Annotated in this window: 142 protein-coding genes, 2 tRNA genes and 1 pseudogene (2 of these 145 only partly in view); 66 read left to right on the forward strand and 79 right to left on the reverse strand. The window is 67.3% G+C overall.

Features of this window, described 5'->3' with window-relative positions:
- A protein-coding gene (locus tag NO930_RS02825) for a DUF2309 domain-containing protein (RefSeq protein WP_256402404.1) crosses the window boundary here: on the forward strand, positions 1-1,007 show its final stretch. The gene continues 1,438 nt to the left of window position 1, outside the view; only the last 1,007 of its 2,445 coding nucleotides appear in the window; its start codon lies off the left edge, out of view; it ends in the stop codon at positions 1,005-1,007.
- A 256-nt stretch (positions 1,008-1,263) separates the two neighbouring features.
- Here the strand turns inward: NO930_RS02825 and NO930_RS02830 are convergent, their stop codons facing one another.
- From NO930_RS02830 to NO930_RS02845, 4 genes are all read right to left on the reverse strand, one after another.
- Entirely contained in the window at positions 1,264-2,304 is a 1,041-nt protein-coding gene (locus NO930_RS02830; protein WP_256402405.1) for a tyrosine-type recombinase/integrase, read from the reverse strand.
- Positions 2,301-2,438, reverse strand: coding sequence for a hypothetical protein (locus NO930_RS02835; protein WP_256402406.1), 138 nt, complete (start codon positions 2,436-2,438; stop codon positions 2,301-2,303). The genes NO930_RS02830 and NO930_RS02835 overlap by 4 nt, the downstream gene beginning before the upstream one ends.
- Positions 2,435-2,599, reverse strand: a complete 165-nt coding sequence (locus NO930_RS02840; RefSeq protein ID WP_256402407.1) for a hypothetical protein — start codon at positions 2,597-2,599, stop codon at positions 2,435-2,437. The genes NO930_RS02835 and NO930_RS02840 overlap by 4 nt, the downstream gene beginning before the upstream one ends.
- 160 nt (positions 2,600-2,759) lie before the next feature.
- Complete coding sequence (locus tag NO930_RS02845; RefSeq protein WP_256402408.1) at positions 2,760-2,975, reverse strand: hypothetical protein; 216 nt, start codon at positions 2,973-2,975, stop codon at positions 2,760-2,762.
- 141 nt (positions 2,976-3,116) lie between these two features.
- On the opposite strand from NO930_RS02845, the gene NO930_RS02850 reads away from it, so the two are divergent.
- From NO930_RS02850 to NO930_RS02865, 4 genes are all read left to right on the forward strand, one after another.
- Positions 3,117-3,371, forward strand: a complete 255-nt coding sequence (locus NO930_RS02850) for a hypothetical protein (RefSeq protein WP_256402409.1) — start codon at positions 3,117-3,119, stop codon at positions 3,369-3,371.
- Entirely contained in the window at positions 3,368-3,604 is a 237-nt protein-coding gene (locus NO930_RS02855) for a hypothetical protein (RefSeq protein WP_256402410.1), read from the forward strand. The genes NO930_RS02850 and NO930_RS02855 overlap by 4 nt, the downstream gene beginning before the upstream one ends.
- 70 nt (positions 3,605-3,674) lie before the next feature.
- Positions 3,675-4,682 (forward strand): hypothetical protein, encoded by a 1,008-nt coding sequence (locus NO930_RS02860; protein WP_256402411.1) that lies wholly within the window; start codon positions 3,675-3,677, stop codon positions 4,680-4,682.
- A 1-nt stretch (position 4,683) separates the two neighbouring features.
- On the forward strand, positions 4,684-5,433 hold the full coding sequence (locus tag NO930_RS02865; RefSeq protein WP_256402412.1) for a hypothetical protein: 750 nt from the start codon (positions 4,684-4,686) through the stop codon (positions 5,431-5,433).
- Between the two features lie 10 nt (positions 5,434-5,443).
- On the opposite strand, the gene NO930_RS02870 is transcribed toward NO930_RS02865, so the two are convergent.
- The 13 genes from NO930_RS02870 to NO930_RS02930 all read right to left on the reverse strand — a co-directional run bounded on the left by NO930_RS02870 (position 5,444) and on the right by NO930_RS02930 (position 11,161).
- Positions 5,444-5,719, reverse strand: coding sequence for a hypothetical protein (locus tag NO930_RS02870; RefSeq protein WP_256402413.1), 276 nt, complete (start codon positions 5,717-5,719; stop codon positions 5,444-5,446).
- The gene (locus NO930_RS02875; RefSeq protein ID WP_256402414.1) at positions 5,712-5,945 is read right to left on the reverse strand and encodes a hypothetical protein; all 234 of its coding nucleotides are present in this window, start codon (positions 5,943-5,945) and stop codon (positions 5,712-5,714) included. The genes NO930_RS02870 and NO930_RS02875 overlap by 8 nt, the downstream gene beginning before the upstream one ends.
- Positions 5,942-6,154: a hypothetical protein gene (locus NO930_RS02880; RefSeq protein WP_256402416.1), complete on the reverse strand. Its 213-nt coding sequence runs from the start codon at positions 6,152-6,154 to the stop codon at positions 5,942-5,944. Before NO930_RS02880 ends, NO930_RS02875 begins: the two co-directional genes overlap by 4 nt.
- Positions 6,151-6,597, reverse strand: coding sequence for a hypothetical protein (locus NO930_RS02885; protein ID WP_256402417.1), 447 nt, complete (start codon positions 6,595-6,597; stop codon positions 6,151-6,153). Before NO930_RS02885 ends, NO930_RS02880 begins: the two co-directional genes overlap by 4 nt.
- Positions 6,594-7,676, reverse strand: a complete 1,083-nt coding sequence (locus NO930_RS02890; protein WP_256402418.1) for a hypothetical protein — start codon at positions 7,674-7,676, stop codon at positions 6,594-6,596. Before NO930_RS02890 ends, NO930_RS02885 begins: the two co-directional genes overlap by 4 nt.
- Positions 7,676-7,969, reverse strand: coding sequence for a hypothetical protein (locus tag NO930_RS02895; RefSeq protein WP_256402419.1), 294 nt, complete (start codon positions 7,967-7,969; stop codon positions 7,676-7,678). The genes NO930_RS02890 and NO930_RS02895 overlap by 1 nt, the downstream gene beginning before the upstream one ends.
- Position 7,970: 1 nt before the next feature.
- Positions 7,971-8,492, reverse strand: coding sequence for a hypothetical protein (locus NO930_RS02900; protein WP_256402420.1), 522 nt, complete (start codon positions 8,490-8,492; stop codon positions 7,971-7,973).
- On the reverse strand, positions 8,489-8,881 hold the full coding sequence (locus tag NO930_RS02905; protein WP_256402421.1) for a hypothetical protein: 393 nt from the start codon (positions 8,879-8,881) through the stop codon (positions 8,489-8,491). Before NO930_RS02905 ends, NO930_RS02900 begins: the two co-directional genes overlap by 4 nt.
- Positions 8,881-9,252, reverse strand: a complete 372-nt coding sequence (locus NO930_RS02910; protein ID WP_256402422.1) for a hypothetical protein — start codon at positions 9,250-9,252, stop codon at positions 8,881-8,883. Before NO930_RS02910 ends, NO930_RS02905 begins: the two co-directional genes overlap by 1 nt.
- 85 nt (positions 9,253-9,337) lie before the next feature.
- The gene (locus tag NO930_RS02915; protein ID WP_256402423.1) at positions 9,338-9,538 is read right to left on the reverse strand and encodes a hypothetical protein; all 201 of its coding nucleotides are present in this window, start codon (positions 9,536-9,538) and stop codon (positions 9,338-9,340) included.
- Positions 9,539-9,602: 64 nt separating this feature from the next.
- A complete protein-coding gene (locus NO930_RS02920) occupies positions 9,603-10,331 on the reverse strand; it encodes a hypothetical protein (RefSeq protein WP_256402424.1) in 729 nt (242 codons plus the stop codon).
- Positions 10,332-10,853, reverse strand: a complete 522-nt coding sequence (locus NO930_RS02925) for a hypothetical protein (protein ID WP_256402425.1) — start codon at positions 10,851-10,853, stop codon at positions 10,332-10,334. It lies immediately after the preceding gene.
- Positions 10,853-11,161 (reverse strand): hypothetical protein, encoded by a 309-nt coding sequence (locus NO930_RS02930; RefSeq protein ID WP_256402426.1) that lies wholly within the window; start codon positions 11,159-11,161, stop codon positions 10,853-10,855. Before NO930_RS02930 ends, NO930_RS02925 begins: the two co-directional genes overlap by 1 nt.
- A 280-nt stretch (positions 11,162-11,441) precedes the next feature.
- Between NO930_RS02930 and NO930_RS02935 the strand changes: the two genes are divergently transcribed.
- Positions 11,442-12,527, forward strand: coding sequence for a GNAT family N-acetyltransferase (locus NO930_RS02935; protein WP_256402427.1), 1,086 nt, complete (start codon positions 11,442-11,444; stop codon positions 12,525-12,527).
- 84 nt (positions 12,528-12,611) lie between these two features.
- On the opposite strand, the gene NO930_RS02940 is transcribed toward NO930_RS02935, so the two are convergent.
- From NO930_RS02940 to NO930_RS02975, 8 genes are read right to left on the reverse strand one after another with little or no spacing between them, the layout of a single operon-like run.
- On the reverse strand, positions 12,612-12,791 hold the full coding sequence (locus NO930_RS02940) for a hypothetical protein (protein WP_256402428.1): 180 nt from the start codon (positions 12,789-12,791) through the stop codon (positions 12,612-12,614).
- Positions 12,788-13,612: a hypothetical protein gene (locus NO930_RS02945; protein WP_256402429.1), complete on the reverse strand. Its 825-nt coding sequence runs from the start codon at positions 13,610-13,612 to the stop codon at positions 12,788-12,790. Before NO930_RS02945 ends, NO930_RS02940 begins: the two co-directional genes overlap by 4 nt.
- A gap of 3 nt (positions 13,613-13,615) precedes the next feature.
- The gene (locus tag NO930_RS02950; protein WP_256402430.1) at positions 13,616-14,176 is read right to left on the reverse strand and encodes a hypothetical protein; all 561 of its coding nucleotides are present in this window, start codon (positions 14,174-14,176) and stop codon (positions 13,616-13,618) included.
- A complete protein-coding gene (locus NO930_RS02955) occupies positions 14,176-14,784 on the reverse strand; it encodes a hypothetical protein (RefSeq protein WP_256402431.1) in 609 nt (202 codons plus the stop codon). The genes NO930_RS02950 and NO930_RS02955 overlap by 1 nt, the downstream gene beginning before the upstream one ends.
- Positions 14,781-15,482, reverse strand: a complete 702-nt coding sequence (locus NO930_RS02960; protein WP_256402432.1) for a hypothetical protein — start codon at positions 15,480-15,482, stop codon at positions 14,781-14,783. The genes NO930_RS02955 and NO930_RS02960 overlap by 4 nt, the downstream gene beginning before the upstream one ends.
- A complete protein-coding gene (locus NO930_RS02965) occupies positions 15,479-16,267 on the reverse strand; it encodes a hypothetical protein (protein ID WP_256402433.1) in 789 nt (262 codons plus the stop codon). The genes NO930_RS02960 and NO930_RS02965 overlap by 4 nt, the downstream gene beginning before the upstream one ends.
- Positions 16,264-16,581, reverse strand: a complete 318-nt coding sequence (locus NO930_RS02970) for a hypothetical protein (protein ID WP_256402434.1) — start codon at positions 16,579-16,581, stop codon at positions 16,264-16,266. Before NO930_RS02970 ends, NO930_RS02965 begins: the two co-directional genes overlap by 4 nt.
- Entirely contained in the window at positions 16,568-16,861 is a 294-nt protein-coding gene (locus tag NO930_RS02975) for a hypothetical protein (protein ID WP_256402435.1), read from the reverse strand. Before NO930_RS02975 ends, NO930_RS02970 begins: the two co-directional genes overlap by 14 nt.
- Positions 16,862-17,054: 193 nt before the next feature.
- Between NO930_RS02975 and NO930_RS02980 the strand changes: the two genes are divergently transcribed.
- Positions 17,055-17,477, forward strand: a complete 423-nt coding sequence (locus NO930_RS02980) for a hypothetical protein (RefSeq protein WP_256402436.1) — start codon at positions 17,055-17,057, stop codon at positions 17,475-17,477.
- Between the two features lie 11 nt (positions 17,478-17,488).
- On the opposite strand, the gene NO930_RS02985 is transcribed toward NO930_RS02980, so the two are convergent.
- The 9 genes from NO930_RS02985 to NO930_RS03025 form a co-directional block, all read right to left on the reverse strand.
- A complete protein-coding gene (locus tag NO930_RS02985; protein ID WP_256402437.1) occupies positions 17,489-18,100 on the reverse strand; it encodes a tyrosine-type recombinase/integrase in 612 nt (203 codons plus the stop codon).
- Positions 18,101-18,138: 38 nt separating this feature from the next.
- On the reverse strand, positions 18,139-18,615 hold the full coding sequence (locus NO930_RS02990) for a hypothetical protein (protein ID WP_256402438.1): 477 nt from the start codon (positions 18,613-18,615) through the stop codon (positions 18,139-18,141).
- Positions 18,612-18,839 carry a hypothetical protein gene (locus tag NO930_RS02995; protein WP_256402439.1) on the reverse strand — a complete coding sequence of 76 codons (228 nt, stop codon included), beginning with the start codon at positions 18,837-18,839 and terminating at the stop codon, positions 18,612-18,614. Before NO930_RS02995 ends, NO930_RS02990 begins: the two co-directional genes overlap by 4 nt.
- Positions 18,832-19,038 carry a hypothetical protein gene (locus NO930_RS03000; protein ID WP_256402440.1) on the reverse strand — a complete coding sequence of 69 codons (207 nt, stop codon included), beginning with the start codon at positions 19,036-19,038 and terminating at the stop codon, positions 18,832-18,834. The genes NO930_RS02995 and NO930_RS03000 overlap by 8 nt, the downstream gene beginning before the upstream one ends.
- Positions 19,031-19,198 (reverse strand): hypothetical protein, encoded by a 168-nt coding sequence (locus NO930_RS03005; RefSeq protein WP_256402441.1) that lies wholly within the window; start codon positions 19,196-19,198, stop codon positions 19,031-19,033. The genes NO930_RS03000 and NO930_RS03005 overlap by 8 nt, the downstream gene beginning before the upstream one ends.
- Entirely contained in the window at positions 19,191-19,652 is a 462-nt protein-coding gene (locus NO930_RS03010; RefSeq protein ID WP_256402442.1) for a hypothetical protein, read from the reverse strand. Before NO930_RS03010 ends, NO930_RS03005 begins: the two co-directional genes overlap by 8 nt.
- A gap of 235 nt (positions 19,653-19,887) precedes the next feature.
- Positions 19,888-20,538 (reverse strand): SWIM zinc finger family protein, encoded by a 651-nt coding sequence (locus tag NO930_RS03015; RefSeq protein WP_256402443.1) that lies wholly within the window; start codon positions 20,536-20,538, stop codon positions 19,888-19,890.
- The gene (locus tag NO930_RS03020) at positions 20,535-20,921 is read right to left on the reverse strand and encodes a hypothetical protein (protein ID WP_256402444.1); all 387 of its coding nucleotides are present in this window, start codon (positions 20,919-20,921) and stop codon (positions 20,535-20,537) included. The genes NO930_RS03015 and NO930_RS03020 overlap by 4 nt, the downstream gene beginning before the upstream one ends.
- Before the next feature lie 173 nt (positions 20,922-21,094).
- Positions 21,095-21,168: transfer RNA gene (locus tag NO930_RS03025), tRNA-Tyr, on the reverse strand.
- A gap of 164 nt (positions 21,169-21,332) precedes the next feature.
- Here NO930_RS03025 and NO930_RS03030 point away from each other — a divergent pair.
- Both NO930_RS03030 and NO930_RS03035 read left to right on the forward strand, forming a co-directional pair.
- Positions 21,333-22,220, forward strand: a complete 888-nt coding sequence (locus tag NO930_RS03030) for a hypothetical protein (protein ID WP_256402445.1) — start codon at positions 21,333-21,335, stop codon at positions 22,218-22,220.
- A gap of 124 nt (positions 22,221-22,344) precedes the next feature.
- On the forward strand, positions 22,345-22,929 hold the full coding sequence (locus NO930_RS03035) for an NAD(P)/FAD-dependent oxidoreductase (RefSeq protein WP_256402446.1): 585 nt from the start codon (positions 22,345-22,347) through the stop codon (positions 22,927-22,929).
- A gap of 23 nt (positions 22,930-22,952) precedes the next feature.
- Here NO930_RS03035 and NO930_RS03040 read toward each other — a convergent pair whose 3' ends face one another.
- Positions 22,953-23,990 (reverse strand): succinylglutamate desuccinylase/aspartoacylase family protein, encoded by a 1,038-nt coding sequence (locus NO930_RS03040; RefSeq protein WP_137783721.1) that lies wholly within the window; start codon positions 23,988-23,990, stop codon positions 22,953-22,955.
- A gap of 110 nt (positions 23,991-24,100) precedes the next feature.
- On the opposite strand from NO930_RS03040, the gene NO930_RS03045 reads away from it, so the two are divergent.
- On the forward strand, positions 24,101-25,453 hold the full coding sequence (locus NO930_RS03045) for a putative ATP-dependent zinc protease (RefSeq protein ID WP_256402447.1): 1,353 nt from the start codon (positions 24,101-24,103) through the stop codon (positions 25,451-25,453).
- Positions 25,454-25,542: 89 nt separating this feature from the next.
- Here the strand turns inward: NO930_RS03045 and NO930_RS03050 are convergent, their stop codons facing one another.
- Positions 25,543-25,956, reverse strand: a complete 414-nt coding sequence (locus NO930_RS03050; RefSeq protein ID WP_137783506.1) for a Rieske (2Fe-2S) protein — start codon at positions 25,954-25,956, stop codon at positions 25,543-25,545.
- Between the two features lie 97 nt (positions 25,957-26,053).
- Here NO930_RS03050 and NO930_RS03055 point away from each other — a divergent pair, with 97 nt between their 5' ends.
- A complete protein-coding gene (locus tag NO930_RS03055) occupies positions 26,054-27,091 on the forward strand; it encodes an ArsR/SmtB family transcription factor (protein ID WP_256402448.1) in 1,038 nt (345 codons plus the stop codon).
- 13 nt (positions 27,092-27,104) lie between these two features.
- On the opposite strand, the gene NO930_RS03060 is transcribed toward NO930_RS03055, so the two are convergent.
- Positions 27,105-27,719, reverse strand: a complete 615-nt coding sequence (locus NO930_RS03060) for a TetR/AcrR family transcriptional regulator (RefSeq protein ID WP_137783508.1) — start codon at positions 27,717-27,719, stop codon at positions 27,105-27,107.
- A 142-nt stretch (positions 27,720-27,861) separates the two neighbouring features.
- Here NO930_RS03060 and NO930_RS03065 point away from each other — a divergent pair, with 142 nt between their 5' ends.
- Positions 27,862-29,217, forward strand: coding sequence for an amidohydrolase family protein (locus NO930_RS03065; RefSeq protein ID WP_137783509.1), 1,356 nt, complete (start codon positions 27,862-27,864; stop codon positions 29,215-29,217).
- A 48-nt stretch (positions 29,218-29,265) separates the two neighbouring features.
- Positions 29,266-30,153, forward strand: coding sequence for a fumarylacetoacetate hydrolase family protein (locus NO930_RS03070; protein ID WP_137783510.1), 888 nt, complete (start codon positions 29,266-29,268; stop codon positions 30,151-30,153).
- Positions 30,154-30,198: 45 nt separating this feature from the next.
- Here NO930_RS03070 and NO930_RS03075 read toward each other — a convergent pair whose 3' ends face one another.
- Positions 30,199-31,221 (reverse strand): TatD family hydrolase, encoded by a 1,023-nt coding sequence (locus NO930_RS03075; RefSeq protein ID WP_256402449.1) that lies wholly within the window; start codon positions 31,219-31,221, stop codon positions 30,199-30,201.
- 83 nt (positions 31,222-31,304) lie between these two features.
- Here NO930_RS03075 and NO930_RS03080 point away from each other — a divergent pair, with 83 nt between their 5' ends.
- Together NO930_RS03080 and NO930_RS03085 are read left to right on the forward strand one after the other, a co-directional pair.
- Entirely contained in the window at positions 31,305-32,387 is a 1,083-nt protein-coding gene (locus tag NO930_RS03080; RefSeq protein ID WP_256402450.1) for a WD40/YVTN/BNR-like repeat-containing protein, read from the forward strand.
- On the forward strand, positions 32,388-32,843 hold the full coding sequence (locus tag NO930_RS03085) for a DoxX family protein (RefSeq protein WP_256402451.1): 456 nt from the start codon (positions 32,388-32,390) through the stop codon (positions 32,841-32,843).
- Positions 32,844-32,853: 10 nt separating this feature from the next.
- Here the strand turns inward: NO930_RS03085 and NO930_RS03090 are convergent, their stop codons facing one another.
- A complete protein-coding gene (locus tag NO930_RS03090) occupies positions 32,854-33,621 on the reverse strand; it encodes a pirin family protein (protein ID WP_137784412.1) in 768 nt (255 codons plus the stop codon).
- Positions 33,622-33,824: 203 nt separating this feature from the next.
- On the opposite strand from NO930_RS03090, the gene sod reads away from it, so the two are divergent.
- Positions 33,825-34,424, forward strand: a complete 600-nt coding sequence (gene sod, locus NO930_RS03095) for a superoxide dismutase (RefSeq protein WP_256402453.1) — start codon at positions 33,825-33,827, stop codon at positions 34,422-34,424.
- A 112-nt stretch (positions 34,425-34,536) separates the two neighbouring features.
- Here sod and NO930_RS03100 read toward each other — a convergent pair whose 3' ends face one another.
- The 4 genes from NO930_RS03100 to NO930_RS03115 all read right to left on the reverse strand — a co-directional run bounded on the left by NO930_RS03100 (position 34,537) and on the right by NO930_RS03115 (position 38,177).
- Positions 34,537-35,493, reverse strand: coding sequence for a CPBP family glutamic-type intramembrane protease (locus NO930_RS03100; RefSeq protein WP_256402454.1), 957 nt, complete (start codon positions 35,491-35,493; stop codon positions 34,537-34,539).
- 135 nt (positions 35,494-35,628) lie between these two features.
- Positions 35,629-36,225, reverse strand: a complete 597-nt coding sequence (locus tag NO930_RS03105) for an NUDIX hydrolase (RefSeq protein WP_256402455.1) — start codon at positions 36,223-36,225, stop codon at positions 35,629-35,631.
- Positions 36,226-36,247: 22 nt separating this feature from the next.
- Complete coding sequence (locus NO930_RS03110) at positions 36,248-36,691, reverse strand: hypothetical protein (RefSeq protein WP_256402456.1); 444 nt, start codon at positions 36,689-36,691, stop codon at positions 36,248-36,250.
- Between the two features lie 64 nt (positions 36,692-36,755).
- A complete protein-coding gene (locus NO930_RS03115) occupies positions 36,756-38,177 on the reverse strand; it encodes a DNA polymerase Y family protein (RefSeq protein ID WP_256402457.1) in 1,422 nt (473 codons plus the stop codon).
- A 157-nt stretch (positions 38,178-38,334) separates the two neighbouring features.
- On the opposite strand from NO930_RS03115, the gene NO930_RS03120 reads away from it, so the two are divergent.
- From NO930_RS03120 to NO930_RS03135, 4 genes are all read left to right on the forward strand, one after another.
- The gene (locus NO930_RS03120; RefSeq protein WP_256402458.1) at positions 38,335-40,119 is read left to right on the forward strand and encodes a PAS domain-containing protein; all 1,785 of its coding nucleotides are present in this window, start codon (positions 38,335-38,337) and stop codon (positions 40,117-40,119) included.
- A gap of 126 nt (positions 40,120-40,245) precedes the next feature.
- Positions 40,246-41,559 (forward strand): MFS transporter, encoded by a 1,314-nt coding sequence (locus tag NO930_RS03125; RefSeq protein WP_256402459.1) that lies wholly within the window; start codon positions 40,246-40,248, stop codon positions 41,557-41,559.
- Positions 41,560-41,593: 34 nt separating this feature from the next.
- A complete protein-coding gene (locus tag NO930_RS03130) occupies positions 41,594-41,872 on the forward strand; it encodes a zinc ribbon domain-containing protein (protein WP_137784799.1) in 279 nt (92 codons plus the stop codon).
- A gap of 133 nt (positions 41,873-42,005) precedes the next feature.
- Complete coding sequence (locus NO930_RS03135; protein WP_256402460.1) at positions 42,006-42,677, forward strand: phosphate ABC transporter permease; 672 nt, start codon at positions 42,006-42,008, stop codon at positions 42,675-42,677.
- A gap of 72 nt (positions 42,678-42,749) precedes the next feature.
- Here NO930_RS03135 and NO930_RS03140 read toward each other — a convergent pair whose 3' ends face one another.
- The 4 genes from NO930_RS03140 to NO930_RS03155 all read right to left on the reverse strand — a co-directional run bounded on the left by NO930_RS03140 (position 42,750) and on the right by NO930_RS03155 (position 46,775).
- Entirely contained in the window at positions 42,750-43,010 is a 261-nt protein-coding gene (locus NO930_RS03140; RefSeq protein WP_137784076.1) for a PRC-barrel domain containing protein, read from the reverse strand.
- Between the two features lie 118 nt (positions 43,011-43,128).
- On the reverse strand, positions 43,129-43,986 hold the full coding sequence (locus NO930_RS03145; protein ID WP_256402461.1) for a 3-hydroxyacyl-CoA dehydrogenase family protein: 858 nt from the start codon (positions 43,984-43,986) through the stop codon (positions 43,129-43,131).
- A gap of 63 nt (positions 43,987-44,049) precedes the next feature.
- Complete coding sequence (locus NO930_RS03150) at positions 44,050-45,738, reverse strand: histidine kinase N-terminal 7TM domain-containing protein (protein WP_256402462.1); 1,689 nt, start codon at positions 45,736-45,738, stop codon at positions 44,050-44,052.
- Between the two features lie 95 nt (positions 45,739-45,833).
- Positions 45,834-46,775, reverse strand: a complete 942-nt coding sequence (locus NO930_RS03155; protein WP_137783923.1) for a UbiA family prenyltransferase — start codon at positions 46,773-46,775, stop codon at positions 45,834-45,836.
- 403 nt (positions 46,776-47,178) lie between these two features.
- Between NO930_RS03155 and NO930_RS03160 the strand changes: the two genes are divergently transcribed.
- A complete protein-coding gene (locus NO930_RS03160; protein ID WP_137783922.1) occupies positions 47,179-47,982 on the forward strand; it encodes a class I fructose-bisphosphate aldolase in 804 nt (267 codons plus the stop codon).
- Positions 47,983-47,985: 3 nt separating this feature from the next.
- On the forward strand, positions 47,986-48,909 hold the full coding sequence (locus NO930_RS03165; protein ID WP_256402463.1) for a class 1 fructose-bisphosphatase: 924 nt from the start codon (positions 47,986-47,988) through the stop codon (positions 48,907-48,909).
- 26 nt (positions 48,910-48,935) lie between these two features.
- Here the strand turns inward: NO930_RS03165 and NO930_RS03170 are convergent, their stop codons facing one another.
- The gene (locus NO930_RS03170; RefSeq protein WP_256402465.1) at positions 48,936-49,484 is read right to left on the reverse strand and encodes a DedA family protein; all 549 of its coding nucleotides are present in this window, start codon (positions 49,482-49,484) and stop codon (positions 48,936-48,938) included.
- Positions 49,485-49,662: 178 nt separating this feature from the next.
- Here NO930_RS03170 and NO930_RS03175 point away from each other — a divergent pair, with 178 nt between their 5' ends.
- Positions 49,663-50,205, forward strand: coding sequence for a redoxin domain-containing protein (locus NO930_RS03175; RefSeq protein ID WP_256402466.1), 543 nt, complete (start codon positions 49,663-49,665; stop codon positions 50,203-50,205).
- Positions 50,206-50,549: 344 nt separating this feature from the next.
- Positions 50,550-50,849, forward strand: a complete 300-nt coding sequence (locus NO930_RS03180; RefSeq protein ID WP_137784307.1) for a DUF8011 family protein — start codon at positions 50,550-50,552, stop codon at positions 50,847-50,849.
- Positions 50,850-50,955: 106 nt separating this feature from the next.
- On the opposite strand, the gene NO930_RS03185 is transcribed toward NO930_RS03180, so the two are convergent.
- A tRNA-Gly gene (locus tag NO930_RS03185) sits at positions 50,956-51,026 on the reverse strand.
- 122 nt (positions 51,027-51,148) lie between these two features.
- Here NO930_RS03185 and NO930_RS03190 point away from each other — a divergent pair.
- From NO930_RS03190 to NO930_RS03335, 30 genes and pseudogenes are all read left to right on the forward strand, one after another.
- Positions 51,149-52,429: a PQQ-dependent sugar dehydrogenase gene (locus NO930_RS03190; RefSeq protein WP_256402467.1), complete on the forward strand. Its 1,281-nt coding sequence runs from the start codon at positions 51,149-51,151 to the stop codon at positions 52,427-52,429.
- A 170-nt stretch (positions 52,430-52,599) separates the two neighbouring features.
- Complete coding sequence (locus NO930_RS03195) at positions 52,600-53,466, forward strand: RNA methyltransferase (RefSeq protein ID WP_256402807.1); 867 nt, start codon at positions 52,600-52,602, stop codon at positions 53,464-53,466.
- 4 nt (positions 53,467-53,470) lie between these two features.
- A complete protein-coding gene (locus tag NO930_RS03200) occupies positions 53,471-54,487 on the forward strand; it encodes a 50S ribosomal protein L3 (protein WP_256402468.1) in 1,017 nt (338 codons plus the stop codon).
- A 3-nt stretch (positions 54,488-54,490) separates the two neighbouring features.
- Positions 54,491-55,237: a 50S ribosomal protein L4 gene (gene rpl4p / locus NO930_RS03205; protein ID WP_256402469.1), complete on the forward strand. Its 747-nt coding sequence runs from the start codon at positions 54,491-54,493 to the stop codon at positions 55,235-55,237.
- A complete protein-coding gene (locus tag NO930_RS03210) occupies positions 55,234-55,488 on the forward strand; it encodes a 50S ribosomal protein L23 (protein WP_256402470.1) in 255 nt (84 codons plus the stop codon). The genes rpl4p and NO930_RS03210 overlap by 4 nt, the downstream gene beginning before the upstream one ends.
- 1 nt (position 55,489) lies before the next feature.
- Positions 55,490-56,212: a 50S ribosomal protein L2 gene (locus NO930_RS03215; protein ID WP_256402471.1), complete on the forward strand. Its 723-nt coding sequence runs from the start codon at positions 55,490-55,492 to the stop codon at positions 56,210-56,212.
- Positions 56,209-56,634, forward strand: a complete 426-nt coding sequence (locus NO930_RS03220; RefSeq protein WP_137784499.1) for a 30S ribosomal protein S19 — start codon at positions 56,209-56,211, stop codon at positions 56,632-56,634. Before NO930_RS03215 ends, NO930_RS03220 begins: the two co-directional genes overlap by 4 nt.
- 3 nt (positions 56,635-56,637) lie before the next feature.
- Positions 56,638-57,102 carry a 50S ribosomal protein L22 gene (locus NO930_RS03225; protein ID WP_137784498.1) on the forward strand — a complete coding sequence of 155 codons (465 nt, stop codon included), beginning with the start codon at positions 56,638-56,640 and terminating at the stop codon, positions 57,100-57,102.
- On the forward strand, positions 57,102-58,034 hold the full coding sequence (locus NO930_RS03230; RefSeq protein ID WP_256402472.1) for a 30S ribosomal protein S3: 933 nt from the start codon (positions 57,102-57,104) through the stop codon (positions 58,032-58,034). Before NO930_RS03225 ends, NO930_RS03230 begins: the two co-directional genes overlap by 1 nt.
- Positions 58,034-58,246, forward strand: a complete 213-nt coding sequence (gene rpmC, locus NO930_RS03235) for a 50S ribosomal protein L29 (RefSeq protein ID WP_256402473.1) — start codon at positions 58,034-58,036, stop codon at positions 58,244-58,246. The genes NO930_RS03230 and rpmC overlap by 1 nt, the downstream gene beginning before the upstream one ends.
- A 2-nt stretch (positions 58,247-58,248) precedes the next feature.
- Complete coding sequence (locus NO930_RS03240) at positions 58,249-58,707, forward strand: ribonuclease P protein component 1 (protein WP_137783629.1); 459 nt, start codon at positions 58,249-58,251, stop codon at positions 58,705-58,707.
- Entirely contained in the window at positions 58,698-59,042 is a 345-nt protein-coding gene (locus tag NO930_RS03245) for a 30S ribosomal protein S17 (protein ID WP_137783628.1), read from the forward strand. The genes NO930_RS03240 and NO930_RS03245 overlap by 10 nt, the downstream gene beginning before the upstream one ends.
- On the forward strand, positions 59,042-59,440 hold the full coding sequence (locus NO930_RS03250) for a 50S ribosomal protein L14 (RefSeq protein WP_049983218.1): 399 nt from the start codon (positions 59,042-59,044) through the stop codon (positions 59,438-59,440). Before NO930_RS03245 ends, NO930_RS03250 begins: the two co-directional genes overlap by 1 nt.
- A 2-nt stretch (positions 59,441-59,442) precedes the next feature.
- Entirely contained in the window at positions 59,443-59,799 is a 357-nt protein-coding gene (gene rplX, locus NO930_RS03255) for a 50S ribosomal protein L24 (RefSeq protein ID WP_137783627.1), read from the forward strand.
- Positions 59,796-60,521: a 30S ribosomal protein S4e gene (locus NO930_RS03260; RefSeq protein ID WP_137783626.1), complete on the forward strand. Its 726-nt coding sequence runs from the start codon at positions 59,796-59,798 to the stop codon at positions 60,519-60,521. Before rplX ends, NO930_RS03260 begins: the two co-directional genes overlap by 4 nt.
- Positions 60,514-61,038 carry a 50S ribosomal protein L5 gene (locus tag NO930_RS03265; protein ID WP_256402474.1) on the forward strand — a complete coding sequence of 175 codons (525 nt, stop codon included), beginning with the start codon at positions 60,514-60,516 and terminating at the stop codon, positions 61,036-61,038. Before NO930_RS03260 ends, NO930_RS03265 begins: the two co-directional genes overlap by 8 nt.
- Positions 61,035-61,208: a 30S ribosomal protein S14 gene (locus NO930_RS03270; RefSeq protein ID WP_049983214.1), complete on the forward strand. Its 174-nt coding sequence runs from the start codon at positions 61,035-61,037 to the stop codon at positions 61,206-61,208. Before NO930_RS03265 ends, NO930_RS03270 begins: the two co-directional genes overlap by 4 nt.
- A 2-nt stretch (positions 61,209-61,210) precedes the next feature.
- A complete protein-coding gene (locus tag NO930_RS03275; RefSeq protein WP_004047215.1) occupies positions 61,211-61,603 on the forward strand; it encodes a 30S ribosomal protein S8 in 393 nt (130 codons plus the stop codon).
- 2 nt (positions 61,604-61,605) lie between these two features.
- Entirely contained in the window at positions 61,606-62,139 is a 534-nt protein-coding gene (locus tag NO930_RS03280) for a 50S ribosomal protein L6 (protein WP_256402475.1), read from the forward strand.
- Positions 62,140-62,142: 3 nt separating this feature from the next.
- Positions 62,143-62,850, forward strand: coding sequence for a 50S ribosomal protein L32e (locus tag NO930_RS03285; RefSeq protein ID WP_256402476.1), 708 nt, complete (start codon positions 62,143-62,145; stop codon positions 62,848-62,850).
- Positions 62,843-63,304 carry a 50S ribosomal protein L19e gene (locus NO930_RS03290; RefSeq protein WP_256402477.1) on the forward strand — a complete coding sequence of 154 codons (462 nt, stop codon included), beginning with the start codon at positions 62,843-62,845 and terminating at the stop codon, positions 63,302-63,304. Before NO930_RS03285 ends, NO930_RS03290 begins: the two co-directional genes overlap by 8 nt.
- Positions 63,304-63,861 (forward strand): 50S ribosomal protein L18, encoded by a 558-nt coding sequence (locus NO930_RS03295; RefSeq protein ID WP_049983211.1) that lies wholly within the window; start codon positions 63,304-63,306, stop codon positions 63,859-63,861. The genes NO930_RS03290 and NO930_RS03295 overlap by 1 nt, the downstream gene beginning before the upstream one ends.
- Positions 63,854-64,501 carry a 30S ribosomal protein S5 gene (locus NO930_RS03300; RefSeq protein ID WP_137784204.1) on the forward strand — a complete coding sequence of 216 codons (648 nt, stop codon included), beginning with the start codon at positions 63,854-63,856 and terminating at the stop codon, positions 64,499-64,501. The genes NO930_RS03295 and NO930_RS03300 overlap by 8 nt, the downstream gene beginning before the upstream one ends.
- A complete protein-coding gene (locus NO930_RS03305) occupies positions 64,501-64,965 on the forward strand; it encodes a 50S ribosomal protein L30 (protein ID WP_137784205.1) in 465 nt (154 codons plus the stop codon). The genes NO930_RS03300 and NO930_RS03305 overlap by 1 nt, the downstream gene beginning before the upstream one ends.
- Complete coding sequence (locus NO930_RS03310; protein ID WP_137784206.1) at positions 64,962-65,456, forward strand: uL15m family ribosomal protein; 495 nt, start codon at positions 64,962-64,964, stop codon at positions 65,454-65,456. The genes NO930_RS03305 and NO930_RS03310 overlap by 4 nt, the downstream gene beginning before the upstream one ends.
- A gap of 2 nt (positions 65,457-65,458) precedes the next feature.
- Entirely contained in the window at positions 65,459-66,937 is a 1,479-nt protein-coding gene (gene secY, locus NO930_RS03315; RefSeq protein WP_256402478.1) for a preprotein translocase subunit SecY, read from the forward strand.
- Between the two features lie 217 nt (positions 66,938-67,154).
- Positions 67,155-67,448 carry a hypothetical protein gene (locus NO930_RS03320; RefSeq protein WP_256402479.1) on the forward strand — a complete coding sequence of 98 codons (294 nt, stop codon included), beginning with the start codon at positions 67,155-67,157 and terminating at the stop codon, positions 67,446-67,448.
- A gap of 30 nt (positions 67,449-67,478) precedes the next feature.
- Positions 67,479-67,715: pseudogene (locus NO930_RS03325) on the forward strand (DUF7552 domain-containing protein); the annotation flags it as partial.
- Positions 67,716-67,753: 38 nt separating this feature from the next.
- Positions 67,754-68,566 carry a DUF7260 family protein gene (locus NO930_RS03330; protein ID WP_137784044.1) on the forward strand — a complete coding sequence of 271 codons (813 nt, stop codon included), beginning with the start codon at positions 67,754-67,756 and terminating at the stop codon, positions 68,564-68,566.
- Positions 68,567-68,715: 149 nt separating this feature from the next.
- Complete coding sequence (locus NO930_RS03335) at positions 68,716-68,940, forward strand: hypothetical protein (RefSeq protein WP_137784043.1); 225 nt, start codon at positions 68,716-68,718, stop codon at positions 68,938-68,940.
- A 65-nt stretch (positions 68,941-69,005) separates the two neighbouring features.
- Here NO930_RS03335 and surE read toward each other — a convergent pair whose 3' ends face one another.
- A complete protein-coding gene (surE, locus tag NO930_RS03340; protein ID WP_256402480.1) occupies positions 69,006-69,881 on the reverse strand; it encodes a 5'/3'-nucleotidase SurE in 876 nt (291 codons plus the stop codon).
- A gap of 53 nt (positions 69,882-69,934) precedes the next feature.
- Positions 69,935-70,996 carry a glutamine-hydrolyzing carbamoyl-phosphate synthase small subunit gene (gene carA, locus NO930_RS03345; RefSeq protein WP_137784358.1) on the reverse strand — a complete coding sequence of 354 codons (1,062 nt, stop codon included), beginning with the start codon at positions 70,994-70,996 and terminating at the stop codon, positions 69,935-69,937.
- Positions 70,997-71,092: 96 nt separating this feature from the next.
- Here carA and NO930_RS03350 point away from each other — a divergent pair, with 96 nt between their 5' ends.
- Positions 71,093-71,506, forward strand: a complete 414-nt coding sequence (locus tag NO930_RS03350; protein WP_137784359.1) for an Lrp/AsnC family transcriptional regulator — start codon at positions 71,093-71,095, stop codon at positions 71,504-71,506.
- 106 nt (positions 71,507-71,612) lie between these two features.
- On the opposite strand, the gene NO930_RS03355 is transcribed toward NO930_RS03350, so the two are convergent.
- From NO930_RS03355 to NO930_RS03375, 5 genes are all read right to left on the reverse strand, one after another.
- A complete protein-coding gene (locus NO930_RS03355) occupies positions 71,613-72,062 on the reverse strand; it encodes a hypothetical protein (RefSeq protein ID WP_256402481.1) in 450 nt (149 codons plus the stop codon).
- A 94-nt stretch (positions 72,063-72,156) separates the two neighbouring features.
- Positions 72,157-72,312, reverse strand: a complete 156-nt coding sequence (locus tag NO930_RS03360) for a hypothetical protein (protein WP_256402482.1) — start codon at positions 72,310-72,312, stop codon at positions 72,157-72,159.
- A 158-nt stretch (positions 72,313-72,470) separates the two neighbouring features.
- Positions 72,471-73,448 (reverse strand): aldo/keto reductase, encoded by a 978-nt coding sequence (locus NO930_RS03365; protein ID WP_256402483.1) that lies wholly within the window; start codon positions 73,446-73,448, stop codon positions 72,471-72,473.
- Positions 73,449-73,533: 85 nt separating this feature from the next.
- On the reverse strand, positions 73,534-73,731 hold the full coding sequence (locus NO930_RS03370; protein WP_137784415.1) for a hypothetical protein: 198 nt from the start codon (positions 73,729-73,731) through the stop codon (positions 73,534-73,536).
- Positions 73,732-73,891: 160 nt separating this feature from the next.
- Positions 73,892-74,578: an SDR family NAD(P)-dependent oxidoreductase gene (locus NO930_RS03375; RefSeq protein ID WP_256402484.1), complete on the reverse strand. Its 687-nt coding sequence runs from the start codon at positions 74,576-74,578 to the stop codon at positions 73,892-73,894.
- A 129-nt stretch (positions 74,579-74,707) separates the two neighbouring features.
- Here NO930_RS03375 and NO930_RS03380 point away from each other — a divergent pair, with 129 nt between their 5' ends.
- Complete coding sequence (locus NO930_RS03380; RefSeq protein ID WP_256402485.1) at positions 74,708-76,501, forward strand: cryptochrome/photolyase family protein; 1,794 nt, start codon at positions 74,708-74,710, stop codon at positions 76,499-76,501.
- 13 nt (positions 76,502-76,514) lie between these two features.
- On the opposite strand, the gene NO930_RS03385 is transcribed toward NO930_RS03380, so the two are convergent.
- Positions 76,515-77,018 carry a winged helix-turn-helix transcriptional regulator gene (locus tag NO930_RS03385; protein WP_137784580.1) on the reverse strand — a complete coding sequence of 168 codons (504 nt, stop codon included), beginning with the start codon at positions 77,016-77,018 and terminating at the stop codon, positions 76,515-76,517.
- 141 nt (positions 77,019-77,159) lie between these two features.
- Here NO930_RS03385 and NO930_RS03390 point away from each other — a divergent pair, with 141 nt between their 5' ends.
- The gene (locus NO930_RS03390; protein WP_256402486.1) at positions 77,160-77,534 is read left to right on the forward strand and encodes a DUF7471 family protein; all 375 of its coding nucleotides are present in this window, start codon (positions 77,160-77,162) and stop codon (positions 77,532-77,534) included.
- A 12-nt stretch (positions 77,535-77,546) separates the two neighbouring features.
- Here the strand turns inward: NO930_RS03390 and NO930_RS03395 are convergent, their stop codons facing one another.
- The 3 genes from NO930_RS03395 to NO930_RS03405 are packed head-to-tail and all read right to left on the reverse strand — an operon-like array spanning position 77,547 to position 81,255.
- Entirely contained in the window at positions 77,547-78,434 is an 888-nt protein-coding gene (locus NO930_RS03395) for an ABC transporter permease (protein ID WP_256402487.1), read from the reverse strand.
- Complete coding sequence (locus NO930_RS03400) at positions 78,431-79,222, reverse strand: ABC transporter ATP-binding protein (RefSeq protein ID WP_256402488.1); 792 nt, start codon at positions 79,220-79,222, stop codon at positions 78,431-78,433. The genes NO930_RS03395 and NO930_RS03400 overlap by 4 nt, the downstream gene beginning before the upstream one ends.
- Positions 79,219-81,255, reverse strand: coding sequence for a NosD domain-containing protein (locus NO930_RS03405; protein WP_256402489.1), 2,037 nt, complete (start codon positions 81,253-81,255; stop codon positions 79,219-79,221). The genes NO930_RS03400 and NO930_RS03405 overlap by 4 nt, the downstream gene beginning before the upstream one ends.
- A 111-nt stretch (positions 81,256-81,366) precedes the next feature.
- On the opposite strand from NO930_RS03405, the gene NO930_RS03410 reads away from it, so the two are divergent.
- Positions 81,367-81,981 carry a nitrous oxide reductase accessory protein NosL gene (locus tag NO930_RS03410; protein ID WP_256402490.1) on the forward strand — a complete coding sequence of 205 codons (615 nt, stop codon included), beginning with the start codon at positions 81,367-81,369 and terminating at the stop codon, positions 81,979-81,981.
- Between the two features lie 19 nt (positions 81,982-82,000).
- On the opposite strand, the gene carB is transcribed toward NO930_RS03410, so the two are convergent.
- From carB to tenA, 8 genes are all read right to left on the reverse strand, one after another.
- Positions 82,001-85,231 carry a carbamoyl-phosphate synthase large subunit gene (gene carB / locus NO930_RS03415; protein WP_256402491.1) on the reverse strand — a complete coding sequence of 1,077 codons (3,231 nt, stop codon included), beginning with the start codon at positions 85,229-85,231 and terminating at the stop codon, positions 82,001-82,003.
- Positions 85,232-85,384: 153 nt separating this feature from the next.
- Positions 85,385-85,600: a hypothetical protein gene (locus tag NO930_RS03420; protein WP_137783937.1), complete on the reverse strand. Its 216-nt coding sequence runs from the start codon at positions 85,598-85,600 to the stop codon at positions 85,385-85,387.
- Positions 85,601-85,731: 131 nt separating this feature from the next.
- Complete coding sequence (locus NO930_RS03425; RefSeq protein WP_137783936.1) at positions 85,732-86,265, reverse strand: DUF5815 family protein; 534 nt, start codon at positions 86,263-86,265, stop codon at positions 85,732-85,734.
- A gap of 95 nt (positions 86,266-86,360) precedes the next feature.
- Positions 86,361-87,365, reverse strand: a complete 1,005-nt coding sequence (gene moaA, locus NO930_RS03430) for a GTP 3',8-cyclase MoaA (protein ID WP_256402492.1) — start codon at positions 87,363-87,365, stop codon at positions 86,361-86,363.
- Positions 87,366-87,433: 68 nt separating this feature from the next.
- On the reverse strand, positions 87,434-87,592 hold the full coding sequence (locus NO930_RS03435) for a hypothetical protein (protein ID WP_256402493.1): 159 nt from the start codon (positions 87,590-87,592) through the stop codon (positions 87,434-87,436).
- Positions 87,589-89,193 (reverse strand): sodium:solute symporter family transporter, encoded by a 1,605-nt coding sequence (locus tag NO930_RS03440; protein ID WP_256402494.1) that lies wholly within the window; start codon positions 89,191-89,193, stop codon positions 87,589-87,591. Before NO930_RS03440 ends, NO930_RS03435 begins: the two co-directional genes overlap by 4 nt.
- Positions 89,193-89,855, reverse strand: coding sequence for a TenA family protein (locus tag NO930_RS03445; RefSeq protein WP_256402495.1), 663 nt, complete (start codon positions 89,853-89,855; stop codon positions 89,193-89,195). The genes NO930_RS03440 and NO930_RS03445 overlap by 1 nt, the downstream gene beginning before the upstream one ends.
- On the reverse strand, positions 89,852-90,511 hold the full coding sequence (tenA, locus tag NO930_RS03450) for a thiaminase II (RefSeq protein ID WP_137783707.1): 660 nt from the start codon (positions 90,509-90,511) through the stop codon (positions 89,852-89,854). The genes NO930_RS03445 and tenA overlap by 4 nt, the downstream gene beginning before the upstream one ends.
- A 127-nt stretch (positions 90,512-90,638) precedes the next feature.
- On the opposite strand from tenA, the gene NO930_RS03455 reads away from it, so the two are divergent.
- Positions 90,639-91,556 carry a thiamine-phosphate synthase family protein gene (locus tag NO930_RS03455; protein WP_256402496.1) on the forward strand — a complete coding sequence of 306 codons (918 nt, stop codon included), beginning with the start codon at positions 90,639-90,641 and terminating at the stop codon, positions 91,554-91,556.
- A 70-nt stretch (positions 91,557-91,626) separates the two neighbouring features.
- Here the strand turns inward: NO930_RS03455 and NO930_RS03460 are convergent, their stop codons facing one another.
- A complete protein-coding gene (locus NO930_RS03460) occupies positions 91,627-92,394 on the reverse strand; it encodes an MBL fold metallo-hydrolase (RefSeq protein ID WP_256402497.1) in 768 nt (255 codons plus the stop codon).
- 139 nt (positions 92,395-92,533) lie between these two features.
- Between NO930_RS03460 and NO930_RS03465 the strand changes: the two genes are divergently transcribed.
- Positions 92,534-94,117, forward strand: a complete 1,584-nt coding sequence (locus NO930_RS03465; protein WP_256402498.1) for a globin-coupled sensor protein — start codon at positions 92,534-92,536, stop codon at positions 94,115-94,117.
- 129 nt (positions 94,118-94,246) lie between these two features.
- Here the strand turns inward: NO930_RS03465 and NO930_RS03470 are convergent, their stop codons facing one another.
- On the reverse strand, positions 94,247-94,672 hold the full coding sequence (locus tag NO930_RS03470; protein WP_137784717.1) for a universal stress protein: 426 nt from the start codon (positions 94,670-94,672) through the stop codon (positions 94,247-94,249).
- Positions 94,673-94,778: 106 nt separating this feature from the next.
- On the opposite strand from NO930_RS03470, the gene NO930_RS03475 reads away from it, so the two are divergent.
- The gene (locus NO930_RS03475; RefSeq protein ID WP_256402499.1) at positions 94,779-95,348 is read left to right on the forward strand and encodes a sugar O-acetyltransferase; all 570 of its coding nucleotides are present in this window, start codon (positions 94,779-94,781) and stop codon (positions 95,346-95,348) included.
- Here the strand turns inward: NO930_RS03475 and prs are convergent.
- A complete protein-coding gene (prs, locus tag NO930_RS03480) occupies positions 95,345-96,214 on the reverse strand; it encodes a ribose-phosphate diphosphokinase (protein WP_256402500.1) in 870 nt (289 codons plus the stop codon). The genes NO930_RS03475 and prs overlap by 4 nt on opposite strands.
- A 165-nt stretch (positions 96,215-96,379) precedes the next feature.
- On the opposite strand from prs, the gene NO930_RS03485 reads away from it, so the two are divergent.
- Both NO930_RS03485 and NO930_RS03490 read left to right on the forward strand, forming a co-directional pair.
- A complete protein-coding gene (locus tag NO930_RS03485; protein WP_256402501.1) occupies positions 96,380-97,030 on the forward strand; it encodes an HVO_0476 family zinc finger protein in 651 nt (216 codons plus the stop codon).
- A gap of 198 nt (positions 97,031-97,228) precedes the next feature.
- Positions 97,229-97,480, forward strand: coding sequence for a SelT/SelW/SelH family protein (locus NO930_RS03490; protein WP_049983181.1), 252 nt, complete (start codon positions 97,229-97,231; stop codon positions 97,478-97,480).
- A gap of 18 nt (positions 97,481-97,498) precedes the next feature.
- Here the strand turns inward: NO930_RS03490 and speB are convergent, their stop codons facing one another.
- The 6 genes from speB to NO930_RS03520 all read right to left on the reverse strand — a co-directional run bounded on the left by speB (position 97,499) and on the right by NO930_RS03520 (position 101,296).
- Positions 97,499-98,341, reverse strand: a complete 843-nt coding sequence (gene speB / locus NO930_RS03495; protein WP_137784132.1) for an agmatinase — start codon at positions 98,339-98,341, stop codon at positions 97,499-97,501.
- 9 nt (positions 98,342-98,350) lie between these two features.
- Positions 98,351-98,728, reverse strand: a complete 378-nt coding sequence (locus tag NO930_RS03500; RefSeq protein WP_137784133.1) for a translation initiation factor IF-5A — start codon at positions 98,726-98,728, stop codon at positions 98,351-98,353.
- A 63-nt stretch (positions 98,729-98,791) separates the two neighbouring features.
- Positions 98,792-99,079: a hypothetical protein gene (locus NO930_RS03505; RefSeq protein WP_137784134.1), complete on the reverse strand. Its 288-nt coding sequence runs from the start codon at positions 99,077-99,079 to the stop codon at positions 98,792-98,794.
- A complete protein-coding gene (locus NO930_RS03510) occupies positions 99,079-100,227 on the reverse strand; it encodes an aminotransferase class I/II-fold pyridoxal phosphate-dependent enzyme (protein ID WP_256402502.1) in 1,149 nt (382 codons plus the stop codon). Before NO930_RS03510 ends, NO930_RS03505 begins: the two co-directional genes overlap by 1 nt.
- A 114-nt stretch (positions 100,228-100,341) precedes the next feature.
- Complete coding sequence (locus tag NO930_RS03515; protein ID WP_256402503.1) at positions 100,342-100,776, reverse strand: MoaD/ThiS family protein; 435 nt, start codon at positions 100,774-100,776, stop codon at positions 100,342-100,344.
- An 82-nt stretch (positions 100,777-100,858) separates the two neighbouring features.
- Positions 100,859-101,296: a CBS domain-containing protein gene (locus NO930_RS03520; protein WP_256402504.1), complete on the reverse strand. Its 438-nt coding sequence runs from the start codon at positions 101,294-101,296 to the stop codon at positions 100,859-100,861.
- Between the two features lie 117 nt (positions 101,297-101,413).
- On the opposite strand from NO930_RS03520, the gene engB reads away from it, so the two are divergent.
- Both engB and NO930_RS03530 read left to right on the forward strand, forming a co-directional pair.
- On the forward strand, positions 101,414-102,034 hold the full coding sequence (gene engB, locus NO930_RS03525) for a GTP-binding protein EngB (protein WP_256402505.1): 621 nt from the start codon (positions 101,414-101,416) through the stop codon (positions 102,032-102,034).
- A gap of 146 nt (positions 102,035-102,180) precedes the next feature.
- Entirely contained in the window at positions 102,181-102,420 is a 240-nt protein-coding gene (locus tag NO930_RS03530) for a DUF8029 family protein (protein WP_256402506.1), read from the forward strand.
- A gap of 73 nt (positions 102,421-102,493) precedes the next feature.
- On the opposite strand, the gene NO930_RS03535 is transcribed toward NO930_RS03530, so the two are convergent.
- Positions 102,494-104,761 (reverse strand): CDC48 family AAA ATPase, encoded by a 2,268-nt coding sequence (locus NO930_RS03535; protein WP_256402507.1) that lies wholly within the window; start codon positions 104,759-104,761, stop codon positions 102,494-102,496.
- Complete coding sequence (locus NO930_RS03540) at positions 104,758-105,009, reverse strand: DUF7127 family protein (RefSeq protein ID WP_137783380.1); 252 nt, start codon at positions 105,007-105,009, stop codon at positions 104,758-104,760. The genes NO930_RS03535 and NO930_RS03540 overlap by 4 nt, the downstream gene beginning before the upstream one ends.
- Before the next feature lie 191 nt (positions 105,010-105,200).
- Between NO930_RS03540 and NO930_RS03545 the strand changes: the two genes are divergently transcribed.
- A protein-coding gene (locus NO930_RS03545) for an alpha/beta fold hydrolase (protein WP_256402508.1) crosses the window boundary here: on the forward strand, positions 105,201-105,669 show its 5' portion. It continues 314 nt past the right edge of the window; 469 of the gene's 783 nt are visible here — the first part of the coding sequence; its start codon is at positions 105,201-105,203; the stop codon falls past the right edge of the window.

Raw genomic sequence — 105,669 nt, forward strand, 5'->3', positions numbered from 1 at the left:
TGGGCTGGGAGGCGTTCGGCCGGCTCGTCGTCTTCACGGGTCACGCGAGCGAGACGGCGAACAACCCGTACGGTTCGAGCCTCGACTGCGGCGCCTGCGCCGGCAACCCCGGCGGTCCGAACGCCCGCATCCTCGCGGCGATCTGCAACGACGAGGCCGTCAGGGCAGACCTCCGTGACCGCGGGTTCGATATCCCCGACGACACGGTCTTTCTGGCCGGTCAACACAACACGACGACGGACGAGGTGGACCTCTTCGACGACGGCGTCCCCGAGAGCCACGCGGACGACCTCGACCAGCTGCGTGCGGACCTCGCGACCGCCCGGGAGAACGCGGCGGCCGAACGTCTCGAATCGATGGGTGCGGACGGCTCGACGGGCGTCGCCGAGGCCGAACGCCGCGCCGCCGACTGGGCCGAGACGCGTCCCGAATGGGGACTCGCCGGCAACGCCGGGTTCGTCGTCGGCCCGCGCGACCTGACGAGCGGCCTCGACCTCGACGGTCGCGCCTTCCTCCACTCGTACGACTGGTCGACGGACCCCGACGGCGACGCGCTCGAAGCGATCCTCACGGGGCCGATGGTCGTCACCCAGTGGATCAACGCCCAGTACTACTTCTCGACGGTCGACAACGCCGTCTACGGCGGCGGGTCGAAGGTGACGCAGAATCCGGTCGGCAACGTCGGCGTGTATCAGGGCAACGGCGGCGACCTGATGACCGGACTCCCCTCGCAGTCGCTCTCGGTCGACGACGACACGCCGTACCACCAGCCGCTCCGCCTCTCGACCGTGATCCACGCGCCGGTCGACCGCGTCGCCGACGTCTTGGCCGCTCACGAGGAACTGAGCGAACTCCTCGACAACGGCTGGCTCTCTCTGACGGTCGTCGACCCGACGCAGGACCACCGCGCGTTCCACTACGAGGAGGAGTTGGAGTGGACACCGGCGTCCGACGCGGTCGATGCGGAGACGGCGACACCGACTGCGCCCGCCGTCGCGGACGACTAGGAGCGGACGGCGTCGACAGATTCAGGGCTCACAGTCGGTCACGGATCGACCGGAACGGAAGTCCGCCCTCCCCGAAATTGAAACGCGCGAGACTCCCTACGGTCGTCTCGCTGTTCCCCGCTCGCTTCGCTCGCGGGGACGGGGGACAAGTCGATCTACAGTCGGTCGCGGATCGACCGGAACGGAAGTCCGCCCTCCCCGAACGCATGATCTCTGCCGTTGCTACCCGTCGCTAGCCGCTGTAGTGCTCGTCGGTTCATATGTCGAAGTACCTCCGTCGCTGCGCCGCTTTTTCGCGCTCGCTGCGCCGATCGTAGTGCTTGTCGAGAACGTCGTCGCTCGCGTTGAGCCGGTCCTCGACGAGATCGCGTTTCACGTCCGCTCGCCGATACGCCGTGACCCGTCCGCTCCGCACGTCATGGGGAGCCCGCGCAGACGGACAGCGGCTCATGTAGCCGCTCTGCGTGAACTCGCAGGTGTCCGGGTCCTCGTCGTGGGGACACTCCTCTCCGCGCCAGCAGGGCCGCGTGATGCGATAGAGGTTGTCCCTGATCGACGAGGTGCTCATCCGTCCGTATTTGGTCGACAGTAGCGGCTGTCGGCCGTGTTCGTCGGTCGCATCCTTCCGCGGGCCGTCGATGAAGTCGCGAAGGACCGTCGCCACCTCCTGACTGATCGCGTTCCAGCGGGTGCCCGGTCCCTTGTTCTTGAGGGGTGTGCCGGTGTCCGGTCGGTGGACGAAGTGAACCGCCGGCCCCTCGCCTCGGGCGCGGCTCCCGTCGAGGTCGAGGTCGCCGAGATCGAGCCCGCGGAGCGCGCCGGTCCGGCAGCCGGTATGCCACAGCATCAGGAGGATGACGTGGCGGCGACCGGCGTATTCGTACTTGTCGAGGAACTCCAGAATCTCGACGGCGCGCTCCGGATCGAGCGTGCTGTCGCTCACCTGTTCGTCGCGGCCGGCGACCGGCAGCGGGAGCTTGTCCCAGAGTTCCGGCTCAACGGCGTCGATCGTCGCGCAGAACCGGAGGAACGCGCGGACCGTCGCGAGCGTCCCTCGGAGGGTGACGGTCTCGATCTTCTGTCCGGAGTAGCCGCCGTCGCGACGCCAGACGCGGAACTCGTAGAGGTCGCGGCCGGACAGTTCGTTCATGTTGGTGAGGCCCACCTCGTCGGTCCACGCGACGAAGGCGCGGAGGTCGTAGAGCTGGGACTCGCGGGTGTTCTCGCTGATGTCTTCGCGGCCTCGCAGGTACAGGTCGACGGCCTTCGCCGGCTCGATCGGTTCGAGGTCCGTCACTCGTCGACCACCTCGTAGTCGGTCTCGTGGCCGGTCTCGTCCTCGTGGCGGAGCGCGGCGCTCGCGGCGACCGTCTTCGAAGACTTCACCTCCTCAAGCTCGCAGTCCCGGCAGACGATATGTACGCGGGTCACGCCGGTAGCACCTCGCCAGTTCGAAACTCGGTGCCCGAGATACCCGCCTGTCGGCGCGCCTTGTCGATCAGGGCCGCATCCGTCGCGAGCACGCTCGCCTCCACCTCCTCGACATTCGTCCCGCGGTTGGACCGGAGCGTGACCGTGGCAGACCGCGTCATCTTCTGTTCTCCACCGCTTGCTTGACGGTCCCGCCGTCGAGACGATCCGCCAGCACATCGCGAGCGTCGAAGTGTGTCCGAGATCTTCTGTTCGGAGGCTTTTCGTCACTCGCGTGCGATTCGCCAGAGGGGGCGCGTGGGGAGTCCTTAGGCAGAGTCATCACGCGGCCCCTTCATCGATTTCTAACTCGATACCGCCGAATCCACCACGCTCTCGCGGAGCGCAGCGGTTGGGATCGGTATCGAACTTCTCGACGTAGTCCTCGACCGCTTCTCGGATGATCTCCGAGACGGTGACCGTGTCGCCCGGTTCAGAGAGCTGGTACGCGATCCGGTTTAGCTCCATCTTCCGGCGATCTGTAAGCTGTACGTTCACGCGGGTTCGTGAGTTCCCGCTAGCATTTGCTTGCGCCATGCATCTACCCTGTAATTCTGTATTACAATAAAACTGGTGTATGGTAATTCAACAACACGCCTCCAACGCCAGTATTACGGTGTTACAGTAAGACTAGAACACATGGGACAGACAAGCCTCCGTTTGGACGACGAACTGGAGGAGCAGATCGAGTCTGAGCTATCCTACGGGGATAGCAAGAGCGAATGGATTCGACATGCGATCAAGATGCGCCAGCACGTAGACCCAATTCTTGACGAGGCATACGAATCCTACCAGCGGGAGGAACGACTCGAACTCGTTGAGGCGGCCGTGCGGAAGGAGGTCGACCGACGGAAGCGGGAAGTTGGGAACGGGAACGGAGGGGGTGGCCGGTGACGCTGATCGAAGCCTATCGCGAGGATCTCCGCGAGCTTGTTGCTCGGCTCGACGAGAACGGAGTGTTCGCTCCCGGCGAGCGCGAGGCGTGGGACGAGGGAATCGACGAGGCCGACGAGATGAACGAGCTGATGATGACGGGCGAGTCGCTCCACGAGGCGATGGCAGACCGCGAGGGCGTCGACGAAGTCGTTGGCGAGCATGCGGAGAATCAGACGCAGGCGTTTGTGTAGTATAAAAGCTAAAACATACCTGATATTTTATGATAACTAATATAACCCTCTCCCGAATTCTGTCAATATAATGCCTCCTCGCAATGAAGAAGTGCGAACAGCACTTGAGATGGTCCCGATCAATATTATAAGAAACATCATCGATGAACGCGATATAAGTTTTACAAGTCGAAAATCAAGTGAGCTAATTGAACGGCTACTACAAGACGGCTGGACTGACGAACAATTTGAGGAGTTGAAACACAGACTCGCTAAAATCGAACTTGAAAGGCAGCCATACAGTAGATATGTATCTGAGTTGAATCATATCAGCTCAGGACTAGACGATATACCGGAACACGAACGGGTCGAACAAGTTCTTCTAAACGAAGAATCTGATTTTGATGATGATAATAAACTGGTTGAGCCGGGATTCGAGATCTCGGAGGCAAACGGAGATGTGGTAAAGGGAATTCATTGGACAGAGTCTATCAACTATTCTTTGACTCCAAGAAACGAGATTAAAAAACAGCAGACGCTTTACGAAACTGGTTTTGAAATTAATTTTGAAAATGACGCTGTTTTTGTTGACTGTACAAGAACAGCCAAAGCTTCGGGATTACTTAGCAAATTTGATTCATTAGGTATAGAGACAACTTCTGTTGGACATAGTGAATTTAGTAATCTCCGGGCGAATGACCTTGTTCAGGAGTTTGTAGACGACCTCAATGAGAGACTGGTTGAAAAACATAGTCAACGGACCGTTGGGGTCGATGATCCTCTCGTGTTAGAAATAGATCTGGTGAATCTCCTACTCGACGAAGCTAATCTGAAGGATGTGAAAATTGGAGGCAGAACGGACATAATGGAAAACGACGAAGTGCGTCGATTTAGGGATGAACACGATTCCAGAATTGTCCGGTTGGAAGGTGAGTTCCTCCTAGATGGAAAATGGTACTCGTTCAAAAGCGGATACACCGATAGCATGGGGCAGGTTAGTGTTGAAAAGAAAGGAAAAGTCGAGGAGAGACCTGATTTGGTCCAGGAAGCTTTTGATTTCTTATTTGAATCCTACGAGGATTATTTCGTAGACATCTAGAATGGCGAGAGATCTTCAATTTGAGGTACAGTATCTACTCTCGTTAACATTGGTTGTATTTGGACTGTTGTCTGCCGACGCAATCAGCCGTTCTATAAATAACTGGATAGGTTTGAGCGTTGTTTTGCTCCTTGCAGTTTATTTCTCTTTGTTTAACATACTCTATTCGTTTGAGCAATCGACATCCATAGAGATCGATTTTATCAGGAAGATGAATCAGTATGCAAGACCGGTGTTACTAGTATTATCTGCCATTTTTGCGTATTTTGTCGCTCACACCATTGCAGCGGTCGTATTAGACATCCATTTGATAGCTGGCATTTTCACATCCAGTAAGCAGCAAATCATTATTAAGTACGTCGTGCCATTTGCTCCTATAGGGGTGATAACCATGGTAATTAATCTGTTCCTCGTTGGGCCAATAAAGAAATATGAGGACATCACTACCAAGGTTATCCCCAACTCGATCCGCGTCTTTCAATCGCAATCAGGCACACAACCGCTCACAATTAAAATCGAAAATGATGGGGAAGAGACAATCCCATGGGAGCTATCAATAGAAACCCCAGAAGACGTGAGTTTGAATGCAGATGCAACGAGAGACGGGGAATTAGAACCTCACAGAGCGTTTCGAGAAACGTTCGAGTTATCGCACAGCGCAGAAACCCGACGAAGTGACGTGCTCAAGGTGAATATTGATTTTGAGGATGCCTCACGTCAAGAAGAAGTCGAACTGCGGCTAGAGTTCTGATCCTAAGCCACTATCGGGAATCACTGTCTCCTTCAATTTGCCGTACTACTGGATAGACTACCAGCTTCCACACCTGATCGAGTGGCGTCGGGAAGCCGGTCATGTGCTCGACCACGTCGTCGAGAGCGACGAGCAGACCGATGAACGCGAAGCCAGCACCCGTCGCCGGGTAGTAGGGCCAGATCGACGCGAAACCGAACAGCGCCAGCGCTACGCCAACGTAGAAGTGATGCGGCGCGAGGGCGTCCCCGTCCGGTTCCTCCTCCGGGTCGAACAGCTCACTCATCGGTCGCACCTCCGTCGACGCCCTCGCTCGCTGCTTCGAGTGCTTCCGTCTCCTCCATGCCCGGCGGCGGCTGGTACGGCAGTTTCGAGGCGACCACGCGGCCGAATCCGTTGATCCGCTCCATCGCGTATCCGCCCGGCGTCGCAGCGCCGGCCATGTAGGCGATCAGGACCGCCGCGGCCACCGGGAGGTTCCCGCCGACTGCTCCCGCGATCGCGTCGATCACAGGTAGCCCTCCTCCTCAAGCACTTCGCGGTTCCGGAGTGCCATCTCCATGAGCCCGTTCCACGCCTCGTTTTGATCCGAGCCGTAGACCGTCCGCTCAAGTCGCTTGAAGCCGCGATATATCGCCGCTGTGAACGCGGCTGTCGCGCATGCTGCCGTCGCCGTGATCCCCGCCGCGACGGCGATCACGAACTGCACGGTCGGCGTCATCCGGGGACTACCCCCTGCACCGCGGTGATCGCCGGTCGCAGGTAGGTGTAGGCGACCCCGGCGAGCACGACCGCGCCGAGTCCCCACGCCCACAGCGGCACGATCTCCCAGATCCGATCGAGCAGCGAGAGCCCCGCATCGGCCGCGGCGTCCGCCGCCTCCTCGCGATTGTCGGCGTGCCACTCAGTGAACGTGAGGCCGCCCAGATCTGGCGTCTCTGTCGGGTCGGCGTCCACCCCCGCGCCGGTCGCGTCGAAGAGCGGCACCACCCCCAAGACGTTGCCCGTGTCCACGTCGATCGTGGAGCCCTCTCCGGCGTCCGTGAGTTCGTCGCCGTCGAGCCGGCCGCTACGGCGCTCAAACTCTTGCGGGAGTCGGGTGAGCCGCTCCCACGCCGACATCTCCTCCCACTCCTGATCGGTCCAGGGCTCGCTCTCGCTCATCCGTTCGACTCCACGTAGTAGACCGCCCCACCTCCCACTGCTAGGAGCGCCACGAGGCCGAGCACGGGCGAGAGGCCGCCGCCTCCGGACGAGCCACCAGCTTGGTCCGGAACCGGCAGCGACGCCATCAGCGCCGCGATACGCTCCTCGAAGTTCGCCGGTAGCTGCTGCTGTGGCTGGGGCTGCTGTTGCTCCTGTGCGCCGGCCATCGCCTCCAGCCGGCTCGTGAGGGCGTCCTGTTCCTCGCTGTCCAGTTCAAAGCCCTCCGGGGCCATGAGGGTCTGTTCGCCCTCCTCGTTCTCGCCGAAGAACACTTCGCCGTACTGGTCGTTCGTGAGCGTTACCGTGTCCTCGGAGTCGACGCCGGCCATCCCGCCGCGGTCGAAGTCACCGTAACTGTCGGCGGTGATCTCCACGTCTTGCAGCCGCTCGGGGAGCGTCCACTCTTCGGCCTCCGAATCCGTCGCGGTGCCGTCTTCATCGGCGGCCGCGGCATCGCCGAAGAACCCGGACAGATCATCCGTGTCGTAGTCGTTTGTCATGTCGTTGGTTGTGTTGTTGCTGGTTGCCTCGCTCTCCGTCTCATCGCTCGCGCCGGTGTCGATCGGCGTGCCGGCGCTGGCGTCCGAGTAGAACCCTGCTGGCCCCTCTGATGTGTCCGACGGGTCGCCGTCCGAGCCGCTGCCCGTCGAGTTACCGGACCCACCGCCCGACAGGTTGCCGAAGTCCTCTTCAAGCCAGTCGGACGGGCTCTTGTCCTCGAACGTCAGATCGTAGTCCACATCTGGCGTGGGCGGAGTGGATACCCACCCGCTGCCGCCACCCGAGTCGTCCGAGCCAGAGTCTGAGCCACCGAAGCCGCTGCTCTCGTCGTTATCGGGGCTGTCCGTGGACCCACCGGACGGGTCCGCGGCGGGCGCGTCGTTGTAGAAGCCAGTCGGACCCTCGTTGTCGTCATCATCGTCTGAGCCCGGCGCTGTTCCGCCGAGTCCCCCATCGTCGTCGGGGCTGTCCGTCGACCCTCCGGACGGGTCCGCGGCGGCTGCGTCGCCGTAGAAGCCAGACGGTCCCGCGGCCATCACCCACCCCCGGACGGATCGCGTCCAGTCAGGACGTGCCAGATGAGATCGATCTGCGTTTGGAGATCGTCGGCTGTCCGGGCGTCCTGAAACTCTTGGTGTGTCGCCGCCGAGACCTTAGTACGGGTGACTGCGGGCGGCTTAGGCGTCGACTCGCGCACCTCAGATGCTTCCTCGAACTCTCGGGTAGCCGCGAGTTGGCCGGCCTCGTCCTCGTGGATGATCCCAGCGTTACCCAGTTCGGTGATGAGTGCGCGGACTCGTTCGTCGGTGAGTTGATCTCTTGTAGCCATTTTAGATCGGATGTTGGTGGTATCCCGAGGGAACTACGTGGATCTCAACTGTGACAGAGTAGTCCTGTGGAGAACTATACGGGTTATCAATCTCTAACGCGCCGCTGCTTGCCTCTACTGCTCCGAAGTTCCGTGTTCCTGATTTGCCCGATGTTCCGTATTCATTTCCGCCAGCAAATACAGCAGACGCACCGGTATCTGTCCCCTCAAATGTACCGTCCCATCTGATTGCGTCGATGATTTCGGTTGAGAAGTAGAAATTCAACTTCTCCGTGTCGTAATCGTATAGCGTTCCCGAGTCACTCAATTGCTGAATGAACCCGCCAGAAACCCCACCGTTTTGCGTGGCGTTTGGTGTCTCGAAGTGACTCGGTGACTGTCCGCCGAGCTGATCGGCGTTGTCTGCGTTGCTCGCCACGTCGGCGACATTAGCCTGATTCGCCTCCTCAACGGCCACGTTGCTCCCGTCGACGGCGGTGCGGGCGTCCTCATCCGTGTAGGGCGGAGAGGTCAGCCCCGTCATGCGTCACCTCCGGCGAGTATGAACGCCGCCTTATCGTCCGTGGTCGGGCACCGGATCGCGATCTGGTCGGTGTTCGTGACCGGGATGCGGAGGCCCTGCGCCGCCCGGAGCGCGACATGCTGGCCGTCGGCGTCGCCGACGAACACGAGGCCGTCGTTCGTCGCTGCCCCCTGCACGAGCACGTCCTGCCCGTCAGGCACCGAGTACGCCGGGAGAGTGACCGCGGTGTCGTCGTTCGGCTGTACCAGTCCGGTCGTGAGTCCGTCTCGGTTGCCGAGCGTCGCCGCCATCCGCTGCTGCTCGGTCGCGTTGGCCGGGGGCTGCAACTCTCCTTCCCCATCGTCGACGCGGGTCAGTTGCTCCACGTCGGCCGTGGTTTCGAGCACCATTACTGCTCGACCTCCCCAGTTCGCTCGAAGCCGATCGGTTGGATGTGGTAGACGCGCTGAATGTCAGACAGGTTCGACACCGTCACCTCGATCTTCTGGTCGAACTCCCACGCCGGCACGAAACAGACCGCGAGATCGTCGATGTCGGTCGGCGGGATCGGGGCCGGACCGTAGATCTGATCCTCGTCGAGAGTAACCTCATACGTACTCCCCGAATACTTCGAGATCGCGAGTATCGGTAGGATGAACCCCTGATTCGTCCGTTGCGAGGCGGTGAACGTCACCGTCGCCTGCTCGTCGGTTCCGAGTTCGACGCCGACCGGTTCGTTGAGCGGTACATCGCCGGGGTTGGGTTCTGGAACGATCCTCATCGGTCACCCTCCGTCGCTTCTTCGAGACGAGCGCGCTCCTGCTCGTCTATCTCGGTCTTCTCGACGTTCGTCTCCACTCGGCCGCTCATGCCGTCCCTCCGTTCAGCGCGAGGTAGAGGAATCCGAGCGTCCCGATTGCGCCGATCAGGTCAGTCAGGAGTTCCAGATCGCGGCGAGACCACCGGGTACCGGCGAGCCACGCCGACAGCGGGCTCTCTGTGGTGGTCGTCTCGACTGATTCGCCTCCTCCGGTGCCCGTGATCGTCGCCATAGGGCCGTTGCTCATCGGCGGGCTGTCCCACGGATCGCCGCCTTCGACTGTCGCCGAAAAATCCATGATCGAGATACCCCTACCGGTTGCCCATGTCGGTGCTCACGGCGCTTCGAAGACCCGGAACCTCCGTGTTGGCCTTCTGCGCCGGCACCTGGAGCAGTGCGTTCGTCGGCTCGGTGCCATCGCCGTCCGGGTCGGTCCATCGGACCTGATACGGAGCCCTGATCCGCGCTTCCAGCTCCATATCGGTCGCGAGATACCGCTGGAGTTTCGACTCGTTGAGTTCGAGAAACTCGGGCTGTTCGGCCTGATTCGCGTTGTGTATCAGGCCGAGGTTCGCGTCGTAGACCTGCTCGTTGCCCTCAACTTTCGAGCCCGGCAGCTTCTTGCGGAGTTCGAAGCTCGCCGCGTTGCCGGCCACGTAGTAGACGTGGACGGTCGCGACCGAACCGGGACCGGAGACGGTGATGCTGTCGGCGTCATGGTCGACAGACTTCGGGCTCCCTTGATAGTCGCCGCCGAACCAGACGACGACATCCTGCGTGTCCGGCGACTCGATGAGGTCGTAGGTCAGATTGAAGGACTGATCCGACCCGTCACCGGCGGTCTCGAACGACTGATACGCCGGAATCACCAGCCGGATCGGGTTGCTCCGTCCGGTCTTGAGCCCGTGCGCCGTGTTCGCGGTGAACGCCGCGATCTCCGACATCGACCCCTGCGAGTTGGTCGACGTTTCGAACTGGCGCGGCGAGAGCGTCGTCGAACGGCGCGGCGTCTCGGCCAGTCGGTCCATCACGTCGGACATCTACCGCGACCCCTCCTTGACCGCGTTCGTGTCGAAGTAGAATTCTGACTGCGACCAGTCGATCTCCGCGGCCGACTCGGCGGAGACGTAGAACGAATCCACGTCCCGCACGTCGTGGAACGGGGCTGGTCCGGTCTCGCTCGACGCTTCCGGGAACTGGAGTTCGATCTTCGCGTTGTCGATGTTGTCCACGTCCCGCTGGGTCGTGAGGTCGTTCTGGTTCCAGAAGCTGATCTGTTTCACCTCCTCGCTCACCTTGTGTTCGTCGTCGCTGCCGGCGCGGCCCAGCTCGAACTTGATGAGCGTGTTCGTCGGGAGCGGGTCGCCGTTCGCGTCGCGCAGCTTCATGTAGACCGGAATCCCGATCTCCGAACCGCGCTTGATCTGGTTCAGAAGTCGAAGGAACGTGCCCCGGTCCGGGTCGAGTTCGAGGATCGGCGTCGCCCGGTCGATTCCGGCCGCGTTGGTCTTCGGCTCGACGGCATCGGCGGAGTCACCGTTACTGATGTAGATGTCCGCCATCAGGCGAACACCTCGGTCAGCGCGTCACGCACACCGAACCGTTCCATCAGCGCGAGCAGGATCGCGACGCCGCCGCCGACCTGCATGTGTCGCTTCGTCCGCCCCTCGATCATCGGTGCGTATTCAGCACCCGCGATTACCGCCACACCGCCGAGTTCGGCGGGAGTGTTGAATCCGGCGACCTGATGGCCGTCGGCGACGTATCCGAGCGATTCTCCCACGAGGACGCCGCCGCCGACCGCACCGGCGTCCATCATGAACTGCTGATCAGCCAGCTTGTCGAAGCCAGCCGTTACATCATAGGCCATTGCGACCGGTCCGAAACATGGTTCGCTTGTGATAGGCCGCCCCGCTGAGTTGGCCGCAATCGGTTTTAGATGAACTTTGTTGGTGGATTCTCTTTTGAAGATGTTCTACTGATAATCCTCGCAGAGTTACATCGGAGTTCGCGGTTCTCTCATGGAGGTATAAGTCCGAGCGGAGGCGGTATCGCGTTCGATGATGGATGTGGCACGGCTATTTCCACATAGTCAGAATAACAAATTGTTGATAGATTTGTTTATACCTCGCCACAGACATGATTTAGATATGGATTGGCCGGATACATTTGCTACGAAAAAGGACATAAAGCGATTAGAGGACCAAGGCCATACAATTGTTCCATATTCTCTCGAAAAAGGTCAGGCTTCTCCAGTCGTATTCGCGGCAATAGTGTACTCTGAAAATGAAGAACTCGTATCAGGTTGGTACTACCACCCGAAGCGTGGAAAGTGGGTCGAAGAGGACCGTATAGAGTCAGATAAGGTAATATCTCTGAAAATAGGCGTGTTTGAAGGAGGTATGAATGTATTTGGGGAACCGGGAAAGGAGGCAGAAAAGATCCGGAATTCAATAGGAGACACTCTCTACCGTTACTTAGGTGACTATCCATTCATATACAATGAAGAATCAGCGCAAGCCCTTCAACCAAGTAGTAATGCGGGAAATTGTGACTGTTCAATTAAACAATCGGAAAATTTGGTAGTATCAAATCTTACTGTCAACAATGGTGATGATGTTACGTTTGTCGCCTGTGGAAAGTGCGGAAAACCATATGCTATTCAAGACCAATCAGATTCTATTCTGATTGAAAAAGCTCTCCAGCTTGATTGGGTATTCCCTAATGACCTGCCTGCCGCAGCTACAAGTTCTGGGAATTGTACATTTTATCACGTGGATTCCTCTACGACAAAAAGAACACATTCTGTGGTGGCCGCACTGGTTGGCGAAGTGGGTTCCGAGACCCAGTTTTCACAGGATTATAATGCGAAATTGGACGAGTTCTTTCTCATAAGTGTGGCAGAAAAAATAGTCGGATACCTGTCGTGGCATACAAAGTACGACAAACCCAGTATAACACAACTCTATGTTCGCCCTGAGGCAAGGGGAAATGATTACGCAAAAACAGCCATAAGAGAGTGGTGTGACTACATCACTGGCAGCTTGGCCTATGCCGAACATATGAATGAGGCTAGCCGCCCAATCTTCCGTGAATTAGGACTTCTTAAAAACGGAGAATCAGAGTTTGCGGTGAAAGAATTCACCGGCGTCGATGCGCAGAAAAGAATGATGGATACAAACTTCTACCGTGCGTATCCCACTGAGGCATTCCCTGATGAGTTCGGTGTTAATTAGTACTCTTCAACGGCAATCTGCTTCGAACTATATTGTGTCTGAAAAGAGGAACTCAATAGTACATCTCTGAGAAAAAGGTGAAAATCAGCGCTCCCGAGGGTCGTCATAAGGGAGACCGTGCTGCCGGTAGAGCAACATCAAATCCTCGACGACTCTGGTTCTGGCGACTTCGTGGCCTCGAATAGCCTCGATCTCTGCTTTTACCTCGCGGAAGCTGTCTGCCGTCTCTCCGTAGAGAGCTACCTCTTCGCTCGGTCGGGTCACAGTCCCACCTCGATACGCTTACCCTCAGCGCCAACATGGTCGCACTCCGGTTCGTAGCGATTCGACTCGACACGCTCAATCTTTCCAGAGTCGTCTGAGTAGATCCACTCAGAGTTAACCGTCTGCGGCTCGCCATCCGGTCCCGGCTCGACCCACTTCCGGACGGAGATCGCGTCTTCATCGGGGGCGTGGAGTTCCTCTGGTAGGTTCGGAACCGACTGCCCTCCCGTGTTGTGTGCTTCTTTGGGGTACTCCAGTACGTCTTTCACCGCGTTGAGGTCGTTCCCGGACTGGTAGCCGCCGAGGAACCGCGCCGTGCAGTTGCCAACCACCTTCTTACAGAGTTGCGCGAGTCGCTGGGTCACCCAGATCGACGACGTAGCCGACCCTCCCTCGGTCCGGCCGTCGGTCGCGAGGTCCTGTATGTCGTCGGGGTAGCCCTCTCCCTCCGGAGCGATCCCGTGCGCCTCGTCGATGACGATCAGCACGTCGTGGTTCGACCGCCGGCACGCGAGGATCACATCGCGAGCAACCTCCTGCCAGTCGTCTTTGCTGACGTGGCGCCCGACGACGAGTGCCTCGTTCCGGTCGATCATGTCGCCCCACACGTCGGGGTCGAAATGGTCTCTCTCGCGAGGGCCGGCGAACCAGTGCGCCGCGAGTCCTGGTCCGGTCTCTTTGCTCACGAGACCTCGGAACTCGTCGGACGTGTCGAGCACGACCACCCGATCGTAGGTGTCGCCCTTGATGTTCTTCTCGGCGAGAGCGTGCGCCAGCCATCCTTTGCCCCATCCCGAAACGGCTGATACCAGCATGTGCATGGGTTATGCCTCCCGTTCGGCGAGGGCCCGGATCGCCTCTGTGTGCGTCTCGATCGGTCCGGCGACGAGCGACTGTAGTATCCGTGCCGGGTCGCGGTCGACCACCTCCGTCTCGAACTCGTTGAGGCCGAGCCCAAACGTCTCCCGAGTGTACACGTCGGCGAGGTCTCGGTCGGTGCGGTCTGCGACGCTGTCTCCAGCCTTGTTGCGGTACTTCTGTGCCCACGCTTCGATCTGGGCGTTCCACTCGTCGGCGTCGCTCTCGGCGAACTGGTGCGCTTTGTCGGTGTTCTCCAGCTCCTCCGGCGCGACGTGGTCGACGTAGAGCCCCCACAGGTCACCGGTCTGCTGGGCGACGATCGCGTCGACGAGCTGGCCGACGCGCTCCTCGGTGGCCGGCGGCTCGTCGAGTCCGAGGGCGTCGGGGTCCGCGCCGGTCGCCTCGACGAGCGTCCGCATCGCCTCACGTTGCTCGTGTTCCATCGCCGCGAGGGTCGCAGCGTAGGTCTGGATCTCTTTCTGCATCATCTGTTTCAGCGCCTTCTCCTGCATCCCGCCCAGCATCAGGCGCTCACCCCTTCGCGAACCGTGCCGACGAGGTCGCCGGCCACGTCGCCCTCCTTGACCAGCACGGTACCGCAGACGATCGCCGTCGACAGGAGAAGCGCCTGCTTGTCGCTCATCTCCTCCATGCCGCCCATGTCCTCAACGACTGCGTCGAACTTCGCATCCAGTTCGACCGGCTGCTGGGTCGCGAGTTCGGCGACATCCTCGGAGGTCATTTCCGAGGGCTCGCCGCTCATCTCCTCGGTGATCTCGGGAAGGAGCACGGCGAGGATCTCGACATACATCTCGCCCCACGAGTTTCCGTCCGAGGGGGTCGACGAGGGGGTATCACCCCCCTCGTCATCTCCTTCGTCTTGAGTATCGCCGTCCTTGGTCGCGTCGGGCGATTCGGACCCCTCTTCGGTGGGGATGTCGTCCTCCTCTTCTTCTTGGATCTCCTCGGTGACCGCCGAGAGATTCACGTCGGCCCGTTCGTCGTCGTCGATCGGCGGCCGTTCGTCCCCCTCGTCGTCCCCTTCCTCGGGGGTATCGTCGGCGTTGGTAGGGGTCTCGTCGTCGGGCGATTCGTCCGGGTCGGCGTCGTCGTTGGTAGCGTCGTCGGTCATGTTTCTGTCGGCGTGAACTCCATGTCGTCTGTATCGGTGCCTTCGAGGGGGACTTCACCCGTCGATTTCTCCCATCCAGACGCCCCTTCGGGGCCGACTTCATGGGTATCGCCGGGGTTGGTTGCGTCGGGCGATTCGGTACCCTCGTCGCTGGGGCCCGACTCCCCCCCACGCAACAGTACCGCGACCGCGAGGGCACCAGTACCCAGCACGAGGGCAGTTCCGAACCCCATTCCTTCCCCCTCTGAGGGGTCTGTAGAGTGGGTATCTGCGCCCTCTTCGCCAGTACCCTCCTCAGAGGGGTCCAAATCGCCGCCTTGGGAGGGATCGTCAGAGGGGGTCTCTGCGCCCTCCCACTGCGCGGCGTATTCGTCCTCTTCGTCGGGCGATTCGGTACTCCCATCAGAGGGGTCCGGATCGCGGGTATCTGTGCCCTCTTCGCCAGTACCCTCTTCAGAGGGGTCCGAATTGCCCCCTTCGGAGGGGGTCTCGGTGGGGGTGTCGTTCCCCTCGTTGTCCCCTTCGTCGGCGGAGTCCTCCTCGTCGAGACCGTAGGCCGTCGGGTACCAGTCGTGATGTCGCCGGTCGGCCGCGGCGTTGACGTGCTCGTCGTCCTTCCGTCCGTGGAGGTGCGACCGGAGACCTTGCGGGGTCCCCTCGTAGTCGCACCCCTCGATCTTACAGGCGAGTTGAGTCATGCTTCGAGATCTCCTGCGGTGATGGGTCGATCGCCAAGCTCGTCGAACGAGAGCGCGTCCTGACCGAACTGGCGACGAACTTCGTTAATGCCAGCAGCAGCCTCCTTCGACTCCGCGATCCCGGTCCGATACTGGTCCCAGAGCTTTGAGAGCGCCCCGTAGGCTTCCCCGGTCATCGCCTGCGGGTCCTCGCCAACCGTGTCGTCGGCGGTCTCGGTGAGCTGCTCGGCCTCGTCTCGGTCGAGCCCGCACGATTCGACCAGGAACTCACACGCGTCCCAGTCGCCGCTTTCGCAGTAGTCGAAGGCGTGGCCGCACTCTTCGCCTTCGACACGAGCGGCGGCGTCGGCTTCCTTCTGGAGCACTTCTGTTTCGGTCGGTCCGTCGCTCACGTCTGCACCGGTCTGCTGCTGTCGGACCTGTTCGATCCGGCCAGTGTTCTCGTCGGCTGTGAGTTCCGGATCGTAGTAGGCTTCCCAGTCGTTGATCCCTGCGTCGAGGAACGCGGCCTTGACCGTAGTCGCCTTCCGGTAGTTGTTCGATCCCGTGAACGGACCGACGCGGCGTTTCTCGCCGTCAGTGAGTTCGACATGCCCGGCTCCGCCTTCGCGGTCGGCGCGGCCATCGGCTGCGATCCCGCGGATCTCTGCCTCGACGTCTTCGGGAACGTCGTCGGCGAGCTCGACTTTCGCGAACCGCCGATCAAATCGACCGGTCAGGTGTTCGGCGTGGTCGTCGCGGATCGCGTTCGCGTCGGCACGAGTGCCGAACTCGACGACGGTCACGCGGTGCCCTCCGCGATGTCGCTCCCAAGCGGGTCGAACCTGAGTGCGGGGCAGAGATCGCCGTCGTCAGTCCGAGCCTCCGCGGTTTCCGCCATCTCACTGTCGTCGCTGCCGGCGAGCCCATCCGGGATCACCAGCGCGTCGCGACCATCCACGTTGAGATCGACATACCCGGTCGGGTCGTCCCATCGGGGGTGCGGAAGTTGGTAGGCGGTCGCTCGGCGGTAGATCGCCCGGAGGCGGACGAGCGCGGTCCGCTCGCCGTCTCCTTCCGGCTGGAGGGCGAGCGACGCGCCGGCTTCACAGACGCGCATCACCGATCACCGCTTCGATCAGGGCCACAGCACCGATACCCAGCAGCAGCCCCTTTGCCGCGCTCTTGTAGCTGTCCAGCGTCCACTTGGCTTCTGACGAAAAGTGCGAGCTTCGAGATGCTTTCACCGCTGCGACGTAGGCCATGAACGAGGTGTAATCGTCGAACTCGTCAGCACGATGCCAGTAATCAAAGTACGGAGCCGCCTCTGGATCGCCGTTTTTGATCGCTTCTTGCGCTTCTTCGAACTCTTCTGGTGTCGGTAGGTCAGTTGAGACCATACCGACAGATTGGGCGACTACGGTATGTTTTTTGTTACTAATTGAATAGTTGAATAAAATAAGAGCGTGAGACAGTCAGATAGTCGCGCTTCGGATCTGTATAATAATCATTTCTGACTGAACTGGGTAGGGTTCTGTAGAGTCGGTAGTTATGTCACCAAGGTATTTTGTGGCGTGCATTCGTACCGCTCATATGAGCAAACCCTCCCAAATTGTGGATATAGAATATGATGAGTTACCATCAGAAGCAATGACGAAAGAATTTGATCTCTGGAATGAGGAATACACTATAGAAGCTCTAACGGATTTAACAGTATCTCAGATTGAGGGGAGAAAATTGCTATTTGAGAATAGAGAGCAGAGACTTCTTTCAGAACACAATCCCGGACGTCATATTAAAGAAAATCCGATGATTGCGCGAAGCCAAGGATGCCCAGTCTACACACCCCAGCAATGGGAGGAAGCTAAGAAGATGATTCGTCGGGAGGCGGAGAGAGTGAAACTCCGGTTCGATAGGGCGAAAGGGATTGTCGAAAAAGAGGAGAAAGAATCAAAACAGAATTGGCTGGTGGAATTATTCGACTCGATTTTGCCTGACGAATTCAGTATCCGATAGCTTTCTCGATTTTAGACGCGGTCGATGTGGTCGTAGACCTTCTCGGTGGTTTGGATCGTCGCGTGCCGAAGCCGGTTTCGCACGTCGTAGAAGCTGTGGCCCTCCTCGACGTTGAGCATCCGGTAGGCGACGCTGTGCCGGAGCGTGTGAGGTGTCACCTGCTCGGCGTCCCCTCGGCCGTGGAGCGTCATCGGTTCCACGCCGGCGGCGACAGCAGCCGCGGTGACGACGTTGCGGACAGACTCGGTGGTCATCCGGTCGGACTGTCGCGACGGCCAGAGCGCGGCGGTGTCCTTCCAGCGGCCGGCGAGATACGTCCGGAGTGTCCGAACGGTCTCGTCGGCGAGTTCAATCTCGGTGTAGCTCGGCGTGCGGTCGGTCGGGTAGTCCTTCTGTAGGTCGGCCGGGAGCGCAAGCACGCCGTCGTCGAGGTCGACGTGGTCGGCCACGTTGAGCGCGACGCACTCGGCGACCCGCAGGCCGGTGTCGTAGAGCGTCGCGATCAGCGCGTCGTTGCGAGCGGCGAGGTACGGCGCGCTCGCTTCGACAGTCGCCGAGCGCATTCGGTCGACCTGTTCCGGCTTGAGCCAGACGGTCGCTTTCTCTTGAGTTTGGGTTTTCATTATTCGGGATGTTTCGAGGTAGTTGGTTTATAAACGGGTCAGGGTGGGAAGGCTGCGAGTTTGGGTTTCTGTATAGAGAATCCAAAACTCGTCTTAGGCGTTGTCACAGTCTCGCTCTTCTTGATGAGTGACACAAGGAGTGTGATCCACAACGCTATTGTTTCAAATATCCTTAACAAATATTTATTATGAATACGGATGGGCCTTGTTAATGGGTCCAATGCATGGCACACAATGCCACAAATCAGGCATCGGAGGTGGAGTATTACCAGAAAGAATCTACTGAGATTGTCTGTGAGCTGTTGGCTCGTGATTTGGTGCCAGGAGCCAAGCGAGATGAAGTTCAGCACCTGTTGGACGCGGGAGAGCCGGGGAAAGCGCTTCATCTTGCCGTTTTTAAACGTGATCGGTAGCGGGTCTGAATCGGCATAACCGTCGCTGAGATGATCTCCGGCCCGCTCGGTACTGCTATTAACTAATTCCTGCTGGTGAACGGAGTTGACCGCGTTGTTCATCGGCTTACCTCGACGTACTCGACAACGTGCGCCGCGTTCGTCTCATCGTGGCTGACAAACCTATCCTCTCCCGGTTCGACGTGGATCCGCTCGCTGTGGTCACACGACAGACACGTCACCTCGTAGATCCGGTGTCGCCGGCGATCGGCCTCGTCCTCAACATCTCGCTTCCCGCGGAGGTCGACGTTCGGAGCCGCCCCGACGACGCTAGCCTCGTTACGCATCGTTGCCCTCCAGCAGACCGGCCTTCCGGCAGCACGCCTTGCAGTCGTCGCCCTCGCTGTAGGTGTCACTAGCCTCAACAGGCTGGTTCGCGCTTCCGAACGCCCAGCTCCCGCAGAGCGATTGATGCCCGTCGAAGATGTGCCAGCGCCGGGCTCGGAACGGTTCACCCCACGCCAGCCCTTCGAGGTCGTCAGTCATCGCTCACCTCGTCGCTGTCGCGGTCCCCGTCGACGAACGCAGTGGCGGTCCCGCACCGCGGACACGTCGCGATTCGCGTCTTCCGATCACCCTCGACGGTTTCCTCGACGAGCGTCGCGATCCACTCGTGACCGAGCAGCCAGCAGCGCAGGCTACGCATCGCGGTCACCTCCATCGGTCCGCACGGTGTTGGCGAGATCGGCGAGTTCGGCGGGCTGTCGGACCACCAGCACGCCCCAGTTCGGTTCCACGATCTGCTTGTTGCCGACGCGTTGGCGTTCGAGCGGGAGGATCACGCGCCGCTTCACGCTCCCCTTCGGGATGTTGAGGCGGTTCGCGACCCGGCTCATCGCGGTGTCCACGTCGATCCGCGACTGGAACGGCGAGGCCTCGTCGCAGAGCACTTCGTAGCCGCGGCGGACGACCGGATCGTCCGGGAGGTACGCCGCCACGTTCGCCTCGTTGCCGTCGCGGTCCGCGTAGGTCTCGCGCAGCGCCGCCCGGATCGCTTCCGACCGCGATCCGTGCTCGTCCGCCGCGTCGTCGAGCGCGTTGAGGAGGTCGTCGTCGCTCACTCGCGCCGTCACGCGCTTCCCGCTCGACTCGGCGCTCATCGACTCACCTCGCTTTCGGCGGCGACGCTCGGCTCGGCCGTCCACGCGCTCCGGCGCGCGCGCCGCCCCCATCTCGCTCGCGCAACGCTCGTGCATGAGGGGGGACGCCGTTCTGACGACGCGCCCCCGTCTGTGTGACACGGACCGATTCCGGCAGTAGTGTTCTTGTTACCCCCGAACACTGCGGAACCTGTCTGTGTGACACCACCGACGTTTGTCACACGGATCACCTCGTTCATCGGTCGACCCCCTCGCCGAGCAGCCGGCGATCGTCGGTGACTCCGTCGAGACGGGCGGCGGTGCCGCCGTCGGCGCGAGCCTCCTGCTCGTGCTCGTGAACCTTCTCTCGGGCTTTCCGGAGTCGGTTCGACACCGTGCCGGGGCTGCTGTAGCCCTGTTTGCGCTGGTACTCTCGGACGCCCATGTCGCCGAGGTCGCACCGAAGGTACGCGTCGCGCTGCTTCTCCGTGAGGTACGGGTAGCGGCGTTCGGCGGGATCGACGGCGTCGAGGTCGCAGATCTGGATCGCTCGGCCATTGATGTCGGTGTGCTTCGTGCCTAGCTCCGTGCAGGACCATGCGGCCTTACGGACGGCGCAGAGGTGGACGCAGGGGCCGTCGTTGTACTCCCAGCCCTTGCAGTCACAGAGGCCGACGTGATGGTCTCCTTCGCGGGCCAGAACGACGTGGTGCCATTCCTCGCCGTTGGGGCTCTTGACGCGGTAGCCGAGACGGCTGATCACTTCGATGTCCGACTGATAGGGAACCGCCTTCGTCCAGCTCGTGTCTGTGCTCCCGGCGAGCCGGTCGAAGTTGATCGACTCGCCGATCTGCGTGTCGACGCGGCCGAACGCTTCGAGTCTGCTTCGAGATTCGGAGCGGCTCATGGCGGCGAGCACCCCCGAACGAACGCACCGACGCCACCCGCATGTCTGTCGAGGATATGGTTCCGAACGGACTCAACTACGTCACTGGCCGAGACGGCTTCCTCGCGGATATACTTCGAGTCGACGGTAACCTCTGTGCCCTCGACGGTCGTCTCGGTCAGAACGTTGACCTGGTAGAACTCGTCGCCTCGTCTTTCGTAGCCACTCCAGCCAGCGCTGTCGCTCCAGAGTTGGAGACGCGCGTCGCAGTTCTCGTTCTCGACCGGCCGGAAGAGTTGGCCGATACGGACTGTCTCGATCCGCTCGCGTTCGATCTCGACTACGTCGCCGTCGAGGTCGACAGCGATCTGCACCTCCTCGTCGCTGTCGCGTTCTGCACTCATGCCGCACCCCCGTCCACTACGAAATTCGCAGGACTGCGCCGGGGGCAGTCATGCGCCTCGTTGCACTCCGATTTTTTCGGGTGTCTTCTGAAAACCCGAACGAGCCGCTCACGTCTTCTACGCGGAGATTGCTCTAAATACGGAGTAGAGGCGCTTTCGCCGTAAAATTCGTATCCGCCCTCCCCGAATTGAACGGGGGACAAGTCGATCTACAGTCGACTGCTCTACCAGGCTGAGCTAAGGGCGGTCACTGAATCGTAGCCGCCGGATCCAACTTAAGGGTTCTCTTTCGCCCCCGGTGTGAGCGGCCGTACCGCGGTTCGATCCGACGACGGGACGGTCTTCGATTTCACCGACGAACCGTCGACGGTCCCGCGCGGTTTTTAAGTCACTCGCGCCGGGAGCGGGCGTATGGCCGACGGCGACGACAGACAGGCGACGTTCGGGTCGGACGGCAGCTTGGAAACCGACACGACGCCCGACGCGACCGGCGAGAACGACTTCGGCGAGCCGAAAGAGCCGAACGAGACCGACGGGGGATACAACCGATACGCCGTCTCCAGCCTGCTCCAGAAGGCCGTGAGACGCTCCGACGAGGAGGTCGCCGCGTGGGCCGCGTGGGAGCTGGCGCGCTCCGGCTACGCGTGGAACCTCTGGGACCGCCTGACGCTGTACGTCGTCGAGGACCTCCGCGCCGGCAGCGAGGTCGCGCTCACCATCCAGCGCTACGAGGAGCTCGCCACCGAGCGATGGGAGCCGGCCGAGTGGAAGGGGCGACTCTGTGCGATCCACGCCGCGCTCGCCGCCGCGCGCGCGCAGTCGACCCGCGAGGGACCGAACGCGGACGAGTACTTCCGGGCCGTCGCCGAGCGCCGCGCCGACGCCCGCGAGCGCGGCGAGGAGCCCGCCCACGACTTCCCGGTCGGCGACCTCGAACCGGGCGGCGAGTTCGACGCGGTCTTCGACGGCCACACCGGCGAGGGGTCTCGGCTCGGCCGCGGAACCGAGTTCTTCAAGACGCGCGGCGCGCGGGTGGGACCGGAGGGCGAAGGCGAACACAGCGCTCGGTGGCAACGGCTCGCCATGCTGCTCGACGGGGACCACGACTACACCGAGGCGGAGCTCGACCGCGCCGTCGAGCCGGTCGACCCGGACGACCCTTGGACCGACCCCGAGGCCGTCGGAGAGGCGAGCGACTCGGACCGGGACGGAACCCGGGGAGACCGAGCGACCGAGACCGAGCCGAGCGACACGGCCGACAGCGACTCGCACGGCTCGCTCTCCGACTTCTCCGAGTGATTCTGACTCGACTGTCCGCCGGCCGAGCCTCGTGGTCCGCGGAGCGGGCGCACACGCTCGGAGTTCAACCCCGCGGGTGGCCGCTTCCGCCAACACTTATTGACGCGAGAGCGATAGGTCGGCCATGGTAGACGTCGCAATCGTCGGCGGTGGACCGGCAGGACTCAGCGCGGGACTGTTCGCGGGGAAGAACGGCCTCGACACCGTCCTGTTCGACACCGACGGCACGTGGATGCACAAGGCACACCTGTTCAATTACCTCGGCGTCGGCTCCGTGGGCGGAAGCGAGTTCATGGCGACCGCCCGGCAGCAGGTCGACGACTTCGGCGTCGACCGACACCAGGGCGAGGAAGTCACGGACGTCTCGGCGGCCGACGGCGGCTTCACCGTGACCACCGAGGACGGAGAGTACGACGCCGACTACGTCGTGTTAGCGACCGGCGCGAACCGCGACCTCGCGGAGTCGCTCGGCTGCGAGTTCGACGGCGACCTCGTCGACGTCGGCGTCTCGATGGAGACGAGCGTCGCGGGCGCGTACGCGACCGGCGCGATGGTCCGCGCGGAGGAGTGGCAGGCGGTCATTTCCGCCGGCGACGGCGCGGCCGCCGCGCTCAACATCCTCTCGGCCGAGAAGGGCGAGCACTACCACGACTTCGACGTGCCCGACACCGCGAGTTCGGTGTTCGGCGGCCTCATCGACGACGAGTAGCGACGACTGCGCGACCGGTCCTTTTAATCCGCCGAATCGGGCTGTCCGACGGGCTCCGGCGCGTCGCCGGCCTCGATCGCGCGCCGCGTCGCCTCGTCGAGTTCGACGAGATGACAGAGCGGGTTCCCCGGGTAGACCACCGGGTTCTCCAAGAGTCCGATAAGAAGACCGGTGAACGGCGCTTCGACGCCGACCGCGTCCTCTTTGAACGGGTTGGTGATCGTCGCGATCCGCTCGCCCTCGCGGACGAGCGAGCCGCTCTCGAAGTGCGTGTCGACGATACCGCCCGAGTCGGCGCGCAGCCACGTCTTCTCGCCAGCGCCGGCGACGATCGTCCGCCACCCGGGCCAGCGAACCGTGTCGGCGGAGAGCAGCTCGTACTCCGCGAACACCGACCGGACGCCGGCGAGCGCGTCGTCGATGAGCCCGCGCTGGAACCGATGCGCCTCGCCCATCTCTATCGTGATCGTGGGAATGTTATCGGCGGTCGCCTCACCGCGGAGCGTGCCGCTCGGGCCGTCGCTGTCGATGATCACGTTCGAGCCGAACGCCATCGCGAGCCGGTGGACGCCGTCGTGAGTCATATCCCCGCGGACGTGGAGCATGTTGGTCCGGCCGCGGGTGGAGGTGTGGAAGTCGAGCCCGACATCGCAGGGCGCGATGAAGTTCTCGTATATCTGGTGAGCCATCCGCTTCGAGCTGGTCGACCCGGCCTTTCCGGGGAACGAGCGGTTCAGGTCGCGGTCGTAGACCGGGAGGTAGCGCTGCTGGGCGATGAATCCGGGGACGTTCAACACGGGGAGACAGACGAGGGTTCCGGCGAGAGAGGAGAGGTCCCACTCGTGGGCGACCTCCCGGACGACCTCGATGCCGTTGAGTTCATCGCCGTGGGCGGCCGCGGTGAGGAAGACGGTCGGACCGTCGCGCTCGCCGTTGACGATCGTCACGGGTATCCGGACCGGGTCGCCGAGGTACGTCTCGCTGATTCCGTAGCGGATGTTCTGCGTCTCGCCGGGCGACACCGCGCCGCCGTTGTACGTGAACACCCGGTCGTCGCTCATGTCTGAGCCGAGCAGGGGGCGGGGTATATATATGGCGACCGCGAGACTCAGCGCTGATAGCCGCCGGAGCGATCGGCGCGCCTTTTAGGTCGGCCCGCGCAGGCACACGCATGAGTTCGGACTCGGTACGGGTTGGTGTGTTATCGCTACACAACAGTAAGGAAACGAAGGCGATCTGCAACGCCGTCGAGGACTTAGGCCACGAGCCGGTGTGGCTCCGCGAGGAGAACGCCGCGATAAGCGTCGAGGACGGCGACGTCTCGGTGGAGCCCGCCGTCGACGTCATCGCAAACCGCTTGCTGTTGTCGAACACCGATCAGCCAGCGGAGCTTCTGGGACTCGCGACGACCTTCGAGCGGATCCGGCCGATGCTCAACGAGCCGGACGCCGTGCTCGCCGCGATCCACAAGTTCGCGACGGCCGCGACGCTCGCCGACTGGAACATCCGCGTGCCGGACGCCCTGCTCGCGCTCTCGAACGACCGGCTCAACCAGGGCCGCGAGCGCTTCGGCGACGTGGGCGTGTACAAGACCGCCATCGGCACTCACGGCGGCGGGACGTGGAAGGTCGATCTCACGGAGCGCGTGAATCCCAAGGTGGGGAACCGGCAGGCGTTCCTCCAGAAGCTCATCGACCGCGACGACGCACAGCACCGCGACTTGCGCGTGTACATCGTCGGCGACGAGATCGTCGGCTCGATGTATCGCTACGCGCCCGAGGGCGACTGGCGCACGAACGTCGCGCTCGGCGGTGCGGTCGAGGACGCCACCGACGACATGCCCGAGGAGGCCGCAGAGACCGCCCTCTACGCGGCCGAGGTGATGGACCTCGACTACGCCGGCGTCGACCTCGTCGAGGGGTACGACGGCTGGTACGTCCTCGAAGTGAACCCGACGGCCGGGTTCAAGGGTCTCTACGAGGCGACGGGCACGAGTCCCGCGCCGCACATCGCGAAGCTCGCGATCGAGACGGTCGGCGGCGAGGTCGACGACGACGCGGTCGATCGGATCGCCGCGACGCTCGACGACTCGCGGCCCTCGTGTGCGCCGGTCCCGAAGACGACGAGCTCCGAACAGCCCGACATCGGCTACATCGAGGAGGTCGTCGTCACGGGTACCTCCGGGTCCACGCAGGCGCTCGCGAAGTCGGACACGGGCGCGACGCGAACCAGCATCGACACCCAGCTCGCCGCCGAGATCGGTGCGGGCCCGATAAAGAGCATGACGCGCGTGAAATCTGGGAGCGTGAAGGGCGGGAAGGCCCGGCCGGTCGTCGACCTCGTTATCGGCATCGGCGGGAACCAACACACGGTCACCGCCAGCGTCGAGGACCGCGGGCACATGGAGTACCCCTTGCTGTTGGGCCGCGACATCCTCAGCGATTACCGGGTCGACGTGCGCCGGCGCGCGGACGCCGACGAGACCGAACGCGGCGAAGGCGGCGAGATACTCGAGGAGGAGTAGCGGGAGAGGCGTCGGACGCAGACGCCGACTCACGCGGACGCCGACGCACTGTGAGATAGATCACCCTTCGATCGCCGCGTCCGATCGCGTCAGAACCCGACGTGGGAGGTCGACCCCGGTCCGTCGTCCTCGTCCGCCGGCCCGTCGCGAACGTAGTCGTAGTCGTCGTCGGTGAGGTACACGACGCCGTCGTCGACGGCGACCTCGACGGCCGGCAGGCTCGTCCCCGCGGCCTCGCCGTTGTCACAGTCGCCGGAACAGGCGTCGAACATCGACCCGTGTTTCGGGCAGACGATCTCGCCGTCGCGCATCGCCGCCCCGTCGCCCCGATCGAGCCGCTGGGTCTCGTGCGGGCAGACGTTCACCCACGCGCGAACCCCCGGCGTTTCCTCACAGCGAACGAGGATCACCTCCGTCTCGTTGGTGAACCCGTCTTCGGCCGTGAACAGGTGTGACCCTCGCTCGGGTACCGCCGCGAGGTCGGCGATCTTCGTACCGGTCATCGACGGGACCGAGGCTCCGGTACACCTAAAACGTGTTCGTGAGCCCACTCGCGGCCGCCTCCGATAGATTTTACCGGGTAGTAAGAGAACGTCAGGTATGAGTCACTTCGATCGAGCGACCGGCGCCGAACCGCGGGCGGCCGACGCCGGGTCCGAGTCCGACTCCCACGCCGAGCCCGGACTCCGCTCTGAGCCCGGCACCGAAGCCGAACCCGGCCGCGAGTCCGCCGGCGACGAGGACGACGCACCCGACCTCGCGGCCGGCCGGCGGACCGAATCGCGACTGCCGCCGGCAGAGGCGTTCGCCGCGCTCGGAAACGACACCCGCGTCGAGATCTTGGAGGCGCTGTTGGAGCTGGGGGCGGACGACGCGCCGGTCAGCTTCAGCGCCCTCTTCGAGCGGGTCGATCTCGCGGACAGCGCCAACTTCAGTTACCACCTCGATCAGCTCGCCGGGCACTTCGTGCGGCGCGGCGAAGAGGGCTACGAGTTTCGCTACCCCGGTCGGAAGGTCGTGAGCGCCATCTTCACCGGAACGCTCACGGAGCGCGCCCAGCTCGGTTTCTTCCCGGTCGACGGGGCGTGTTACGACTGCGACGGCGACCTCCACGGCTGGTACGTCGACGACACGCTCACGATCGGCTGTGCCGACTGCGGGACCGTCCACGTGAGCTACCCGTTCCCCTCCGGCGGCCTCGACGACCGGTCTGCCGCGGACTTGCCCGAGGCGTTCCACCACTACGTCAGACACCACTACTGTCTCGCCGCCGACGGCGTCTGCCCGGAGTGTACCGGCACGGTCGAGACGACGCTCGTCGCCGACCCCGACGAGTCGGCCCTCGACGTCGCCGTCGAGCACGTCTGTACGCGGTGCCGGTACCGACTGCGCTCGACGGTCGGGCTCACGCTGCTCGACCACGCCGAGACGCTCGTGTTCCACGCGAACCGCGGCGTCGACCTCAACACCGAGCCGTTCTGGGCGTTCGACTGGTGCGTGAGCGACGCGCGAACGACCGTCGTCTCCACGGACGACGAGCCGCTCCGCGTCCGGCTGGCGCTGCCCTGCGGCGGCGACGAACTCCGCGTCGTCGTCGACGAGACGGGCACGGTGGTCGAGACGACGCTGGCCGAATGACCGGGGCGGCGACTCACTCCTCAGCGTACAGCGAGTCCAGAATGAACTCGTCGATGGCGGCGCGGGCCTCGTCGGGGGCGTCCTCGTGACCGAGCGCCATCCGCCGGCCGCGGGCCGCGTGGATCACGTCGGTGATGAGTTGGCCCATCCGATCGGCGTCGACGGGGACGAACACTCCTCGTTCGATGCCGTCCTCGACGACCTCGACGATGCTCCCGCGGATGCGGTCGTAGTGCTCGTTGAAGATCTCGCGGTGCTCGCCGTCGTTTTGCGCGTGGGTGTACAGCTCGTGGTACACCTTCATCCGGTCCCAGTGGGAGAACTCCTCGAACTCGGGACCGAACAGGCACTGGTCGATCCGCGCGTCCAGTTCCGCCCGCGGGTCCGCGTCCGCGTCGACCTCGACGCTCCCCTCGTACTGGTCGATGACGTACTCCAGAAACGACGACAGCAGGTCGTACTTGCCGTCGAAGTGGTAGTGGATCACCTGTCGCGTGAGGTCCATCTCCTCGCCGATGTCGCGCATTCGGAGGTCGGTGTACCCGTGCTTGCTCAACGCACGGAAGGTGGCCTCCATGATCACCTCCTCGGTGTCCTTCGCGGAGACCGCGTCGGGGGAGTCGCTCATACCTGACCTGTGCGGGTGCGAGGTATAATACGATTGCTGTGCGCGAGACCGAACGCGCCGCGACGCGGGGGATTCGCCCCGAGTGCGCTCTCTTTACCATGCGGTAAATTTTTACCCTCTTGGGCGAACGATACACCCGCGCATGACACGAACAATCATCCAGAACGGGACGATCGTCTCGCTCGATCCCGACGTGGGGGACGTAGATGGCGGCGACGTGCTGATCGAAGACGGCGAGATACTCGAGGTCGGTCGCGGGCTCTCGGCCGAGAACGCCGAGGTCATCGACGCCTCGGACCACATCGTCATCCCCGGCTTCGTCGACTCGCACATCCACCTCGCGCAGACGCAGGTCAGGGGCATCGCCGGGGACTGGTCGCTCATGGGCGAGTACTTCGACCACATGCTCGGGAACATCACCGGGCTCTACCGGCCCGAGGACATGTACCTCGGCGGGCTCTTCGGCGCGTTCGAGAAGCTCCACACCGGGACGACCACGGCGCTCGACTGGTCGTACCCGAACACGCTCGAACACGGCGAGCGCGCCGTCGACGCGCTGAAGGACGCCGGACTGCGCGCGGTGTACACGTACGGGCCGCCGGGCGACGACGCGGCGAAGTGGTGGTACGAGAGCGACGTCGGCCTCCCCGAAGAGAACATCCGCACGCTCTACGACGAGCAGATCGCGGACGACGACCGACTCTCCCTGGCGCTCGGCCTCCGCGGACCGGACTTCTGTACCCCCGAGACCGCCCGCAGCGACCTGGAACTGGCGCGAGATCTGGACGCGCTCTCGTCCATCCACATGGGGGCCGCGCTGTGGCCTTCCTCCGTGTACGGCGACGACTATCAGGGCTTCGGGGCCATCGAGGACATGCTCGGCCCCGACGTCAACGTCGCGCACGGCAACCACTTCTCACAGGAGGACATCGATCACGCCGTCGAGCAGGGCGTCTCCTTCTCGTCGACGCCGGAAGTCGAGATGCAGATGGGTCACGGCATTCCCGTCACCGGCAAGGTGATCGAGGCCGGCGGCCGCCCGACGTGGGGGGTCGACGTCTGTTCGAACATCAGCGGGGACATGAGCAGTCAGATGCGGATCGGCATGCAGGTCCAGCGGATGTTCGACAACCAGGCGGTCTTAGAGGGCGACGAGGAGGTCACCGAGGTGAGCATCTCCGCGCGCGACACCCTCGAGATGGCGACCATCGAGGGCGCGAAGGCGCTCGGCTTAGACGACGAGATCGGGACGATCACGCCCGGCAAGCGCGCGGACGTCGTGCTGGTGAGAGAAAACGACTTCCTGACGGCCCCGTCGCACTCGCCGGTCCAGACGGTCGTGTTCCAGTCCGACACCTCGCACGTCGACACCGTTCTCGTCGACGGCGAGGTCGTGAAACGCGACGGCGAACTGACGAACCCGAAGGTCCGCGAGGAGTTCGACCGCTTCGTCGAGTCCGGCTGCCGGCTGCTCGATGAGGCGGGACTCGAGTTCTGAGACCCGCGCGACCGACTGAACCTACCACGACATCACGACACTGACTCAATGCAACTCGGACAATATCACACGACAGACGCGGACGAACCGTGGTGCGGCGTCGCCACTGAGGACGGCTCGATCGTCAGCCTCTCCGAGGCGGGCGCGGCCGCGGGCATCCACCTCCCGGACGCAACGACCGACCTCCTCGCCGAGTGGAACTGGCGACGCAAGGCCGAACTCGCGGTCGAGCACGCGGCGGAGACGGGCGCGGGCGTCTACGACGCCGACGCCGTCGACCGCGCGGCCCCGGTGACGAACCCGCAGAAGGTCGTCTGCGTCGGGCTGAACTACCGCGACCACGCCGAGGAGGGCGACAACCCGATCCCGGACGAACCCGTCCTCTTCTCGAAGTTCCCGACGACGGTGACCGGACCGGAAGACACCGTCTCGTGGGATCCGGACCTCACGCAGAAGGTCGATTACGAGGCCGAACTCGTCGCGGTCATCGGCGAGGAGGCGCGCCGCGTCGACCCCGACGAGGCGCTCGATCACGTCGCCGGATTCACGGTCGGCAACGACGTGTCCGCGCGCGACCTCCAGCACGGCGACGGCCAGTGGGTCCGCGGCAAGAGCCTCGACTCGTTCGCGCCGATCGGCCCCGAGATCGTCACGACCGACGAGGTCGGCGACCCGCACGATCTGGCGATCAGCGCGGACGTCAACGGCGAGCGACTTCAGGAGTCGTCGACGTCGAACCTCATCTTCGGGATCGACGAACTCGTCTCCTTCTGCAGTCAGGCGTTCACGCTCACGCCGGGCGATCTCCTCTTCACCGGCACGCCGCCCGGGGTGGGCGTCTACCGCGAGCCCCCGGTGCTTCTCGGCGACGGCGACACCGTCACCGTGACCGTCGATGGCGTCGGCGAGTTGACGACCGACTTCGCGTTCGACTGAGCATCGCCCGCCGACTGACGGCTCGCTGTCCGTCGACGCGCCGACTCACTCCTCCTCGAACCCGAACACCGTCCGCGGGTTCTCGACTACGACCCGTCGGATGTCGTCGACGTCGATCCCGTAGCGGTACAGCTCGAATATCGCTCGCTTGAGCGCGAACGGGTCGGTCCGGAGGACGTTCGCGCAGTCGGTATCGACCATGATCCGGTCGGAGCCGTACTCGTCGATGGCGTCGGCGACGTCGGCGGCGTCGACGCCGACCAGCCACGAGTGGCCGATGGTGTAGCTCAGGTAGCAATCCGTCTCCTCCATCAGGTACCGCGTGTTGTTGCGGTCGGCGTGGGAGGCGACGACGCGCTCCTCGTCGAGGCCGGCGTCGCGGGCCGCCGTCACGTCGAGTTTCACCGATTCGAGTGCGGGGTTCTCGCCGTCGAGGACGGGGTCGGCACCGAGCCCGGCGTTCTTCTCGTAGCCGGGGGTGACGCCGAGACCGTCGCGGTACGACCGTTTCGCGTCCGCCGACGTGTTCGGCGTGTGGAGGATCACCGGGAGGTCGTGGTCGCGAGCCAGTTCCATCTGCGCTTGCACCACCGCCCGCTGTTCGTCGACGCTCCAGCCGCTGACGTGCTGGGAGGGGACCACGCCGGTCTCGCCGACCGCGATCACCTCCTCCAGCGCGCAGTAGTCGTCCATCGCGGCGAGCAGGTCGTCGGGGTTCTCGATGCGGACGCCGGTGTGGACGCCGAGCCCGAGCTTGGCCTCGAAGAAGTGGTTGCGCTCGATGGCCGTCCGGCGGTTGATCGCGTCGTCCCACAGGAAGCGGATGTCGTCGGCCTCCACGGGCTTGTACGGGGTCCAGTGGTATCCCGAGGCGACCATCAGCATCGAGCGGCAGCCCGCGAGCGCGTACCGCTCCCGGTCGTCCCACGAGAGCGTGTGCGCGTGGTTGTGGATGTCGATCCACGGGAGCGTGAGCAGCTCCCGCGGGAGGTCGACGGCGTCCACACCGTCTCGTTCGTCGAGGTAGGCAGCGTCGGTCGGTCGCTTCGTCGCGTGCGGCGTCGGCATGACTCGACCTTTGTCCCCCCGGCCACTTAGCGTTTTACAGCTTGGTAAAACTTTTAGTAGGCGTCGGACGCACGTACGCGTGTATGACACTGTTGATCGGGACAGACGACGGGCTGTACCGGGTCGGCGACGTGCCCTTCGAGCGGGACGAGCCGGAGCGGGTGCTCGACTGCGAGGTCGTGACCGCGGTGAAGTCGTGGGACCACACCGAGGGCGTGTTCGTCGCGTCGTCGACCGGCGCGTACCGCTCCGCCGACGGCGGCGAGACGTGGGAGGACCTGGGGGTCCCGCTCGGCGACCGGTTCTGGCACGCCGGACAGAGCGAGGTGTGGTCGATCCTCGCGACCGCCGACGGGGCGCTGTACGCCGGAACGAACGACCCGTACGTCTTCCGCTCCGTCGACGGCGGCGAGACGTGGACGGAACTGAAGGGGTTTCGCGATATCCCTTCGCGCGGCCACTGGGAGTCGCCGATCGACCCGCACTACGCGCGACTGCGCGCGCTCGAAGCCGTCCCCGGACGACCGGAGCGGCTCATCGCCGGCGTCGAGGCCGGCGGGATCCACCTGAGCGACGACGCGGGGCAGACGTGGCGCGACAAACGCGACGCCATCGTCGACGACGTCCACCAGGTCCTGCCCGTCTCCGAGGACGTGTGGCTCGCGGCGACCGGCTATCTCGATCACGACTTGGAGAACCTCGGGCTCGGCCACGCGGTCGGCGAGGGCGGCCTCTGGCGCACGACGGACGCCGGCGACTCGTGGACCCGGCTCGACCGCGGCAGCGACTTCTCGTACATCCGACGGGTGTTCGTCCACGACGGGCGCGTCTTCTTCTGCGGCGGCGAGGAGGCCCCGCCGGCGTGGGTGAACGACGACCACGAGGTCGCGCTGTTCGAGTCGACGAACTTCGGCCGCGACTTCGAGCGCGTCCCCTTCCCCGGCGAACCCCACGAGACCATCGAGACGTGGGCGGTCCACGACGGCGACGTGATCTGCGGCTCCGGCCTCTTCGACGTGCCCGATCAACGCGACGACGTCGAAGGGCGGATCATGCGCCGCGTCGACGGCAGCGACGGCGATGGCGGAGGAGCCGACGGCGACGGCCCGGCCTACGAGACCGTCGGCCGCGTCGACGCGAACGTCAGCCGGATGGAGGTGGTGTGAATGAGCGACGATCAGGCGTCTGAGGAGACCGCGTCGGCGGAGGCGGCCGGCGGCGACTCCGCCCCCGACGCCCCCTCGCTGCTCGGCCGATCGCTGTACGGCGGCGTGCTGGCGTACATGGCCGTCGACGGGTTCAAACACAACGACAAGCGCGTCGAGATCGCCGAGGAGAAGGGCGTTCCGATGCCCGAGATCGCCGTCCCCTTCGTCACCGGGATGCTGCTCGTCGCCAACCTCGGGATCGTGCTCTGGCGGCTGCCGCGCGCGGCCGCGGGCGCGCTCGCCGTCTTCTTCCTCGGGACGACGCCCGCGATCCACGACTTCTGGAACATGGAGGGTCAGGAGCGACAGGGCAACAAGATCAACTTCCTCAAGAACCTCGCGCTGCTCGGCGGCGCGCTCGTGTTCCTCGAGGCGGCCGACCGCGACGCGAACGATAATTCGGGCGACGACTGATCGCCGGCGGCTACAGCACGTACGGGCCGCGTAACTGGATCGGTTCGTCGTGCGGTCGCCCGGCGACGGCGACGACGCGGAGGGTATCGGTGTCCTCGCCGTTTTCGACCCGGACCTCGCGAGCTTCCGTGACGGGGAGCACGTCGCCCTCGGAGAACACGTCGCCGTCGACGGCCCCCGCACCGGCGACCCCGTAGAGGAAGCCGGACCAGCCGTCCGGCACCGACCACGTCCACTCGTCGTCGACGCGCGCGTCGAGGTACGTCATCGGCGTCCGGAGGTCGATCGGCGAGCCGTCGCCGACGACGGTGGTGACCGTCGCGCCCTCGGGCGTCTCCGTGGGCAGTTCGGCGGCGCTCGCGTCGACGTAGTCCGCCTCGGCCTCCTTCTCGCTCCGCGGGAGGTTCACCCAGAGCTGGAGGCCGCTACACGCGTCGCCGTCGGCGGGGAACTCGGAGTGGCGGATGCCGCCGCCGGCCGTGATCCGCATGGCCTCGCCCTCGCGGGCAGTGTGTTCGACGCCGAGCGAGTCGGCGTGGTCCATCCCGCCGTCCAGCATGTACGAGACGATCTCGAACCCGCGGTGTTCGTGCATCGGGAACCCGGTATCCGGGTCGATGTAGAACCGCTCGAACAGTACGAACGGGTCGAGACTGCTCGGATACGCCTCGGTGGGGAACGCGCGAGTCGAGTTCACGCCGGTCCCGTGTCGCACCGGCCGGCCGGCCACCGGCCCGTCGCTCGCGGACCGCTCGTCGGACGCCGCATCTGATGTCATACGTCATCTGAGGGGTCTGTGACGGATAAGTCCCGTGGAGCCGGTAGTCAGAAACTGACACACTGAATATGAACTTCTATACAACAGCGTTCTACAGCGTATGGAGGCCTACTTAATTGCTTTTTTGTATTAGTCGATATTCTTACTGAAATCCGTTACGGAGAACGTTCATAGTGGTCGGCGACAGACGATACGATGTCGACATGAGCTACGAACTCGATCCGCTGCCGTACGACTACGACGCGCTGGAGCCGCACATTTCCGAGCAGGTGCTCGAATGGCATCACGACACCCATCATCAGGGGTACGTGAACGGGTGGAACGCCGCTGAAGAGACGCTCGAAGAGAACCGCGAGGCGGGCGACTTCTCGTCGTCTGCCGGCGCGATCCGGAACGTCACGCACAACTCGTCGGGCCACATTCTGCACGACCTGTTCTGGCAGAACATGAGCCCCGAGGGCGGCGACGAGCCCTCGGGCGAGCTCGCGGACCGAATAGAGGAGGACTTCGGCTCGTACGAGGCGTGGAAAGGCGAGTTCGAGGCCGCGGCCTCGGGCGCGAGCGGCTGGGCGCTGCTGGTGTACGACACGTTCTCGAACCAACTGCGCAACGTCGTGGTCGACAAACACGACCAGGGCGCTATCTGGGGCGGTCATCCCATCCTCGCGCTGGACGTGTGGGAACACTCCTACTACCACGACTACGGCCCCGCCCGCGGCGAGTTCGTCGACAACTTCTTCGAAGTCGTCGACTGGAACGAACCCGCCGCCCGCTACGAACAGGCCGTCCAACTCTTCGAGTAACGAGTTCGAGTCACCTACCCCCGACGGCTGCGACTCAGGTATTCTCCCGTGGGCGGTCCGGGCGACTCTCGCCGCCGGACCGATTCGCGTGCGTGCAGTTTTTCGCCAGCACTCAGACCGGCAGCAGCGCCGCCCCGGCGGCGGCCGCGCGCTCCAGTTCCGGGCCGTACGCGATCACGATGTAGAGGAGCGACAGGAGGATGCTGTTGTACAGCGCGTGCATCAGGGCGACGACGACGAGGTTCCCGGTGTACTCGTACACCGCGCCGAACAGGAGGCTCGGGAACACCAGGAGGCCGATCGCGATCGCCACGCCCGACGCGCCGCCGCCGGACAGCGAGATCACGTGTGCGGGGGCGAACACCGCGCTCGCGACGACGATGGCGGGGGCCGCCGGCAGCGACTCGCGCAGGCGGCTCTGGACCACGCCGCGGAAGAGGAACTCCTCGCAGGGGCCGACGACGAGGAACATCGCGAGGACGATGGCGGGGATGATAGCCGGGTTCTGCATCGCCACCGCCGCGCCCTGGTTCTGTGCGGGCTCGACGCCCGAACTCGCCACGACAGCCGACAGCGTCAGCGCGACCGCGAACGTCGCCACCGCCCCGACGACGGCGATCACGAGCCCGAGGAGACTCGGGCGCTCGATCCCGAGGTACGCGACGATCCGCGCCCGATCGAAGCCGCGGAGCCGCAGGTACGCGAGGCCGGTCCCGACGAACGCGACGTACTGTCCCACGACGAGCGAGAGCGCGAGCGAGACGCCGAGCGAGAAGCCGCCGACCAGCTGGCCGACCTGCGCGAAGACGAGCGAGACGGCGACGTACGCGAGGACGCCGAGCACGCCCACGCCGACCGCCGAGCCGACCGTCCTCGGGAGAGAGTCGCCGCCGATCGGTGGGCCGTCATCGGCCGGAGCGGCGCGGTCGGTCGGCGCGGTCGCGTCAGTCGAAACGGAGGCCTCGGTCGGTGAACCGCCGTCCGCAGGTGGCCCGCCGTCGGTCGGGGACCCGCCGTCCGGCGCGCTCGCGGGCGAGCCGTTCGGATCGCCGCTGGAGGGATCGGTCATTACCCGCGGTAGGAACCGGTCACGCATAGGCCTGTTCGTCGATACGGCGTCCCGCGTCCGCGGCGAGGGTGAACTGCACGTCGTCCATCGCGCGTCTCTCCGCCGATCGCCTCCTCGTCGCTCGTTCTCCCTAGCTCACCGCCGGGTCAGCTCGTACCACAACACGGCGGTCACGGCGCGTCCGTCGCGGATCCCGTCGTCGACGACGGCCGCGAGGAGGTCGTCGTAGGGGACCGTCTCGACCGTGATCGACTCGTTGTGATCGAGGTCGCGGTCGGCGGTCGGCTCACAGCCCGTCGCGAGGAAGTGGTGGTGGACCGCGTTCGCCATCCCGTTCGTCGGCTCGACCGTCGTCAGCCGCTCGAACTCGGCGGCCTCGTAGCCGGTCTCCTCGGCGAGTTCGCGGGCCGCGGCGGCTTCGAGGTCGGCGGCGTCGCCGTCGGGATCTCCGGCGTCCCCGGGGCCCTCCGCATCCCCGGGTTCGATCGTCCCCGCGGGGAGCCCGCGGTTCACCCGCCCGACCGCCTGCCGCCACTCGTCTATCACGACCACGTCACCGTCGGGGGTAAAAGGCAGGACCACGACCGCCGGCGGCTCGTCGACGTAGTGGAAGCCGTCGGTCTCGCCGTCCGGGAACCGCACCTCGTCGCGGCGCACGTCGAAGCCGGGACAGCGGTAGTCGATGTCGGTGTCGAGCGTCTCCCACGAGAGGTCGGCGGCGGACTCGTCCATGGATCGGGATCGACGCTCGGGGCTAAATAGCCGCACGCTCGCGGAGCCGCTGGATCGAAAGCGCCGCACCGGCCCCGATCACCCACGCGAGCGTCCCCAACACGAGTGCCTGCACGCCGAGGTAGACCAGCCCGTCGAGGTCGAACAGGGCGACGAGCCGCTCCGCGAGCGGTCGTCCGGGGAGACCGAGGAGGTAGTGGTTCGCACTGTAGCCGAGCAGGGCGGCGTAGACGGTCGCCCACGCGGCGATCAGGCCACCCCGGCGAACCGCGAGCCCCGCGGCCGCGAGGACGCCGACGGCGGCCGCGTGTCCCGCGAGGAACACGACGCCGCCCCCGATCTCGAACGCGCCGACCGCGTAGGCGACGAAGACGAGCGCGAAACACGCCGGCGGCGCGGCGAGTCGCGGGTCGGGACGCGGGCGATCTCGCGGGGGACCGAGGAGGAGCGTACGGAGGGAGGACACACTCGGCGATGACCGCGGCGGCACAAAAAAGTCGGTTCGACGGGCGGTTCCGCGACCGTCTGTATCAGTCCCACTCGTCGAGTGAAGCCTGTCCGTCTCCGGAGCGTCGCGGCCGAGCGTCGCTCCGGTCGTGTCCCTCGCTCCCGACGCTCGGCTCTGCGCCGACCCAGTCCGTGAGCTTGTTCCCATCGACCCCATCGGTTGACCGGGAACCGAACGACTCCGTTTCGCCGCCGGACCGATCGGCCGCATCGAACCCGGCGAGCGTCGCCTGATCGCTTTCCGCGAAGTCGAGCTTCGACACGCGGACGCCGAGCTTGCGGACCCGCACGTCGGCGAACTCGTCGAGGAGGTCGAGCGCAACCTCCTCGACGAGGTCGGGGTCGTCCACGGGGCCGGGGAGGCTCCGGGCGCGCGTGTTCACCTCGAACGGCGGTTCCACGACCTTGATCCCGATAGTCCGGTACAGACAGCCCCGTTCCCGGGCGCGGCGGGCCACGTCGGCCGCCAGCGCCGACACCGTCTCCCGCTTCGTCTCGCCGTCGGCGGTGGCCGGCAGCGACGACTCCCGCGAGAGGCTCTTGGGGAGGCCGGTCGGCGTCACGTCTCGGTCGTCGTCGCCGCGGGCGCGGCGGTACAGCGCTCGGCCGCGGTCGCCGAGTTCCGCGGCGAGCCGCTCGGGGTCGGCGGCGGCGAGGTCGCCCGCGGTCTCGATCCCCATGTCGGCGAGCGTCCGCTCCGTCACGGGCCCGACGCCGTGGACGTCGGCGGTCGGGAGCGGCGCGAGGAAGTCGGCGACCGACCCGGGCGGGACGACCACGAGCCCGTCGGGCTTGTCGGCGTCGCTCGCGACCTTCGCGGCCGACATGTTGGGGGCGACCCCGACGCTCGCCGGCACGCCCGCCTCGCGTTCGATCCGCGATTTGACGTGGCGGGCGTACCCCTCCGCGAGCGTTCTGGCGTCGGCGGGACCGGCCGCGGCGCTCGGGGGCGGCGTGCCGTCGTCGTCGGTCCCGCCGCCGGCGACGGCCCACGAGGTGCGGTCGGTGACGTCGAGGTACGCCTCGTCGATGCTCACCTCCCGCCGCGTGTCGGCGCAGTCGCGGACGACCGCCTTCACCTCGCTCGCGACGTCCTTGTAGAAGTCGAGGTCGACGGGGAGATATCGGCCGGTCTTCCCGGGGTCGGGCGCGTCCGGGTCGTCGGGGTCGGCGTCGGCGCGCCGGGGGAGCCGCTCTAGCGCCTCGGAGATCGGCATCGCGCTCTCGACGCCGAACGCGCGGGCTTCGTAGCTCGCGGTCGCGACCGCGCCGATCGTCTCGCCCGCTTCGTAGCCCATTCCCACGACGACCGGCTCACCGGCGAGTTCCGGGCGGCGCAGTCGCTCGCAGGAGGCGTAAAAACAGTCCATGTCCACGTGCAGGACGACGCGGTCGCTCGCGTCGTCGGTGTCCGCGGCCGTTCCGGGGAGCGTCCCGCCGCTCATCGAGGTCTCCTCCGCGCTCGTCGTCCTTAAGCATCTGCCACGCGACACCCGCCACGCGCGGCGAACGCGCTCGACGGACGAGAACCGCCCGAACCCGGATCCAGAACCGATACTTCGGCCGATATTCGTTTATTATCGGCGGTACTACCGATCGGTCATGCCCGAGCAGATCGACGTGTTGCACGTCGACGACGACCCGTCCGTGCTGGACCTGACGTCGGCGTATCTCGACCGCGAACTGGCGTCGGTGGCGGTGACGAGCGTCACGGACCCGACCGAGGCGCTCGACCGGCTGAGCGAGGGAGCGTTCGACTGCGTCGTCAGCGACTACGACATGCCCGGCATGGACGGGCTGGCGTTCTTCGACGCGCTCCGCGAGCGCGACCGCCGAGTCCCGTTCGTGCTCTACACTGGGAAGGGGTCAGAGGAGATCGCGAGTCAGGCGCTCAACGCCGGCGTCACGGGCTACTTCCAGAAGGGCGGCCCCGAGCAGCTCCGGCGGCTCGCGAACCGCGTCGACCAGGCGGTCGAGGAACACCGGACGCGGGCGGTCGCCGACCGCTACTCGACGGTCATCGACGCGCTCGGCTACCCGGTGTACGTCGTCGACGAGACGGGCGTGTTCACGTTCGTCAACGAGCCGTTCGCGGCGCTCACCGGCTACGACCGGGAGGAGATAATCGGCAGCACGCCAGACCTGATCAAGGACTCGGAAGCGGTCGAAGAGGCCGAGCGGCGGCTCGGGAACGTCCTGTCGAGCGCCGGTCCGGACGTCGAGCACTTCGGCGTCGACATCGTTCCGAAGGAGGGCGAGCCGATCCCGTGTCGCGACCACATGGCCGCGCTCCCGTACGAGGGCGACTGTTTCGAGGGGAGCGTCGGCATCCTGCGGGACGTCTCCGACGAGCACGAGCGACGCGAGGAGCTGGAGACGAAGACCCGCGCGCTCGACGAGGCACCGGTCGGGATCACGATCACCGACCCGGACCTGCCGGACAACCCGATGGTGTACGTCAACGACCGGTTCGTCGAGATGACCGGGTACGGCCGCGATGAGGCCGTCGGCGTCAACTGTCGGTTCCTGCAGGGCGACGACACGGACGAGGAGTCGGTCGCGCGGCTCCGGCGGGCGATCGACGCCGGCGAGCCCGAGACCGTCGAACTGCTGAACTACCGCAAGGACGGCACGGAGTTCTGGAACCGCGTCAGCATCGCGCCGATCCGCGACGACAACGGACGCGTCACGGAGTGGGTCGGGTTCCAGGAGGACATCACGGCGTTCAAAGAGCGCGAGGCCGCGCTAAAACGGCAGAACGAGCGGCTCGACTCCTTCGCGGGGATCGTGAGCCACGACCTCCGGAACCCGCTCAACGTCGCGCAGGGGCGCGTCGATCTCGCGGCCGCGGAACGCGACGGCGAAGACGAGCACCTCGCGGCCACGGCCGACGCGCTCGACCGCATCGAGACGATCGTCGACCACACCCTCACGCTGGCCCGCGAGGGCGAGTCGGTCGGCGACCCGGAGGCCGTCTCGCTCGCCGCCGTCGCCGCCGACAGCTGGGACACGGTCGACACCGGCACGGCCGCGATACAAATCGAGACGGACCGCGAGGTACGCGCCGACCCCGACCGGCTTCGGAACCTGTTCGAGAACCTGATCCGCAACGCGGTCGAACACGCCGGCGACGGGGTCACGATCCGCGTCGGGGACCTCTCGGACGGCTTCTACGTCGAAGACGACGGGCGCGGCGTCCCGGAGGAGATCCGAGACGACCTCTTCGAACCGGGCGAGAGCGGCGTCGACGGAAACACCGGGTTCGGGCTCGCGATCGTCCACGAGATCGCCACCGCACACGGGTGGGACGTGTCGGTGACGGACGCCACCGCCGGCGGCGCTCGGTTCGAGATCCGCGGCGTGACGCGCCGTGTCGACACCGTCTGACGGTCGCCCGAACCACCACCCAGCCGACCGGTTCGCGAAGCCGCACCCCTGGCGTCGGCCCGCGAAACCGGATCGATTCTCGGGGGTCCACAAGCGCCTTTGCTTCGCCTCCCGAACCGCGAGTGAATGGGGCTACTCTCGCGGGCGGCGGCGACCGACCGGCGTGTCATCGTGCTGGCACTCGCGCGGATGGTCGGGGCGGCCGGGAACTCGTTTCTCATCGTCGTGTTGCCGCTGTACATCGCCAGCGATCTGATCGACGTCGACGCGCTGATCGGCTCCGCGGTCGGGGTCGGTCCGGTCGCGGTGACGCTGACCGAGCCGCTTCTCATCGGAATCGTCCTCTCGCTTTTCGGCTTTCTCAACAGCTTCTCACAGCCGTTGACCGGGCGGCTCTCCGACCGGATGGGCGTCCGACGGCCGTTCGTACTGGCCGGAATCCTGCTTCTCGGGACTGCGAGCGGGCTGTACACGGTCGCCGACGCGTACTGGCACCTCGTCGTGCTCCGGGCGGCACAGGGGTTCGGCGCGGCGCTCATCATTCCGGCGACCGTGGCGCTCGTCAACGAGTACGCCGCGAGCGACAGCGACCGCGGCGGGAACTTCGGCGTCTACAACACGTTCCGGCTGCTCGGCTTCGGGTTCGGACCGGTGCTCGCCGGGGCCGTCGTCGAGGGGGGACCGTACGACCTCTCGCCGGTCGGGCTACCGACGCTCGACGGGTTCGACGCCGCCTTCGTCGCGGCCTGCGCCGGAGCGTACCTCAGCTTCGTCTTAGTGTTCCTTCTCGTCCGCGACGCGGCGGACGCGAGCGAGGCCGGCGACGACCTCTCGATCCGGGTGCGCGGCGAGGACCGCCTGCTCGACCCCGTGTTCGCGCTCGGGCTGGCGACCGTCGCGATGGGGCTGTGTATCGCGATGTTCGCCACCCTCCAGAATCAGGTGAACGTCCGGCTCGACCAAGCGCCCGTCTGGTTCGGGATTCAGTTCGGCGCGGTCACGATAGCGAACGTGCTCCTACAGGTGCCGGTCGGGCAGGCGAGCGACCGGATCGGTCGGCGGCCGTTCCTGCTCGCCGGCTTCGTGCTGCTCGCGCCGACGACGCTTCTGCAGGGGATCGTCACCGATCCGATCGTGATGACGCTCGTTCGGCTCGGCCAGGGCGTCGCCGTCGCGTTCGTGTTCGCGCCGTCGCTCGCGCTCGCGGGCGACCTCGCGAGAGAGGGCGAGTCCGGAACGACGCTGTCGGTGCTCACGATGGGCTTCGGGTTCGGCATCGCGCTCGGGCCGCTCGCGTCCGGCTGGCTCGTCGGCTTCGGGTTCGTCGTTCCCTTCGCCGTCGGCGCGGTGCTCGCGGCCGTCGCACTCGTCGGCGTCGTGACGCAGGTCGACGAGACGCTGGGCGCGGGCGACGAGCCCCCCGCCTCGGCCGCGGACTGACAAGATAATACCTCCACAACCACAACACCACCCCGTGTCCCGCGACCGCGTCTACTGCGTCGACTGCCGCGAGCCCATCCCGAGCGACGCGCGGATCTGTCCGCACTGCGAGGCGGTCCAGCCCTCTCCGCTCGTCGACGTCGGCGTCGTCGTCGCCGGCGTGTTCGCGTTCGTGTTCGGCGTGATCCTGACGGTGATGACCGTGGGAACGACGCGTATGCTCGGGTTCGTCCTGATCGTTGTCGGCTTCGGCCTCGGCGTCGGCGGCTACACCCGTCACATCGATCGACAGGCGGGCAGGCGGGCGCGGTGACCCCTCGCCGCGATCGCCCGTGTGGCTCACGAGACGCGATGCGCCTCCGGCACCGGCGGCTCCGCGCCCCCGACGCCACCGCGGCAGTGCTGTCCCGCGACAATTTAAGTTCGATGGGGGGCCACGTCCGCACATGATCACGCCACTCACCGCCGGACTCGTCCTCGCCGGGCTGTTGCTCGCGTTCGTCGGTGCCGCGGTCTCCGTGTACGCGGTGACGCTGACCGGGATCCTCGTCGGCGGCGGAGCGGGCTACGTCGCCGCGCCGAGCCTCCTCGGCGTCGTCGCGGTCGACGGCGTCGCCCTGACCGGCGGGGCCGTCGCGGTCGGTGCTGCGGTCGGCGGCTTCCTCGCGTACGCCGGGCTCTCGTTCGCGGTCGTCGCCATCGGCGGGCTCGTCGGCGGGTTCGCCGGGCGGTTCGCGGTCGGCCCGACCTACGCGGCCGACGCCGCCGGCATCGAGGGGACGCTGCTCCTCGTCGGCGCGACGCTGGCCGGCGTCGCGGTCGGCGCGCTGGTCGGCTTCGTCGCGAGCCGGACGACGCTCGTCGTCTCGACGGCGTTCATCGGGGCGGCGTTCGCCTCCCGGTCGATCACGCCCACGAGCCTGGAGGCGGCCGCCGCGGGGCCGACCGTCGAGCCGCTGCTGTTCGACCTGTCCGCGCCAGCGTTCCTCGCCGTGTTCGTCCTCGGCGGGCTCTCACAGCTCGGGCTGTTCAGGTTCGGGTACGTGACGACGTTAGTCGGGCTCCTGCCCGGCGCGCGGCGGTGGACGGCGGGCACCGAAGAAAGCGAGCGCACCTGACCCGCGGCGCTCACGGACCGCGGGACCGCTCGCCGCCGTGATGTCAACTCAGACGGTGGGGTGGGCGGCCGATCAGGCCGTTTCGTCCGGTTTCTCGACTGTGACCCGCACTTCGTCGTCGGTGACCTCCTCGATCCGATCCGGGTGGAGCGGGAACTCCGTCGCGTCCGCGTCGACGCCGCCGAGTTTCGATCGGGTCTGCTCCGAAAGCGCCGGGTCCGACTCGACGTACACCGTGTCCTCTGTCACCTCCGACACCGTTCCGACTGCCTCGTTGTTCGCCGCGACGACTCGCTTGCCTTCGTCCGCTGAAGTCGGCTGTGTTCGTGCCATTGCGATCGGGCCATCGCCTCCCTCACGGGTTGTTATCATGACCATGTCGCCAGGGTAATCGCCATCGGTGCGTCTCAGTTCGCGGCCACGTAGTTACGTCTCGCTTGGCGGTCGCGTATCACTCGTACTCGTAGAATCCTCGCCCCGATTTCTTCCCGAGCTCGCCGGCGGCGACCTTGCGCTTCAGGAGGTACGCCGGCTGGTAGCGGTCGCCGAGCTCGTCGTGCAGCGTCTCGCTAGCGTCGAGCACCACGTCGAGGCCGATGTGGTCGGCCAGTTCGAGCGGCCCCATCGGGGCGTTCGTCCCGAGTTTCATCCCGCGGTCGATGTCCCGCTTCTCGGCGACTCCCTCGTCGTACGCGCGGACGCCTTCGTTTATCCACGGCATCAGGATGCGGTTCGTGACGAAGCCGGGCTTGTCGTCGGACTCCCAGGTCGTCTTGCCCAGGTCCTCGGCGAACGCGTGCGCGAACTCGGCGACGGCCGGATCGGTGCGTTCGCCGACCACGACCTCCACGCCCTCCATGACCGGAACGGGGTTCATGAAGTGGAGTCCGACCACGTCGCTCGCGCGGTCGGTCGCGCTCGCGATGGCCGTGATAGAGAGCGTCGAGGTGTTCGTCGCGAGCGCCACGTCGTCGTCGGTCACGCCCCCGAGGTCCGCGAATATCTCGCGTTTCACGTCGAGGTCCTCGACCGCGGCCTCGATCACGAGATCGGCGCCAGCGAGGTCGGCGAGGTCCGTCGTCCCGGCGATACGGTCGCGGATCGCGGCCGGCTCCTCGTCGAGTGCGCCCTTCGCGTCGAGCCGCGACAGACTGTCGTCGACGCTTTCGAGCCCCCGCTCGACGTACTCGGTCTCGACGTCTCGCATCGCGACCTCGTAGCCGGCCGTCGCCGCGACCTGTGCGATCCCGCTGCCCATCGTGCCAGCGCCGACGACGCCGACGACCTCGATCTCCGAGAGCGTGCGCATGCGATTCACTGCCTCACTCTGCGAGGTAAGCGTTGCGGGACGGGCGGCTGTGAAGACGCGCAGTCACCCGTCTCGCGGCGCGGGCGTTCGCCCGTCAGAACCGCTCAGCGGGACGGTGACCGTGGCGATCGTCCCGGTCGGTTCGGCGGGCTCGAAGTCGACCGAACCGCCGATCGTCTCCGTCCCCCACTTCACGAGCCAAAGCCCGAGCCCGCTCCCGTGGCGGAGGGGTGTCTCGGTTCCCGAGTCGAGGATGTCCAACTCGTACTCGTCGATGCCCGGTCCGTTGTCGGTGATCTGCACCACGGCCTGATCGCCCTCGACCCACGCGGAGACGCTCACGCGCCGGTCCGAGCCGACGTTGTGCACCGCGGCGTTCTCGATCAGGTTGTTCACCACGACCGCAGCGCCGTCGGGTACCGGTGCGTCCTCGGTTGGACGGTCCAGTTCGAAGGCGACGTCGGGGAACGCGTCGCGGGCACCGGCGAGACAGTCCCCGACGAGCGAATCGAGCGACGACTGGTTCCACTCGCCGACGGCGTCCTCGAACAGGTCGATCGCGTCCCGACCCTTCTCGCTGAGTTCGACGATCCGCATGGTCCGCCGCTTGATCGTCTTTGCCGTCTCGTCCGCGGTGCGCTCGGCGTACCCCTGGATGATGTTCGCTTCGGTCCGGATGTTGTGTCTGAGCACTCGGTTGAGCACCTTCAGCCGCTGTTGTTGCTGGAGGTAGCGCGTGACGTTGTGGAGGGTGAACACGTATCCGAGCGTGTGGTCGCGGCGATCGGTGAGTTCGGTCATGGTCACGTCGTACGACTGAGACGTCGACTCGGTTCCGACGGTCAGGAAGTCGCGGCCGCCGTCGGCCTGTATCGGCCCGCTCACCGGGAGCAGCTCGGACGCGGACGCGCCCAGCGCGCGGTCCGCGTCGACGCCGAGGATCGCGGCACCCGTCTGGTTGATCTCGACTATCGTGTCGTGACCGTCGACGACGATCGCGCCCTCGTGGATGTGGTCGAACAGGAACTCCTTGGCGCGCCACGTCGGGGCCGGGTTGGCTCCGAACATTCGGAACCGCCTGATAGCGCCGAGATACGCGACGCCGGAGACCGCGAACGCGATCGGCGTCGGGTCGATGCCCGCGGAGGGGAGCGCGCCGGCGTTATAGAGGACGTTCGTGGCCCACGGGGTCGTGATTCCGACGAGCAACGCGGCGCTCTGCCCGCGGAAGGCGGTCGCGCGGCTCGACACCAGCCCGAGTATCGGGACGATCCCGAGCACGCCGAGCAGGTAGGTGTACGCCGCTGCGACGCCGTACCAGACACCTCCCTGTTCGGCGACGACCGCGCCGTCCGCGGTGACGCCCGCGGCACGGACGTAGAGGAGCCCGTGGTACTGTTCGGTAACGGCGAGACACACCGTGAGGACCGGAACGACGGACAACAGCGCGACGTTTCGCCGCGTGATGTACTGGTCCCGGCCCGTGTACTCCAGCGCGAACAAGATCCACGCGACGGGGACGATCATGACGCCGATCCAGCCGAGTTTCGTCCACGTCAGCGTCCCGCTGACCGACTCGGCGGAGAGGCTGAAGATGATACACGTCGCCCACACGGACTGCCCGCCGAGCAGCCACACGAGGGGGGTCGCGCCGGGGTTCGGCCGTTCCCGCCACGCGAGGATCGCGGCACCGCTCCCGATGGCCACCGAGCCGAACAGGAGCGGGACGACGACCGTCGTTGGGGGGAGCACGTGCGGAACACACGGTACCGGAGTATATGAATCACCCGGCGAGCGGCAGCAAAAAAGCGGATTCGGGGCCTCGAAGTGGCCCTTCGGTCTCTCGCTTAGAGTCCGGCCGTCGAGACGAGGAGCAGCGCGAACACCACGAGGTGTTTCGACTCGCCGGCGATGGCGAGCCGTCCGGGCGCGTTCGTCCGACCGACGAACCACGCGAGGACGAGCGCGTAGCCGAGCCCGACGAGGATCGCTCCCGCGAGCGCGACCGTGAGGGGACCGAACGCGAGCGTCAGGACGACGAACGCGACGAGGAACAGGTCCAGCCCGTACAGTGCGTGTCGCGTCCGTCGGATCCCGAAGACGACGGGGAGCGTCGAGACGCCGTCTGCGGCGTCGGCCTCCACGTCTCGCACGTTCGGGATCTCCGTGTTAACGAACGTGTCGACGAGGAAGTAGACGAACACGACCCCGGAAAGCGGCGTGATCGCGGCCTCGGCGAACGCCAGCGGGAGGCCGACGACCGCGATCGCCCACGCCGAGGCGACCATCGCCGAGTTCACCACGAGCACCTGTTTCAGCCGTTTGAACCGCCGCCCGAGCGTCGGGAACCAGTCGGAGGCGTAGAGGATCCAGAACCCTCCGGGAAGGAGGGTGATCGCGAGCGCGACCGGGCCGCCGGTGATCGCGAGCGCGATTGCGACTCCGTAGGCACCGGCCGTGAGAAGGGATAGCGCTTCGCGGTGGCGCGTCACGAACGCGCTCCGCTCCGGCGTCGAGAGCGCGTCGCCCTCGGCGTCGGCGATCCTGTCGCCGGCGTACACGGAGAAGGTGACGAGGCCGACGACGACGGGGGCCGGACTCAGCGGCAGCGACAACACCACGTGAACGGTCAACACCTCGACCATCGCGATGAACACTAGGTAGGCGGAACTGTACGTCAGAACGTCTTTGATCCGGGAACAGGCGTGCGCGAGCGACGCGGACACCTCGCCGCGCCGCGAGACGATGTCGTCCGCGTGCGCCGCCGGATCGTTCGTTTTGCTAGCCATGGGTTCGACGGCGACCACTCACCGGACGCCCCGGAGGGCCGCCGTGTCGAACGTGTGACCCCGAATTCCTCAATGGGTGGGTCGGTTCGGCTGCGGAAACACTGAACGCGCCGCTTGTCGGCCGTTTCGCGATCCCCGTCGCTCCGGATCCCCCGGCCCGCCGTCGCGGGGACCGCCACCACGGCGAGTGCCCGCCGCGGCCAGCGCGATGGCACCGGGGAGCGCCGCGATCGCAGTCACATCACGAATGTTTCACGTTCCGTGTTTATTTACTACCCCGGTAGTTGTTGATCGCGGCCGCTGCTGGTTGGGCGGTGTTCGAGCCTTGTTACCGCTCGTTTCGTCCCCCGACGGTTCGAATCGACCATAGGCCTTTTTGGTAATGTGACTGGAACTACGGGTGATGCTTCCAACCGCCGCCGACACCATCTCACGAGACGGGAAATCGCTTATCCTCGCGTACGACCACGGGCTCGAACACGGCCCGGTCGACTTCGACCCGAATCCCGACACCGCCGACCCGGAGCGGGTGTTCGAGCTGGCGACCCACGACGCGGTCACCGCGATCGCCGTGCAAAAGGGGCTCGCGGAGGCGTACTACTCGGACTACGAGGACGCGGTATCGCTGCTGTTGAAGATGAACGGCACCTCGAACCTCTGGATGGGAGAGCCGGACACGCCCGTCAACTGTTCGCCCGAGTACGCCGCCGAACTCGGAGCCGACGCCGTCGGGTTCACGCTCTACGGCGGCTCGAACAACGAGATCGGCATGGCAGAGGAGTTCCGCGAGGTCCACGAGGGGGCACGCGAACACGACATGGGCGTCGTCATGTGGGCGTACCCCCGCGGACAGGGCGTCCGAAACGAGACCGACGACAGGACGATCGCGTACTCCGCCCGGATCGCTCACGAGCTCGGCGCTGACATCGCGAAGGTGAAGTACCCGGGCTCGCCGGACGCGATGGCCGAGACGGTCAGGATGTCGGGACGAACGGACGTCGTCATGTCCGGCGGCTCGAAGACGAACGACGAGTCGTTCCTCCGCACGGTCGAGTCCGCGATGAACGCGGGCGCGTCCGGCCTCGCGGTGGGGCGGAACGTGTTCCAGCGCGACAATCCGACGGCGATCCTCGACGCGTTAGAACTCGTCGTCTTCGAGGGCGCGTCCACGGAGGAGGCGCTCTCCGAGACCGACGCGGGAGCGTGACCGATGGACGACGCTCGCGACGCCGAGGGCGGCGCTGAATCGGTCGTCGACGCGGTGTTCGACGCGGTCGCGGCCATCGCTCCCGAGATCCGCGCCGCGCTCCCCGGCCGCCGCGTCGAGAGCGGCACCGAGAACGCCTCCGGCGAGACCGTGATGGCCGGCGACCTGTACGCCGACGAGCTGCTCGGCGAGGCGATCACCGCGGTCGACGGCGTCGGCTCGTTCGTCAGCGAGGAGCGCGAGACCGCCGTCGACGCCGGCGGCTCGGTCGGTGACGGCGCGTACGCGGTCGCGATCGACCCGCTCGACGGCTCCTCGAACCTCCGGTCGAACAACGCCATGGGGACCGTCGTCGGGGTCTACGACGCCCCGCTGCCCGCGACCGGGCGCGACCTCGTCGCCGCCGGCTACGTGCTCTACGGCCCGATCACGACGATGGTTATCGCCGACGAGTCGGGCGTGCGCGAGGAGGTGGTCGAATCGGACGCCGACGGAAACGACGCCGCCGACAGCGGGGTCACCCGCACGGTCGTCGAGGACGACCTGCGGCTCCCCGCCGACCCCACCGTCTACGGCTTCGGCGGTCGCGTGCCCGACTGGCCCGACGACTTCACTGCCTACGCCCGCGAGATAGAAGACGAGCTGAAGCTGCGCTACGGCGGGGCGATGGTCGGCGACGTGAATCAGGTGCTCACTTACGGCGGCGTGTTCGCGTACCCCGCCCTCGTCGACGCGCCGGACGGGAAGCTCCGGCTTCAGTTCGAGGCGAACCCGATCGCTTACATCGTCGAACGCGCGGGCGGCGCGGCCTCCGACGGCAGGATCGACGTCCTCGACGTCGAGCCCGAGGGGCTCCACGACCGCGTTCCGCTGTACGTCGGCAACGAGGCGCTTATCGAGCGTCTGGACGCCGCGCTCTCGGACTGACCCGCCCGCAGACGCCGCCCCGGCCGCTACACCGCGCCGATCCACCCGACACCGACGAGGTCGGCGGCGCTTCCGATCCCGAGCGAGACCGCGATCCCGACCGCCAGAAGCGCTCCCGCATACACGGCGGAACCGACCAGCGACGCCGCGGCGAACCGCGGAGCGGAGACCGACGAGGCGTTCGCGGTGGGGACGGCGAACCACCCTCGCGTCCCGGGGACCGCGTTCGAGGCCGCCACCGCCGGTAGTCCCCACCGGTCGAGCCAGCGGCCCGCCCCGTCGAGCGTGTCGTCGCCGAGCGAAACGAGCGGAAGCGACGCGGGGTCGGCGTCGTATCGGCGGACGGCCGCGAACACGACGGATTGGCCGACGGTCGCACCGATAACCGCCGCGGCGAACACCGGCACGACCGCGACGGCCTCGACGCCGACGGCGACGACGGACGCGACGAACAGCGTCCGCGCCGGGAGCACCTTGCCGACGAGCGCGCCCTCCAGCGCGAACACGGCGAAGACCGCGACGGCCCCGTAGCTGTCGACGAGGGCGAGCGCAGTCGCGGCGTGAGAGCCGAACACGCCTCTTCTCCGTGGTCACCACGTATAGAGACATCGTGAGAACTGCTATCTGTGGCCACCGCGCTATGGACTCGACTCATCTGATCCGATCTGATCCCGCACACGGGGGGCCGTGAGCAGCGAGCGGGTCCGGGGCCGCTACCGCGGATATATGTTCGTCCCGACCGCGATGTCACCCATGATCGATCTCGGCGTCAAAGCCCCCGATTTCGCGGCCCCCGCCGCCCGCGCGCTCACCGCCGACGGCGGCGGCGCAGCGCAGGTGGAGCTGTTCCGGCTCGTCGACGCCCACGAGGCGGTCGTCCTCGCGTTCGCGCCCGCGACGTTCGTTCCCACCTGCACGGCCGCGCTCGCCGCGGTCAGGGACGCGGGCTGGGCCGACCGCGACGACCTCGCCGTCGTCGCCGTCACGGGCGACTCGCTGTACGCGGGATTCGCGTACGGCGACCGATTCGACCTCTCGTTTCCGGTCGTCTCGGACTTCCACGGGCAGATCGCCGAGTCGTACGGGCTGCTCGCCGAGTCGTGGGAGGGCCACGCCGATATCCCGCGCCGAGCGACCGTCGTGGTCGACGCGGACTGGACCGTCCGGTTCGCCGAGGCGGCCGTGGACCCTCTCGACCGCCCCGCGCCCGCGCCGGTCGAGAACGCGACCGCGATGCTCCGCGAGTCGGGCGTCGACGTCGACCGCCCGCGCGTGAACTACGACGGGCCGTGGTGAACGGGCCGTGGCGAGACCCCCGGAATCGCTCACACCACCGATCTCACACTTCACACCTCCGGCACAGCCGGCGCGCGCCGAGGAGCGCCCGACGGGCGCGAACTCGACCGCGCGAGGGAGTTGCGAGCGGTGCGAGGTGCGAACGAAGTGCGTACCTCGGTACGCGAGCGGCGAAGCCGCGAGCAGCGAGCAACGAGGCTGGGGAGGTGTGAGGTGCGGTTCGGTGCGGTTGCAGTCCGGATGGGGCTCTGTGCGTGTCCGGTTCATCGTCCTCGATCGGGGTCGGACCGAGGTCAGATCGGGGCGACCGTTCTTTGTGTCTCACGAAGACACACACATACACGATGCCCTCCATCCTCTCCGACCTCGTGTTTACAGAGCCGTCCGGCCGGGGCAACGCGCTCGTCCAGTTCGCGGGAGCACTCGCGTTCCTCGGACTGTACGGTTACTCCGGACTCGCCGGTAACGCCGGGTCGAGCGGCTGGTTGCTCGTCATGGCTCTCGGGGCAACCCTGGCCGGAATCGCCGAGTCCCTCCCGAGCCACCGGCACCGCACGGCCGGCGTCCTTCGCCTGACGGCGATCGCCGTACTGCTGTGTCTGCTCGTCGCCGTCGTCTTCGCTCCGGAGTTCGTCGTCGAATAGCGTTCACACTCTCGGTGATTGCTCTCACCGCGTTCGAGAAATGCACCGGCCGAGATTCCCGTGAGCGAAGCGAACGGGTGTACGGGCGATGCGCGATCGTAGGGAGTGCACCGGCCGAGATTTGAACTCGGGTTGCAACCATGGCAAGGTTGCGTGATACCACTACACTACCGGTGCGTGCTTCGCAGTCGATCATAGCCAGAGTGAGAGATATAAGCGTTCCGAACGCCGGATGCCGACCCTCGCCGCAAGCGTCATCCGACTGTCCCTCTACCGTTCGACACGAACCGACGACCCCCATGACGAACTCCGACTCCTTCCCGCACGCCGATAGACGCACCGCCCTCCGAGCGACCGCCGGCCTCGCGGCGCTTTCCGTCGCCGGCTGTCTCGGCGGCGGCGCGAACGGCAGCGACGGATCTGACGGCACAGCGGACGGCGACGCGTCGGGGGACGGCGCGTCCGCAGACGACGGAGTCGACGTCGACTACGCGGTCGAGCGCGTCGCGGAGGGGTTCGAGAACCCGTGGGGGATCGCCTTTCTGCCCGACGACGGACGGTTGCTGGTCACCGAGCGCCCCGGCCGGCTCTCGCTCGTCGACCCCGCGGACGGCTCGACGACGTCGGTCGCGGGCGCGCCGGAGGTCTTCTCGCGCGGGCAGGGCGGACTGCTCGACGTCACGATTCACCCCGAGTTCCCGGACGACTCCCGGGTGTACCTCACGTACGCGGCGACAGACGACTCGGGCGCGGCGGCGACGCACGTCGGGAGCGGTCGGCTCCGGCTCGACGGTTCCGACGCGCCGGCGCTCGACGGGTTCGGGTCGATCCGCGTCGCGGAGCCGTTCCGCGACTCCGAGTTGCACTTCGGATCGCGGGCGACGTTCGGCCCCGACGGCGCGCTGTTCGTCACGGTGGGCGACCGGCGGGACACGGAGTTCGGCCCGGGCCACGTCTCACAGGACCGGTCGAACGAACTGGGGTCGACGCTCCGGCTGACCGCAGACGGCGACCCCCATCCGGACAACCCGTTCGTCGACGACTCGGGCGCGCGCGACACGATATACAGCTACGGCCACCGCAACCCGCAGGCGATGGCCGTCCGGTCCGAAACCGGACGGATCTGGCAGTGCGAGCACGGCGAGCGCGACGGCGACGAGATCAACGTCATCGAACGGGGCGGCAACTACGGGTGGCCGGTCGCCAGCGAAGCGTGTAACTACGGGACCGACGAGCGCGTCGCCCCGAGCCACCGTGAGCGCGGCGACGTGGTCGCGCCGGTCCACTACTGGCCCTGCGGATCCGGCGGCTTCCCGCCGAGCGGCGCGGTGTTCTACGACGGCGACGCCTTCCCCGAGTGGCGCGGCGACCTGTTCGCGGGCACGCTCGCCGCGCAGTACCTCGGTCGATTCACCGTCGAGGGTGCGGGCGCTACCGACGCCACGGTGGTTGAGCGGGAGCCGCTGCTCGCCGACCGCGACTGGCGCGTCCGGGCGCTCGCGGTCGAGCCGACCACCGGACACCTCTTCGTCGCCGTCGACGCCGCGGACGCGCCGGTGGTCCGAATCGTCCCGGCCTGAACCTCGCGGATCCAGACCACACTAGCCGAACTGTCGATCCGTGCCACGCGTTCGCTCGATCGCGAGGCCGAATCACCTGTCAGGGGCCGTGTGAACGCTCCACAGCCCGGAAACGGGACCGCTACCCTTTTACGATGCCGTCCGAAATCGAGGGGTACAGTCTCGCCACGATGCGTACCGAAGACGGACTCACGATATGCGTTCCGTCTTCGGTCGTCCGGGAGGCCGAGGACGATCGCGAGGCGACTCGCAAACTCGGCTACGTCGCCCGTGCGGCGGCGGTGTTCCGGGCGGATCGACTGGTCGTCTTCCCCGACGGGGAGGGCGAACGGCGACGGGGTGGCGAGTACGTCCGGACTGTGCTGGGGTACGCCGCGACTCCGCCGGGGCTCCGAAAGGACCTCTGGGGGGAGCGCGACGAACTCCGGTACGCCGGCGTGCTCCCGCCGCTCCGCGTGCCGTGGCGGACCGGCTCGACCCCGAGCGGGGAAGAGTCGAAAACACAGGGACTCGTGACCGAGGTCGGACCTGAAGGCCGCGTCCGGGTCAATTCCCCGCTGCGGGAACACCCGATCTCCCTGCTCGTTCCCTCCGGAATGGAGGTCGAGCCGGGAGAGCGCGTCACCATCAGGGTCTCTTCGAGAGAACCGGTCCGCGCCCGCATCACCGGGAAGCCGGAGGACGGTTTCCAGGTCGTGGCCGCGGACCTATCGGAAGCGCTCGCCGGCGACGGACTGACCGTCGCCACGTCGCGACACGGGGAGGAACTCTCCGTCTCGCGGCTCGGCGACGTCGTCTCGGACGCGCGAAAGGCCGGCGGCTACACCGTCGCCTTCGGTGCGCCCGAGCGGGGGCTTCCGGAGATGCTCGGGCTCTCGCCCGACGACATTCGGGCGGCCGTCGCCGACGGCCGCCCGGTCGAACCCGATCCGGGGTTCGACCTCTGGCTGAACACGATCCCGGCACAGGCGAGCGAGGTCGTCCGGACGGAGGAGGCTCTGTTCGTGACTCTCGGCTCGCTCACACTCACGGAGTAAACACATGCCACAACCAAGCCGACCACGAAAAGGCTCGCTGGGCTACGGCCCGCGGACCCGCGCCGACAGCGAGGTGCCGCGTATCCGTTCGTGGCCAGACGACGACGGAGCCCCCGCGCTACAGGGCTTTGCCGGCTACAAGGCCGGGATGACGCACGTCGTCATGGTCAACGACGAGGCCAACTCGCCGCGTGAGGGGATGGAAGAGTCCGTCCCCGTCACGGTCGTCGAGACGCCGCCGATGTACGCGGTGGCCCTGCGCGCCTACGAAGAGACGCCGTACGGACAGAAGCCGGTCGAAGAGGTCTGGGCGACCGAGTTCCACGAGGAACTCGACCGCGCGCTCGACCTCCCGGCGGAAGACACCTTCGAGGAGGACGCCGACGCGCTCCGCGAACTGCTCGACGACGACGTCGTCGACGACGTTCGCGTCATCACGCACACGGCTCCCTCGGAGCTTTCGAACGTACCCAAGAAGAAGCCCGACGTGATGGAGACCCGAGTCGGCGGCGGCTCCCTGGAGGAGCGCGTCGACTTCGGGCTCGATCTCGTCGCGGAGGGCGGCGCCCACGAGTTCGGCGACGTCTTCCGCGCGGGACAGTACACCGACGTGTCGGGCATCACGAAGGGGAAGGGGACGCAGGGTCCCGTCAAACGCTGGGGCGTCCAAAAGCGGAAGGGCAAACACGCCCGCCAGGGATGGCGGCGTCGGATCGGCAACCTCGGTCCGTGGAACCCCTCCCGCGTGCGCTCCACCGTTCCCCAGCAGGGGCAGACCGGCTACCACCAGCGCACCGAGCTCAACAAGCGCCTCATCGACTTCGGCGAGGGCGACGACGCCTCCGTCGACGGCGGCTTCGTCAACTACGGCGAGGTCGACGGCGAGTACGCGCTGATCAAGGGCTCGCTGCCGGGACCGGACAAGCGCCTGCTGCGCTTCCGCCCGGCCATCCGGCCGAACGACCAGCCGCGCCTCGACCCCGAGGTCCGGTACGTATCCACCGCATCCAACCAGGGATAATTCATGAGCACAACAGTACACGACCTGGACGGCGGGGACGCGGGCAGCGTCGAGCTGCCGGCGATCTTCGAGACCGCGTTCCGACCGGACCTCATCGGTCGAGCGGTCGCCGCCGCACAGGCCAACCGGAAGCAGGCTTACGGTGCCGACGAGTTCGCCGGGCTGCGGACCCCCGCCGAGTCGTTCGGCTCCGGACGCGGGCTCGCACACATCCCGCGCTCCGAGAACGTCGCCCGCCGCGTCCCGAACGCCGTGTCGGGGCGCGCCGCGCACCCGCCGAAGGCCGAGAAGGACCAGTCGAAGAAACTGAACGACAAGGAGCGACAGCTCGCCATCCGGTCGGCCATCGCGGCCACCGCCGACGCCGAGCTCGTCGCGGAACGCGGTCACGCGTTCGACGAGGACCTCGACCTCCCGCTCGTCGTGAGCGACGAGTTCGAGGACCTCGAAAAGACCCAGGAGGCCCTCGGCGTCCTCGAAGCGGTCGGCGTCGACGCCGATATCGAGCGCGCGGAGGAGGGCCGTTCCGTTCGGTCCGGCCGCGGGAAGACCCGCGGGCGCAAGTACAGTCAGCCGAAGTCCGTTCTGGTCGTCACGAGCGAGGAGCCGTCCCGCGCCGCCCGCAACCTCGCGGGCGTCGACGTCGCGACCGCAGGCGAGGTCAACGCGGAGGACCTCGCGCCGGGCGCGCACCCGGGCCGACTCACGCTGTGGACCGAGAGCGCCGTCGAGGAGGTGGCCGAGCGATGAACTCGATCATCGAGCATCCGCTCGTCACCGAGCAGGCGATGAATCAGATGGACTTCAAGAACAAGCTGGTGTTCGTCGTCGACGTCGACGCGACCAAGCCGGAGGTCCGCGACGAGGTCTCCGAGCGGTACGACGTGCGCGTCGTCGACGTGAACACGCAAGTGACCTCGAAGGGCAAAAAGAAGGCGACGGTCACGCTCTCCGAGGACGACGACGCGACGGAGATCGCGTCGCGCATCGGGGTGTTCTGAGATGGGACGACGAATTCAAGGACAGCGGCGCGGACGCGGCGGCCCGACGTTCCGGGCCCCCTCCCACCGCTACAAGGCGGAACTGTCGCACAAGAAGCTCGAAGACGTGGACACGGTCACCGGCGAGATCGTCGGGATCGAACACGACCCCGCCCGCTCGGCTCCGCTCGCGGAGATCGAGTTCGAGGACGACGACCGTCGGCTCGTGCTCGCGCCGGAAGGCGTGCGCGTGGGCGAGACGATTCAGGTCGGCGTCTCGGCGGAGATCAAGCCCGGCAACACGCTCCCGCTGGCGGAGATCCCGGAGGGCGTTCCGGTCTGTAACGTCGAGAGTAACCGCGGGGACGGCGGGAAGTTCGCGCGCGCCTCCGGCGTGTCGGCGACGCTTCTCACCCACGACCGCGACGTCGCGGTCGTCCAGCTCCCCAGCGGGGAAGTCAAACGGCTCGACCCCCAGTGCCGCGCCACGATCGGCGTGGTCGCCGGCGGCGGTCGGACGGAGAAGCCCTTCGTCAAGGCCGGTAACAAGCACCACAAGATGAAAGCGCGCGGGACCAAATACCCGCGCGTGCGCGGCGTCGCGATGAACGCCGTCGACCACCCCTTCGGCGGCGGTGGTCGCCAACACCCCGGCCAACCGAAGTCGGTCTCGCGGGACGCCCCGCCGGGACGGAAGGTCGGTGACATCGCATCCAAGCGCACCGGACGAGGTGGCAACAAATGAGTTCAGATTACCGCACCGGCCGCGAGGGCAAAGAGTTCGCCTACCGCGGTCACTCGCTCGACGAGCTGCAGGAGATGGACGTAGACGAGGTCGCGGAACTGCTCCCCGCACGCCAGCGGCGAAGCATCGTTCGCGGGCTCGGGACCGAACAGCAGAAGCTGCTGGAGACGGTCCGGAGTCGCGACGAGGAGACGACGGCGGACGACCCGATCCGGACGCATCTCCGCGACATGCCGATACTTCCGGAGTTCGTCGGCGTCACCTTCTCCGTGTACAACGGACACAGCTTCGAGCGCGTGCAGGTCGAACCCCAGATGATCGGGCACTACCTCGGTGAGTTCCACCTCACTCGAAGCACCGTCGAACACGGTCAGGCCGGCATCGGCGCGACCCGGTCCTCGAAGTTCGTGCCCCTCAAGTAACCCATGGGAATCAATTACAGCGTCGAGGCCGACCCGGAGACCACCGCCAAGGGGATGCTCCGCGACCGGCCCATCAGCGTGAAGGACAGCAAGGAGATCTCCCGGGAGATCAAAGGCGAGACTGTCGCCGACGCAGAGGAGTTCCTCCAGGAAGTCATCGACGAGGAGACGTCGGTGCCGATGCGCCAGCACAACGCCGGCGCGGGCCACCGCTCCGACATCGACGGCTGGGACGCGGGACGGTACCCCGAGAAGGCCGCCAAGGACTTCCTCAAACTCTTGGAGAACGTCAAGAACAACGCGGACGAACAAGGGTTCGACGGCGACGCGATGGTCATCAAACACGTCGCACCGCACAAGGTCGGCGAACGCCCCGGACGCAACCCGCGTGCCGCGGGCGCGACGCAGTGGAACACCACGCTCGCCGACGTCGAGCTCATCATCGAGGAACCGGAGGCTGACGACTAATGGCAGACGAACACCAATTCATCGAGGACGGCCTGCGCCGTTCACAGATCAACGAGTTCTTCGCGGACGAGCTCGGCCGCGCCGGTTACGGCGGCATGGACGTCGCTCAGACGCCGATGGGGACGCAGATCGTCCTGAAGGCCGAAAAGCCCGGCATGGTGATCGGGAAGGGCGGGAAGAACATCCGTAAGATCACCACCGAGCTAGAGGATCGCTTCGACATGGACGATCCGCAGATCGACGTTCAGGAGGTCGACGAGCCCGACCTGAACGCCCAGATCGTCGCGGACCGTCTCGCGAACGCCCTCGAACGCGGCTGGTACTTCCGGAAGGCCGGCCACACGACGATCGACCGCATCATGGACGCCGGCGCGTTAGGCGCTGAGATCGTCCTCTCCGGGAAGGTCACCGGCGCGCGCTCGCGCGTCGAGAAGTTCAACCGCGGCTACATCAAGCACAACGGTGAGCCCGCGGAGGAGGTCGTCGACCACGGTCAGGGCGTCGCGGTGATGAAGCTCGGGACGATCGGCGTCAACGTGAAGATCATCCCGCCGGGCGCGCAGCTTCCGGACGACTTCGACGTCCGCGAGGACGCCGAGGTGCCGGAGGTCGAGCAGGCGGCGGCCGACGCCGACGAAGGCGTCGAGTCCCTCCTCGAAGAGGAGCCCGAAGAGGTGCCGGACGTCGGCGCCGACGAGGACGTCGACGTCCCCGACGAAGACCCCGCCGATGTCATCGACGAGGAGGTCGTCGAGGAGGTCGTCGAGGAGACCCAAGAGACGGCCGAGGACGCGACCGATGTCGCCGCCGAGGAACCGGTCGGCGACGCGGACGCGGACGACGTCGACGAGCTCGATGAAGAGATCGAAGAGGAGGCCGCGGACCTCGTCGCAGAGATGGAAGCGGCCGACGAAGACGAGGAGGACGAATAATGGCTATCCTCTACACCGAGGAGATCCGCGACATGACCGCGGCGGAGCGGCAGGTCGAACTCGAAGAGCTCGAGACCGAACTGCTCAACTCGAAGGCGCAGCGGGCCGCGGGCGGAATGCCCGAAAGCCCCGGTCGCGTCAACGAGCTGAAGAAGACGATCGCGCGGATCAAGACGATCCAGCAGGAAGAAGACGACTTCGACGACGAATAACGATGATCTCTCCCGACACCCTCGTACGGCACGAACTCGTCGGCCTCCCGGTTCGGGTGGTCGACGCCGACAGCGACGCCCACGTTGGCGTCGCCGGTCGCGTGTCGTCCGAGACGTTCGGAACCCTCGTGGTCCGAACGGCGTCGGGGGACAAACGCGTGCCCAAGTCGGGCGCGACGTTCGAGTTCGGTGTCGTCGATCGACCGACCGTTCACACAGATGAAGCCGCCGACGACGGCCAGTCGTCGGGGTCCGCGTCCCAACTCGGGTCGGATACTACGGGGGTTCGCCCCCGTCAGTCTGGCCCGTCCGGGCCCACGGGCGTCGTCGACGGTGACGACGCGGGGCCGGCGAGCCGACAGGGCGAGTGCAAAGACGTGGTCTACGCGACGGTGGATGGCGATCGGTTGCGGTATCGACCCGCCGAACGCACCGAACGAGGTGTCACACAATGGCGATAGGAATCGACGTACCCACGCCTCCGGAGCCAGACAACCCGGAGGATTACGACTACGAGAAGTGCCCGTTCTACGGGCAGCTCTCCGTCCGCGGCCAGACCCGTGAGGGAACGGTCGTGTCGACGGATATGGAAAAGACCGTCATCGTCGAGCGAGAATACGACGTGTTCGTACCGAAATACGACCGGTACATGAAGCGTCGCTCGCGCATCCCGGCTCACGTGCCGGGCGTGCTCGACTCGCTCGAAGTCGGTGACGAAGTGAAAATCGCGGAGACGCGACCGCTCTCGAAGACGAAATCACACGTCGTCGTCGAGAACCTGACGGGTGATCTGTGATGGAGGCGCTCAAAGCCGACGTCACGCAGGGGCTCTCGAAGGGCTCTCTCATCACGTGCGCCGACAACACCGGCGCGCGCGAGCTGAAGGTCATCTCCGTGTCGGGCTACTCCGGCACGAAGAACCGCCACCCGAAGGCAGGTATCGGCGACAAGGTGACCGTCTCGGTCACCAAGGGAACCCCGGAGATGCGGCGGCAGGTGCTGGAGGCGGTCGTCGTCCGCCAGCGCAAGCCGATCCGCCGTCCGAGCGGAACCCGCGTGAAGTTCGAGGACAACGCGGCCGTCGTTATCGACGACCTCGAAGAGCCCCGGGGCACGGAGATCAAAGGCCCCATCGCTCGCGAGGTCGCCGAGCGATTCGGGAGCATCGCCTCGACCGCGACGATGATCGTCTAATCATGACGAACCAGCCACGCAAACAGCGAAAACGGTCGGAGACCGCGCCGCTCCACGAGCGGCAAAAGCAGGTTCGGGCCACTCTCACGGACGACCTCCGCGAGGAGTACGGCCAGCGGAACGTCCGCGTCAACGCCGGCGACACCGTCGAGGTGCTTCGCGGCGACGCGGCCGGAACGGAGGCAGAGGTCGTCTCCGTCGACTTGTCCGCAGAACGGATCACCGTCGAGGACGTCACCGTCGAGAAGGCGGACGGAGAGGAAGTTCCCCGTCCCCTCCCGGCGAGTAACGTCCGGGTGACCGATCTGAACCTGGAAGACGATCGCCGGGAGGCGCGGCTCCAGGAGGATAACGAATGACGCGACATCAGAAGCGACTGGCAGTACCGAACTCCTGGCCGGTCGAGCGCAAGACCGACACGTTCACCGTCAAGGCCGACGCCGGCCCGCACGGTGAGGCGGGCGTTCCGCTCGTCGTCCTGCTACGGGACGTGCTCGGATACGTCGACTCGACGAAGGAGGCGCGCTACGCGCTGAACAACGACTCGGTCCTCGTCAACGGGGACGCCATCTCGGACGAGCAGCGTCCGATCGGGATGTTCGACATCCTGGCGTTCCCCGAGCGCGGGGAGTACTTCCGCGTCTTCCCCGACGAGGGCGGTCGGCTCGCGCTGACTCCCGTCGACGAGGAGGCCGCCGGAAGCCGGCTCGGAAAGATCACGAACAAGACCGTCGTTCCCGGCGGGGACGTCCAGCTGACGCTCCACGACGGGACGAACGTCCGCGTCGACGTCGGCACCGAGTACGACACCAAAGACTCGATCGTCGTCGACAACGAGTCGAAGGAGATCGTCGCCCACTTCGAGTACGAGGAGGGCGCACTCGTCACCGCCGTCGCCGGCCAACACGCCGGTCGCATCGGCGAGGTCGACGAGATCGACGTGACGCTCGGGTCCGGGTCCAACACCGTCACCGTCGGCGACGACGCCGACGGCTACGAGACGGTCGAGGAGTACCTCGTCGTCATCGACGAGAACTTCACCGGCGACGACGCCGAGGAGGCGGGTGATTCGGATGAGTGAATCCGAGAGCGCCGCACACGAGATGCGCGAGCCGTACCTCGAGAAAGTCGTCGTCCACATGGGCGTCGGGCAGGGCGGTGAACCCCTCGCCGACGCCGAGGAGATCATCGAGGAGATCACGGACCAGCAGTCGGTCCGGACCACCTCGAAGCGCACTATCGCCGAGTTCGGCATCCGCAAGGGCGACCCGATCGGCGTCAAGGTGACGCTGCGGGGCGAGGACGCACACGCGTTCTTAGAGACGGCACTGGACATCGTCGACGTCGACCAGAGCCAGTTCGACGACACCGGCAACCTGAGCTTCGGTGTCGAGGACCACACCGACTTCCCGAGCCAGGAGTACGATCCCAGTATCGGGATCTACGGGCTCGACGTGACGACGACGATCGTCCGCCCCGGCTACCGCGTCTCCAAGCGCGACAAGGGCACCACGTCGATCCCGGCCAGCCACCGAATGACCGCCGAGGACGCGGCCGCGTTCCTCGAAACGAACTTCGACGTCGAGGTAACGGCATGAGTGAAGCGAACAACGAGACGGGCGAACACGCCGCAAAGCGCACCGATTCCCGGCACACCTGCCGGCGGTGCGACCGCGAGCAGGGACTCGTCGGCAAGTACGATATCAACCTCTGCCGGCAGTGCTTCCGCGAGGTCGCCCGAGACATGGGATTCGAGAAGTACAGCTGAACATGACGGGAAACGATCCATTCACCAACGCGCTCGCCGGCATGGACAACGCCGAGAGCGTTGGCCATCTGTCGTACACGGTTGAGCCCGCCTCCAACATCATCGGCTCCGTCCTCGAGGTCCTCTACGACCGCGGGTACGTCGACGGCTTCGAGTACGTCGACGACGGGAAAGCCGGGAAGTTCGAGGTCGAACTGAAAGGCGCGATCAACGAGTGTGGCGCCGTCAAGCCCCGCTATTCGGCGGGCGCAGACGAATTCGAGAAGTGGGAGAAGCGATACCTCCCCGCCCGTGACTACGGGACGCTCATCGTCACGACGAGCCACGGCGTCATGAGCCACTACGAGGCCCGCGAAGAGGGCATCGGCGGCCAAGTGATCGCATACGTCTACTAACAATGAACAGAGTCGAAATCGAGATTCCGGACGACGTCTCCGCAGAGACCGACCACCTCGAACTCACCGTCGAGGGTCCCAACGGGAGCGTCACGCGACGCCTCTGGTACCCCGACGTCGAGGTCACGGTCGAAGACGGCGTCGTCGTTGTCGCCTCCGAGAACGAGGACGCGAAGACGAACGCCACGGTCGGCACCTTCGAGAGCCACGTCGCCAACATGATCCACGGCGTCACCGACGGATGGGAGTACACGATGGAAGTGTACTACGCCCACTTCCCGATGCAGGTGACCGTGGAGGGCGACGAGGTCGTCATCGAGAACTTCCTCGGAGAGCGCGCACAGCGACGCACGCCCATTCGCGGAGACACGGACGTACAGATCGACGGCGAGACGGTCACGCTTTCGGGCTCCGACAAGGAGGCCGTCGGGCAGACCGCCGCCGACATCGAACAGCTGACGAAGGTGACCGACAAGGACACGCGCGTCTTCCAAGACGGCGTGTACATCGTCGAGAAACCCACCGGAGGTGCCTAACCGATGGCAGACGAACTGGAAGACATCAGCGGTGTCGGTCCCTCGAAGGCGGACGCGCTTCGCGAGGCCGGCTACGAGACGGTCGAGGACGTGAAGGCTGCCTCTCAGTCGGAACTCTCCGAGGTCGACGGCGTCGGGAACGCGCTCGCCGCGCGTATCAAAGCCGACGTCGGCGGCCTGGAGGTCGACGAGGAGGCGGACGCGGAGATCGAAGACGAGACCGATGAGGAGGAGGCCGCGGAGGCCGAATCCGACGAAGCGGTCGAGACGGAGCTTCGCCCCCGCGGTCACGCCGACAAGACGCCGGATCTGGACGACGAGACCGCTCGCGCGCTCGCACAGAAGCACCGCGAGGGGAAACCGCAGTTCAACCGGCAGGACTACCACAAGAAAAAGCGGATCCCGACGTCGTGGCGCAAGCCGCGAGGCGGGCTCTCCAAGCAGCGCCGTCGCATGAAAGCGAAGGGTCCGGTCGTCGAGGCTGGGTTCCGTTCGCCGAAAGCCTCGCGCGATCTGCATCCGAGCGGCTTCGAGGAGGTCCGCGTGCACAACACGGACGACCTCGAAGGCGTCGACGGCGACAGGCAGGCGGTGCGGATCGCCTCGAAAGTCGGTGGTCGCAAGCGCGAACTGATCGAAGACGAGGCGGAAGAGCGCGGCATTCGCGTGCTCAACCCGACCTATATCGAAGTGGAGGTCGACGATGAGTGACCTGAAAGCGCAGAAACGACTCGCAGCGGACGAGCTCGACGTCGGCAAGGGCCGCGTCTGGCTCGACCCCGAGGCACAAGAGGAGATCGAAGACGCGATCACCCGCGAGGATATCCGTGACCTGATAGATCAGGGGACGATCCGCGCGAAGGACGCGAAGACGAACTCTCGCGGTCGGGCCCGCGAGCGCGCGGAGAAGCGCTCGTACGGCCACCAGTCGGGTGCCGGCACCCGGAAGGGGCGATCCGGCGCACGACAGAACACGAAAGACGACTGGAAGGCGCGGATCCGCGCACAGCGCGCCCGCCTGAAGGAACTCCGCGACGACGAGGACGTCCTCGACGCAAGCGAGTACCGCACGCTCTACAACAAGGCGAGCGGTGGCGACTTCGAGGACGTCGCGCGACTGGAGGCGTACATCCAGACGCAGTACGGTTACGAGGTGACAGAGTAATGGCGACAGGACCACGATACAAGGTGCCGATGCGCCGCCGCCGCGAGGTCCGGACGGATTACCACCAGAGGTTGCGCCTGCTGAAATCGGGCAAGCCTCGCCTGGTCGCTCGGGTGAGCAACGCTCACGTCAGGGCGCAGCTGATCACGCCCGGATCCGACGGCGACGAGACCCACGCGGCCGCCTCCAGCGAGGACCTCGCGGAGTACGGCTGGGACGCCCCCACGGGCAACCTCCCCAGCGCGTACCTTACGGGGTATCTCGCGGGCGCTCGCGCCGTCGACGCCGGCCTCGACGAGGCCGTCCTCGACATCGGGCTCAACACGGCGACCCCCGGCAACAAGACGTTCGCAGTACAGGAAGGAGCGATCGACGCCGGCCTCGAGATCCCGCACAACGACGACGTGCTGGCCGACTGGTCGCGTACGCGTGGCGAGCACATCGCCGCGTACGACGAGCAGCTCGACGAGCCGCTGTACAGCGGCGATTTCGACGCGGCCGACCTACCCGAGCACTTCGACGACGTGCTCGCGACAATCCAGGAGGACCATGAGTAGACACAACGACGGCTGGGAACCGCGGACGCGGCTCGGCCGCAAGGTACAGAACGGCGATATCTCGTCGATGGAACAGGCGCTCGACTCCGGGCTCCCGCTGAAGGAGGCCGAGATAGTCGACCAGCTACTTCCGGGCCTCGAAGACGAGGTGCTGGACATCAACATGGTCCAGCGTATGACCGACTCCGGCCGGCGCGTGAAGTTCCGCTGTGTGGTCGCCGTGGGCAACCGCGACGGCTACCTCGGGTACGCGCAGGCCCGCGACGATCAGGTCGGCGGTGCGATCCAGAAGGCGATCGACGTCGCGAAGCTGAACATCATCGAGGTGGACCGCGGCTCCGGCTCCTGGGAGGACCAGCCCGGCGGCACGAACTCCCTCACCCGAAAGGCCGAGGGGAAAGCCGGCTCCGTCACCGTCGAGATCAAGCCCGCCCCGCAGGGGCTCGGGCTGGCGGCGGCAGAGACCGTTCGGAACATCTTGGAGCTCGCCGGCGTCGAGGACGCCTGGACGAACTCCGACGGCAACACGCGCACGACCGTGAACCTCGCGAAGGCGACGTTCAACGCCTTAGAGAACGCGGCGCAGTCCCGCACTCCCCAACACGCGCGAGAAGTCCACTACGACGAGGTGAGCGAGTGATGCAAGCGATCGTGCAGCTCCGCGGCGACGTGAACCTCGAATACGGCGTCGAGGACACGCTCGACATGCTGAACGTCGGGCGCGTCAACCACGCGACGTTCGTTCCGGAGACGGACTCGTACCGGGGCATGATCACGAAGGTGAACGACGTCGTCGCCTTTGGCGAGCCGAGCGTCGACGCGGTCGCGCGGACCATCGCGCGCCGCGGCGAGCCGCTCGACGGCTCCGCCGACATCGACGACGAGTGGATCGACGACAACACCGACTTCGCCGACCTGGACGCGCTGGCCGAGGCGCTCGTCGACGAGGAGACGTCTCTGCGAGAGCAGGGCCTCTCGCCGACGCTGCGACTCCACGCCCCCCGCGGCGGTCACGAGGGCATCAAACACCCGGTGATCGAGGGCGGCGAGCTCGGGAAACACACCACCGAGGAGATCGATTCCCTCCTGGAGGCCATGCGATGACGAGCAAGAAACGCAAACAGCGTGGGTCTCGAACCCACGGCGGCGGAACGCACAAGAACCGACGCGGTGCCGGTCACCGCGGCGGTCGCGGCGCGGCCGGCCGCGCGAAACACGAGTACCACAACTACGGTCCGCTCGGTAAACACGGGTTCAAGCGCCCGGAGGACTCTCAGACGGACGTCCTCGAAGTCAAGGTCCAGAAGCTCGACGAGGACGCGGCGCTGTACGCCGCGGAGGGCCTCGCCGAGGAAGACGGCGACGCGTACGTCATCGACGCGCGCGACGTCGTCGACGACGGCTACGAGGCCGACGTCGTGAAGGTGCTCGGCGGCGGACAGGTCCGCCGCGAGCTTCGCGTCACGGCAGACGCGTTCACCGCTGGCGCGGTCGAACTCATCGAGGAGGCCGGCGGCGCGGCGACGCTCTCTGAGCGCGCCGAGGCCGCTGCCGAATCAGAAAACACTTCAGACGACGAGGCCGACGAGGCGTAATCATGAGCTGGAAGGAGGCCGCCGAACCGGTGCTCTCGCGGATGCCAGTCGTGGAGCGGCCGGCGGGTCACGTCCCGTTCAAACGGAAGCTCACGTGGACGGCAGGTGTCCTGATCGTCTACTTCTTCCTGACCAACATCAACCCGTTCGGGTTGGCGGTCGGGCAGGGGTCTGACTTCTTCGGGCAGTTCCGGTCGGTCCTCGCCGGCTCGTCCGGCTCGCTGCTGCAGGTCGGTATCGGTCCGATCGTCACGGCGTCCATCGTCCTGCAGCTTCTCGGTGGCGCAAACCTGCTTGGGCTCGACACGGACGACCCACGCGATCAGGTGCTGTATCAGGGCCTCCAGAAGCTGCTGGTGATCATCGTCTCCGCGCTCACCGCTGCACCGATGGTCTTCACGGGAGAGTTCCTCCCGGCAGACCCGGCCGTCGCGCAGTCGCTCGGCATCGGCGTGTTCGGCGTCGAGCTGCTGATATTCGCCCAGATCTTCGCCGGCGGTGTCCTCATCCTGTTCATGGACGAGATCGTGAGCAAGTGGGGCGTCGGCTCCGGCGTCGGGCTGTTCATTATCGCCGCGGTCAGCCAGCAGATCGTCGGTGGCTTCTTCAGCTTCTCGGCGCTCGGTGCGAACGGATTCTTCGCCAACTGGTACGCGCTCATCTTCGGCGGCAACCCGAGCACGCTGTCGCCGTTCACGAGCGAGGGGCTCCAGAATCTGCTCTTCGATCCGGGTAACATCCTCGCGCTGTTCACGACGCTTTTCATCTTCGGAATCGTCGTGTACGCCGAGTCGGTTCGGGTCGAGATTCCCCTGTCACACGCCCGGGTAAAGGGTGCCCGCGGACGCTTCCCGGTGAAGCTCATCTACGCGTCCGTCCTGCCGATGATCCTCGTTCGCGCGCTGCAGGCGAACATCCAGTTCCTCGGACAGATCCTCTCCTCGCAGTGGGCGGGGATGCCGGCGTGGCTCGGAGAGTACAGCCAGCAGGGCCAGCCCATATCCGGGCTGTTCTACTACCTGAATCCGATCCAGACGCGGAGCGAGTGGATGTGGTTCCTCGGCGAGATCCCGGCGAGCGTCGAGCCGTGGATGATCGCCGTTCGGCTCGGGATCGATCTAACCTTCATGATCGTCGGCGGAGCCATCTTCGCCATCTTCTGGGTGGAAACGACCGGGATGGGCCCGGAAGCGACCGCACAGCAGATCCAGGGCTCCGGGATGCAGATTCCCGGCTTCCGTCGGAATCCGCAGGTCGTAGAGAAGGTGATGGAACGGTACATCCCGCAGGTGACCGTCATCGGCGGTGCGCTGGTCGGGTTCCTCGCCGTCATGGCGAACCTGCTCGGCACCATCGGCGGCGTCTCCGGAACCGGCCTGCTGCTCGCGGTCTCCATCACGTACAAGCTGTACGAGGAGATCGCCGAGGAGCAGTTGATGGAGATGCATCCGATGATGCGCCAGATGTTCGGAAACGAATAGCATAGACGCCGCCACTCGCGGCACTGCGCTGCAGCGATCTCATTTTTTGAACCGCTCGACGACTAGCGACCGAACTCTCGACTACTGCTCGGCGCGTCTACCGCCCGTCGAATCCGCCGAGCTACCGGTACCCGTTCGCGATGCTGTCCACCGTTCATACCACTTTAGGCCGGCCCAAAACGAAATACTCTTATTTATTTAGGCTGGCCTAAAATATATGGGAGACGATCCGTCGGATCGCGGGAGAACAGACGCGGGACGGTCACGGACGTACGATCCCGGGGCGGACCCGTCAGCGCAGGCGGAGTCATCTCAGGACGACTGTGGATCTGCTATGCTGGCCCGCGCGTGGGTCATCGCCGCACGGTACGGTGACCCGACAGCGTACGGGATCCCGGAGCCTCCGTCGATGTCCGTCTCGGAGACGGACGCCGGCGGGATCGCGCTGTCGACGGCGGCTGGAGCCGATCCGTTCATCCGAGCCGGAAACCCAGTTCCGATCCAGAGGTAACGGGCGGATCCTCTCTGTATCCCACCCACGATGGCCAGACCCACGCTCGTCGACATCCGCGACAGAATCCACGCGCTGGCGAGCGAGAGCGGCGAGTTCTCGCTCGTCTGTGCGCGGTACGGTGACCGACCGGTTCCCGCGGCCGAACTGCGCTTCGACAGCCGCGCCACGGCGCGGGTCGCCGCCCGCGAGACGGAGAGATACCGCGCGGCCCTCCGTCGATACGACCCGCAGCTACCGTACTACGACGTGATCGTCCGTCAGGAGTCGACGGACGTTACAGGCGTCTCTCGGGTGTCAGCGCCGTGACTTCTGTCCGGACACACGTCCGTCGGGCGCTCGGTCGCGTCGCGGACGAACGCGAGCACCTCGCGGAGAAGCGGGCGGCCCTCGACGAGTTCGGGCGGGCCGTTCGCGACCTCGGCGTCGACGTCCCGAACCCATCTGCGACCCGGTCTGACACCCCAGCCGGTGACGCGGCGGCCGCCGCTGCGCCGGCGGTTCGAGGGACCGAACCGGGGGCAGACCGGTGCCGTTCGGTTCGCGACGCGTTCGCCGAGACCGTTCGTCCCTACAGCGTTGACGACGTCGAGACGCCCGAGCCGCTGGTCGAGACGATGCGTGCGGAACTCACAGACGACTTGGCTGCGGCGCTCGCGCCCGGCTCCGGCGGACAGTTCACTCCGATGACTAAACGCGCCGTCCTCTCGGCGGTCGCGGACCGCAAACGGGAGCTGACGGTCACGGACCGAGCGCTCGACGCGGAGGCGCGGTCGCTTCGGTCGGCGGCCGACGAGATCGAGACCGTCGTCGGGTGGCTCGTCGAAGCCAACGAGACCCCGCTTTCGGGACTGGATTTCACCGAACTCCGAGCACGTCACAACGAGCTGAGGGGCCATCGGACGCTGTGTGCGGAGGTCTGTCGCGAGCGGCAGGAGTTCCTGCACGGGACCACGAGCCTAGACGCCGACGTGGGGATCACACACCGCTCGCTGGTCGAGTACGCCTACTCGGAGCTGTCCGTGTCTCACCCGGTCTTGTCCACGGCGACGCGGCTCATCGCACTCTGTGCCGAGTGTCAACGCACCGTCCGCGACCATCTCGTTCGCCGGGTCTGACGTGTCCGGTGGATCCGCCGATCCGCGGCACTCGGAGGTCGGGAGACACTCCGCCGGGTTGATACTCGCTCGCGCCGTTGTGCGACCATGAACGCGGGCGCAATCGCGGACGCCGCTCGGACGGCGGGGTGGGACGTGTGGTAGGTCCCATGTCCGACGCCGAGCGCGAGGCGGGGAACCGCAAGATCAAGGCCGGCTTTCTGCTTCTCGTCGCGGTATCACCGCCGCTCATCGCCCTCCAGTGGGGAGCGACGCCGACACAGCTGGTCGTCGCGCTCGCCGTCGGTGTGGTCCTCGGGCTGGCGCTGGTGTGGTATCTCGGTCGGCTCGCAAAAGAGTTTACCGGGGGGAAGCGCCGTCCGAGACGCAGGTAGCGGCGGGACGGCCCGAACTCGCCGAGAGCCGGGCGGGCACCGAGACAGAACGCGTGACTCGGAGGCTACTGCGACCGCCGCTCCGGCGTCGCGGTCTCGTCTCCCCGAATCGTGACGACGTCGCCCGCTCGGTCGGCGGCGACGGACCGTGACGACGACAGCGGCGAGATACTCACTTCTCCCTCGACCGCCGCCCGCCGGTCCGACCCGGGGTCGTCGGGCACGTCGCCGCGGAGGAACTCCCGCCAGAACCGGTCGCGGAGCTCCATTCCCATCTCGCCGCGTCGTTCGTCGAATCCGCTCTCGCCCGCCTCAGTCTCACCGGGGCGGAACTCGATCACGTCGAAGCCGCGAGCGGGCTCGGTCAGTCGGTATGTCGGCTGAGCGGCGGCCTCGTCGTCGGCGGCAGGGGCGTTGACGTTCAACACGTCCGCGCCGAAGGGGAGCCCGACTTCGCCGTCGGAGCGCGTCGCGTCTTCGAGGATGTCGGAGACGACCTCCGCAGCGAGCGCGAACGCGTCGGTTCCGAGCGTCGGCGGAACGGGGAGGTTTCCGCGATCGTACAGCGACACCGCGACCGCAGGCGTCCCGAGGAACGACGCCTCCATCGCCGCCCCGACCGTCCCGGACTGTCCGAGGATGTGCGCACCGATGTTTGGTCCGTGGTTACAGCCGGAGACGACGACGTCCGGATCCAGGTCGAGGGCGACGTCCGCGACGGCGACGCAGTCGGCCGGCGTCCCCTCGACCGCGTAGCCGGCGTCGGTCTCTTCGTACTCCACCGTCGCGTCCCACCACGAGCGCGCCCCGCCGACCCCGGACTGGTTGGTCGCGGGCGCGACGACCGTCACGTCGTACTCGCGCGAGAGCACGTCCGAGAGCGCGCGGAGTCCGACGGCGTCGATGCCGTCGTCGTTGGTGAGGAGGACCGTCGGAGTCATGCGAGCCACTCGGCACGGAGGAGTCAAAACGTCGCCGGTCGAGCCCGGGGGTTTCAGTCGGCCGTGACGTGCGGCGTCGACTCCGCGAGGTCCATGACCTCGTCGAAGAAGCCGAGCGAGTCGTGTGGGCCGGGGTTCGCTTCGGGGTGGTACTGACGGGTGATGATCTCCAGTTCCTCGTTGTCGAGTCCCTCGACCGTGTCGTCGTTGACGTTCACCTGTGTCACGTCGAGCGGGCCCGTGTCCTCGACGGTGTAGCCGTGGTTCTGCGTCGTCATCACGACCTTGTCGGTCCGGAGGTCCTTGACCGGCTGGTTGACGCCGCGGTGGCCGAACGCCATCTTCTCTGTCGATCCGCCGAGCGCGCTCGTTATCACCTGCTGGCCGAGACAGATGCCGGCCATCGGCAGTTCGCCCGCGAACTCGTCGACGACCTCCTGTGCGGCGACGAAGTTCTCGGGGTCACCCGGGCCGTTCGAGACGAACAGCACGTCCGGGTCGACCGCGGCCACGTCCTCGGGGGTCGCGTCGTACGGGAGGACGTGGACGTCCGCGCCGCGCTCCGTGAGCGACGAGATGATAGAGCCTTTCGCGCCGCAGTCGAGGAGCGCGACGTCGGCCGCGCCGCCGCCCTCGGTGACGGTCGGCTCGGAGACCGACACCTGCGCGCCGATGTCGACGTGGTCGCTCATCGGCTTGCAGGCTTCCATCTCCTCGACCGCGTCCTCGGGGGTCGCGTCCGGGCCGGCGGCGATGCCGCAGGCCATCGCGCCCTCCTCGCGGACGGTGGTGACGATCTCGCGGGTGTCCAGGTGGTCGATCGCCGGGACGCCCTCCTCGGCGAGCCAGTCGGCGACGTCGTCGGTCAACTCGCGTGCGACCGCCGCGCGAGGCTGGACCGACGATGATTCGAACCGCTCGGTTCGGACGCCGTAGTTTCCGATCAACGGGTACGAGAACGTGAGGACTTGCTCGGCGTAGGAGGGGTCGGTGAGCGACTCCTCGTAGCCTGTGTACGCGGTCGTAAACACAAGTTCGCCACGGGTGCGCCCCGGCGCACGAGCGCGCGCTTCGAGCACGCGTCCGTCGGCCAGCGCGATATAGGCGTCCGACATTACGAGATACGTACGCGTATAGGCTAATAAATGCGTCGTTCGAAGCTGTGTTACGATATTCGTAACGAGTAAGTCACCGGCGAAAGTGTGTGACGTATGGACGACCTCGACCGCCGGATCCTCTCTATCCTGCGCCGGGACGCGCGAACGCCGTACACGGAGATCGCAGATCAGGTGGGTACCTCGGAGGGAACCGTGCGCAACCGCGTCGACCGCATGACTGACGAGGGGATCATAGAGCGGTTCACCGTCACCACTCGGACGGGGAACGTGAAGGCGATGATCGAGATCTCGGTGGAGATGAACGTCGATACCGCCGCGGTCAGCGATCGGATGGTCGACTGGGAAGAGGTCGATTTCGTCTGGCAGGTCTCCGGCGAAGACGACATCGTCCTCGTCGTCGACGCCGTGGACACGCGCGCCGTCAACGAACTCATCTCGCAGGCACGAGAGATGGACGAGGTCAAATCGACGAAGACTCGCCTGATCCTCGACGAGCGGCTCGGCTGAGCGCGGTGAGTCTCGGAACGTCGCCGCTCGGTGACGTCTGTCCCCGCGGCGGCGTCCGTCTCTTCGGCCGGGTTCCGCGGCCGGAGGGCTCCGCCGATCGCCTCGCTCAGTCGTCTTCGAGCGCCTGCGCGATGCGCTGAAGCTGTCGCGTCGCGTCGCGGACCTCGTCGCGGAGCTGGCGAACCTCGCGGACGAGCTCCTCGTTGCCGGCCTGGTCGCCTCCCTCCTCGCCGCGGCCGCCCGGCCCGCCGCCCATGCCCGGCGGACCGCCCGCGCCGCCGGGACCGCCGCCGCCCATCATGCCGGACATCATCTGTGCGAAGGGGTTGCCGCCGCCACCGCCGCCCATGCCCGGCGGACCGCCGCCACCGCCGCCCATCATCTCCTCGGGACTGGGACGGTCGCCCTCCTCGCGCTCCTGTTCGCGTCGCTCGCGGATCTCCTCGACGCGCTCGCGGAAGGACTTTTCCTCTCCGTCGCCGGCGTCAGCGTCCTGACTCGCGGCGTCGCCCTGTTCGTCGCCGGTCTCGGCGTCTTCGGCGTCGTCGTCTGCCATGCGAGGAGGTTCGATTCCCCGGCCGAAAAGGGTTGTCGCTCCGGGCTCCGCGCACCTCCCGACGAGAGCGACCGGAGTCACCCCGGATCCGCGTTCAGGCTCGGACCGGTGTCTGACAGTTCGGACACTCGGTCGTCTCCGTGTCGCGACCGATGGCCGGTACGTGATCGCCGCAGTTCGGGCACCGGGTCCGCGTCCGGGCGTACTCGGTGCTCGACCGGACGGGCGTGTGGTCTGTCCCATCGCTCATGCGTGCGTGTGACTGACTCACGTGATATATGGCTTGCCTATATACCCCCTAAAACACCGCATACAATATTGAGGCCGGCGACGCGAACGGTCGCGACGACACCGCCGGCGACGACGCCGACAGCCGCGACGGCCGCGACGACGGCGATCGCACCCTTCTCACTCGTGTCCGGACACCCGAACCGGCTCGTACGGCTCTTCCAGCCAGTCCATGTCAGATGCGGACAAGTCGATATCGAGTGCCTCCACGGCGTCTTCGAGGTGTTCGACGGTCGTGGTCCCGACGATGGGGGTGTCGACGCGGTCTTTGTGGAACAGCCACGCGAGGCCGATCTGCGCCATCTTCACGCCCTTCTCGTCGGCCAACTCGGCGACGCGTTCGTTGATCGTCGGGCCGCCGCCCTCGCGGTAGGGGTGCTCGTAGAGATGCTCTTCCGTCTCGCCGCGCAGCGTGGCGTCGACGTCCTCGTGCGGTCGCGTGAGGTACCCGCGCGCGAGCGGGCTCCACGGCATCACGCCGACGTCCTCTTTGTCACACAGCGGCAGCATCTCGCGCTCCTCCTCGCGGTACGCGAGGTTGTAGTGGTTCTGCATCGTGGCGAACCGCTCGTACCCCTCGCGCTCGCTCACGCGGAGCGACTCGGCGAACTGGTGGGCCCACATCGAGGAGGCACCCGGATATCGGACGTCTCCGCGGCGGACCGCGTCGTCGAGCGCCGCGAGCGTCTCCCCGATCGGGGTGTCGTAGTCCCAACGGTGGATCTGATACAGGTCGATCGTGTCCATCCCGAGCCGGTCGAGGCTGTTCGCGAGTTCCTGGTCGAGCGCCTTCCGCGAGATCCCCCCCGAGTTCGGGTTCGACTCGTCCATCTGGAAGTACGCCTTCGTGGCGACGGTGAACTGGTCGCGGTCGTACTCCGCGAGCGCGTCGCCGAGGACGCGCTCCGAGGCACCGTTCGAGTACATGTTCGCGGTGTCGAAGAACGTCACGCCGAGATCGATCGCTCGGTCGATCAGCTCGCGGCCCGCCTCCTCGTCTAAGACCCACTCGCGCCAGTCGGGGTCACCGAAGCTCATGCAACCGAGACAGATCTTCGAGACGGTCATGCCCGTGTTCCCGAGCGTCGTGTACTCCATACCCGGTCCACGACTGCCCGGCACAAAAATGCACTCGGGTGGGGACCTCACCGCTCGCTACCGGTGTCTCGGACCCCGATCCGACTCACCGGTTTCGGAACGACGCCGTGTAAACGAAGAACGCTCCGGTGAGAATGACGAACGCGAGGAAGGTGACGAGCGCGAGGACGTTCGCGACCGGGGCGAGCGGAAACAGGAACTCCGGGCCGGTCGTCGCGAGCACCAGCACGGCGAGGAGGGCAGCGATCAGCCCGAGCAGCCAGTTCGTGAGGACGTTGTCCATGCGGTCGACTCTCCCGGACGCGGGATAAAAACGCGGGGTATAGGCGGTCGTCTCTACGCTCCCTCTGACGCGGGATATCGGCAGTCGCATCCGCCTCCCGATGAGGGGCTGCCACCGAACCGGCCGCGGTCGAGACCGAGTCGGCCGCCGCGGGGCCGGCTCAAAACTCCTCGACGTGCGGTCGGAGATCCAGTTCCAGCGTCCACGCCGAGCGGTCTTGGGTGACGAGGTCCCAGTAGGCGTCCGCGATCGCGTCGGGATCGAGGAACGACTCGGGATCGTCTGCGCCCGACGGCGGGGCGATCTGCCCGTCGATCACGGTGTGAGCGACGTGGACCCCTTCTGGACCGAGTTCTCGGGCCATCGACTCGGCGAGCCCGCGAGCGGCGAACTTGCCAGCGCTGAATCCGGCGGCCCCGCCGCGTCCCCGGACCGCGGAGGTCGCGCCGGTGAAGACGACCGTCCCGCCGTCGCCGTCGAGCATGTCGTCGATAGCGGCCTGTACACAGCACAGCGCCCCGGTCGCGGACACGTCGAGCGCGTGCTCGAACTCCGCGAGCGAGATGTCGCGGACGCCCTTCCACGCCCCGCCGCTGGCGTTGAAGACGAGCGCGTCGATCGGACCGAACGCGTCTCGAACCGTCTCGAAGGCGGCGTCGACCGCGTCCGGGTCGGTCACGTCGGCCGCGACGGCCAGCGCGCGCTCGCCGAGGTCCGCCGCGACCGATTCGGTGTGGTCGGTCGAACGCGAAAGCAGGGCGACGCGACACCCCTCCTCGTGGAAGCGACGCGCGATCGACTCCCCGAGGCCCGGACCGACGCCCGCGACGACTGCGGTTCGTGGCATGGTCGAGCAAGGGTCGCCGGCGACAAAAGCGTGCGCTCGCCGGCGAGCGAGGCGACGCCTCCGACGACGAGAGCCCCGACCCGTAGGGTCGCCCCCGAAAGCTATGTCTCTCCCGTCCGTAGCCGGCGCGTGAGCGACCGGACGACCCTGTGGCTGCTCGGCGACCAGCTCAACCCCGACCTCGACGCGCTCGCCGACGCCGACGAGGTCCTGTTGATCGAAGCGCACGGGTTCGCCGACCGGAAGCCGTACCACGCGCACAAGCTGACGCTCGTCTTCTCGGCGATGCGCCACTTCCGCGACGACCTCCGCGACCGCGGACACGAGGTCCGGTACGTCCGCGCCGAGTCGTTCGGCGAGGGGCTCGACGCGTTCCTCGCCGACCGAGGCGGGAACGGTTCGGGGGCCGATACCGACGCCGACCTCCGACTCATGCGCCCCGCGAGCCACGGGGCGGGCGAGCGGCTCCGAGAACTGGTCGCCGAGCGCGATGCGACCCTGACCCTCCTCGACAACGAACTGTTCTGGACGACGCCGGCAGCGTGGCGGGCGTGGGCTGACGAGTCGGCAGACGCCGCCGACGCGCCGTCGGGCCGCGCCGTCGGGACCGCGATCAACGACGACGGCACCGCGACCCGCACCTATCGCCAGGAACACTGGTACCGACACGTCCGCCGCGAGACGGGCGTGCTGATGGACGACGGCGACCCCGTCGGCGGCGAGTGGAACTACGACGACCTGAACCGGGAGACGCCGCCGGACGACTGGACCCCGCCAGAACGGCCGCGGTTCGAGCCCGACGAACTGACCCGCGAGACCCACGCGTGGGTCGTGGATCGATTCGACACGTGGGGGAACGAGTCGATCGACGGGACCGACGACGAGCCCGGCTTCGCGTGGCCCGTCACGCGCGAGGAGGCCGACCGCGCGCTCGATGCGTTCGTCCGCGAGGGTCTCCCCGCGTTCGGCCGGTACCAGGACGCCATGGTCGGCGGCGAGCCGTTCCTCGCGCACTCGCTGCTCTCGCCCGCGATCAACCTCGGGCTCCTCGACCCGCGCGAGCCCGTCCGCGCCGTCGAGGCGGCCTACGAGGCGCGCGGCGCCGAGCCGGGGGCGTACGACCCCGCGCACGGGCGCGACGGCGGGACGGCCGAGACCTCGCTCGGCGACTTCGGCGGCGGTCCCGGTGAGAACGACGACGGCTCCGAGAGACGAGGCGACGGCTCCGAGACACGAGACGCTGACGCGGACTCGTCCGCCGACCTCCCGCCCGTTCCGCTCAACGCGGCGGAGGGGTTCGTTCGACAGGTGCTCGGCTGGCGCGAGTTCGTCCGCCACGTCTACCGCGAGGCGATGCCCGGACTGGCGACGGCGAACCGGCTGGACCAGACGCGGGACCTCCCGCCGGCCTACTGGGACGGCGAGACGGACATGCGGTGTCTCTCCGCGGCGGTGGGACACGTTCGCGAGCACGGGTACGCCCACCACATCGAGCGCCTGATGGTGCTTTCGAACTTCGCGCTGCTCTACGGGACCCGACCGGCCGCGCTCAACGAGTGGTTCCACCTCGGGTTCGTCGACGCCTACCACTGGGTGACGACGCCGAACGTCGTCGGGATGGGGTCGTTCGGCACCGACCTCCTCTCCTCGAAGCCGTACGCCGCCTCCGGAAGCTACGTGAACCGGATGAGCGACCACTGCGCCGACTGTCCGTACGCCGTCTCCCGAACGACCGGCGAGGGGGCCTGCCCGTTCAACGCGCTCTACTGGGACTTCCTCGCAGAGCACGAGGAGGCGCTTCGCGGCACCGGGCGCATGGGGCTGATGTACTCGCACGTCGACGACAAGGGTGACGCGGAGTGGGCGGCGATCCACGAGCGCGCGAGCGAGGTCCGCGCGCTGGCCGACGACGGCGAGTTATAACTCGCCGGGAGCGTCACTCGAACAGGCTGTCCACGGTGCGAACGAACCGGTCGACGATCCGGTCCGGGAGCGACGGCGACACCGTATCGAGCAGGTCGGCCGTCCGTTCGGGGCGAGCGAGAGAGAGGGTCATCGGGTGGTCGGTCGACTTCTCGACGACGCCGCGCTCGGTCAGGTTCGAGACGTGCCACGACACCGTGCTGCGCGCCAGATCGAGGTCGTCCGCCAGATCGACCGGACGCGCCGGGCCCTCGGCGTGAAGCCGGACGATGATTCCGCGGGCGGTCTCGCGGCGGAGGAACGCGATCACCGCCCGTTCCCACGGGTCGAACTGCGGGTCGAAGTAGTGCGTCTGTCCGGCGATCCGCTCGGCCGCGACCTCGCCGTCGCCGACCAGACGCCGCAGGTGGTACTGCGCCTGTCCGGTGGCGATGTCGAGGTCGCGACTCACCCGATTGAAGTGTACGCCGGGGGTCTCGCGGACGTGTTCGCGGACCCGGGCTCTGGTGTCCGGCATCGGTTGTCGTCGACGCTACCGGTCGCCCGAATAAAAGGCGTCCGCGCGTTCTCCGCTCGTGAGACCGGCCGCGCTCCGAGGCGATTGCGCCCCTCGCGAGGCGTGGCTTCTTGTCCATCGCGGCGCAAGCCGTACGCACGCGTGAACTCGATCGCGGGGTCGACGGCGACCGGTAGCTGGGGCGTAGAGGGATCGCTTCCGCTGCTCGTCGTCGTCGCCGTCGCGGGGGTCGGGACGGGCGCGCTGTTTCTCGTGAGCCTGCTGGCGTATCGCCGCCGGCGATCCCCGCAGTACCGGCTGATAAGCCTCGCCGTCGGCGCGCTCTTGGCCCGCTCCGTCGTCGGCGCAGGTACCGTGCTCGGCGTCGTTCCGATGCCGGTCCACCACTTCGTCGAACACAGCCTCGACTTCTTGGTGTCGGCGATCGTGTTGTACGCGGTGTACGCGTACGCGCCGGGCTCGGTGCCGGAGACGGCGGAGACGCGCGCCGAGACGGACGACCCGTCCGACGACTGACGCTTGGCCGCGTCACTCGTCGGAACGGACTCGCTCTATCGCCGCGTCGACGCGTCGGCCGAGGGCGATCGACGCGCCGCCGCCGACCGCGCCGCCGAGCGTCCACCCGGCGAGCGACGCGAGCGCCCGACCGGTCGGAACGAAGTCGGTCTCGGGCGCGAAGGCCACGCCGATCACGTGCTCGAAGACGAGTCCGCGGAAGGCCCCGTTGGGCGTGAGCGCGAGTAGGTCCGGCGTCGCCGCGGCCGAGGTTCCGGCGGAGAGAGACTCCAAGAGCGCGAGGTCCCCGCCGAGAACCCCGCCGACGAGCACGAGCGCGCCGAGCGCGATGGCGCTCCGACGGCTCGACGCGATCGCGGAGACGCCCGCCGCGACCGACAGGTACGCCGCGCCGAGTCCGAACACGAACGCGAGGAACCGCACGTACAAGAGCGGCGAATCCACGCCGGCGTGCGTGGCGAAGATACCGGTGTCGGGGGCCGCCGTCAGGCCGACGTACACGCCGACGAGCGCCGCGGGACCGCCGACCACGACCGCGAGCGCGACGAGCCGCGCCAGCAACACCCCGGCGACGTAGCTCGCGACGCCGACCGGGTACGTCCGGATCACCGCGAGTTCGCCGGTCGCCGCGTCCGCGAGAAACGCGCGGTAGCCGAGCACGACCGCGGCCGCGGGCACGAGCGCCTCGACCGGCAGGAGCAGGTCGACGATCGCCGGGACGAACCCGGTCGCGCCGCCGCCGCCGACGGCGACCACCCCGAACAGCGCGACACCGAGCCCGACGGCGAGCGCGGCGTACCCCGGCGTTCGCGCCACCGTGGCCAGTTCGCGCCGGAACACGGTGTCGACTCCGCGCAGCCGGGCCGCGAGACCGACGCGACCGCGCTTGGGCCCCGTCATCGGTCGGACACCCCCGTCACGTGGACGGACCCGTCGGTCTCGTCATCGCCAGCGGGAGCGGCCGACTCCTCTCCGGTTCCGTCTCCCCGCCCGATCGCGACGCGGTACAGGTCGTCCACGCTCTCGACGTCGTAGTCGGCACGCAGCCGATCCAGCGGGCCGGCGGCGGCGATCCGTCCGCGGTCGACGACGACGAGGCGGTCCGCGTGCGCCTCGACGAGTTCGAGGTCGTGAGAGCTGATCACCACGGCGGTCCCCTCGGGCGCGCGCTCGGCCGCGGTCCGGAACGCCCGCTCGCGCATCGTCGGATCGAGGCCGCTCGCGGGCTCGTCGAGCACCGCGACGGAAGGGTCGCCGAGGAGCGCCTGGGCGATCCCCAGCAGGCGGCGCATCCCGCCCGACAGCGACTCGACGCGCTTGTCCGCGGCGTCGGAGAGCCCGACCCGTTCGAGCGCGGCGTCCGGGTCGGCGTCGACGAGTCGCCCGTAGAACGCGAGCGTCTCTCGCGCGGTGAACCCGTCGCGGAACGGCACGCGCTGCGGGAGGTAGCCGATCGGTTTGCGCGCGCCTGCGCCGCCGTGGCTGACCTCTCCGGTCGTCGGCTCGGTCACGCCGGCGAGTATGCCGAGAAGCGTCGACTTCCCGGAGCCGTTCGGTCCGACGACCGCGGTGACGCCCGGCGAGACGGACAGCGAGACGCCGTCGAGCACCGTGACGCCGCCGTAGCTCCGGGAGACGTCGGACACCGACGCGAGCGCGTCCCCGTCGGCCACGGCGTGGTCGCTCACGCGGCCACCTCCGCGGTCGCGTCGTCCGGCTCCGCGGTCCCGTTGTCGGAGCGTCCCCGCCAGTCGCCGTAGACCGGCCCGCCGTCCGGGTCCGTCGCGGCCGCGGCGCGCTCTGGAGCGTGCGGCTCGGGGGAGGGTGCGGGGTCGAGGATACCGCCCGTGCGGGCCCCGGGAACCGTTCCGCGGAGCCGGTCGAGGAGGGTCGCCGCGGGGGACTCGCTCGCGAGGATCGCCGCCGGCTCGCGCGCGAGCGCGGCGTCGACCGGCGCGGTCGGTCGGTAGGCCCGCTCGCCGGGCGCGGCGAGGCCGAGTTCGGCGCTCACGTCGGCCCCCTCCCAGTAGTTGCCGCGGTCGTCGTCGGCCCAGACGCGGAGCGCGCCCGGTCCGGCGTCGGCGTGGACGTCGTTGCCGACGAAGTCGTTCGCGACGACCCGACTCGACGGGACGACGGTCGTCGCGCGCGCACCGAGCCCGTTGTTCGCGGCCACGTTGTGCTCGTACAGCGACCCGCGCGCGCTCGTCGAGAACCCGAGATCGTTGTCGGCGAGCGTGTTGTACCCGACGTACGTGCGCGTTCCCGACGCCTGTATCCCCGCGCCGGAGTCCCGCACGTCGTTGCCGACGATGGCGTTGCCCGCCGGCCGCGTCATCACCGTGATCCCGCCGAACGTCTCGTTCCGGAACGCGTTGTCGGCGATGAGCGTCTCGCCCGTGTACATCAGGTGCGTCCCGTACCGGTTGCCGGCGAAAGAGGAGTCCCGGACGACCGACCCGTCGGCGCGGTGGAGGTACACCCCGTCGCGCCCGCCGACGAACGCGCTGTCCGTCACCGTCACGCGCGACTGCATCCCGACGATACCCATGAATCCGTCTTGCCACTCCTCGGTCCCGTCGACGCGGAGTCCGCGGACCACGGCGTCGGACCCCTCGCGGAGGAGCAGCCCGCTTGCCTCGGTGTCGATCGTCACGTCGTCGACGAAGAGCCCGGACGCGCCGATCGCTTTCACTCCGGCGTCGCCGTGCCCGTACCCGAGCCGGATGTTCGTGTCCCACGCCTCGCCCGCCTCTGGCGGGCGGCTCGCGGCCTCCGGGTCCCGCGTCTGCGTTCCGGTACCCGAAATCCGCAGTCCGGTGACAGAGACGTTCGGCGCGCGGACGGTGAGGACCGACCCGTTCCCGTCGCCGCGAAGCCGCGTCGCCCCGCTCTGTGACCCGTTATCGACGCCCGTTCCGCCGCCAGACACCGTCACCGACTTCGTGATCGCAACCGTTTCCTCGTAGGTTCCGGGCGGAACGACGACGGTCGTGTCCGGCGGCGCGTCGTCGACCGCGGCCTGAATCGTGGGTGCGTCCTCACCGACGACGACCGAAACCGGACGGTCGCTCCGGCGCTCCGCGGACGCGATTCGCCGGTCGGCTTCGCTCCAGCGTCGCGGGGCCGTCTCCCGCACGACCGCCGCGGTGTCCGTGTCGAACGAGCGGCCCCGGAGCGTCTCCCACCCGATCACGGCTCCGCCGTGGTCGTCGACGAAGGCCGCCGCGGCGTCTCGGTCGCGAAACGGTACCACGGTCTCGCCGGCCGGCGAGCGCGCCGCGCTGCCGACGACGTAGACCGCCTCGGACGCGGGCGTCCACTCGCCTGCGAGCTCGGCGGCGAACAGCCCCTCGTCGGTGACGCCCGGGCGGCTCGAATCGAACGTCTCGACGTAGGCCGCGATCGGGTAGCCGAACTGGCGTTCGGTGCGGTCGGCCGCGAGCGCCGACGCGAACGACTCGACGCCGTTGTAGCCGACCACGTACTGCAGCTGCGAGTAGAACACCTGCACTCGCGGGAGCGTCGCGTCGCCGGCCATGAGCGCGTCCGTCTCGCTCGAGAGCCCCAGCTCGACGACGTCGTCGTACGCCACCGGCGACGGCGCGGCGTCGCTCGGGTCCGCGGCGAACGCCGCACCCGTCGCGACCGCGAGCGCGAGCGCGAACAGGAGGAGCGCCGCGAGCGCGCGCCCGGACCGGTCGCGGTATGGATCGAACACTGCTTGCGGTGACGTTCGTTCCCCGTCCGTTTAGCCGATCTGGTTCGTTCCTCGAACGGGCCGCTGAATGGCTTCCGAGGGTCTAAGACCGACGTATCCCTACTCGAACGCGTGACAGACAACGACGCCTCACCACCGGAACCGGAGCGGTCGACCCCGATTCGAACGGCAGTGTCGCGCCGCCGCGCGCTGGCCGGGGTCGGCGGCGGACTCGCCACGGCGGCGGCCGGGTGTCTCGGCGGCTCGAGCGGGACGAGCGAGTCGATCGCGCCCGTCTCGATCGCCGACGATCAGGCCTGTGACCAGTGCGGGATGATAATCGCCGACCACCCGGGGACGGTCGGACAGGTCCACTTCGAGGACGACGAGCCCGAGGGCGGCCGACCGGCGCAGTTCTGCAGCGGCACGTGTACGTACAGCTACCGGTTCGACGCCGAAGACGACGGCCGGACGCCGCTCGCCACGTTCCTCACCGACTACTCGACCGTCGAGTACGAGGTGTACGACGAGGGGTCGGACACGCTGCTCTCGTCGCACACCGGCGAAGACGCGTTCGCGCAATCCACGGCCCTCACGGTCGTCGCTCGGAGCGAGATCGTCGGCGCGATGGGTCCGGATCTAGTCCCGTTCAGCGAGGAGACGGACGTCGAGTCGTTCGTCGCCGAGTACGGCGGCGAGTCGATGGCCGCGGCGGAGGTCGACCGGGCGACGCTCGACGCGTTGTAGCCCCGCTCGACCGGCGACGCTACTCGGCCGCGCCCCACTTCTCGACGCGCTTCGGCCGGTCGGAGACGGCCATCACGTCGATGTCGTCGTCCGCGTGCTCGATCGCTTCGAGCGCCGCCTTCGCGGATGCGTACGTCGAGAAGTACGTGATCTCCTCTTCGACGGCGCTCTCCAGCAGCTCGCGCTGACGCGAGACGATGAGGTCGATCTCGCCGTGTTTCGCGGCCTCTATCAGGTCCGTCGCCTCGCTCAGCTGGAAGTGCTCCGCGTACCCCTCGACGAGCGCCTCGCCCGCCTCCGTGTCGGGGTCGGGGAACTCCTCGGCCGAGAGGTCGACGACGGCGGTGCCGGACTCGGGGATCGGCTTGCTCGTCGCGTCCTGCGCCTTGTCGTACGCCTTCCCGAACGACCGGGCGGTGCCCATGACCTCGCCGGTCGATTTCATCTCCGGGCCGAGCCGGGGGTCCGACCCCGGCAGGCGGTCGAACGGGAGGACGACCTCCTTCACGCTCAGGTGCTCCGGGATCTGCTCTGCCGCGTCGAGGTCGGCGAGCGAGACGCCGTCCGTCATCACCTTCGCCGCGAGCTTCGCTATCGGAACGCCCGTCGCCTTCGAGACGAACGGGACCGTCCGCGAGGAGCGCGGGTTCGCCTCTAACACGAACACCTGGCTTTCTGCGTCGTCGTCGTGAACGCCCGTCACGGCGAGCTGGACGTTGAGCAGCCCGACGGTGTCGAGCGCGCGGGCGATGTCCTCCGTCACCTCGCGAACACGCGCGAGGGTGTCGTCGTCGAGCGAGCGGGGCGGGATCATACAGGCGGAGTCGCCGGAGTGCACGCCGGCGCTCTCGACGTGTTCCATCACGCCGCCGAGCAGCACGTCCTCGCCGTCCGCGACGGCGTCGACGTCCAGTTCGACCGCGTCGGCGAGGAACTGATCGACCAGGATCGGCTTGTCGGGCGAGACCCGGACCGCCTCCTCGATGTACTCCTCCAGCTCCGCGTCGCTCTCGACGACGCGCATCGCGCGCCCCCCGAGCACGTAGGAAGGACGGACGAGGACGGGGTAGCCGATCTGGTGGGCCAAATCGAGCGCCTCGGCCTCGCTCGTGGCGGTTCCCCCCTCCGGCTGGGCGACGCCCATCTCGTCCATCAAGACGTTGAAGCGGTCCCGGTCTTCCGCCAGATCCATCGCCTCGACGCTCGTGCCCAGCACCTCGCAGTCGAGCCCGCGGCGGTCGATCTCCGCTTTGAGCGGTTCGCCCACGTTCACGGAGGTCTGTCCGCCGAACTGGACCATCACGCCGTCCGCGCCGGTCGTCTCTATCACGTCTGCGACCTCCTCCGCGGAGATGGGCTCGAAGAACAGCCCGTCGGAGGTGTCGTAGTCCGTCGAGACCGTCTCGGGGTTGTTGTTGACGACGTGCGCGTCGATGCCGAGTTCGCGGAGCGCGCGGACCGCGTGGACCGCGCAGTAGTCGAACTCGACGCCCTGCCCGATCCGGATCGGACCGCCGCCGACGACCACGACGCTCTCGACGTCGGGGTCGACGCGGACCTCGTTGGCCGCGCCCGCGGTGTCCGCGCCCTGCAGGAACTCCGGCAGCCGCGCGGAGTAGTAGTACGGCGTGGACGCCTCGAACTCGCCCGCGCAGGTGTCGACCTGCTTGTACGTCCGGTCCGGAACCTGCGTCTCGACTTCGCCCACGTCGGCGTCGACGCCGCCGGCGGTCGCGGTCGCCGCGATCTCGGCGTCCGTCCGACCGACCATGGCGGCATCGGTGAAGTCGCCCTCAGCGGCCGCGGCCGTGCCGTCGGCGATCTTCTCGAAGCGCTCGACGTACCAGCGGTGGATCCCCGTCAGGTCGATCACGTCGTCGACGCCGTAGCCGCGGTCGAACGCCTCGAACATCGCGTACGGCCGGTCGGGACTCGGGCGTTCGAGGTACTCCGACTCCAGCTCCGAGTCGGAGACCGTCCCGAAGTCGACCGCGGGGTCGTACTCCGAGGAGCGGAGCGCCTTCACCATGCTCTCCTCGAACGTCCGCCCGATGGACATCGCCTCGCCGGTCGACTTCATCGCCGTTCCGAGTTCGAAGTCCACGTCGTCGAACTTGTCGATCGGCCAGCGCGGCACCTTCGTAACCACGTAGTCGATCGCTGGCTCGAAGGCGGCCGTCGTCTCGCCGGTGATCTCGTTTTCGATCTCGTGGAGCCGCTTGCCAAGGGCGACCTTCGCAGTCACGCGGGCGATGGGGTAGCCGGTCGCCTTCGAGGCGAGCGCGGAGGAGCGAGAGACCCGCGGGTTCACCTCGACGACGCGGTACTCGCCGCCGGGAGTACCGTCGTCGTGCCACGCGAACTGGATGTTACAGCCGCCCTGGATCCCGAGTTCGCGGATGACGCCGAGCGCTGCGTCGCGCATCTCCTGGTGGCCGTCGTCCGGGATCACCTGCGAGGGAGTCACGACCGTCGACTCGCCGGTGTGGATCCCCATCGGGTCGATGTTCTCCATGTTGCAGATGATGATACAGGAGTCGTCGGCGTCCCGCATCACCTCGTACTCCAGTTCGACCCAGCCCGCGATGGACTCGGTGATGAGCACTTCGCTGTTGCGCGAGAGCCGCAGCCCCTTACGGACGCGCTCGACGAGCTCGTCGAACTCCTCGACGACGCCGGAGCCGGAGCCGCCGAGGGTGTACGTCGTCCGCGAGATGACGGGGAGCCCGCCGACCGAATCGACGGCGTCCCGGACGCGCTCGCGGAACGCCTCCTCGTCGAAGTCCGTGACCGACTCGTCCTCGCCGAGCGAGATGGTCGTCGACTTGGGTACCGGCTGGCCGATGTTCTCCATCCGCTGGCGGAACAGGTCGCGGTCCTCCGTCGCGTAGATGGTGTCGAGCGGCGTCCCCATCACCTCCACGTCGTGCTCTTCGAGGATGCCCTGCTCGGCGAGTTCGGCGGTGACGTTCAGCCCGGTCTGTCCCCCGAGCCCGGCGATCACGCCGTCGGGCTGTTCGATCCGGATGACCTCCGCTATCGCCTCCGGCGTGATCGGCTCGATGTAGACCCGGTCCGCCGTCTCCGGATCGGTCATGATAGTCGCCGGATTCGAGTTCACCAGGACGACGCGCGCGCCCTCCTCCTGAAGCGCGCGACACGCCTGCGCTCCGGAGTAGTCGAACTCCGCCGCCTGTCCAATCTGTATCGGTCCGCTACCGATGAGCAGTATGGTCCGGTCCTCGCTCATTGAGCGGACGGAATACGTTCATCGTAATAAGGCCGACGATAGAATACGAATCTCGCAGTGACTTTGCGATTTTCGCAAGGTACGGTGTGACATGTTGCGGCGATGCGACGACACGCGTCGTAGTGTGACCCGCGGCGGCCGCCCGCGGCCGCATCAGGCGTCGAGCGCGTAGCGGTACGGCCGGTCAGCGATGACCTCTATCTCTCCGCGTTCGGCCCACCGCCCCAGCACGGTCGCGACCCGATGGGGACTGTCGAGGCCGTCGCGCTCGTCTACGAGCGCGAGGATCTCCCGCGCCGTGAGCGGCTCGTCGGCGGCGTCGAGCACGCCGCGGATGCGCTCGTACCGGTCGAATTCACCGGTTCTCATACGTCTTACGTACGGTCCCAGAGCATATAGGGTTCAGTGAGACACGAGTCGGACAACTGTCTGACACGCCTCCTGAAACGACCGTTTCCGCTCGTTTCAGTCGGTTTCGCTCGCACCCGCGGCGGGGACCGTCAGGCGTACGGGTCCTCGGCCTCGAGGTCGCGTTCGGCGCGGTACTGGTCGACGAACTCGCTCACGTCGAACTCGACCATCTCCGCTTCGAACGCCGAGAGCGCCTCGTCGTCGTCGGCGTGGCTCACGGCGTGTTCCATCAGTTCGACGACGAGTTCGACGACGATCTCGTGGAGTCGGCGGGAGTCGAACGCCGTCACCCACGCCATCGCGTAGCCGACGTCGGCGTTCTCGGTCGCGTCGTGCGCGACGACTTGGTCGGGAAACTCCTCTAACACGACGCCGAGGAGGTGCGGCGTGTCGAACTCCGGCATCTCCTCGCTCGTCGTCTCGATCGCCTCGCGGAGCACGTCGACGAGGAAGTCGGGGAGGAAGCGCTCCGGGGGGTGGACGTCCATCACGACCGCGTGCGTCTCGCCGCAGTCGCACGCGAACTCGCGCATCCCCAGGTCCAGATCGCCGACGCCGATCGTCTCCCCGCACGGCAGCTCCAGCGTGTTCTCGTCGCCACCGGGGACGCGCGGCTGGGACATAGACGCACTTGGCCGCTCACGGGATTAAAATGCGCGGAACGGAACGACTCGTCGGAGGCCCCGGATACGGGTCGTCCGCTGCGACGACGCGGCGATCAGTCCGCCGCGGACGCCGTCCCGAGGTACGCGTCGTTGATCTCGTACTCGCCGTCGTCGTTCTCGACCAGGTACTCGCCGTAGTAGGGGACGCGGTTCGCGACGACCGCCTCGAACGTCTCGGCTATCTCCTCGCGGGTCATCTCGCCCATCGACCGGAGGTCGTCGTTGCGGTTGAGACACCCCTTCAGGTACCCCTCGTGCGTGACGCGCACGCGGCCGCAGTTCGCACAGAACTCCTCGTTCTCGACGGGGTCGACGATCTCGACCATGCCGCCGCCCTCTCCGTCGGCGTCCTCGCCGACGAAGTACCGCTTGCGGTCGTGCATCTCGCGGTGCTCGACGCGGTCGGCCTCCGCCGCGAGCCAGTCGTGTACGCGCCCGATATCGATGTTCCACTCGGGCTTGCCCGTGAGCTCCGGCATGTACTCGATGAGCTGGAGCTGGAGTCCCTCGTTGTCGGCGACGTGCTCGACCATCTCCTCGACGTAGCCCGCGGTGTGCGAGAACACGACCATGTTGAGTTTCACGGGGTCGAGCCCGGCGTCGACCGCGGCCTTCACGCCCTCCAACACTCGCTCGTACGCGCCCGACTTCGTCACCTCGGCGAAGTCCTCGGGGTCGAGCGCGTCCTGCGAGACGTTCACTCGGTCCAGCCCGGCGGCTTTCAGGTCCGCGGCGCGCCCCGGCAAGAAGGTCCCGTTCGTCGTCATCGACACCTCCATCGACTCCGGCGTGCGCTCGATTATCTCCTCTAGATCCTGTCGCAACATCGGCTCGCCGCCGGTGAACTTCACCGAGTCGACGCCGTACCCCTCGACGACCTCCAGGAAGCGTACCACGTCGTCCGCGCTCATCTCCGACTCGCTCGGCTCCATCGGGCCGCGCGTGTCGCCGAGCCCCTCGTTGTGACAGTAGACGCAGTCGAAGTTACACCGGTCGGTGAGCGAGATCCGCACCCCTGTCACCTCCCGTCCGAAGTCGTCCGCGAGCGGCCCGTTCATGTTCACACGAACCCGCTGGGATCGCTTAAATATCTGGTTCGATCGGCGGGTGAGGAAACCGAATTCGGTTATCTTCTCCCGCCGTCGTCGACGCCGACCGCCCCCAGCGCCTCCCGCGCGTACGCCGTCGCCACGTACCCGAACACGACCGCGACGAGCGCGAGCGACCCCCACACGAGCGCGGCGAACGCGGTCGGCCCGAGCGTCGCGAGCACGGGCGGCGTCACGCCTCCTCACCCCCGTCGATCCGATCGGCTTCGGCGTCGCCTTCGCCGGGGCCGTCGCCCCTCCCGTTGACGTCGGTGGGCCTGCCGCCCCTCCCGTCGCCGCCCTCCGCGGCTACGCCCCCGTCGGTCATCGGGCTGTCGAGCCGTCGGCACTCCGCGCCGAGGGCTCCGAGATCGGCCCCTTCGCCGCCGACGACGTGGGCGACCGCGGTGGCGGCCGCCGAGACGGTCGTCGCACCGGCGAACGCGACGAGGAACGACGGGGTCGGCGTCGGACCCGGGAGCGCCGCGAGCGCCGGCGCGAACTGCGGGAAGTACGCGGTGCCGACCGTCAGCCCGGCGAGGCTGGCGGCGACCGCGCCGCGGTCGGAGAGGCTCGTCGACCAGAGGCCGGCGAGGAACGGGACGAAGACGGCCGCCGCGACGAGGTCCGCGGTGAGGAACAGCGCGAGCACGCTGTACCCCTGTGCGCCGACGACGGCCGCGCCGATCGCCACGAGTGCGGTGAGCAGGCGGCCGGCGCGACCGAGCGGTCGCCCCTCGGCGTCGAGCACCCGCGCGAGGTCGACGGTGACGAGGCTCGCGATGGCGGTACACATCGTGTCGGCGGAGCTCGCGACGAGGAGCACCGCGAGGACGACGACGGACAGCGCCACCCACTCCGGGAACGCCTCGACCACGAGGAGGAAGAAGGCGACCGACGCGCCGCCGTCGGCGGTGAGCCCGAGCGCCGCGGAGGCGATCCCGAACAGCCCCGCGAGAAGCACCAGCGGGACCACGGCCACCGCCGCCACGGCGAACCCGCGGCGGACCGACTCGTCGTCGCGGGCGGCGTACACGCGCTGCCACACGCCCTGATTCAGCATGTTCGCGCCGAGCACCGCGAACGCGACGTACACGCCGAAGGCGACGCCCGGGCCGAACGTCGGGTCGAGAAGCGTCGGATCGGCCGACGTCGCGGCGGCGTGAAGCGACCCCGCACCGCCGAGCGCGATGACCGCCCCGGCGAAGCTCACTGCCAGAAGCGGCAGGATCACGATCGCCTGTAGGGTGTCCGTGAACACGCTGGCGACGAGGCCGCCGTACGCCGTGTACAGCAGGACGAACCCGCCGATGAGCGCCGCGGTGTACGCCTGCGGCACCTCGGCGACGAGCGAGAGCGCCGCGGCCACGCCGGTCAGCTCGGCGGCGAGGAACACGGACATGTAGAAGATCGAGACGGCGACCACGAGCGCGTACATCGACCGCCCGTACCGCGCGAGCGCGAACTCCGTCAGCGAGTGGCCCTCGGGGAGCAGCTCCCGGACGCGCAGGCCGACGGGGACGAAGAGCAGGAACGGGACCGCGCTCCCGACGGCGTAGCCGAGCACCGCGGGGAGCCCGCCGAACGCGGCTCCGGCCTCGGCGGGAGCCAGCAGTATCCACGCGCCCATCACGCTGGCGACGAGGGTGGCCGTCGTGGCCGCCGGACCGGTGGTCGACCGCGCCGTGACGTAGTCGTCGAGGGTGCGAACGCGCCCGCGGGCGTGGAGCACGCCCGCAACGGTGAACGCCCCTAGCGCGACGACGGTGACCGCCAGCGCGAGTTCGGTCGAGACCATCAGATCTCCTCCGCCGCGTACGCGGCGTCGAAGAACGCGACTTCGAGCGAGACGGTTCGGCCGAACAGGCCGGCGACCCGCTCGCGCCGCCGCGGGGACAGCGACGGGCCGACGCGGTCGAGCTCCGCGCGCAGGAAGTCGACGAACGACGCGAACGGCGGCGCGGCGTGCAGCTCGATCCACTCGGAAAAGAGCGGGTCGGCGGGGCGGTCGTCGGCCTCTCGGGTCGCCCACGAGAGGTAGATCCACTCCGCGGGCACGAGCACCGCCAGCGTCTCGGCGTACCCGCCCTCGCGGCGGGCGCGGCCGAGTAGATCACGGAACGCCGCGGTCGGCTCCGCGAGGACCGGGTCGGTCCGGTCTCTCCCCGGAACGTCGTGCGCGTCGAACGCGCGCTCGAAGAAGTCGTTCTCCGCGTCGGTGAGCGTGTCGAGGAACGCGACGTAGCGGCGTCGCGCGTCCGTCGACGGCGCGTCCGCGAGCGCGACGGCGAACGCCGCGGTCAGGTCCTCGACGACCGCGTAGTCCTGCACGACGTACCGCGCGAACGCGTCGCGGTCGAGGGTCCCGGCACCCAGCTCTCGCGTGAACCGGTGGTCCGTCGCCGCGCGCCACTCGTCTTCGACCCCGTCGCGGAGGGTCGCGGTGAAGCGGTCGCTCACGCCGCCCACCCCTCGTCGGCGTACGCCATCTCCCAGAAGGCCAGCTCGAGGCGGGCGCTCGTCAGGAACGCCTCCCGCATCTCGTCGCGGTAGCCGGGGCGGGCGGCCGCGCGGTCGTCGACCAACTCGCGCAGGGCCGCCGTCTCCGCCCGAAACGCCTCGCTCGTATACGTCTCGATGAACGGCGTGTACCGGTGGTCTCCCTCCGCGATCTCGGCCATGTGTTCCGCGACGTCGAGGTACCCCTGCATGCACGGGAACAGCGCCGCGACGGCGACCGGGACCGGCCGCTCGTGGGCCGTGCGGACGAGGAAGCTCGTGTACGCCTCGCAGGTCGGCGTCTTCTCCGTCTCCGCGAGGTCGGCCTCGCTCACCCCGTACTCCGCCGCGAACGACCGGTGAAGGTCGAGCTCCTCGGAGAGCACGGCGTCGCCCCCGCCCAGGAGCGTCGCCATCGCCGACTCGTCGCGCGCCTTCGCGCCCGCCACGGCGTAGGTCCGCGCGTAGTCGAACAGGTACCGGTAGTCCTGTTCGAGCCACCGCCGGAACGCGACCGGATCGAGGTCGCCCGCGGCCAGTTCAGTGACGAACGGGTGATCGAGCTGTGCGGCCCATATCTCCGCGCCCGCGTCGAGCAGGTCGTCGGTGAACGCCATGAAAACCCCGTGGTATCAGCGACTAATATAACTACTGTATACCACGCGGGCCGTTCGGTCTCTCTCGGCCGCTCCGAGCCCGCGCGCCGTCGGACCCTTTTAGGAGCCGGCTCGCGTTCCGTTCGCTATGTCGCTGCAGTTGCCGAGCGAGATCGTCGTCGAGCGGTTCCTTCCCACCGTCCGCGTGTTACTCGCCCGCGCGCTCGACGAGCGGGGGTTCACTCAACAGGAGGTCGCCGATCGCCTCGGCGTCACGCAGGCGGCGGTGAGCCGCTACGTGAGCGGTGACGCCGCGATCGAATCCCGGATCGCGGAGGACCCCCACACGCAGCGGACGGTCGAGACCGTCGCGGACGGGTTCGAAGCCGGGGACATCGACGAGTACGAGGCGCTCGCGGAGCTGTCGGCGCTGGTCGACGAACTCGAGGACCGGGGACCGATCTGCGCGATCCACGAGGAGGAGATGCCGGCGCTCGCCGGGCTCGGCTGTGACCTGTGCGTTCGCGGCGACGACGACCGGCTTCGAGCCGAGCGGGAGGCGCTCGCCGACGTTCGGAAGGCCGCGCGGCTGTTCGCCCGCACCGAGGGGACCGCCCGCGTCGTGCCCAACGTCGGGACGAACGTCGGCACCGCCCTCCCGGACGCGACCGACCACGCGGACGTCGCCGCGATCCCCGGCCGGATCTACGAGATGGACGGCCGGGTCGAAGTGCCGGCGAACCCCGAGTTCGGCGCGTCCCGTCACGTGGCCGGCACCGTCCTCGCGGCCGCCGCCGTCGACCCGTCCGTGCGGGCCGCGATCAACGTCCGCACCGACGACGCGCTGCTCGCCGCCGCCCGCGAGCGCGGGTTCGATCCGCTCCGGGTGGACGCCGACTACGACGACAGGAACCGGCGGCTCCGGGAGCGGTTCCGCGAGGACGGCGTCCGGCCGGTCGTGTACCACGAGGGGGCGTTCGGCATCGAGCCGGTCACCTACGTGCTCGGGTCGACCGCCGTCGACGCGGTCCGGCGGCTCGCCGATCTGATCCCGGCCGACCGCTAGCCCCCTTCTCGGCCGACCGCTAGATTCCGACCGCTCGCTCCTCGCCGTCCGAACACCGGGCGGCCGCGGCTCACACCTCGACGACCAGCCCGTCTCTCGCGACCTCGACTTCGCCCGAAAAGCCCGCGTCCCTGACGCCCCGTGCCATCTCGCGCTCGCGGCCTCCCGTGTGCGGGTACAGGTGCGAGAGCAGCAGGCGGCCGACGTCGGCGTCGGCGAAGGCGCGGCCCAATTCGGTCGGGTTCGGGTGGTTCGACACGTCTGTCCCGTCGGGGAACGAGCAGTCGTGGACGACCAGTTCGCTGCCGTCGGCGAACGACGCCAACCCCGCGAACGCCTCCGTGTCGCCCGATATCGCGAGCGGTCCGCTTTCGCCCGGCACGTCGGCGCTCGGCGGCGAGAACCGGTAGGCGAGGCCCTCCATCGAGTGGCGGGTCTCGCGGGCCGCCACGTCGAACCCGGCGGCCGAGAACGACCGCGACGCGGACACCTCTCGGACCGACAGGTCGATCCGGCCGTCGAGGTACCCGTGGACGTCGAACAGCCCGTCGACGAGCGCCTTCGTCCCCGTCGGCCCGACGACCTCCAAGTGGTCCGCCCCGGCGAGCCACCGGGCTTTCACGAGCGGTAAGAGCGCTGCGACGTGATCGAGGTGGTGATGGGTCAACAGCACGGTCGAGACGCCCTCGTAGCCGGGGTCGGTCTCCGCGAGCCGGTGGAGGACGCCCTCGCCGCAGTCGACGAGCAGCGTTCGGCCGTCGTCGGTGAGGAGGTAGCCGGCCTGCGCGCGGTCCGGAACCGGCATCGCGCTGCCGGAGCCGAGCACGGTGAGTTCCATGCCTCGACCGAGGCCGCAGACGCCTAAGTGCCCCACGGTGGGCGACCGGGCCGGCCGTTCGCCCACCGCGGGCACCAGAAAAAACCAACCTGATAATCGGAGACGAGGGTACATATACCGACTCGCGACTTCGGTCTCTATGAGCAGTCAGCGTGTCGCCATCGACGACGACGTGCGCGCGACGGTGCAGGGCGACGAACTCTTGGACGACCTCGGTATCGACGACGCGGAGATCGACCGGCGGAAGCGTCACACGCGGTTCGACGAGGACGACGAAGCGAGGCTCGAATCGATCGCCGCCGACCTCGATCCGGTCGCAGACGACATCGTGGACGACTTCTATCAACACATCAGCGAGGACCCTCAGATAGAGCAGATCCTCGACCGTTCGTCCATGCCGATGCCGGCGCTCGTCGCGGGGCAGCGCCGCTACCTCGACCGGCTCGTCGCCGGCGAGTACGGCCGCGACTACTTCGCCGACCGCGCCCGCGTCGGGCGGCTGCACGACCTCCTCGGGCTCGGTCCCGCCGCGTACCTCGGACAGTACTCGGTGTACTACGAGGGCCTGTTCGACGTGCTCGCCGAACGGGCGGTCGCGGGGCGCGGCGAGCGCGCCGACGCCGTCAGCGACGGCGGCGTCGACGCGGTGGGCGGAGCGAACGGGGGACCGGACGCAGCGGCGGGGACGACCGACGCCGCCGATACCGAAACACCGTCCCGACCGGACGCCGCCGAGGCGGTCGAGACGTTCAAGCGCGAGGCGCTGTCGGTGCTCAAGGCGTTCTTACTCGACCAGCAGCTCGCGATCGACACCTACGTCGACTCCTACGCCGCGGAGGCCGAGCGGGAGGCGCGCAGGCAGCGCGAGCTCGCACGCGACGTGGGCGAGCGGATCGGCGAGCCGGCGCGAGCCCTCCGAGAGACGACGGCGGAGGTCGCGGCGGAGAGCGACCGGATCGACGGCCTCGCGCGCGAGCAGTCGGAGCGGATGGACCAGCTCTCGCGGGAGGCGAACGAGATGACGGCGACGGTCGAGGAGGTGGCGGCGACGGCCGACGAGGTCGCGACGACGAGCGACGACGCGGCCGATCTCGCCGGCGAGGGCGTCACCGCTGCCGAGGAGGCCGCGGACGCGATGGAGGAGATCGAGGAGGCCACGGCGGAGGTGCGCGAGGAGATGGACCGGCTGCAGGCGCGGGTCGACGAGATCCGGGGCGTCACCGACGTGATCGGCGACGTGGCGGACCAGACGAACCTCCTCGCGCTGAACGCCTCCATCGAGGCGGCGCGCGCCGGCGAGGCCGGGTCGGGGTTCGCGGTCGTCGCGGACGAGGTGAAGTCGCTCGCACAGGACGCGAGCGACCACGCGGCCGACATCGAGGAGACCGTCGACGAGGTGGCCGAGAGCGGCGACGCGACGGTCGACGAACTCGAACGGACCGCGGACCGCGTCGAGACGGGGACGGAGCGGGTCGACCGCGCGCTCGACCGGCTCGCGGAGATCGAAGACGCGGTCGTCGACGCGTCGGACGGGGTCGCCGAGGTGTCGGAGGCGATGGACTCGCAGGCCGCCTCCGTCGAGGAGGTGGCCGCGATGGTCGACGAGTCTGCCGACTCCGCCGAGGCCGTCGCCGACGGCGCGAGCGAGATCGCGGTCGCGACCGACAGCCAGCGCGAGCGCGTCGGAGACATCGCCGACGCCGCGGACGACCTCGCCGAGTGACGGTCCCGGCCGCGGGCCGCTCCGGCCCGGCCCGTCGCTCTGACTTGCCCCGTCGCGTCGCCGCGGCTCTCCCCGGCCTGCCGCGCCGTCGCGGCCGGCCACTCCGCCGGACCAGTGGTGGCCGACCCGCTACTTGATCAGGAACACCGGGACTGTCGCGTCGTCGGCGACGCGGTCAGAGACGCTCCCGAGCGACTGGATCCGCTCGCGCGGGGACTTCCCCTCGGGGCTCAAGACGATCACGTCGGTCTCGTTTTCCTCGGCGTAGGCGACGATCTCAGTGTCGGGCGTCCCCTCGACGACGTGCGTCTCCGCGTCGAGTCCGGCCTCGCGAGCCCGGTCGGCGACGCGCGCCACCGCCGCGTCCCCCTGTGATTCGAGGTCCGCGACGATCTCGTCGTGGAGGTCGCCGGAGTTCGCGGTGACGATCCGCCGGTCGACGACGTACAGCGCGTGGACCGTCGCGTCGTGGTCGCTCGCCAGCCGCACCGCGTGGTCGAGCGCTCGGTCGACCGCCTCGCTACCGTCGGTCGGCACCAGGATGTCGTCGTACATGTCTCCCGATTCGATCCGGGGACAAATAACGGTACGCCAACGGGCCCGTCCTGCGGGAAGATCGGCCGAGGAAAACCACTATCGGGGTGGGGCCGCCACACAGGCCATGCCCACCGAAACCGAACGAATGCTCGCCGGCGAGCCGTACGACCCCACCGATCCGGCCCTCGTCGCCGACCGCGAGCGCGCTCGCGGGCTGGTCCGGCGGTACAACGCGACGACCGAGGCGGAACGCGACCACCGGCAGACGCTCCTCGACACGCTGTTCGACGCGGGCGGGAGCGAGGCCGTCGTCGAGCCGCCGTTCCGGTGTGACTACGGCTACAACGTCTCCGTCGCCACCGACTTCTTCGCGAACTTCGGCTGCGTGTTCCTCGACGTCGCCCCGATCCGGTTCGGCGACCGCTGTCTGCTCGGTCCCGGCGTCCACGTGTACACGCCGACGCACCCGATCGACCCCGACGAGCGCGCGACGGGACGCGAGCGCGGAGAGCCGGTGACCGTCGGCGACGACGTGTGGATCGGCGGCCGCGCCGTGGTCACGCCCGGCGTGACGATCGGCGACGGCGCGGTCGTCGCGGCCGGCTCCGTCGTGACGAGCGACGTGCCAGAGCGCGTCGTCGCGGGCGGAAACCCGGCACAGGTGATCCGCGAGATCCCCGACGAAGCGGCCTAATCCGAGCCGAGAGAGCCGAGCGCTGCGGCGAGCGGAGCGGCGACGCTGACGACGCTACACCCGCGCTCTATCGTGTCGGTCCCGACGAGGCGATCGACGCCCGCGCTCCGGAGTTTCGTCACGGCGTTGGCCGCGAGCATGGGATGGACGCAGGCGGCGATCACGCCCGCCGCGCCGCGGTCGGTCAGTACCGAGACGGACTCGCTCATCGTCGACCCGGTGGCGATAATGTCGTCGACGACGACCACGTCGCGGCCGGCGACGGGCGCGTCCGACGGGGAGACCTCGACCGCGCCGGTGTCGCGGTCGCGGTGCTTCTCGAAGTAGTCGACCTCACCGGTGCCGTGGGCGTCGCGTACCGTCTCCGCGACGTCGACCGCGCCCTCGTCGGGCGCGAGAAACAGCGGGTCGGCGAGGTCGTCGGGGAGCGGGTCGGCGAGGACGGCCGCGGCGTCGACGATCTCCACGGGCACGTCGTAGAACGCTGCGACGTCCCGTTCGTGGGGGTTGACGAGGACGACGCGGTCGGTTCCGGTCGAGATCGCGCGCGCCATCGCGCGCGCCGAGACGGGCTCGCCGTCGCCGAACGACTGGTCCTGTCGCGCGTATCCCATGTACGGGACGACGGTGGTCACGTCCGTCGCGCCCGCCTCGCGGACGGCGTCCTGTAGCTGGAGCAGTTCGACCCACGCGGCGTCGGAGTCGGTCGCGGCGACCACCGTCGCCGACTCCCCGTCGAAGTCGGGGACCGCGGCGAGCGACTCGCCGTCCGGGAACCGGTCGTACGTCGGCGTCGCGAGCGGGTTCCCCGTCTCCTCGGCCAGCGCGGCCGCGAGGATCTGTGAGCTGGATCCGGGTACGATCATGGTCGCCCGTATCCCGGACACCGGTAAACCAGTTTCCTTACACCGACGACGCGGCGCTCCGGTTGCGGGAGACGCCGGGCGAGCCAGACGTTCGCACACGCCAGCGACCCACGCACCGGCCCCACAGGGGCGGATATTTACGCGTTGGACGGGTACGACGCGGTAATGAGCGAATCCGGAGACCCGGTCGGTCTCCCCTGTCCGGCGTGTTCGCCGGGCGAGGAGACCGTCCACGAGGTGTTACGCCCCGGCGGACAGGCGACCGTCCGCTGTACCGACTGCGACCACACGTACAAGACCGAGATACCGGAAGAAGAGACCGTCGAGCTGACGATCGTCGTCTCACAGGACGGCGAGTCGTTCACGACGCGGATGGACGTGCCCGCAGACACCTACGTCGCGACCGGCGAGGAGTTCGTCGTCGACACCGACGACGCGCTGATGCAGGTGCGCGTCACCGGGATCGAGGTCGGTCCCGAACAGCGCGTCGAGGAGGCCGACATCGAGGACGTCGAGACGCTGTGGACGCGCGCGGTCGACAACGTCGCCGTCGCGGTGACGCTACACCCGAAGGACGGTGCCGCGGACCAGACGCGCTCGCTGCGCGTGAACGTCCCCGGCGACTACGAGTTCACCGTCGACGAGACGGCGGAGTTCGGCGACGAGGAGTTCACCGTCGAGGGGCTCCAGATCCGCGAGGACGCCCCCGAGTACCGCCACGAAAAGCTCGACCATCCCGGCGACTTCGCGTACGCCAAGGACCTCAAGCGCGTGTACGCTCGCGACGAGAGCCTGACCGCGTGGTCGGCGTGGTGATCACGTCGACGTCGATGCGGTGACGAGGCCGGCGCGCAACACGGCGACCGCACCGACGATGTCGACGTGACTGCGGCCGACCCCGAGCACGCGTACGGGCGGCCGACCAGCCCGAAATCGTGCCACGCGTCCGCACGGAAGGCTGCAAGCGCTGCCAGCAAAGTGTAGTTATTAATTATGCGGGTCGTCTGGCCGCGTATGGCAGAGATAGCCATCGAGTACGCCGCCGGCAGTCGCCTCCAGCCGGAGGCCGAGACGGCCCGACGCCTGATCGACTCGTACCTCGGTGATCGGCCCGACGTCGACGCGGTAACGCTTTCGCCCTCCAGTGACTCCGTGTTCTGTGTCAGCGTCGAAGGCGACCGCATCTGGTGTACGGACCCCCGCGAGTGGATCGACGCGATGGAGGCGGTCACGGCCGCGCGGCGACGCCTCTCCGAGGTCTCGTGAGAACGGGGTCACCCCCGCTCACCGCTCCGCCGCGCTGACCGCGTGCGCGAAGACGAACTCGCGGAGGAGCTTCCCGCCCAGCGCCGCGGCTTGCCCGTCGTCGCGGTCGTTCACTTCGACGACGTCGAAGCCGACGGCGCGCGGCGCGACCGTCCGAACGAGGTCGCGGACCGTCCGTGGGGTCAGGCCGAACGGCTCCATCGTCCCCGTCCCCGGCGCGAACCCGGGATCGAGGCCGTCGATGTCGATCGAGCAGTACACCGTCTCGTCGGCGAACGGACCGGGTCCGTCCCCGTCGAGCGCGTCGGTCCACTCGCGCGCGTCCTCCGGAGCGACCACGGTCACGTCGGCCTCGTCGGCGCGGTCCCACTCGGCCTCCGAGCCGGTGCGCGCGCCGACGATCACGGCGCGGTCGACGCCGAGGTCGTCGAGGGCCCGCCGGGTGACGCACGCGTGGTTCAGCGGATTCCCGTCGTAGGCGTCCCGCAGGTCGAGGTGAGCGTCGCAGACGACGAGCACGTCCGGGTCGGTCGCGGCGACGCCCGCGTGCGTGACGGTGTGCTCGCCGCCGACGAGAAGCGGGACGGCGTCGTCGTAGACGACGCTTCTGAGTTCCGCGGCGAGATGGTCGAGGTACGCCTCGACGTCGTCCCACGGCCGCACGTCTCCGGCGTCACAGACGCCGTGAGCGGAGAAGCGGCTCTCCGTTCTGCGGTCGTAGTCGTCGAACGTCTCGGCGAACCGCCGGACTCGGTCCGGTCCGAACCGGGTGCCCGGCTGAAAGGTGGTCGTCGCGTCGAGGGGAGCGCCGACGACCACGTAGGAAGCAGCCTCGCGATCGGTCGTCGCTCCCGGAAACATCGGCCTCGATTACCCGACGACCTTCCGCTGGCCCTCGTACTCCAGGTACTCGATGTTGTCGTCGGAGGAGAAGTCCTCGCCCTCGGGGATGCGCATCGTGAACGTCTCGTAGGTGTCCAGGTCCATGACCTGCGCGTCGTCGCCGGAGACGGAGACGACCTGCCCCTGCTTCCGCTGGATGATCGGCACCCAGACCTTCGCGTCGACGGGCTGGGAGAGCGAGCGCTTCTTCTCGTCGAAGACGCCCTTCCCCTCGACGCGGGCCTTGGCGCTCCCGTGTTTCCCGGGTTTGGCGGTGCTGTAGTGATTGATCTTGCAGGGCGAGTCGTCCATCATGACGTAGCTGCCCTCCTGTAGTTCGCGAACCTGCTTCTGCTCTCGCGGCATGCGCGAACCTTCCTCCGGCGCGGGTATAAACGGTTTGGAACGCCGCCGCGACCGTTCTCGTCGTCAGGGGTCGAGTTCGTCGACGTACGTGTCGTCTTCCTCGTCTTCGTCGTCGACGTTTCCGTCCGGCGGCACGAACGACCCCGTGTACAGGTAGCTCGCGACGAACAGCACGATGAATCCGACGCCGACCGCCGCGGTCGTCCGCACGACGATCGGGAAGTCGACCCAGTAGAAGAAGCGGTCGGAGATCGCCATCGCGATCACGGCGACGAACAGCAGCTTCTGCTCGTCGGTCGGGTTCCGAACGAATCCGACCACGTCGGCTTTGAGCTCGCTCAACAGTCCCATCAGGCCGCACCCCCGTTCGTCGCGGTCTCCCCCGTCTCGTCGATAACGCGGTCGACGCGGTCGAGCCCCTCCTCCAGCTCCGCCGTCGGCAGCCCGAACCCGATGCGGAAGCGGTCCGGGAACCCGAACAGGTTCCCCGGCGCGAGCACGACGCTCGCCTCCGAGACGACCGTCCGACAGAACGCCTCGGCGTCGGCGAAGCCGTCCGGCACCGTCACGAACCCGTTGACGCCGACCGGGTCGTACCAGTCGAGGCCGCGGTCCGCGACCCAGTCGGCGACGACGTCTCGGTTCGTCTCGGCGAGCTCGCGGTTCTCGGAGAGGATTCGGTCCTCGCGTCTGCCGAGCGCCTGTTCCGCGACGTGTTGGCCGAAGATCGACGGAGAGATCGTCGTGTAGTCCTTCCACTGCCACGCCCGTTCGACGACCGGCTCCGGACCGGCTATCCAGCCGAACCGGAGCCCGGCGAGCCCGTACGCCTTCGTGAGGCTCGTCGTCGAGATCCCGTGTCGGCCGTAGCTCGCGACCGGCGGTTGCGGGTCCTCTGCGAGCAGCCGGTACACCTCGTCACAGAGCAGGTACGCGCCGTTCTCGACGGCGACGTCGTATATCGCTCGCATCGCGTCCTCGTCGTGATACCGACCGGTGGGGTTGTTGGGGTTGTTCACCACGACGACCGCGGTGTCCTCCCGGACCGCGTCGGCGACCGCGTCGGCCGAGAGCTCCCACGCCGGCGGCTCCAACTCGACGCGCGTCACCTCGCCGAACGCCTCCGGGACGGCGTGGAGGGCCTGATACGTCGGCGTCACGACGACCGCGTGGGTGCCGGTGCCGATCGGGTCGTAGTCGCCGCCTCCTCCCTCCCCGACGCCCGCTTCGTCGCCGAGCAGCGACGCGAACGCGAGGAAGTTCGCCTCTTGGGTCCCGCACGTGACGAGGACCTCGTCGGCGCTGCGCCCGTATCGGTCGCCCACCGAGGCGCGGAGGTCGGGGTCGCCGTTCGTCGGGATGACGTAGTCGAGCCGACCCGGATCGAGGTCGAAGCGGCTCGCGTCCAGCGACCGAATCCCGCTCTCGGCCAACATGATATCGGCCTCGTGTTCGTGTTCCGCGAACCAGCGTTCGAGACCGAACGGGTCGATGCGCATACGACCGCTCGGAGCGGCGCGAGGATATGTGCTACGGTCTCTCGCGTTCGCGAGCACCGTTCGATCGACCGAGGCGGCACCGCTCGGGCGTCGGACGCCGTGTCGCGTCCGTCGCTAGCAACAGAACATGAACGGATAGACGAGCGCGACGCGGTCGCCGTCCGTCAGCTCCGTGTCGAACCCCCGTTCGTTCTCGTTGAAGCGGCCGTTCACGAGGATCCGGGCGTACGCTATCGTCTGCTCGCCGACCGGATTCTTCGTCCACGTTCCGGGGAGCTCCTCCGGCGTCGGTGCCCAGCCGCTGTGTGTCGCGTCGGCCTCCGTCTCCGCGATGAGCATCTCCTGAAGCTCGGGATACTCCTCGAACAGGTCGTCGAGGAACGCACGGAGCGTCTCCCCGGCGAACGCGTACTCGAACTCGTCTTCGCCGAGTTCGGTGCGGACGTGGCCGGTGCACTTGACGGTGACCGTGGTCGTCGCGTCCGTACTCGACGCCGATTCGGGACCGTCCTCGGTCCGAGGGTCGGTCGCTTCCCGTGTCGCGGTCATGCCGATCGATACGCGACCGAGCCGGGTAAGCCGCCGCGCGAACATGTTCGGTGCGTTCCGTCGTCCGCCGCACGCGACCGTCTCAGGGCCGGTCGCTCCGATTCGACCAGCTCGTCGCGTCGGCCGCGAGGTCTCGGACTTCGCGCCGGATCTGTCCGTAGTTGTCGGCGATGTCCTGCGTGGTCGCTATCCCAACCGGTCGCATGTCCTCCGTGACGACGAGCTTTTTTACCCCCTCCGAGCGCATTCGGTCGGTCGCGGTCCGGAGCGTCGCCGACGGCCGGATCGTCACGACCGGGCTGGTCATCGCCTTCCGTAGCGGAATGGCCGAAAACGGTTCGTCGGCGGCGTATCCCGCGTGGAGCACGTCGGCCTCGGTCGCGATCCCCGCCGGCGTCCGGCCGTCGACGACGATCACGCTCCCGACCCGGTTCCGGAGCATCCGCTCCGCCGCCTCCCTGACCGACGCGCCGACGTCGCAGGTGACCAACTCCGTCGACATCACCTCCTCGACGAGCATGCCCGTCCGTACTCGCGGCGCGCACTTGGTCGTACGGGTCGCGTCGGGCGTCGGCTCTCGGATCCCGGCCGACCCCACGACGCGCCCTTTAACCGGCTCCCTCGCGCAGATGGGCACATGTTCGAAGACCGGCCGGACCGCGACGCCGAGGTCGTCCTCGTGGGACGCTCGAACGTCGGCAAGTCCACGCTGATGCGCGAACTGACGGGCCACGACTTCTCGACCGGCGGCAAGCCGGGCGTGACCCGCCAGCCGAACCACTTCGACTGGGCCAGCGAGGGGTTCATGTTCACCGACCTGCCCGGGTTCGGATTCATGTCGGGCGTGGAAGACGAGCGCCGCGAGCAGATCAAGACGGACATCGTCCAGTACCTGGAGGCGAACGCGGAGCACATCCTCGCGGGCGTCGTCGTCATGGACGGAAAAGCCGCGGTCGACATCATCGACCGACACGCGGAGCGCGGGAACGTCCCGCACGACGTGGAGATGTACGGCTTCCTCGAAGACGTGGGCGTCGAGCCTATCGTGGCCGTGAACAAGACCGACAAGATCGACGATCTCGACGAGCGGCTCGACGAGATCTGCGACCGGCTCGGACTGTTTCCGCCGTGGCAGCAGTGGTCCGACCGGATCGCCCCGATCTGCGCGAAACGCGGCGACGTCGAGGCGCTGGAGGAGTGTCTCCAAACGCGCTTTCACGAGCACAACCGGGACGACCTGTTGAAGTTCGTCTCGTAGGTGTCTCCCGTCGTCCTCGTCGAACGCCTTCCGTTCTGTCACTCTCAGATATCGAACAACGGTTCCTGTCCGGACTCACGACGGCGCACGGTCGATTTCGATTGCTCGATCGCCTCCCGTGAGCCGTCCTCGACCCCCACAAGCTTATGCCCGGCCTCGCCGTGGCCCCGGACATGACTACGCCATTCGCCGAGCTCGCAGCGTCGACGCCCCTCCAGGCCGGGATCCTCGCCAGCCCGACCGGACAGCTGCTCGCCGCGCTCGTCGCCGCAGCGATCGTGATCGTCCTCGGGAAGTTCGTGTTGAAGCTCGCGTGGCGACTCGTCACGATCGGCATCGTCGTCGTCGCCGCCGCCTACCTGCTGACGGTCCTCGGCATCATCTGAGGCGGCGAAACCGGCACGAAACGAGAAAACGCGGCCGCGAGGCCGGTCGGTAGAGAACGGTTCCGGAGCGGGCCTACTGGAACGCCGCGCCGGGCTCGGCTTCCGTGCGGTCGACGTCCGACCGCTTGAACTGCTTTTCTATCTCCTCGTAGCGCTCCCGGGTCTCGGGGGTGACGCTCGGGTTCACCTCCTGTAGGGCGTCCTCGAAGTGCTGCATCGTCACGCGGACGTTGCCGACGGACTCGCCGACCTCCTCACGCGAGACGCTGCCGATGAACTCCCGCGAGGCGTTCATCGACGCCTCCCGAGCGACGGCCTCGATGTCGGCCCCGACGTACCCCTCCGTCTTGCGGGCGAGCGCGTCGAGATCGACGTCGTCGGCCAGCGGCTTGTTCCGGGTGTGGACCTCCAGGATCTTCCTGCGCGCCTCCTCGTCCGGCACGGGGACGTGGACGTGGCGGTCCAAGCGTCCGGGCCGGAGCAGCGCGGAGTCGATCAGGTCCGGGCGGTTCGTCGTCGCGATGACGACCACGTCTTCCAGCGATTCGAGCCCGTCGAGCTCCGTCAGCAGCTGGGAGACGACGCGCTCGCCGACGCCGGAGTCGCCGGAGTTCTTCCCGCGCTCGGTCGCGATCGAGTCGATCTCGTCGAAGAACACGATGGTCGGCGCGTTCTCGCGGGCCTTGCTGAACACTTCGCGGACGCCCTTCTCGGACTCGCCCACGTACTTGTTCAGCAGCTCGGGCCCCTTGATCGAGATGAAGTTCGACTCGCTCTCGTTGGCGACGGCCTTCGCGAGCAGGGTCTTCCCCGTGCCCGGCGGGCCGTACATCAGGACGCCCTTTGCGGCCTGCATGTCCAGCTCCTCGAACACCTCGGGGTACTCTAACGGCCATTGGATCGTCTCGCGGAGCCGCTCTTTGGTGTCCTCTAAGCCCCCGACCTGGTCCCAAGTGACGTCGGGGACTTCCACGAACACCTCGCGCAGCGCCGAGGGTTCGATCCCCTTGATCGCCTCCTTGAAGTCGCTCTCGGTGACCTGGATGGAGTTCAGCACGTCCGCGTCGATCTCGTCGCTCTCTAAGTCGAGCTCGGGGCGGATGCGCCGCAGCGCGTGCATCGCGGACTCCTTCGCCAGCGACTCGAGGTCGGCTCCGACGAAGCCGTGGGTGTTCTCGGCGTACTCGTCCAAGTCGATCCCCTCGACCAGCGGCATGTTCCGCGTGTGGACCTGCAGGATCTCCTTGCGGCCGTCGCGGTCGGGGACGCCGACCTCGATCTCGCGGTCGAAGCGACCGCCGCGACGGAGCGCGGGATCGATGGCGTCGACGCGGTTGGTCGCGCCGATGACGACGACCTCGCCGCGCTCTTCGAGCCCGTCCATGAGCGAGAGCAGTTGGGCCACGACGCGCCGTTCCACGTCGCCACCGGCCTCCTCGCGCTTGGGCGCGATGGAGTCGAGCTCGTCCATGAAGATGATCGCGGGCGACTCCTCGGCCGCCTCCTCGAACACCTCGCGGAGCTGCTCTTCTGACTCCCCGTAGTACTTCGACATGATCTCCGGGCCGGAGATCGTGTGGAAGTTCGCGTCGATCTCGTTGGCGACGGCCTTCGCGATCAGGGTCTTCCCCGTGCCCGGCGGCCCGTGCAGGAGGACGCCTTTCGGCGGGTCGATCCCGAGCCGCTTGAACAGCTCCGGGTGCCGCATGGGCAACTCGATCATCTCGCGGACCTGCTCTAACTCGTCGTCGAGCCCGCCGATGTCCTCGTAGGTCACGTCGGGGCCCTCGCTGGCCCCGTCGGACCCGTCACCGCGTTCCGCTATCTCCTCGGCGGCGACCTCGGAGATCGAGATATCGGTCTCGTCGGTGATGACGACGGTGCCGCCGGGGTGCGTCTCGGCGACCTTCATCGGCACGGCCTGCGACTGACCGCCCATCAGGCCGAAGCCCATCGAGGTGCGGATCGTCTGTCCCTCGGTCACCGGCTGACCGGAGAGCTTGTCCCGGATGAACGGCGCGATCTGACCGCGCACCCGAAGCTGGCTCGGGAACGCGATAGTCACGGACTCCGCGCGGGAGACGTCGACGGACTCGACCGTCACGCGGTCGTCGATCCCGACGTTCGCCTCCTGACGGAGCCGACCGTCGATGCGGACGACGCCCGTGCCGTCGTCTTCGGGGTAGCCGGGCCAGACGCGAGCGATCGCGGCTCCGTCTTGCCCTTCGACGCGAACGATGTCGCCGCCCGAGAGCCCGAGCTCGTCGGCCGCGACGCGGTCGATCGCCGCGAGGCGGCGACCGGCGTCCTTCTGTTTCAGCGGTCTGACGGTGAGATTCATCGCTCGCCCTCCACCGTGATCACGCCGTTCGCGACCGAGACGGAGTCGGCCGTTCCGGGAAGGTCGAACTCGGATTCGACCGGCTCGCCGGACCCCTCGATCACGACGATCGCCGTCTCACCGACGGTGTCGACTGAGACGTTCTCGGCGTCGGCGCCCAGATCGGCGGCGACGACCCAGCCGTCCTCGTACTCGTACCGACGAAGCAGCGCGCCGTCGCCGGCCGATTGGGTCTGTTGGTGATTCATCCTAACAACAAGTTAGGCGCAGAAGTATTTAAATCTGTCGCGTAAAACCGCAGGACGTGAGCGAATGAGATCTGTACCGGTAGTGTTGCGGTTCGACGGTGACTGCGATGCGCGGAGCTGCGCTCGGCACGGACGGTCCCGCCGCACCCGGCGGCCGGACGCTTATCATCCGACGCGCGGGAGGGTTGGTCATGGAACGCGTCACGCATCACGCTCGCGCGACGGCCTACCGGGTCGCGGACCCCGGAGGGGACGGCCCGACGGTCTGTTTCGTTCACGGTAGCGGCGGAACGAAAGACGTGTGGACGGCGCAAGCCCGAGCGAGCGGGCGGTTTCGAACCGTCGCGCTCGACCTGTCGGGACACGGCGACAGCGAGGACGTGGACACGGCGGCGGGAACAGAGACTCTCGCCGCGTACGCCGACGACGTCGTCGCCGTCGCCGCGGAGACGGACGCGACCGTGCTCTGTGGCAGTTCACTCGGCGGGGCCGTGGCGCTGCGCGTCGCGCTCGACCGCGACCACGCGCTGGACGGACTGGTCCTCGCGGGCACGGGCGCGACGCTCGGCGTCGCTCCCGAGCTACTGGACGCGCTTTCGACCGACTTCGACCGGGCGATCGATTACCTACACGACCCCGACCGCCTCTTTCACGACGCGC

The organism is Halorubrum salinum (assembly GCF_024494575.1).
Classification (GTDB): domain Archaea; phylum Halobacteriota; class Halobacteria; order Halobacteriales; family Haloferacaceae; genus Halorubrum; species Halorubrum salinum.

Coding starts and splice junctions, on each gene's coding strand:
- NO930_RS02840 (WP_256402407.1), bottom strand. CDS start 2,599: ATGACGCGGTCTGCCACGGTCACGCTCCGGTCCAACCGCGGGACGAAT.
- NO930_RS02850 (WP_256402409.1), top strand. CDS start 3,117: ATGGGACAGACAAGCCTCCGTTTGGACGACGAACTGGAGGAGCAGATC.
- NO930_RS02860 (WP_256402411.1), top strand. CDS start 3,675: ATGCCTCCTCGCAATGAAGAAGTGCGAACAGCACTTGAGATGGTCCCG.
- NO930_RS02865 (WP_256402412.1), top strand. CDS start 4,684: ATGGCGAGAGATCTTCAATTTGAGGTACAGTATCTACTCTCGTTAACA.
- NO930_RS02870 (WP_256402413.1), bottom strand. CDS start 5,719: ATGAGTGAGCTGTTCGACCCGGAGGAGGAACCGGACGGGGACGCCCTC.
- NO930_RS02880 (WP_256402416.1), bottom strand. CDS start 6,154: ATGACGCCGACCGTGCAGTTCGTGATCGCCGTCGCGGCGGGGATCACG.
- NO930_RS02885 (WP_256402417.1), bottom strand. CDS start 6,597: ATGAGCGAGAGCGAGCCCTGGACCGATCAGGAGTGGGAGGAGATGTCG.
- NO930_RS02890 (WP_256402418.1), bottom strand. CDS start 7,676: ATGGCCGCGGGACCGTCTGGCTTCTACGGCGACGCAGCCGCCGCGGAC.
- NO930_RS02895 (WP_256402419.1), bottom strand. CDS start 7,969: ATGGCTACAAGAGATCAACTCACCGACGAACGAGTCCGCGCACTCATC.
- NO930_RS02900 (WP_256402420.1), bottom strand. CDS start 8,492: ATGACGGGGCTGACCTCTCCGCCCTACACGGATGAGGACGCCCGCACC.
- NO930_RS02905 (WP_256402421.1), bottom strand. CDS start 8,881: ATGGTGCTCGAAACCACGGCCGACGTGGAGCAACTGACCCGCGTCGAC.
- NO930_RS02910 (WP_256402422.1), bottom strand. CDS start 9,252: ATGAGGATCGTTCCAGAACCCAACCCCGGCGATGTACCGCTCAACGAA.
- NO930_RS02915 (WP_256402423.1), bottom strand. CDS start 9,538: ATGAGCAACGGCCCTATGGCGACGATCACGGGCACCGGAGGAGGCGAA.
- NO930_RS02920 (WP_256402424.1), bottom strand. CDS start 10,331: ATGTCCGACGTGATGGACCGACTGGCCGAGACGCCGCGCCGTTCGACG.
- NO930_RS02925 (WP_256402425.1), bottom strand. CDS start 10,853: ATGGCGGACATCTACATCAGTAACGGTGACTCCGCCGATGCCGTCGAG.
- NO930_RS02930 (WP_256402426.1), bottom strand. CDS start 11,161: ATGGCCTATGATGTAACGGCTGGCTTCGACAAGCTGGCTGATCAGCAG.
- NO930_RS02935 (WP_256402427.1), top strand. CDS start 11,442: ATGGATTGGCCGGATACATTTGCTACGAAAAAGGACATAAAGCGATTA.
- NO930_RS02945 (WP_256402429.1), bottom strand. CDS start 13,612: ATGCACATGCTGGTATCAGCCGTTTCGGGATGGGGCAAAGGATGGCTG.
- NO930_RS02950 (WP_256402430.1), bottom strand. CDS start 14,176: ATGCTGGGCGGGATGCAGGAGAAGGCGCTGAAACAGATGATGCAGAAA.
- NO930_RS02955 (WP_256402431.1), bottom strand. CDS start 14,784: ATGACCGACGACGCTACCAACGACGACGCCGACCCGGACGAATCGCCC.
- NO930_RS02960 (WP_256402432.1), bottom strand. CDS start 15,482: ATGACTCAACTCGCCTGTAAGATCGAGGGGTGCGACTACGAGGGGACC.
- NO930_RS02970 (WP_256402434.1), bottom strand. CDS start 16,581: ATGCGCGTCTGTGAAGCCGGCGCGTCGCTCGCCCTCCAGCCGGAAGGA.
- NO930_RS02975 (WP_256402435.1), bottom strand. CDS start 16,861: ATGGTCTCAACTGACCTACCGACACCAGAAGAGTTCGAAGAAGCGCAA.
- NO930_RS02980 (WP_256402436.1), top strand. CDS start 17,055: ATGAGCAAACCCTCCCAAATTGTGGATATAGAATATGATGAGTTACCA.
- NO930_RS02985 (WP_256402437.1), bottom strand. CDS start 18,100: ATGAAAACCCAAACTCAAGAGAAAGCGACCGTCTGGCTCAAGCCGGAA.
- NO930_RS02990 (WP_256402438.1), bottom strand. CDS start 18,615: ATGAACAACGCGGTCAACTCCGTTCACCAGCAGGAATTAGTTAATAGC.
- NO930_RS02995 (WP_256402439.1), bottom strand. CDS start 18,839: ATGCGTAACGAGGCTAGCGTCGTCGGGGCGGCTCCGAACGTCGACCTC.
- NO930_RS03000 (WP_256402440.1), bottom strand. CDS start 19,038: ATGACTGACGACCTCGAAGGGCTGGCGTGGGGTGAACCGTTCCGAGCC.
- NO930_RS03005 (WP_256402441.1), bottom strand. CDS start 19,198: ATGCGTAGCCTGCGCTGCTGGCTGCTCGGTCACGAGTGGATCGCGACG.
- NO930_RS03010 (WP_256402442.1), bottom strand. CDS start 19,652: ATGAGCGCCGAGTCGAGCGGGAAGCGCGTGACGGCGCGAGTGAGCGAC.
- NO930_RS03015 (WP_256402443.1), bottom strand. CDS start 20,538: ATGAGCCGCTCCGAATCTCGAAGCAGACTCGAAGCGTTCGGCCGCGTC.
- NO930_RS03020 (WP_256402444.1), bottom strand. CDS start 20,921: ATGAGTGCAGAACGCGACAGCGACGAGGAGGTGCAGATCGCTGTCGAC.
- NO930_RS03030 (WP_256402445.1), top strand. CDS start 21,333: ATGGCCGACGGCGACGACAGACAGGCGACGTTCGGGTCGGACGGCAGC.
- NO930_RS03035 (WP_256402446.1), top strand. CDS start 22,345: ATGGTAGACGTCGCAATCGTCGGCGGTGGACCGGCAGGACTCAGCGCG.
- NO930_RS03040 (WP_137783721.1), bottom strand. CDS start 23,990: ATGAGCGACGACCGGGTGTTCACGTACAACGGCGGCGCGGTGTCGCCC.
- NO930_RS03045 (WP_256402447.1), top strand. CDS start 24,101: ATGAGTTCGGACTCGGTACGGGTTGGTGTGTTATCGCTACACAACAGT.
- NO930_RS03050 (WP_137783506.1), bottom strand. CDS start 25,956: ATGACCGGTACGAAGATCGCCGACCTCGCGGCGGTACCCGAGCGAGGG.
- NO930_RS03055 (WP_256402448.1), top strand. CDS start 26,054: ATGAGTCACTTCGATCGAGCGACCGGCGCCGAACCGCGGGCGGCCGAC.
- NO930_RS03060 (WP_137783508.1), bottom strand. CDS start 27,719: ATGAGCGACTCCCCCGACGCGGTCTCCGCGAAGGACACCGAGGAGGTG.
- NO930_RS03065 (WP_137783509.1), top strand. CDS start 27,862: ATGACACGAACAATCATCCAGAACGGGACGATCGTCTCGCTCGATCCC.
- NO930_RS03070 (WP_137783510.1), top strand. CDS start 29,266: ATGCAACTCGGACAATATCACACGACAGACGCGGACGAACCGTGGTGC.
- NO930_RS03075 (WP_256402449.1), bottom strand. CDS start 31,221: ATGCCGACGCCGCACGCGACGAAGCGACCGACCGACGCTGCCTACCTC.
- NO930_RS03080 (WP_256402450.1), top strand. CDS start 31,305: ATGACACTGTTGATCGGGACAGACGACGGGCTGTACCGGGTCGGCGAC.
- NO930_RS03085 (WP_256402451.1), top strand. CDS start 32,388: ATGAGCGACGATCAGGCGTCTGAGGAGACCGCGTCGGCGGAGGCGGCC.
- NO930_RS03090 (WP_137784412.1), bottom strand. CDS start 33,621: ATGACATCAGATGCGGCGTCCGACGAGCGGTCCGCGAGCGACGGGCCG.
- sod (WP_256402453.1), top strand. CDS start 33,825: ATGAGCTACGAACTCGATCCGCTGCCGTACGACTACGACGCGCTGGAG.
- NO930_RS03100 (WP_256402454.1), bottom strand. CDS start 35,493: ATGACCGATCCCTCCAGCGGCGATCCGAACGGCTCGCCCGCGAGCGCG.
- NO930_RS03105 (WP_256402455.1), bottom strand. CDS start 36,225: ATGGACGAGTCCGCCGCCGACCTCTCGTGGGAGACGCTCGACACCGAC.
- NO930_RS03115 (WP_256402457.1), bottom strand. CDS start 38,177: ATGAGCGGCGGGACGCTCCCCGGAACGGCCGCGGACACCGACGACGCG.
- NO930_RS03120 (WP_256402458.1), top strand. CDS start 38,335: ATGCCCGAGCAGATCGACGTGTTGCACGTCGACGACGACCCGTCCGTG.
- NO930_RS03125 (WP_256402459.1), top strand. CDS start 40,246: ATGGGGCTACTCTCGCGGGCGGCGGCGACCGACCGGCGTGTCATCGTG.
- NO930_RS03135 (WP_256402460.1), top strand. CDS start 42,006: ATGATCACGCCACTCACCGCCGGACTCGTCCTCGCCGGGCTGTTGCTC.
- NO930_RS03140 (WP_137784076.1), bottom strand. CDS start 43,010: ATGGCACGAACACAGCCGACTTCAGCGGACGAAGGCAAGCGAGTCGTC.
- NO930_RS03145 (WP_256402461.1), bottom strand. CDS start 43,986: ATGCGCACGCTCTCGGAGATCGAGGTCGTCGGCGTCGTCGGCGCTGGC.
- NO930_RS03155 (WP_137783923.1), bottom strand. CDS start 46,775: ATGGCTAGCAAAACGAACGATCCGGCGGCGCACGCGGACGACATCGTC.
- NO930_RS03160 (WP_137783922.1), top strand. CDS start 47,179: ATGCTTCCAACCGCCGCCGACACCATCTCACGAGACGGGAAATCGCTT.
- NO930_RS03165 (WP_256402463.1), top strand. CDS start 47,986: ATGGACGACGCTCGCGACGCCGAGGGCGGCGCTGAATCGGTCGTCGAC.
- NO930_RS03175 (WP_256402466.1), top strand. CDS start 49,663: ATGATCGATCTCGGCGTCAAAGCCCCCGATTTCGCGGCCCCCGCCGCC.
- NO930_RS03180 (WP_137784307.1), top strand. CDS start 50,550: ATGCCCTCCATCCTCTCCGACCTCGTGTTTACAGAGCCGTCCGGCCGG.
- NO930_RS03190 (WP_256402467.1), top strand. CDS start 51,149: ATGACGAACTCCGACTCCTTCCCGCACGCCGATAGACGCACCGCCCTC.
- NO930_RS03195 (WP_256402807.1), top strand. CDS start 52,600: ATGCGTACCGAAGACGGACTCACGATATGCGTTCCGTCTTCGGTCGTC.
- NO930_RS03200 (WP_256402468.1), top strand. CDS start 53,471: ATGCCACAACCAAGCCGACCACGAAAAGGCTCGCTGGGCTACGGCCCG.
- rpl4p (WP_256402469.1), top strand. CDS start 54,491: ATGAGCACAACAGTACACGACCTGGACGGCGGGGACGCGGGCAGCGTC.
- NO930_RS03210 (WP_256402470.1), top strand. CDS start 55,234: ATGAACTCGATCATCGAGCATCCGCTCGTCACCGAGCAGGCGATGAAT.
- NO930_RS03215 (WP_256402471.1), top strand. CDS start 55,490: ATGGGACGACGAATTCAAGGACAGCGGCGCGGACGCGGCGGCCCGACG.
- NO930_RS03220 (WP_137784499.1), top strand. CDS start 56,209: ATGAGTTCAGATTACCGCACCGGCCGCGAGGGCAAAGAGTTCGCCTAC.
- NO930_RS03225 (WP_137784498.1), top strand. CDS start 56,638: ATGGGAATCAATTACAGCGTCGAGGCCGACCCGGAGACCACCGCCAAG.
- NO930_RS03230 (WP_256402472.1), top strand. CDS start 57,102: ATGGCAGACGAACACCAATTCATCGAGGACGGCCTGCGCCGTTCACAG.
- rpmC (WP_256402473.1), top strand. CDS start 58,034: ATGGCTATCCTCTACACCGAGGAGATCCGCGACATGACCGCGGCGGAG.
- NO930_RS03240 (WP_137783629.1), top strand. CDS start 58,249: ATGATCTCTCCCGACACCCTCGTACGGCACGAACTCGTCGGCCTCCCG.
- NO930_RS03245 (WP_137783628.1), top strand. CDS start 58,698: ATGGCGATAGGAATCGACGTACCCACGCCTCCGGAGCCAGACAACCCG.
- NO930_RS03250 (WP_049983218.1), top strand. CDS start 59,042: ATGGAGGCGCTCAAAGCCGACGTCACGCAGGGGCTCTCGAAGGGCTCT.
- rplX (WP_137783627.1), top strand. CDS start 59,443: ATGACGAACCAGCCACGCAAACAGCGAAAACGGTCGGAGACCGCGCCG.
- NO930_RS03260 (WP_137783626.1), top strand. CDS start 59,796: ATGACGCGACATCAGAAGCGACTGGCAGTACCGAACTCCTGGCCGGTC.
- NO930_RS03265 (WP_256402474.1), top strand. CDS start 60,514: ATGAGTGAATCCGAGAGCGCCGCACACGAGATGCGCGAGCCGTACCTC.
- NO930_RS03270 (WP_049983214.1), top strand. CDS start 61,035: ATGAGTGAAGCGAACAACGAGACGGGCGAACACGCCGCAAAGCGCACC.
- NO930_RS03275 (WP_004047215.1), top strand. CDS start 61,211: ATGACGGGAAACGATCCATTCACCAACGCGCTCGCCGGCATGGACAAC.
- NO930_RS03280 (WP_256402475.1), top strand. CDS start 61,606: ATGAACAGAGTCGAAATCGAGATTCCGGACGACGTCTCCGCAGAGACC.
- NO930_RS03285 (WP_256402476.1), top strand. CDS start 62,143: ATGGCAGACGAACTGGAAGACATCAGCGGTGTCGGTCCCTCGAAGGCG.
- NO930_RS03290 (WP_256402477.1), top strand. CDS start 62,843: ATGAGTGACCTGAAAGCGCAGAAACGACTCGCAGCGGACGAGCTCGAC.
- NO930_RS03295 (WP_049983211.1), top strand. CDS start 63,304: ATGGCGACAGGACCACGATACAAGGTGCCGATGCGCCGCCGCCGCGAG.
- NO930_RS03300 (WP_137784204.1), top strand. CDS start 63,854: ATGAGTAGACACAACGACGGCTGGGAACCGCGGACGCGGCTCGGCCGC.
- NO930_RS03305 (WP_137784205.1), top strand. CDS start 64,501: ATGCAAGCGATCGTGCAGCTCCGCGGCGACGTGAACCTCGAATACGGC.
- NO930_RS03310 (WP_137784206.1), top strand. CDS start 64,962: ATGACGAGCAAGAAACGCAAACAGCGTGGGTCTCGAACCCACGGCGGC.
- secY (WP_256402478.1), top strand. CDS start 65,459: ATGAGCTGGAAGGAGGCCGCCGAACCGGTGCTCTCGCGGATGCCAGTC.
- NO930_RS03320 (WP_256402479.1), top strand. CDS start 67,155: ATGGGAGACGATCCGTCGGATCGCGGGAGAACAGACGCGGGACGGTCA.
- NO930_RS03335 (WP_137784043.1), top strand. CDS start 68,716: ATGTCCGACGCCGAGCGCGAGGCGGGGAACCGCAAGATCAAGGCCGGC.
- surE (WP_256402480.1), bottom strand. CDS start 69,881: ATGACTCCGACGGTCCTCCTCACCAACGACGACGGCATCGACGCCGTC.
- carA (WP_137784358.1), bottom strand. CDS start 70,996: ATGTCGGACGCCTATATCGCGCTGGCCGACGGACGCGTGCTCGAAGCG.
- NO930_RS03350 (WP_137784359.1), top strand. CDS start 71,093: ATGGACGACCTCGACCGCCGGATCCTCTCTATCCTGCGCCGGGACGCG.
- NO930_RS03355 (WP_256402481.1), bottom strand. CDS start 72,062: ATGGCAGACGACGACGCCGAAGACGCCGAGACCGGCGACGAACAGGGC.
- NO930_RS03360 (WP_256402482.1), bottom strand. CDS start 72,312: ATGAGCGATGGGACAGACCACACGCCCGTCCGGTCGAGCACCGAGTAC.
- NO930_RS03365 (WP_256402483.1), bottom strand. CDS start 73,448: ATGGAGTACACGACGCTCGGGAACACGGGCATGACCGTCTCGAAGATC.
- NO930_RS03370 (WP_137784415.1), bottom strand. CDS start 73,731: ATGGACAACGTCCTCACGAACTGGCTGCTCGGGCTGATCGCTGCCCTC.
- NO930_RS03375 (WP_256402484.1), bottom strand. CDS start 74,578: ATGCCACGAACCGCAGTCGTCGCGGGCGTCGGTCCGGGCCTCGGGGAG.
- NO930_RS03385 (WP_137784580.1), bottom strand. CDS start 77,018: ATGCCGGACACCAGAGCCCGGGTCCGCGAACACGTCCGCGAGACCCCC.
- NO930_RS03395 (WP_256402487.1), bottom strand. CDS start 78,434: ATGACGGGGCCCAAGCGCGGTCGCGTCGGTCTCGCGGCCCGGCTGCGC.
- carB (WP_256402491.1), bottom strand. CDS start 85,231: ATGAGCGAGGACCGGACCATACTGCTCATCGGTAGCGGACCGATACAG.
- NO930_RS03420 (WP_137783937.1), bottom strand. CDS start 85,600: ATGAGAACCGGTGAATTCGACCGGTACGAGCGCATCCGCGGCGTGCTC.
- NO930_RS03425 (WP_137783936.1), bottom strand. CDS start 86,265: ATGTCCCAGCCGCGCGTCCCCGGTGGCGACGAGAACACGCTGGAGCTG.
- moaA (WP_256402492.1), bottom strand. CDS start 87,365: ATGAACGGGCCGCTCGCGGACGACTTCGGACGGGAGGTGACAGGGGTG.
- NO930_RS03440 (WP_256402494.1), bottom strand. CDS start 89,193: ATGGTCTCGACCGAACTCGCGCTGGCGGTCACCGTCGTCGCGCTAGGG.
- tenA (WP_137783707.1), bottom strand. CDS start 90,511: ATGGCGTTCACCGACGACCTGCTCGACGCGGGCGCGGAGATATGGGCC.
- NO930_RS03455 (WP_256402496.1), top strand. CDS start 90,639: ATGTCGCTGCAGTTGCCGAGCGAGATCGTCGTCGAGCGGTTCCTTCCC.
- NO930_RS03460 (WP_256402497.1), bottom strand. CDS start 92,394: ATGGAACTCACCGTGCTCGGCTCCGGCAGCGCGATGCCGGTTCCGGAC.
- NO930_RS03465 (WP_256402498.1), top strand. CDS start 92,534: ATGAGCAGTCAGCGTGTCGCCATCGACGACGACGTGCGCGCGACGGTG.
- NO930_RS03470 (WP_137784717.1), bottom strand. CDS start 94,672: ATGTACGACGACATCCTGGTGCCGACCGACGGTAGCGAGGCGGTCGAC.
- NO930_RS03475 (WP_256402499.1), top strand. CDS start 94,779: ATGCCCACCGAAACCGAACGAATGCTCGCCGGCGAGCCGTACGACCCC.
- prs (WP_256402500.1), bottom strand. CDS start 96,214: ATGATCGTACCCGGATCCAGCTCACAGATCCTCGCGGCCGCGCTGGCC.
- NO930_RS03485 (WP_256402501.1), top strand. CDS start 96,380: ATGAGCGAATCCGGAGACCCGGTCGGTCTCCCCTGTCCGGCGTGTTCG.
- NO930_RS03490 (WP_049983181.1), top strand. CDS start 97,229: ATGGCAGAGATAGCCATCGAGTACGCCGCCGGCAGTCGCCTCCAGCCG.
- speB (WP_137784132.1), bottom strand. CDS start 98,341: ATGTTTCCGGGAGCGACGACCGATCGCGAGGCTGCTTCCTACGTGGTC.
- NO930_RS03500 (WP_137784133.1), bottom strand. CDS start 98,728: ATGCCGCGAGAGCAGAAGCAGGTTCGCGAACTACAGGAGGGCAGCTAC.
- NO930_RS03505 (WP_137784134.1), bottom strand. CDS start 99,079: ATGGGACTGTTGAGCGAGCTCAAAGCCGACGTGGTCGGATTCGTTCGG.
- NO930_RS03510 (WP_256402502.1), bottom strand. CDS start 100,227: ATGCGCATCGACCCGTTCGGTCTCGAACGCTGGTTCGCGGAACACGAA.
- NO930_RS03515 (WP_256402503.1), bottom strand. CDS start 100,776: ATGACCGCGACACGGGAAGCGACCGACCCTCGGACCGAGGACGGTCCC.
- NO930_RS03520 (WP_256402504.1), bottom strand. CDS start 101,296: ATGCTCGTCGAGGAGGTGATGTCGACGGAGTTGGTCACCTGCGACGTC.
- engB (WP_256402505.1), top strand. CDS start 101,414: ATGTTCGAAGACCGGCCGGACCGCGACGCCGAGGTCGTCCTCGTGGGA.
- NO930_RS03530 (WP_256402506.1), top strand. CDS start 102,181: ATGCCCGGCCTCGCCGTGGCCCCGGACATGACTACGCCATTCGCCGAG.
- NO930_RS03535 (WP_256402507.1), bottom strand. CDS start 104,761: ATGAATCTCACCGTCAGACCGCTGAAACAGAAGGACGCCGGTCGCCGC.
- NO930_RS03540 (WP_137783380.1), bottom strand. CDS start 105,009: ATGAATCACCAACAGACCCAATCGGCCGGCGACGGCGCGCTGCTTCGT.